The 115,343-nt window shown below is 67.8% G+C and carries 83 protein-coding genes, 2 tRNA genes and 2 pseudogenes (2 of these 87 cut by a window edge); 58 read left to right on the top strand and 29 right to left on the bottom strand.

Going from position 1 to position 115,343, the window contains the following annotated elements; genetic code table 11:
* Positions 1 to 326, top strand: the 3' end of a protein-coding gene (gene xylB, locus BLU27_RS17810; protein ID WP_092654803.1) for a xylulokinase. 1,093 nt of this gene lie to the left of the window's left edge; only the last 326 of its 1,419 coding nucleotides appear in the window; the start codon falls outside the window, past its left edge; its stop codon occupies positions 324 to 326.
* Between the two features lie 161 nt (positions 327 to 487).
* Entirely contained in the window at positions 488 to 955 is a 468-nt protein-coding gene (locus BLU27_RS17815) for a hypothetical protein (RefSeq protein ID WP_092654804.1), read from the top strand.
* Between the two features lie 106 nt (positions 956 to 1,061).
* Here the strand turns inward: BLU27_RS17815 and BLU27_RS17820 are convergent, their stop codons facing one another.
* Positions 1,062 to 1,514: a hydrogenase maturation protease gene (locus tag BLU27_RS17820; protein ID WP_197681480.1), complete on the bottom strand. Its 453-nt coding sequence runs from the start codon at positions 1,512 to 1,514 to the stop codon at positions 1,062 to 1,064.
* 396 nt (positions 1,515 to 1,910) lie between these two features.
* Between BLU27_RS17820 and BLU27_RS17825 the strand changes: the two genes are divergently transcribed.
* The 11 genes from BLU27_RS17825 to BLU27_RS17875 all read left to right on the top strand — a co-directional run bounded on the left by BLU27_RS17825 (position 1,911) and on the right by BLU27_RS17875 (position 14,387).
* The gene (locus BLU27_RS17825) at positions 1,911 to 3,356 is read left to right on the top strand and encodes an ROK family protein (protein ID WP_197681481.1); all 1,446 of its coding nucleotides are present in this window, start codon (positions 1,911 to 1,913) and stop codon (positions 3,354 to 3,356) included.
* Positions 3,353 to 4,522, top strand: coding sequence for a xylose isomerase (gene xylA, locus BLU27_RS17830; RefSeq protein ID WP_092654806.1), 1,170 nt, complete (start codon positions 3,353 to 3,355; stop codon positions 4,520 to 4,522). Before BLU27_RS17825 ends, xylA begins: the two co-directional genes overlap by 4 nt.
* A gap of 63 nt (positions 4,523 to 4,585) precedes the next feature.
* Entirely contained in the window at positions 4,586 to 5,767 is a 1,182-nt protein-coding gene (locus BLU27_RS17835) for a Gfo/Idh/MocA family protein (protein ID WP_092654807.1), read from the top strand.
* 15 nt (positions 5,768 to 5,782) lie between these two features.
* Positions 5,783 to 6,793 carry a sugar phosphate isomerase/epimerase family protein gene (locus tag BLU27_RS17840; protein WP_092654808.1) on the top strand — a complete coding sequence of 337 codons (1,011 nt, stop codon included), beginning with the start codon at positions 5,783 to 5,785 and terminating at the stop codon, positions 6,791 to 6,793.
* 264 nt (positions 6,794 to 7,057) lie between these two features.
* Positions 7,058 to 8,599: a D-glucuronyl C5-epimerase family protein gene (locus tag BLU27_RS17845; protein ID WP_157728628.1), complete on the top strand. Its 1,542-nt coding sequence runs from the start codon at positions 7,058 to 7,060 to the stop codon at positions 8,597 to 8,599.
* Positions 8,600 to 8,842: 243 nt separating this feature from the next.
* On the top strand, positions 8,843 to 10,225 hold the full coding sequence (locus BLU27_RS17850) for an RNA polymerase sigma factor (RefSeq protein WP_241827495.1): 1,383 nt from the start codon (positions 8,843 to 8,845) through the stop codon (positions 10,223 to 10,225).
* A gap of 99 nt (positions 10,226 to 10,324) precedes the next feature.
* Positions 10,325 to 10,861 (top strand): hypothetical protein, encoded by a 537-nt coding sequence (locus BLU27_RS17855; protein WP_157728629.1) that lies wholly within the window; start codon positions 10,325 to 10,327, stop codon positions 10,859 to 10,861.
* A 22-nt stretch (positions 10,862 to 10,883) separates the two neighbouring features.
* Positions 10,884 to 12,503 (top strand): M1 family aminopeptidase, encoded by a 1,620-nt coding sequence (locus BLU27_RS17860; RefSeq protein ID WP_092654811.1) that lies wholly within the window; start codon positions 10,884 to 10,886, stop codon positions 12,501 to 12,503.
* Positions 12,504 to 12,662: 159 nt separating this feature from the next.
* Positions 12,663 to 12,735: transfer RNA gene (locus tag BLU27_RS17865), tRNA-Asn, on the top strand.
* Positions 12,736 to 12,993: 258 nt separating this feature from the next.
* Positions 12,994 to 14,256, top strand: coding sequence for an NYN domain-containing protein (locus tag BLU27_RS30580; RefSeq protein ID WP_092654812.1), 1,263 nt, complete (start codon positions 12,994 to 12,996; stop codon positions 14,254 to 14,256).
* Positions 14,257 to 14,313: 57 nt separating this feature from the next.
* Positions 14,314 to 14,387 (top strand) — tRNA-Ile (locus BLU27_RS17875).
* A gap of 199 nt (positions 14,388 to 14,586) precedes the next feature.
* On the opposite strand, the gene BLU27_RS17880 is transcribed toward BLU27_RS17875, so the two are convergent.
* Positions 14,587 to 15,042 (bottom strand): MFS transporter, encoded by a 456-nt coding sequence (locus tag BLU27_RS17880; RefSeq protein WP_197682013.1) that lies wholly within the window; start codon positions 15,040 to 15,042, stop codon positions 14,587 to 14,589.
* Here BLU27_RS17880 and BLU27_RS17885 point away from each other — a divergent pair.
* The 4 genes and pseudogenes from BLU27_RS17885 to BLU27_RS17900 all read left to right on the top strand — a co-directional run.
* A pseudogene (locus BLU27_RS17885) lies at positions 15,032 to 15,178 on the top strand (IS256 family transposase); the annotation flags it as partial. The gene BLU27_RS17880 and the pseudogene BLU27_RS17885 sit on opposite strands and share 11 nt — an antisense overlap.
* A 405-nt stretch (positions 15,179 to 15,583) precedes the next feature.
* Entirely contained in the window at positions 15,584 to 16,633 is a 1,050-nt protein-coding gene (locus BLU27_RS17890; protein ID WP_092654814.1) for a glucose 1-dehydrogenase, read from the top strand.
* Positions 16,634 to 16,810: 177 nt separating this feature from the next.
* A complete protein-coding gene (locus BLU27_RS17895) occupies positions 16,811 to 18,208 on the top strand; it encodes a sugar porter family MFS transporter (RefSeq protein WP_197681482.1) in 1,398 nt (465 codons plus the stop codon).
* Entirely contained in the window at positions 18,205 to 19,341 is a 1,137-nt protein-coding gene (locus tag BLU27_RS17900; RefSeq protein ID WP_092654816.1) for an FUSC family protein, read from the top strand. Before BLU27_RS17895 ends, BLU27_RS17900 begins: the two co-directional genes overlap by 4 nt.
* Positions 19,342 to 19,380: 39 nt before the next feature.
* Here BLU27_RS17900 and BLU27_RS17905 read toward each other — a convergent pair whose 3' ends face one another.
* The 4 genes from BLU27_RS17905 to BLU27_RS17920 form a co-directional block, all read right to left on the bottom strand.
* The gene (locus BLU27_RS17905) at positions 19,381 to 21,222 is read right to left on the bottom strand and encodes an APC family permease (protein ID WP_092654817.1); all 1,842 of its coding nucleotides are present in this window, start codon (positions 21,220 to 21,222) and stop codon (positions 19,381 to 19,383) included.
* A gap of 269 nt (positions 21,223 to 21,491) precedes the next feature.
* Entirely contained in the window at positions 21,492 to 22,451 is a 960-nt protein-coding gene (locus BLU27_RS17910; protein ID WP_197681483.1) for a lactate/malate family dehydrogenase, read from the bottom strand.
* 88 nt (positions 22,452 to 22,539) lie between these two features.
* Positions 22,540 to 23,484, bottom strand: a complete 945-nt coding sequence (locus tag BLU27_RS17915) for an MFS transporter (RefSeq protein WP_092654819.1) — start codon at positions 23,482 to 23,484, stop codon at positions 22,540 to 22,542.
* A 251-nt stretch (positions 23,485 to 23,735) separates the two neighbouring features.
* Positions 23,736 to 24,305 (bottom strand): NADPH-dependent FMN reductase, encoded by a 570-nt coding sequence (locus BLU27_RS17920; RefSeq protein WP_092657847.1) that lies wholly within the window; start codon positions 24,303 to 24,305, stop codon positions 23,736 to 23,738.
* A 673-nt stretch (positions 24,306 to 24,978) separates the two neighbouring features.
* Here BLU27_RS17920 and BLU27_RS17925 point away from each other — a divergent pair.
* From BLU27_RS17925 to BLU27_RS17935, 3 genes are all read left to right on the top strand, one after another.
* The gene (locus BLU27_RS17925) at positions 24,979 to 26,073 is read left to right on the top strand and encodes an FUSC family protein (protein ID WP_338417606.1); all 1,095 of its coding nucleotides are present in this window, start codon (positions 24,979 to 24,981) and stop codon (positions 26,071 to 26,073) included.
* 340 nt (positions 26,074 to 26,413) lie between these two features.
* A complete protein-coding gene (locus BLU27_RS17930; RefSeq protein WP_092654821.1) occupies positions 26,414 to 27,814 on the top strand; it encodes an NAD(P)/FAD-dependent oxidoreductase in 1,401 nt (466 codons plus the stop codon).
* An 857-nt stretch (positions 27,815 to 28,671) separates the two neighbouring features.
* A complete protein-coding gene (locus BLU27_RS17935; RefSeq protein ID WP_092654822.1) occupies positions 28,672 to 29,247 on the top strand; it encodes an NADPH-dependent F420 reductase in 576 nt (191 codons plus the stop codon).
* Positions 29,248 to 29,553: 306 nt separating this feature from the next.
* On the opposite strand, the gene BLU27_RS17940 is transcribed toward BLU27_RS17935, so the two are convergent.
* Complete coding sequence (locus tag BLU27_RS17940) at positions 29,554 to 30,126, bottom strand: YceI family protein (protein ID WP_092654823.1); 573 nt, start codon at positions 30,124 to 30,126, stop codon at positions 29,554 to 29,556.
* Positions 30,127 to 31,237: 1,111 nt separating this feature from the next.
* Between BLU27_RS17940 and BLU27_RS29970 the strand changes: the two genes are divergently transcribed.
* Positions 31,238 to 31,345, top strand: coding sequence for an ATP-binding protein (locus BLU27_RS29970; protein ID WP_277869239.1), 108 nt, complete (start codon positions 31,238 to 31,240; stop codon positions 31,343 to 31,345).
* A 543-nt stretch (positions 31,346 to 31,888) separates the two neighbouring features.
* Positions 31,889 to 32,818 carry a zinc-binding dehydrogenase gene (locus BLU27_RS17950; RefSeq protein ID WP_157728632.1) on the top strand — a complete coding sequence of 310 codons (930 nt, stop codon included), beginning with the start codon at positions 31,889 to 31,891 and terminating at the stop codon, positions 32,816 to 32,818.
* A gap of 637 nt (positions 32,819 to 33,455) precedes the next feature.
* On the opposite strand, the gene bfr is transcribed toward BLU27_RS17950, so the two are convergent.
* The 3 genes from bfr to BLU27_RS17965 form a co-directional block, all read right to left on the bottom strand.
* Positions 33,456 to 33,923 carry a bacterioferritin gene (bfr, locus tag BLU27_RS17955; RefSeq protein WP_241827497.1) on the bottom strand — a complete coding sequence of 156 codons (468 nt, stop codon included), beginning with the start codon at positions 33,921 to 33,923 and terminating at the stop codon, positions 33,456 to 33,458.
* 7 nt (positions 33,924 to 33,930) lie between these two features.
* Positions 33,931 to 34,131 (bottom strand): (2Fe-2S)-binding protein, encoded by a 201-nt coding sequence (locus BLU27_RS17960; RefSeq protein WP_092654826.1) that lies wholly within the window; start codon positions 34,129 to 34,131, stop codon positions 33,931 to 33,933.
* A 1,431-nt stretch (positions 34,132 to 35,562) separates the two neighbouring features.
* On the bottom strand, positions 35,563 to 36,567 hold the full coding sequence (locus BLU27_RS17965) for a hypothetical protein (RefSeq protein ID WP_092654827.1): 1,005 nt from the start codon (positions 36,565 to 36,567) through the stop codon (positions 35,563 to 35,565).
* A gap of 356 nt (positions 36,568 to 36,923) precedes the next feature.
* On the opposite strand from BLU27_RS17965, the gene BLU27_RS17970 reads away from it, so the two are divergent.
* The 3 genes from BLU27_RS17970 to BLU27_RS17980 are packed head-to-tail and all read left to right on the top strand — an operon-like array spanning position 36,924 to position 38,967.
* Positions 36,924 to 37,319, top strand: coding sequence for an alcohol dehydrogenase catalytic domain-containing protein (locus BLU27_RS17970; RefSeq protein ID WP_241828026.1), 396 nt, complete (start codon positions 36,924 to 36,926; stop codon positions 37,317 to 37,319).
* Entirely contained in the window at positions 37,316 to 37,795 is a 480-nt protein-coding gene (locus BLU27_RS17975) for a hypothetical protein (RefSeq protein WP_092654828.1), read from the top strand. Before BLU27_RS17970 ends, BLU27_RS17975 begins: the two co-directional genes overlap by 4 nt.
* On the top strand, positions 37,792 to 38,967 hold the full coding sequence (locus tag BLU27_RS17980) for a zinc-dependent alcohol dehydrogenase (protein ID WP_092654829.1): 1,176 nt from the start codon (positions 37,792 to 37,794) through the stop codon (positions 38,965 to 38,967). The genes BLU27_RS17975 and BLU27_RS17980 overlap by 4 nt, the downstream gene beginning before the upstream one ends.
* Positions 38,968 to 39,440: 473 nt before the next feature.
* Here the strand turns inward: BLU27_RS17980 and BLU27_RS17990 are convergent, their stop codons facing one another.
* Positions 39,441 to 40,562, bottom strand: a complete 1,122-nt coding sequence (locus BLU27_RS17990; RefSeq protein WP_092654830.1) for a glycosyl hydrolase — start codon at positions 40,560 to 40,562, stop codon at positions 39,441 to 39,443.
* 538 nt (positions 40,563 to 41,100) lie between these two features.
* Between BLU27_RS17990 and BLU27_RS17995 the strand changes: the two genes are divergently transcribed.
* Positions 41,101 to 42,432 carry a glycosyltransferase family 2 protein gene (locus tag BLU27_RS17995; protein ID WP_241827498.1) on the top strand — a complete coding sequence of 444 codons (1,332 nt, stop codon included), beginning with the start codon at positions 41,101 to 41,103 and terminating at the stop codon, positions 42,430 to 42,432.
* A 1,460-nt stretch (positions 42,433 to 43,892) separates the two neighbouring features.
* Here the strand turns inward: BLU27_RS17995 and BLU27_RS18005 are convergent.
* Together BLU27_RS18005 and BLU27_RS18010 are read right to left on the bottom strand one after the other, a co-directional pair.
* On the bottom strand, positions 43,893 to 45,050 hold the full coding sequence (locus BLU27_RS18005) for a glutathione-independent formaldehyde dehydrogenase (protein WP_092654832.1): 1,158 nt from the start codon (positions 45,048 to 45,050) through the stop codon (positions 43,893 to 43,895).
* A gap of 215 nt (positions 45,051 to 45,265) precedes the next feature.
* Positions 45,266 to 45,826 carry a type 1 glutamine amidotransferase domain-containing protein gene (locus tag BLU27_RS18010; RefSeq protein ID WP_092654833.1) on the bottom strand — a complete coding sequence of 187 codons (561 nt, stop codon included), beginning with the start codon at positions 45,824 to 45,826 and terminating at the stop codon, positions 45,266 to 45,268.
* Positions 45,827 to 46,286: 460 nt separating this feature from the next.
* Here BLU27_RS18010 and BLU27_RS18015 point away from each other — a divergent pair, with 460 nt between their 5' ends.
* The 4 genes from BLU27_RS18015 to BLU27_RS18025 all read left to right on the top strand — a co-directional run bounded on the left by BLU27_RS18015 (position 46,287) and on the right by BLU27_RS18025 (position 48,847).
* On the top strand, positions 46,287 to 46,736 hold the full coding sequence (locus BLU27_RS18015) for a DUF1931 family protein (RefSeq protein ID WP_092654834.1): 450 nt from the start codon (positions 46,287 to 46,289) through the stop codon (positions 46,734 to 46,736).
* A gap of 215 nt (positions 46,737 to 46,951) precedes the next feature.
* On the top strand, positions 46,952 to 47,746 hold the full coding sequence (locus BLU27_RS18020; protein WP_197681484.1) for an acetate/propionate family kinase: 795 nt from the start codon (positions 46,952 to 46,954) through the stop codon (positions 47,744 to 47,746).
* Positions 47,701 to 48,027, top strand: a complete 327-nt coding sequence (locus BLU27_RS31320) for an acetate/propionate family kinase (protein ID WP_197681485.1) — start codon at positions 47,701 to 47,703, stop codon at positions 48,025 to 48,027. Before BLU27_RS18020 ends, BLU27_RS31320 begins: the two co-directional genes overlap by 46 nt.
* Positions 48,028 to 48,277: 250 nt before the next feature.
* On the top strand, positions 48,278 to 48,847 hold the full coding sequence (locus BLU27_RS18025) for a DJ-1/PfpI family protein (protein WP_092654835.1): 570 nt from the start codon (positions 48,278 to 48,280) through the stop codon (positions 48,845 to 48,847).
* 760 nt (positions 48,848 to 49,607) lie between these two features.
* On the opposite strand, the gene BLU27_RS18030 is transcribed toward BLU27_RS18025, so the two are convergent.
* From BLU27_RS18030 to BLU27_RS18040, 3 genes and pseudogenes are all read right to left on the bottom strand, one after another.
* Positions 49,608 to 49,958 carry a hypothetical protein gene (locus BLU27_RS18030; protein WP_092654836.1) on the bottom strand — a complete coding sequence of 117 codons (351 nt, stop codon included), beginning with the start codon at positions 49,956 to 49,958 and terminating at the stop codon, positions 49,608 to 49,610.
* 204 nt (positions 49,959 to 50,162) lie between these two features.
* Positions 50,163 to 50,642, bottom strand: a pseudogene (locus tag BLU27_RS30585) (hypothetical protein); the annotation flags it as partial.
* A 200-nt stretch (positions 50,643 to 50,842) separates the two neighbouring features.
* The gene (locus tag BLU27_RS18040; protein WP_092654838.1) at positions 50,843 to 51,349 is read right to left on the bottom strand and encodes a thioredoxin family protein; all 507 of its coding nucleotides are present in this window, start codon (positions 51,347 to 51,349) and stop codon (positions 50,843 to 50,845) included.
* An 891-nt stretch (positions 51,350 to 52,240) separates the two neighbouring features.
* Here BLU27_RS18040 and BLU27_RS18045 point away from each other — a divergent pair.
* Positions 52,241 to 54,253, top strand: a complete 2,013-nt coding sequence (locus BLU27_RS18045; RefSeq protein WP_092657851.1) for an erythromycin esterase family protein — start codon at positions 52,241 to 52,243, stop codon at positions 54,251 to 54,253.
* 50 nt (positions 54,254 to 54,303) lie between these two features.
* On the top strand, positions 54,304 to 54,732 hold the full coding sequence (locus BLU27_RS18050; protein ID WP_092654839.1) for a DUF2267 domain-containing protein: 429 nt from the start codon (positions 54,304 to 54,306) through the stop codon (positions 54,730 to 54,732).
* Positions 54,733 to 55,047: 315 nt separating this feature from the next.
* On the opposite strand, the gene BLU27_RS18055 is transcribed toward BLU27_RS18050, so the two are convergent.
* Complete coding sequence (locus BLU27_RS18055; RefSeq protein WP_092654840.1) at positions 55,048 to 55,230, bottom strand: hypothetical protein; 183 nt, start codon at positions 55,228 to 55,230, stop codon at positions 55,048 to 55,050.
* Positions 55,231 to 55,446: 216 nt separating this feature from the next.
* Positions 55,447 to 56,736, bottom strand: coding sequence for an FUSC family protein (locus BLU27_RS18060; protein ID WP_157728633.1), 1,290 nt, complete (start codon positions 56,734 to 56,736; stop codon positions 55,447 to 55,449).
* 484 nt (positions 56,737 to 57,220) lie between these two features.
* Here BLU27_RS18060 and BLU27_RS18065 point away from each other — a divergent pair, with 484 nt between their 5' ends.
* The gene (locus tag BLU27_RS18065; RefSeq protein ID WP_092654842.1) at positions 57,221 to 58,117 is read left to right on the top strand and encodes a DUF2267 domain-containing protein; all 897 of its coding nucleotides are present in this window, start codon (positions 57,221 to 57,223) and stop codon (positions 58,115 to 58,117) included.
* A 304-nt stretch (positions 58,118 to 58,421) separates the two neighbouring features.
* Here the strand turns inward: BLU27_RS18065 and BLU27_RS31325 are convergent, their stop codons facing one another.
* Both BLU27_RS31325 and BLU27_RS18070 read right to left on the bottom strand, forming a co-directional pair.
* A complete protein-coding gene (locus tag BLU27_RS31325) occupies positions 58,422 to 58,715 on the bottom strand; it encodes a hypothetical protein (RefSeq protein WP_157728634.1) in 294 nt (97 codons plus the stop codon).
* Between the two features lie 162 nt (positions 58,716 to 58,877).
* Positions 58,878 to 59,405 carry an Hsp20/alpha crystallin family protein gene (locus tag BLU27_RS18070; RefSeq protein ID WP_092654843.1) on the bottom strand — a complete coding sequence of 176 codons (528 nt, stop codon included), beginning with the start codon at positions 59,403 to 59,405 and terminating at the stop codon, positions 58,878 to 58,880.
* An 869-nt stretch (positions 59,406 to 60,274) separates the two neighbouring features.
* Between BLU27_RS18070 and BLU27_RS18075 the strand changes: the two genes are divergently transcribed.
* From BLU27_RS18075 to BLU27_RS18130, 12 genes are all read left to right on the top strand, one after another.
* Positions 60,275 to 61,699 carry an NAD-dependent succinate-semialdehyde dehydrogenase gene (locus BLU27_RS18075; protein WP_092654844.1) on the top strand — a complete coding sequence of 475 codons (1,425 nt, stop codon included), beginning with the start codon at positions 60,275 to 60,277 and terminating at the stop codon, positions 61,697 to 61,699.
* Between the two features lie 116 nt (positions 61,700 to 61,815).
* Positions 61,816 to 62,616 carry an HAD family hydrolase gene (locus tag BLU27_RS18080; protein WP_092654845.1) on the top strand — a complete coding sequence of 267 codons (801 nt, stop codon included), beginning with the start codon at positions 61,816 to 61,818 and terminating at the stop codon, positions 62,614 to 62,616.
* Between the two features lie 545 nt (positions 62,617 to 63,161).
* Positions 63,162 to 65,162: a molecular chaperone DnaK gene (gene dnaK / locus BLU27_RS18085; protein ID WP_092654846.1), complete on the top strand. Its 2,001-nt coding sequence runs from the start codon at positions 63,162 to 63,164 to the stop codon at positions 65,160 to 65,162.
* A gap of 8 nt (positions 65,163 to 65,170) precedes the next feature.
* Positions 65,171 to 65,785, top strand: coding sequence for a nucleotide exchange factor GrpE (locus BLU27_RS18090; RefSeq protein ID WP_092654847.1), 615 nt, complete (start codon positions 65,171 to 65,173; stop codon positions 65,783 to 65,785).
* Between the two features lie 6 nt (positions 65,786 to 65,791).
* Positions 65,792 to 66,853 carry a DnaJ C-terminal domain-containing protein gene (locus BLU27_RS30930; protein WP_092654848.1) on the top strand — a complete coding sequence of 354 codons (1,062 nt, stop codon included), beginning with the start codon at positions 65,792 to 65,794 and terminating at the stop codon, positions 66,851 to 66,853.
* 300 nt (positions 66,854 to 67,153) lie between these two features.
* A complete protein-coding gene (locus BLU27_RS29985) occupies positions 67,154 to 67,669 on the top strand; it encodes a chaperone modulator CbpM (RefSeq protein WP_092657854.1) in 516 nt (171 codons plus the stop codon).
* On the top strand, positions 67,666 to 70,320 hold the full coding sequence (clpB, locus tag BLU27_RS18105; RefSeq protein WP_241827499.1) for an ATP-dependent chaperone ClpB: 2,655 nt from the start codon (positions 67,666 to 67,668) through the stop codon (positions 70,318 to 70,320). The genes BLU27_RS29985 and clpB overlap by 4 nt, the downstream gene beginning before the upstream one ends.
* Complete coding sequence (gene trxA / locus BLU27_RS18110) at positions 70,320 to 70,784, top strand: thioredoxin (RefSeq protein ID WP_092654850.1); 465 nt, start codon at positions 70,320 to 70,322, stop codon at positions 70,782 to 70,784. Before clpB ends, trxA begins: the two co-directional genes overlap by 1 nt.
* Before the next feature lie 54 nt (positions 70,785 to 70,838).
* Positions 70,839 to 71,102 (top strand): UBP-type zinc finger domain-containing protein, encoded by a 264-nt coding sequence (locus tag BLU27_RS18115; protein ID WP_092654851.1) that lies wholly within the window; start codon positions 70,839 to 70,841, stop codon positions 71,100 to 71,102.
* Between the two features lie 118 nt (positions 71,103 to 71,220).
* Complete coding sequence (locus BLU27_RS18120; RefSeq protein ID WP_241827500.1) at positions 71,221 to 72,873, top strand: FAD-dependent oxidoreductase; 1,653 nt, start codon at positions 71,221 to 71,223, stop codon at positions 72,871 to 72,873.
* A gap of 312 nt (positions 72,874 to 73,185) precedes the next feature.
* Complete coding sequence (locus BLU27_RS18125; protein WP_092654853.1) at positions 73,186 to 73,644, top strand: hypothetical protein; 459 nt, start codon at positions 73,186 to 73,188, stop codon at positions 73,642 to 73,644.
* A 779-nt stretch (positions 73,645 to 74,423) separates the two neighbouring features.
* Positions 74,424 to 75,386 carry an anti-sigma factor RsbA family regulatory protein gene (locus BLU27_RS18130; protein ID WP_172804985.1) on the top strand — a complete coding sequence of 321 codons (963 nt, stop codon included), beginning with the start codon at positions 74,424 to 74,426 and terminating at the stop codon, positions 75,384 to 75,386.
* A 221-nt stretch (positions 75,387 to 75,607) separates the two neighbouring features.
* Here BLU27_RS18130 and BLU27_RS18135 read toward each other — a convergent pair whose 3' ends face one another.
* Positions 75,608 to 76,798: a GAF domain-containing protein gene (locus tag BLU27_RS18135; protein WP_172804986.1), complete on the bottom strand. Its 1,191-nt coding sequence runs from the start codon at positions 76,796 to 76,798 to the stop codon at positions 75,608 to 75,610.
* 1,070 nt (positions 76,799 to 77,868) lie between these two features.
* Between BLU27_RS18135 and BLU27_RS18140 the strand changes: the two genes are divergently transcribed.
* The 7 genes from BLU27_RS18140 (at position 77,869) to BLU27_RS18170 (ending at position 96,931) form a co-directional block, all read left to right on the top strand.
* Positions 77,869 to 81,447 carry a DUF6603 domain-containing protein gene (locus BLU27_RS18140; RefSeq protein ID WP_092654856.1) on the top strand — a complete coding sequence of 1,193 codons (3,579 nt, stop codon included), beginning with the start codon at positions 77,869 to 77,871 and terminating at the stop codon, positions 81,445 to 81,447.
* Entirely contained in the window at positions 81,444 to 86,591 is a 5,148-nt protein-coding gene (locus BLU27_RS18145) for a DUF3892 domain-containing protein (RefSeq protein ID WP_092654857.1), read from the top strand. The genes BLU27_RS18140 and BLU27_RS18145 overlap by 4 nt, the downstream gene beginning before the upstream one ends.
* Complete coding sequence (locus BLU27_RS18150) at positions 86,588 to 91,075, top strand: hypothetical protein (protein WP_092654858.1); 4,488 nt, start codon at positions 86,588 to 86,590, stop codon at positions 91,073 to 91,075. The genes BLU27_RS18145 and BLU27_RS18150 overlap by 4 nt, the downstream gene beginning before the upstream one ends.
* Before the next feature lie 3 nt (positions 91,076 to 91,078).
* A complete protein-coding gene (locus BLU27_RS18155) occupies positions 91,079 to 92,773 on the top strand; it encodes a hypothetical protein (RefSeq protein WP_092654859.1) in 1,695 nt (564 codons plus the stop codon).
* 67 nt (positions 92,774 to 92,840) lie between these two features.
* Positions 92,841 to 95,630 carry a hypothetical protein gene (locus BLU27_RS18160; RefSeq protein ID WP_157728636.1) on the top strand — a complete coding sequence of 930 codons (2,790 nt, stop codon included), beginning with the start codon at positions 92,841 to 92,843 and terminating at the stop codon, positions 95,628 to 95,630.
* A 61-nt stretch (positions 95,631 to 95,691) separates the two neighbouring features.
* Entirely contained in the window at positions 95,692 to 96,564 is an 873-nt protein-coding gene (locus BLU27_RS18165; RefSeq protein ID WP_092654861.1) for a peptidoglycan recognition protein family protein, read from the top strand.
* The gene (locus BLU27_RS18170; RefSeq protein WP_157728637.1) at positions 96,557 to 96,931 is read left to right on the top strand and encodes a hypothetical protein; all 375 of its coding nucleotides are present in this window, start codon (positions 96,557 to 96,559) and stop codon (positions 96,929 to 96,931) included. Before BLU27_RS18165 ends, BLU27_RS18170 begins: the two co-directional genes overlap by 8 nt.
* A gap of 118 nt (positions 96,932 to 97,049) precedes the next feature.
* Here the strand turns inward: BLU27_RS18170 and BLU27_RS18175 are convergent, their stop codons facing one another.
* On the bottom strand, positions 97,050 to 98,033 hold the full coding sequence (locus BLU27_RS18175) for a glycoside hydrolase family 43 protein (RefSeq protein ID WP_092654863.1): 984 nt from the start codon (positions 98,031 to 98,033) through the stop codon (positions 97,050 to 97,052).
* A gap of 119 nt (positions 98,034 to 98,152) precedes the next feature.
* Between BLU27_RS18175 and BLU27_RS18180 the strand changes: the two genes are divergently transcribed.
* Both BLU27_RS18180 and BLU27_RS18185 read left to right on the top strand, forming a co-directional pair.
* Entirely contained in the window at positions 98,153 to 99,334 is a 1,182-nt protein-coding gene (locus BLU27_RS18180) for an ROK family transcriptional regulator (protein ID WP_206744620.1), read from the top strand.
* A 447-nt stretch (positions 99,335 to 99,781) separates the two neighbouring features.
* The gene (locus BLU27_RS18185; protein ID WP_241827501.1) at positions 99,782 to 101,422 is read left to right on the top strand and encodes a DUF4855 domain-containing protein; all 1,641 of its coding nucleotides are present in this window, start codon (positions 99,782 to 99,784) and stop codon (positions 101,420 to 101,422) included.
* A gap of 157 nt (positions 101,423 to 101,579) precedes the next feature.
* Here BLU27_RS18185 and BLU27_RS18190 read toward each other — a convergent pair whose 3' ends face one another.
* The 4 genes from BLU27_RS18190 to BLU27_RS18205 all read right to left on the bottom strand — a co-directional run bounded on the left by BLU27_RS18190 (position 101,580) and on the right by BLU27_RS18205 (position 106,102).
* Positions 101,580 to 102,524 carry a carbohydrate ABC transporter permease gene (locus BLU27_RS18190; protein WP_241827502.1) on the bottom strand — a complete coding sequence of 315 codons (945 nt, stop codon included), beginning with the start codon at positions 102,522 to 102,524 and terminating at the stop codon, positions 101,580 to 101,582.
* Positions 102,521 to 103,357 (bottom strand): carbohydrate ABC transporter permease, encoded by an 837-nt coding sequence (locus BLU27_RS18195; RefSeq protein ID WP_241827503.1) that lies wholly within the window; start codon positions 103,355 to 103,357, stop codon positions 102,521 to 102,523. The genes BLU27_RS18190 and BLU27_RS18195 overlap by 4 nt, the downstream gene beginning before the upstream one ends.
* Before the next feature lie 76 nt (positions 103,358 to 103,433).
* Entirely contained in the window at positions 103,434 to 104,765 is a 1,332-nt protein-coding gene (locus BLU27_RS18200; protein ID WP_157728638.1) for an ABC transporter substrate-binding protein, read from the bottom strand.
* Positions 104,766 to 104,803: 38 nt separating this feature from the next.
* The gene (locus BLU27_RS18205; RefSeq protein WP_206744621.1) at positions 104,804 to 106,102 is read right to left on the bottom strand and encodes an SGNH/GDSL hydrolase family protein; all 1,299 of its coding nucleotides are present in this window, start codon (positions 106,100 to 106,102) and stop codon (positions 104,804 to 104,806) included.
* Between the two features lie 157 nt (positions 106,103 to 106,259).
* Between BLU27_RS18205 and BLU27_RS18210 the strand changes: the two genes are divergently transcribed.
* From BLU27_RS18210 to BLU27_RS18225, 4 genes are all read left to right on the top strand, one after another.
* The gene (locus BLU27_RS18210; protein WP_092654868.1) at positions 106,260 to 107,273 is read left to right on the top strand and encodes a LacI family DNA-binding transcriptional regulator; all 1,014 of its coding nucleotides are present in this window, start codon (positions 106,260 to 106,262) and stop codon (positions 107,271 to 107,273) included.
* 222 nt (positions 107,274 to 107,495) lie between these two features.
* Positions 107,496 to 109,808 carry a DUF4838 domain-containing protein gene (locus BLU27_RS18215; RefSeq protein ID WP_172804987.1) on the top strand — a complete coding sequence of 771 codons (2,313 nt, stop codon included), beginning with the start codon at positions 107,496 to 107,498 and terminating at the stop codon, positions 109,806 to 109,808.
* A 138-nt stretch (positions 109,809 to 109,946) separates the two neighbouring features.
* Positions 109,947 to 110,846, top strand: a complete 900-nt coding sequence (locus BLU27_RS18220; RefSeq protein WP_277869314.1) for an MDR/zinc-dependent alcohol dehydrogenase-like family protein — start codon at positions 109,947 to 109,949, stop codon at positions 110,844 to 110,846.
* The gene (locus BLU27_RS18225) at positions 110,843 to 111,760 is read left to right on the top strand and encodes an NAD-dependent epimerase/dehydratase family protein (protein WP_157728641.1); all 918 of its coding nucleotides are present in this window, start codon (positions 110,843 to 110,845) and stop codon (positions 111,758 to 111,760) included. Before BLU27_RS18220 ends, BLU27_RS18225 begins: the two co-directional genes overlap by 4 nt.
* Before the next feature lie 88 nt (positions 111,761 to 111,848).
* Here the strand turns inward: BLU27_RS18225 and BLU27_RS18230 are convergent, their stop codons facing one another.
* The 3 genes in view from BLU27_RS18230 to BLU27_RS18240 are tightly spaced (at most 50 nt apart) and all read right to left on the bottom strand, a layout consistent with a single transcriptional unit that may run on beyond the window.
* Positions 111,849 to 113,135, bottom strand: a complete 1,287-nt coding sequence (locus BLU27_RS18230) for a YcaO-like family protein (protein WP_092654872.1) — start codon at positions 113,133 to 113,135, stop codon at positions 111,849 to 111,851.
* Positions 113,132 to 114,076, bottom strand: coding sequence for a SagB/ThcOx family dehydrogenase (locus BLU27_RS18235; protein WP_157728642.1), 945 nt, complete (start codon positions 114,074 to 114,076; stop codon positions 113,132 to 113,134). Before BLU27_RS18235 ends, BLU27_RS18230 begins: the two co-directional genes overlap by 4 nt.
* 50 nt (positions 114,077 to 114,126) lie before the next feature.
* On the bottom strand, positions 114,127 to 115,343 hold the 3' portion of the coding sequence (locus BLU27_RS18240) for a prenyltransferase/squalene oxidase repeat-containing protein (RefSeq protein ID WP_092654874.1). 1,009 nt of this gene lie beyond the right edge of the window; the window shows 1,217 of its 2,226 coding nt (coding positions 1,010-2,226); the start codon falls outside the window, past its right edge; its stop codon occupies positions 114,127 to 114,129.

Raw genomic sequence — 115,343 nt, forward strand, 5'->3', positions numbered from 1 at the left:
GCGGCCTCGCCGACGGGCTGGACGCCGTACGAGCGCAGGGTGTGACCGTCCGCCGGGTGCTGCTGATCGGCGGCGCCGCCCGGTCGGAGGCGGTGCGCTCGGCCGCGCCGACGGTCTTCGGCGTACCGGTCACCGTGCCGCCGCCGGCAGAGTACGTCGCGCTCGGCGCGGCCAGGCAGGCCGCGTGGGCGCTGGCCGGGTCGGAGGCGCCGCCGTCGTGGAGCCTGGGCGAGTCGGTCGTACGCGACGAGGTGGACGAGGCCGCCGGCGAACGCATCCGGTCGGCGTACGCGCAGGCGCGCATCACGATGCATCCCGAAGGCTGACCGGCCGACCCGCTGACCGGCCGGCCCGCTGACCGGCCGACCCGTCCTGGTGGCGACATGCGGGGGAGTTGACGCGACTCGCCGGGACACATTCGGTTGGTCACAAGGTGTGCGATTGGTGTCGCGTTCAGTGGGGAAGGTGCCTGTTTCGGGGAGGCACAATGGTGATGAACTCTGCCGACGTCGGCGCCCGTCGACGGCTGATCGTGATGCAACGTCTGCGTGAGCGGCGTCGCCGCCTCGGACTGACCCAGAAACAGGTGGTCAGCCGGTTGGGTCGGCTCGGCGTGCTCACGACGAACAAGGCCCTCAGCAGCCTGGAGCACGGTGCCGGACTGGACGTGGCGAAGCTGCCCGAGCTCGCCCACGCGCTGGAGTGCACGGTGACGTATCTCCTGGGCATGACCTCGGACCCGCGTAGCTGGGCGCCGGACACCACGCCGGCAAGCCAGCAGCAGGGCCCCCGGGACCAGTCCGCGGCCGCCGCGAACCGGCCGAGGGTGCCGGGCGCGGTGCCCGCCGGGGTACGCCCCGACTGGGCCCGCCGACCTGACCTGGCGCGCCGCTCGGCCGCTCCAGGCCTGGTCAACGCACATCCGCCCACCCGTAACCCACCACCGTCCGCCTGACGGTCGCGCGGTCCGGGGACCACCCGGACCGCGCGGGCTCCTGCCGCGCAGCGGACCCTTGGCGTAGAAGCGGGCAATCTCCGTCGGAGCGGACTGCTCCGTGGGGTCAGCCCGACCAGGAGCGGCGGGCCCGGGTGACGATGTCCAGGACCAGCTTCGCCGCGGGTCGCACGGCGTTGTCCACCGCGGGCGACAGCCCGATGCCGGTGCCGATGTCGCCGGGTTCGCAGCCCACGACCACGACCCGGGCGACCTGGCGGTGGAGCGCGGGTACGAGCGCGAGGACGCCGTCGGGCTGTGGATACGGTCCCGCACCCGCCGCGTCGTCGGCAGCCTCCACCACGTACAGCGTGCCCGGCGGGCCGTCGCGGTGCAGCGCGTCGACGAGCACCACCAGGCCGTAGTCGTCCAGGTGCTGCGCGGCGAGGTGCCGGCCGCGGATGCCGTAGTCGCGCAGGTCGACCGGAGCGGGCAGCGGGTCGCGGGCCAGTCGGTGGATCACCGCGACGCCGAAGCCGTCGTCGGTGCAGAAGACGTTGCCGACTCCGGCGATCAGCACCCGGTCGCCGCTGCCGCGGTCGGTTCCCTCGCGGCCGGTTCGCCCACGGTTGGTTTGCTCACGGCCGGTTCGCTCGCGGCCGGATCGTTCAGGGTGGTCAGGCAGATGGACCACTGCTCGCCCCCGCGTCGCCGACGTGCCGTTTCCCGGTCAGCGTACTTCCGGGCGGTGATCGCCACGGCGGGAACGCGCGACCTCACTCGCGGCGCGGAGTGGGGGCCGGTGGCTGGTTCCGGACGCGGTCGGCCCTCCTTCCCGGCAGGCGGAAGCTTTGCCTTGACCCCCGGTGCGCTGCGGTCCTAGTTTGTTCGGACCCTGAACGAAATGGGCGACCGTAATCCGGCCGAAACGCCGGCCGGCGGTCCTCGCCCACGACGGGCCCGTACTGGAGGATCCGTGAACGGCGCGACCAGGCAGTTGCCGGGCCGGGCCGATCATGCCGCCGTCCGGCGGGCCAACCTGGCCGTGGCGGTCCGGGCGTTGCGTGCGGGCGGGCGGAGCAGGGCCCAGCTCGCCGCCGACACCAGCCTCACCAAGGCCACCGTCTCCAGCCTGGTCACCGAGCTCGCCGGCCGCGGCCTGGTCCACACTGCCAGGCCCACCCCCACCGCTGCCGACACCGGCAACTCCGCCGGCACCGCCGGCTCCGGTGGTGCCACCAGGGCGGGTGCGGTGGGCCGGCCGGGTCAGCCGGTCGAGTTGGCCACCGGCCGGGTGCTCGCGATCGGGGTGGAGCTGAACGTCGACTACCTGTGCGGTGTCGTGCTCGACCTCGGCGGCCAGGAGCGGGTGCTGACCCGCACCGCCTTCGACGTCCCGGCCGGCGTGGACGCCACCGCCGACGAGGTGGCCCGCCTGGTGACCGAGCTCGCCGACCGGGCACTGGCCGACACCGCGTTCGCCACCGCGAACGACCCCGCCGTCCTGGCCGGCGTCGGCGTGGCCGCTCCGGGGCTGGTCGACGGCACGCGCGGGACCGTACGCGTGGCGCCCAACCTGGGCTGGCGCGACGTACCTCTGCACGACCTGCTCGCCGACCGGCTGGCGGGCCAGGTGCTGCCGTGGCTGCCGGGGGAGTCCCGGCCCTGGGACGAGCGGCTGCTGGTGGACAACGAGGCCACGCTGGCCACGCTCGCGGAGTTCGCCGGCGACGCCGGGCCCGACGAGCGCGACCTGGTGCTGGTCACCGGCGGCGTGGGCGTCGGCGGCGGGCTGGTCGTCGACGGCCGGCTGGTTCGCGGCAGCGGCGGGTTCGCCGGCGAGGTCGGTCACCTCGCGGTGGCGCCGGACGGTGCCCGGTGCGGCTGCGGCCGCACCGGTTGCTGGGAGACCCTGTGCGGGCTCGGCGCCCTGCTCGACCTGGCCGCACCGCCGCACGACCCGGTGCACCGTCACGATCTGGACCTGGACGAACGCCTCGACCTGCTGCTCGACCGCGCCGGCAACGGCGACGAGCGCACCCTGGCGGCGTTGGAGCAGGTGGGCCGGGCGCTCGGGCACGGTGCCTCGATGCTGGTCAACGTCACCAACCCGCGGGTACTGGTCCTCGGCGGCTACTTCGCCCGGCTGGGGGAGTTCCTCCGCCCGGTCGTGGAGTCCGAGCTCGCGGCCCGGGTCGTCGCGCCGGCGGCCGGCGGGGTCCGGGTCACGTTGTCCCGGCTCGGGCTGGCAGCGGCCGCTACCGGTGCCGCGCACGCGGTGCTCGCGCCCGTTCTGGACGACCCGACGCTGGTGCCACCCCTGGCCGGTCAGCCCCCGGCGACAGGCCAGTCCCCGACGGCCGTCCAGTCGCCGACGTCAGCCGTAACCGAACCACCAACACTCGCAGAGGAGATCGGATGACCGACTACACCCCGACCCGTGAGGACAAGTTCTCCTTCGGCCTTTGGACCGTGGGCTGGGAGGGCGTCGACGTGTTCGGCTCCGCGGTCCGCGCACCGTTGGCGCCCGCCGACGCGGTGCACAAGCTGGCCGAGCTCGGCGCGTACGGCGTGACGTTCCACGACAACGACGTCTTCCCGTTCGACGCGACCGCGGCCCAGCGGGCCGACCACATCGCGGCATTCCGCAAGGCGCTGGACGAGACCGGCCTGACGGTCCCGATGGCCACCACCAACCTGTTCGGCCACCCGATCTTCAAGGACGGCGGGTTCACCGCCAACCACCGCGACGTGCGCAGGTTCGCGATCCGCAAGGTGGTTGAGAACATCGATCTGGCCGTGGAGCTCGGCGCGAAGGTCTACGTCTGCTGGGGCGGCCGGGAAGGCGCGGAGTCCGGTGGCGCCAAGGACATCCGGGTCGCGCTGGACCGGATGAAGGAGGCGTACGACATCCTCGGCCAGTACGTCCTGGACCAGGGGTACGACCTGAAGTTCGCGGTGGAGCCGAAGCCCAACGAGCCGCGCGGCGACATCCTGCTGCCCACGATCGGGCACGCGCTGGCGTTCATCAACGAACTCGAGCACCCCGAACTGGTCGGCCTCAACCCCGAGGTGGGGCACGAGGAGATGGCTGGGGTCAACTTCGCGCACGGCATCGCCCAGGCGCTGTGGCACGGCAAGCTCTTCCACGTGGACCTGAACGGCCAGCACGGCCCCCGCTTCGACCAGGACCTGCGCTTCGGGGCCGGCAACCTGCGCGGTGCGTTCTGGGCGGTCGACACGCTGGAGAACGGCGGCTACGACGGTCCGCGACACTTCGACTTCAAGCCGCCACGGACCGAGGACATGGAAGGCGTCTGGGAGTCCGCACGCGGCTGCATGCGCAACTATCTGATCCTGCGGGAGAAGTCGCGGGCGTTCCGCGCCGACCCGCAGGTGCAGGCGGCGCTGGCCGCGTCGAAGCTGGACGAGCTGGCCCGGCCGACACTGGCCGAGGGCGAGACCCTCGCCTCCCTGCGCGAAGAGGATTGGGACGACGCGCGGATCGAGGCGCTGGCCGAACGTGGGATGGGCTTCGAGCGGCTCGACCAGCTGGCCATGGACCACCTGCTGGGTGTGGCCGGGTGACGTTCGCACGCGTTCGCGGTGTGGTGAGTGGGTTCGACCGATCGGACGAGGGAGTACGTACGCATGACAAGTAAGCCAACGCTCGGCGTGGGCATGGTGGGGTACGCGTTCATGGGCCAGGCCCACTCACAGGCCTGGCGGACCGTGAACGCCGCCTTCGACCTGCCGTACGCCGTCGACATGGCGGCCATCGCCGGCCGCAGCGAGGACAAGGTGAAGGCCGCCGCCGAGAAGTTCGGCTGGCGGTCCTACGAGACCGACTGGCGGGCGCTGGTCGAGCGGGACGACATCGGCCTGGTCGACGTGTGCAGCCCTGGCGGCAACCATGCCGAGGTGGCGATCGCCGCGCTCGCCGCGGGCAAGCACGTGCTGTGCGAGAAGCCGCTGGCCAACACGGTCGAGGAAGCCCGGGAGATGGTGAAGGCCGCCGAGGCCGCCGCGCAGAATGGCGTCCGGTCGATGGTCGGCTTCAACTACCGGCGGGTGCCGGCGGCCGCGTTCGCGCGTCAACTCGTCCTTGACGGCAAGCTGGGCGCGATCCGGCACGTCCGTGCGGTCTACCTGCAGGACTGGATCACCGACCCGGAGTTCCCGCTGGTGTGGCGGCTGAAGAAGGAGGAGGCGGGTTCGGGCGCGCTCGGCGACATCGCGTCCCACATCGTCGACCTCACGCAGTTCGTCACCGGCCAGACGATCACCGGCGTGAGCGGGCTGACCGAGACGTTCGTCAAGGAGCGCCCGCTGGTGGCCTCCACCGAGGGCCTGCGCGGCACCGGTTCGTCCGAGCGCGGCGAGGTGACCGTCGACGACGCGGCGTTGTTCATCGCCCGGCTGTCCGGCGGCGCGGTGGCGACGTACGAGGCGACGCGGTTCGCGACCGGCCGCAGGAACGGCCTGCGGATCGAGCTGAACGGCGAGAAGGGCTCGCTGGTCTTCGACCTGGAGCGGCTGAACGAGTTGGAGCTGTATCTCTCCGACGACGACGCCGGGACGCAGGGCTTCCGGCGCATTCTCGTCACCGAACCCGAGCACCCCTACATGTCCGCGTGGTGGCCGGCCGGGCACATCATCGGCTGGGAGCACAGCTTCACCCACGAGGCGTACGACCTGGTGACCGCGATCGCCGCGGGCACCGACCCGGCACCGACGTTCGCCGACGGACTGCAGGTGCAGCAGGTGCTCGACGCCGTCGAGCGCAGCGCCGAGTCCGGCTCCGGCTGGATCCCGACCACCGACAACAGCTGAGCGCAGGAGGAGAGCATGCCCCGTCCCGTCACCCTGTTCACCGGCCAGTGGGCCGACCTGCCCTTCGAGGAGATGTGCCGGCTCGCCTCCGAGTGGGGCTACGACGGCCTGGAGATCGCCTGCTGGGGCGACCACCTCGACGTCTGGAAGGCAGCCGAGGACGACAAGTACGTCAAGGCGAAGCTGGACACGCTGGAGAAGCACAACCTGAAGCTGTGGGCGATCTCCAACCACCTGAAGGGCCAGGCCGTCTGCGACGACCCGATCGACGCCCGGCACAAGGACATCCTGCCGGCAAGGATCTGGGGCGACGGTGACCCCGAAGGTGTCCGCCAGCGGGCCGCGGAGGAGATGAAGATGACCGCCCGGGCCGCCGCCAGGCTCGGCGTCGACACGGTCGTCGGCTTCACCGGCTCCTCGATCTGGAAGTACGTCGCGATGTTCCCGCCGGCGTCGGAGGCGCTGGTCGACGCGGGCTACCAGGACTTCGCCGACCGGTGGAACCCCATCCTCGACGTGTTCGACGAGGTGGGCGTGAGGTTTGCGCACGAGGTGCACCCGAGCGAGATCGCCTACGACTACTGGACCACGGTCCGCACCCTCGAGGCGATCGGTCACCGGCCGGCGTTCGGGCTCAACTGGGACCCCAGCCACTTCGTGTGGCAGGACCTCGACCCGGTCGGCTTCATTCTGGAGTTCAAGGACCGGATCTACCACGTGGACTGCAAGGACGCCAAGCGCCGGGTGGGCAACGGCCGCAACGGCCGGCTGTCCTCGCACCTGCCGTGGGGCGACCTGCGGCGTGGCTGGGACTTCGTCTCGACCGGCCGCGGCGACGTGCCCTGGGAGGACTGCTTCCGGGCGCTGAACTCGATCGGGTACGACGGCCCGATCTCGGTGGAGTGGGAGGACGCCGGCATGGACCGGCTGATGGGTGCTCCCGAGGCGCTGGCCACCGTGCGGGCGCTGTGTGAGATCGAGCCGTCCGCGGCGTCGTTCGACGCGGCGTTCAGCTCCGAGGGCTGACCCACCAGGACCCACCAGGACCACCAGGATCCGCCAGGATCCACCGGGGTCCGTTCCGGGACCACTCCGACGTACGGCGAGAGGCCGGGCCCGCGCGACCTGCGCGGTCCCGGCCTTTTCCGGTGTGACAGTTCGAATTGCCGGGTAGCTCCTCTTGGGTCGCATTCAGCAGGGCCCACGCCCTTCGCCCCGTTCACCGTTGGGGAAGCCATGAAGCATCACGGATCGACCGGATCGGGTGCCCCTGCGTTCTTTGCCCCAGCGGTGGCGCGGACCGCACGGGTCGTGCTGGCCGGCCTCGTCGTACCGGTGAGCCTGGCCCTCGCCGGGTGCGGCCTGACCGGAGGGAGCACGGAGGCGCTGGCCGCCGATCCGCAGGCCCGCTCGGCGCGGGCTCCGGTTGCCGGTTCGGTCTCGGTTTCAGGTTCGGTTTCTGGTTCGGTCGCCTGGCACGGGCTGCCGTTCCGCTTCACCCGTGAGGGCTACGGTGCCCGCGAGCTCAGCGGCACCCAGCGTCCTTTCCGCACCGGCAAGGTCACTCCGCGGGTCGACCGGGGGATCCACGACTCGCACGGCGTCCGGATGGTGGTGATCGCGGGCAGGCAGTACGACCACCCCAACTTCCAGGCCAACTACGGCCTGGAGAACCTCGAGTCCTACGAGCTCACCGGTGACCGCTTCTACCTGGACCGCGCTCTGGCGCAGGCGCGGCGGCTCCGCGACCGCCGGGTGGTCTCGGGTGGCGCGTGGTTCCACCCGTACGACTTCGACTTCACACTGCATCGCAATTCGGCCGAGAAGATGCGCGGGCCGTGGTACAGCGGGCTGGCACAGGGCAAGGTGCTCGCGTTCTTCTCCGAACTCGCCCGCGTCACCGGCAAGGCGAGGTGGCGGAAGGCCGCCGACTGCACGTTCGACAGCTTCCTGCAGCCACCCGACGCCCGGGCGCCGTGGGTGACCCTCGTCGACCGCAACCGCCTGCTCTGGCTGGTGGAGTATCCGTACGGCACACCCGAGCAGGCCGACCGGGTGTTCAACGGCCACCTGTCGGCGGTCTTCGGCCTGTGGGACTACTACCAGCTCACCCGCGACCGGCGCGCGCTCACGATGTACGACGGCGCCGTGACCACGATTCACCGCTACCGCGCCTCGCTGCGGGTTCGAGGCGGCTCCTCGATCTACTGCCTGACCCACCACTCGGTGGCGAGCAGCGGCTACCACCGGATGCACTCCCGCCAGCTGGTCCAGCTCTCGCTGATGACCAGGCGCAGCGAGTTCGCTCACCTGGCCGAGGCGATGGTGGGCGACAGCCCGTACCCGATCCTCGGTCGGCCGCGCGTGGTCGACCTCGCCGCCGGGTGGCACGTGGGCTACCGCTACGACGCCACCACGGGAAGGGTCACCGGCACCCGCACCATCACCTTGAAGCAGGCGACCACCGCCACCACGGTCCGGAGGATGCGGTTGCGGGGCCGCGGCATCTACTACCGCATGGGCACGGGCAGTCCGCTGGTCGGGATGTGGCTGCCGGAGCAGGCGGGACTCAGCATGATCCGCGGCGTGATGAGCCCGGTCGACTTCCGCACCGACCGGCGTGCTGAGCTGGTGGCCGGCCGGACCTACACCGGACTGAAGTACGACGGTACCGGCAACCGGACCGCCACCGTGGAGGTCACCGCCCGCACGAACGCCGCCGTCACCTACGACGCTGCGGCCTGGATCCGTGGCGTACCCCACCTTCGCATCAGCAGTGGACGGCTCGGTGGGTACTGGGTCGTGCAGAACCAACTGACGAACGTGGCCTGAGCCCTCGCTCCCGAGCTGCCGGGATCCGGCCACGCTCCGGCCGCAGTGCGCCCCGGGTTGCGACTGGCTGCGACCGGGCGCGGTCGACCGGCATTACCAGAACCGGGCCCGATGCGGGAGCCGCCGGCGCGAACTGTGCCGACGTCGGTCATTGCTCCATGAGTATCTCCAAATGCCTAACGTAACTACGCCTGGACAGGCACACTGGATCACGCCGATCTTCCCCAGGGGAGGAGATGTGCCGTGCCGGTCTTCGTGCTCTTGTCCACGGCTCTACGAGCCGACGCATCACTGCCAGAAAGCCCGGGTCCGGGTGGGCACTCGCAGGGAAACACCGACGGCGGTGCCGGCCGTCCCGGTGACACCGGCGGACAGTGTGGTCCGCTCGACGCCGAGGCCGCTCGGGACACCGGGCAGTCCACCACCGGGTCGGCCACGCCGACCACGGACACCGCTGCCGTTTCAACTGGGTCAAACGGGTCCACCGGGTCGACCGGGTCGGGTTCTGCCGGGACCGACCCTGCCGACCAGCCGGCCCGGAAGCCGGCCCGGAAGTCGGCCCACAAGCCGGCCGAGCCTGCCGCGGCGGCCGACCAGTCGGCCGGTCCGGCCGAGCCGGTCGACGCCGTAGCGTCCGCGCAGTCGCCCGAGGCCACGGAGGCCGCGGGGGTTACGGAGGCTGCCGAGGAGGAGCTGCCCTCCCTGGACGAACTCAGTGACCGGGCGCCTGACCTGGTCCGCCAGTACCTCCGGGAGATCGGCCGGGTCCCGCTGCTGTCGGCACAGGAGGAAGTCGACCTGGCCCGCTCAATTGAGGCAGGCCTGTTCGCCGAACGCCACCTCGTCGAGGGCGGGCTCGTGCAGGCCACGCCGGCCGAACTGGAGATGCTGGTCATGCTGGGCCGGGCCGCCAAGCGGCACCTGATCGAGGCCAACCTCCGGCTGGTCGTCTCGGTGGCCAAGCGGTGCACCGGGCGCGGCCTGCCGCTGCTGGACCTCATCCAGGAGGGCAACCTCGGCCTGATCCGGGCGGTGGAGAAGTTCGACTACACGCGGGGCTACAAGTTCTCCACGTACGCCACCTGGTGGATCCGGCAGGCGATCTCCCGGGCGATCGCCGACCAGTCCCGGGCCATCCGGGTGCCGGTGCACGTGGTGGACGCGATCAACCGCGTGTTGCGGGCACAGCGGCAGCTGTTCCAGCAACTCGGCCGTGACCCGCTGATCGAGGAGGTCGCCGAGGTCGTGGGCCTCGACCCCGAGCGGGCCAGTGAGCTGCTGCGGCTGGCGCGGGAGCCGGTGTCCCTGCACACCCCCATCGGTGAGATGGAGGCGTCCGAGCTCGGTGACCTGATCGAGGATCTGGACGCGGTTGCCCCGATGGACGCGGCGGCCGCCTCGCTGATGCGCGAGCACATCGAGTCGGCGCTGGCCCAGCTGGGCGAGCGGGAGCGGTACGTCGTACAGATGAGGTACGGCCTCACCGACGGGCAGATCCACACGCTGGAGGAGGTCGGCCGCAGGTTCGGCGTGACCCGCGAACGCGTACGCCAGATCGAGGCCAAGACGCTGGCCAAGCTGCGGGGCGGGAGCTCGGCGCCGGGCCTGCGGGAGTATCTCGCCTGAGGGCTGGACCCTGAGGTAGGGCCCCGACCACGCGGGCGCCGGGCGGTTCGGTCGATGTCGGACGGCCCGGCGCCGACGTGTGCCCGCTACCGTGAACCCGTGCGTCGTCGGCAGACTCCTCCGCGCGAGGTGAAGAACGCCCTGGCCCTGCGTCCCCACGAGCGGATCCTCGCCGCTGCCCGGACCGCGACCGAGGAGTGGGTGGTGGCCACCGACCGGCGGCTGTACCTCCCCGAACCCGGCGGTGCCGTCACCTACCAGCGCATCCCGTGGGAACAGGTCGAGCACGCCGAATGGGACCGCGAGGAGGAGATCCTGCGGGTCACCGCCGCCGCGCCGCTCGGCCGGCCGATGCCGACGTGGCGGCTGCGGTTCGACCCGCCCGACCAGCGCCTGCTGGCACTGATCCGCGAGCGCATCACCGCGAGCGTGGTCACCGAACGGCACGTGCCTCTGCGTGGCCAGCTCGGTGTACGGGTGATCGCCCGCCGGCCGCCCGCGGGTGATCCCGACGCGGCCGACAGCGAAATCGTCTGGGCCCTCGCCTTCGACGAGGGGTTGGACCCGAACGACCCGGACGTGCTCGAGTCCGCCCACCGAGCCCTCGCGACCGTTCGGGCGGAGATCGAGCCGTGACCCGGCGGCGGTCGGCCCCGTGATGCGCCCTGTCGCGCGCACTGTCGTGCTCGCCGTCGTCCTCACGGTGATGGCGGGACTCGGCGCCTGTACGCCCAGCGCTGGTGACCTGACCGCCCCGACCGCTCGCCCCGGCGACACGCCGACCGCCGGCGGGGAAGCCGTTCCGCCGCACAGCCCGCCGCCTCCGCGCGGGCCGTCCGGGTGCGCGGTCACCGGCGGCCCCGGCGGTGGCGGGGACGCCGGCTCCAAGGTGTCGTACGTACAACCCCTGACCGCCGCCCGTGGGCTCGGCCGGGACACCGCGCCCCGGCCGGACGGGCGGGCGGCCCCGTGGAAGGACCGGCCGACGGTCTCGCTGTGCTTCGACGTACGGTCCGACCCACGGGTGGTCAGGGGCTCGGAGCAGGTGACCTTCACCCCCGACCGGCGTACCTGCGAGATCGTCTTCCGTGCCTGGCCGAACAAGCCGGAGACGGCGCGGGCCGGCAACCAGCTCGAGGTCACCTCCGCCGCCGTGGACGGCCGCAGGCAAATCCCGAAGGTCGAGGCGGCCGGTGCACCGCCGGGTTGGCCGGGCACGCTGGTCAAGGTGCCCGTCAGCCGATGCGTGGCCGCCGGTCGCACGGTCCAGGTCGACCTCACGTTCACCTTGACGGTTGGGGCGAACACGCCCGAGCGGGTCGGCTACTCGTCCCGGGACGGCTCCGTCTGGCTGGGCACGGCGTACCCGCTGCTCGCCTGGCAGCGCGGCAAGGGATGGGTGACCGACCCCGCCGTCGACCTGTTCGGCGAGACCGTGACCAGCGAGGAGTTCCGGTTACGGCGGCTCGACGTCGTGGCGCCCGCCGGTGAGCAGGTACTCGGCACCGGCCAGGCTGCCGGCAGCATGCCGTCGACGAAGGTGCGGGGGAGTGTGGTGCACAGGTTCCGGGCCGACTCCGTACGCGACGTCAGCCTCACGGTGGGCCGGCTGCGGACGGTCAGCCGCGACGTGGACGGCGTACGCGTGCACGTCGGGGTGCCCGAGGATTCGGTCGCGTCCGCGGGAGAGTGGGCCGACTCGACCGCCGCCGCGATCCGGGCACTGTCGTCCTACCTGGGGCCGTTCCCGTACCGCGACCTCTGGGTCACGGTCGCCGACGGCGTGGGCTCCGGCATCGAGTTCCCCGGCGCCATCCAGTTCAGCGACGTCTCTCCGACCCGATTTCCCGCACTGGTGCCGCACGAGGTGGCGCACATGTGGTTCTACGGGCTGGTGGGCAACGACCAGGCACGCGACCCGTGGCTGGACGAGGCGCTGGCGGAGTACGCCGAGACCCTGGTCGACGGGACCGCTGCCCGGTCGATTCGGTTCCAGGCGCCGGCCCGGGTGCGTGACCGGGTGGGGGAGTCGATGGCGTGGTACGCCTCGCTGCGTAACCCCGCCGACCTCTACGCCGCCGGGGTCTACCGTCAGGGCGGCGCGATGCTGCACCGGGCCCGGAAGGCCGCCGGACCTGCGACGTTTGACCGGCTTCTGCGCGGCTACCTGAATGCCAACGCGCACCGGATCGCCACCCCGCGTGACTTCGCCCGGGCGTTCGCGAGCCGGCCCAAGGCGATCGCGATCCTGCGGGAGTACGGCGCGATCCCGCGGTGATCCCGTGCGGTGGGCACGGTGGCTCCGCGTGTGATCTCGACTGTGGCGCGGGTGTGGATCCGCCCTGATCCACCCACTTTGCCGACCCCGCCCCGGGTCGTGCGACGTGATCTGGGGGGCTGCTAACGTATGCGTGGCCGGGGTCGCCCGGCCACGCGATCCCGCGTAGCTCAATTGGCAGAGCGTCCGGCTGTTAACCGGCAGGTTGCTGGTTCGAGTCCAGCCGCGGGAGCGCCACGAGGATCCCCCGCCCGGTGGTCGTACCGGTCGGGGGATTCTGCCTTTCGCAGGTCGTCGCACCTCGACTCCGCCCGTCGTTCCGCTTGCGTTCTGTCCGCAGATGCGGTTCTCGACATCTGCCGGTTCCCTTCGGCTTGTCCGTGTACGCTCGCTGGCAAAGCGCCCGGCCCGGTCACCAGCCGTGTCTGCCGTCCACGCCCAGCCGTCCATCGACGCGTGGCTTGTCGTAGTGGGTTCAGGGAGGTCATCCATGGCGGTTCCCGACCTCCGTTCGGCGGTCTTCGCCACGAAGTACGCCATCCTGATCGACGTCGGGTACCTCTACGCCGCGACCGCGGAGGTGCTGTTCGGCGCCCGTGAGCGCCGCGAGTACCGCGTCTCCGCCGACGAACTCATCCAGGCCCTGCAGAAGCACGCCGTCGAACACCTGCCGGGCGAACTCCTCCGGGTCTACTGGTACGACGCCGCTCATGACCGCGTACCCACCGTCGACCAGCGGGTGATCGCGGCACTGCCGATGGTCAAGCTCAGGTTGGGAAACCTCAACAAGCAGGGGCAGCAGAAGGGTGTCGACGCGCAGATCCGCGCCGACCTGGACGCGCTGGCGCGGCACGGAGCCGTGACCGACGTCGTACTGCTGGCCGGTGACGAGGACCTCGTTCCCGCGGTCGAGGCCGCGCAGGCCTATGGCGTACGAATCCATCTGTGGGGCGTCGAGCCGTCCTACGGCAGCAACCAGGCCGAGCGGCTGGTGTGGGAGTCGGACTTCGTCGAGGTGCTGGCGGCCGACCTGCTCCGGCCCTACGTACGGCAGTCCCAGCCGTTGAGCGGCTCAGCGCCGACACCTGCTTCTGCACCGTCGACTGCCGATTCCGTGACGGCACTGGCGCACGAGCCTTCCACGGCGGACGGGACAACTCCGGGGCCGACAGCTCCGGGGCCGTCGGGTCCGTCCGCGCCGGGCGCAGCCAAGCGAGCACAGGCGGGCGGGCAGGCAGGCACCCCGACGCCCGCGCAGGTGTTCGCAGGGCGGGCCGGAACGACCACCGCCGTCGCCGGGGCCGGCTCGGTTCGCCCGCCGCGGACCGACTCGCCGAACGCCACACCCACGCCGGGTCCCGCTGCCGGTCCGGCGCCCGCCCCTGCTTCGGCGGCAGCCGACGGCGGGCCCACGATCGGTGCGCAGGGCGCCGGGCCTCGGCTCGGTCCCGACCGGAATGCGGTCGAGGAGGTCGGTGAACACGTTGCGCAGAAGTGGATCCTGACCCGTGGCCGCGACCACGTACGCGATCTGCTGCCCGGTCCGATCCTGCCGACCGTCATCGACAGCGAGCTGCTGGCCGAGGCGGAGAAGGAACTCGGCCATTCGCTGCGCCCGTATCCGGAGGCACGGGTATGGCTGCGGGACGGTTTCTGGACCCGGCTCGGCCGCGAGTTCGAGCTGGCCGACCACGGCGATCGTGCGGAGCGAGGCGACCGCGCCGAACACGCCGAACGTAGGCAGACCAAGTAGCCGAGGTATTACGGCCAGGCGCTAGGCTCAGCGGGCGGTCGCGCACGCGACCGGCACGGGGCGGTAGCTCAGCCGGTTAGAGCAGGGGACTCATAATCCCTGGGTCGCGGGTTCGAGTCCCGCCCGCCCTACCCCGGTTGACCTGCGAAGATTCAGCCGATGAGCGCAGGGGACGGCACCGCGCATCGACCGAACCGGCGGACAAGACAGTGATGAGCACGTGTTGGCGCAGGCTCTCCTGAAGTTACCCCGACGGCGAGGCGTAGCGCCTCACCGGGCGCTCCCAGGCACCGACAGGTCCGGGGAAAGACAAACGATCGTCGATCGGAGTCAGCCGCCCACGACCAGCACGAGCACCCACGAACCCCGCCACACCAGCAGCCGCACCAGCGAAACCAAGATGGTCGGATCTTCTGTCGTCGGGAAGAGGTGGCCGGGGCCGGTGCCCGCGGCGAGGATCAGGCCGCCGATGGCGCTGCCCAGGGAGTACCCGACGCTGCGGACGACGTAGTTGAAGCTCATGGCGCTCGACGTCTCGCTCTTGGGGGTGACGGCCAGGATGACGCCGGGCATCGCGGCCGAGAAGCCGCCGACGCCGAAGCCGAGCACAGCCATCGCCGCGAACAGCTCGGCCAGCTCCGACCGGGCCGCCGCGAACAGGGCGAACCCGCCGCCGACCACGACGGCGCTGCCGGCCAGGAGCAGGGGGTCGGCGATCCGCGTCCGGACCCGCAGCGTGAGCTCGGCCATCACCAGGCTGTGGGAGAACGCGTGGGCAGAGTTCAAGTGCCTGTACCTGGCGACCAGGGCGCTGGACCCCACCGGCCGAGGCCGAGCACGGTGGGCCATGCGGTGGAAACCAGCTCTCAACGCCTTCGCCATCACCTTCAGCGACCGGTTCCCGGCCGCCGAGACCTACTAACCAACAACGCCGGAAACACCGTGAGCGAGACAGACCCTGAACGATCCGAGTGACTGGTTGAGACGTCGCCGTAGTTCCTTCGTGCCGCCATGGCTCTGGTCTGGGCGGACCAGAGTGGCAAGCCGCGAAATGCTTCAGTGGGTCAAAGACAGAGGAGCCAGAACAGTCCCGGTCAAAGGACCGCCGATCCAGGTGACCGTTGCCGGTTCCGAAGTGGGCCGCTGGCGCTTACGTATGAAAAGAGTGCGTCTCGTATCGGTTGAGGAAGCGAGGGCACGACAGCGGAAGAAGTGCCACCCACTGAATGAGGTCAAGATCCACTTATGGGTCATCGGGTCGGATTCAAGCAAAGTTGGGATCAATCAATCCAGAGTATTGGCCCAAGCGACGACAGGGGGCTCTGGTATGAAGGCGATTACGGTGGTGCCTGGCAGCCCCGACCAGGTGCAAGTCAGCGATGTCGAAGAGCCCACGCCAGTGGCCGGCACGTTGCTGGTGGAGGGGAGGATGCTTGGAATCTGCGGCACCGATGTCGAAATCGTGGAAGAACAGGGGCGTGGTTCGCCACCTCCCGGTCAAGACCGGCTGCTGATCGGGCATGAGTCCCTCGGCGTGGTGCTTGATGCGCCCGCCGACAGCGGTTTCGCGTCCGGAGACCTGGTCGTGGGCATGGTGCGGCGCCCCGACCCGGTCCCCTGCAGTCCGTGTGCGAATGGAGAGCCGGATTTCTGCCGCAACGGTCGATATACCGAGCGAGGGATCAAGGAGTTGGACGGATTTGGATCGCAACGGTGGCGGACCGAGCCGGAGTACGCGATCAAGCTCGATCCTGAGCTCGGGGACTGCGGGGTGCTGTTGGAGCCGGCGTCGGTGCTGGCCAAGGCCTGGGAGCAGACCGAACGGATCTTCGGGCGTGCGTCCTGGCGCCCCAAGGTGGCGTTGGTGACGGGCGCTGGGCCGGTCGGGCTATTCGCCGCTCTGTTGGGGGTGCAACGTGGCCTGGAAATGCATGTCTTGGATCTCAACGAAACCGGGCCGAAGGCAGATCTGGTCGCTGATCTGGGAGGCACTTTCCACATCGGCGACGTTCGAGACACCGGGGTGGCGCCTGACGTGGTCATCGAGTGCACGGGATACGGACCACTGGTCGTGGAGCTGACGCAGGTGGTCGCGCCCGATGCTGTCATCTGCCTGACGGGGATCACGTCCGGCAGGCGGACGGTCCAGGTTGACACAGATGCCGTCAACAAGGCGATGGTGATGGAGAACACTGTGGTATTCGGCTCGGTCAACGCGGCCCGGCGCAACTTCGAGCAGGCGGCTCATGCTCTCGCCAAGGCTGACCTGAGGTGGCTACGACGGATGATCACCAAAACAGTCCCGATGAGCGGCTTCGTCGAAGGTCTGCACAAGAAAGGCGACGACATCAAGGTCGTCGTCGATCTTCAAGCCTGATTGTCGACTCTGCCGATAGGGGTTTCTCGAGCAGGAAGGCGCTTCCGTGCGTCGCCGCGGCAGTGCGCCTCGAATCGAGCGTGCTGTGCAGTCGGCTTGGGTAGGTCATCCGGATCCGCGCGGAGGCGCAATTCCACGACGGAGGCTGTCATGCAGGGTTTCTCCAGGTCTCCTGGTGTGGACGGACCCCTGAGCGATGCTGCTCGGGAGGGGCGGCGCAAGATCTGGCGCTGGGCGGGTCTCATCGCGGTTGGTGGTTTTCTGTTTGGTTATGACACCGGTGTCGTCTCTGGTGCGCTGCTGTTCTTCAAGCAGGACTTCCACCTGGATCGATTCCAGCAGGGCAGCGTGGTCAGCGTTCTGCTGTTGGGCGCGATAGCAGGCGCACTGGGAGTCAGCCGGGTGTCGGATCGCTGGGGACGCAGGATGACCCTGGGGCTGGAGGGCGTTGTGTTCCTGGTCGGGACCGTTGTTCTGGTGACCGCGCAGGGCTACGCGATGATGTTGGTGGGAAGGTTTGTGCTCGGCCTGGCAGTGGGTGCCGCGTCGGCCACCGTTCCGGTTTACCTGTCGGAGATCTCACCTGCGTCGATCCGCGGGCGCGTGCTCACGGTCAATCAACTGCTGCTCACAGCCGGGATCCTTGTCGCCTACGGCGTAAACCTCGCATTCAGTAGCAGCGGCAACTGGCGGGCGATGTTTGCCGCCGGCGGGATACCCGCGCTTGTTCTGGCAATCGGCTCGCTGCGGCTCCCCGAGTCTCCCGCGTGGCAGCTCGCGCACGGTCAGGGCGACCGCGCCCGCGCCATGATCGCGTCGGTCGCTGGCGAGTCCAGGGCCGATGAGGTCGTCGAACGCTTCGAATCCACGCGGCGCTCCCTGCAGCAGGAAGATGACTCGCAGCGGGGGCGGTCGGTGCTGCTCTCTGCGCGGGTCCGCCCGGCGCTGGCCGTGGGGCTCACCCTCGCCGCCCTGCAACAGTTCGGCGGCATCAACACGATCATCTACTACGCGCCGACGATCATCCAGGAGACGGGACTGTCAGCGTCCAACTCGATCTTCTACTCCGTGGCGATCGGGGCCATCAACCTCATCATGACGATCGTCGCCATTCGGCTGGTTGATCGGCTGGGCCGGCGCCCGCTGCTGTTGTTCTCGCTCGCGGTCATGATGGTCATGCTCGCGCTGCTGGGCCTGACGTTCGTCGCTGGGCTGGGATCGGTGCTGCCGGTGGTGTTCATGGTTCTCTACATCGCCGCTTTCGCGGCAGGTCTGGGGCCGGTGTTCTGGGTGCTGATCGGCGAGATCTTCCCTGCCAACGCGCACGCTGCCGGGTCCAGCGCCTCGACGGCGGTGAACTGGACGTCGAACTTTGTGGTCAGCCTCTTCTTCCTTCCGGTCGTCGGGTTGATCGGCCAAGGCGAAACGTTCTGGGTCTTCGCGGTCGTCTGCCTGCTGGGCCTGATGTTTGTCCTCCGCTACGTCCCCGAGACACGTAACCGTGACTTCGCCGAGATCGATGCGGAGTTGCAGGCACGAGCGGGGCGCCGGCCGGTGTCCAGGACCAGCCAGTGATTCCGGCTCGTGCGCTTGGCGATGCCGCGCTGCGGCGGCTGCGCGACAGCGCGTGGCCGGTGCTCCAGCAGGCCGCAGCGGCCATCGCGGCGTGGGTGATCGCCAGGAACGTCGTCGAGCATCGGCAGCCGTTCTTCGCGCCGATCGCGGCCGTCGTCGCCCTCAACGCCTCGGGCGGCGAACGCGGGTCCAATGCGGTGCGGCTGCTGCTCGGTGTCGTGGCGGGAATTGTCGTGGCCGAGTTGACGATGGCCGTGCTGGGCGGGGGCTACCTGGCACTGGCCGTGGCGGTGCTGGTTGCGATGCTGCTGGCTGTCGTGCTCGGCGGGCAGCGTCTGGTGATAGCGCAGGCGGCAGCGGGCGCGATCCTCACAGTCGCTATAGCGAACGGCGAGGTGGGCTTCCAGCGGCTGACCGACGCGCTGATCGGCGCCGGCGTCGCGCTGGTCATCAGCCAGCTGCTGTTCCCGACCGAGCCGGTTGGGCTGCTGCGCCGTGCCGAGGCAGGTGCGCTCAAGGACATGGCCGCCGAGCTCGGACTCAGCGCCCGCTGGCTGGAGTCCGGCGGCGAGGTCCTCGCCGGCTCCCCGATGGACCGCTCCCGCCAGGTCCTCGACCGGCTCGCAGATCTCGCCCGCATACGCGAGAACAGCCGTCGGGTCGCTCGCCGCTCTACGACGCGGTGGGGAAGCACGGGCCCAGTGATCCGCGAATGCGAGAACGCCGGCCGGCTCGATGTTCTCGGCGCTGACTGCCTGACCCTCACCCGCATGGCCGGCATCACCAGCTGCGACCAGCGCCGACGGCTTGGACCAGTGATGCGCGAGCTGGCCGGTGTCCTCGCGGCGCTCGCTACCGACCTCGGTGACCGCCTCGCCCGCCAGCACGCCGCCGACCGGGCGCTCGCTGTCGCCCGGGCGCTGGGCAGCCATCAGCCCGACGGCGATACGGGCGTGTGGGAGGTCGCAGCAGCGTTCGCCACCGACATCGTGATCTTTGCCGGCGTCGACCCGGAGCACGCCGCAGCTGCGGTGCGCAAACACGACGAGGACCTGCAGGTCAGAACGCCACCACACGTGTCGCGGCTGCACTTCAGGCGCCGCCGGCAGCGAGCACGGCGTGACGGTGACTGACGACCCGCGCCCGGGCGACCGCGGAGTACCGGTTTCGTCTCACGGAGAGTCGTCGAGGTGCAGCGACATGGGAACCGTGGCGACGATCACGTCCGGGCGCGCACGCAGAGCCTTGGTGAGCACCCGATCCCGGTGGTCGTGCAGGAAATCCGCGTACCTGTGATCGGGCCGCACGACCGGTATCAGCACCATGACCTGCCGGTCCTGCCGTCCACGTAGTTCGTCGACGAGTCCCACGACGGGGCCCGCGATCGACGCGAACTCGGTGTGGACGATTCTCAGAGGTACGCCGGGGTCCCATCGAGCCCACCTCGCCTGCAGGTCGCGGTCCTCCTCGACGTTGTCGGTGCTTTCGACGACCACGTGGACGGCCACGACGTCATGGCTGATCGACAGGGCCTGTGCGATTGCCCGTTCGGTCAGCCGGGAGACTCCCGCCACCGGCACCACGACAAGGGTGTTGCGAGCCGGTAGCTTTCCGGGCACCACGCCGAGGCCGAGTGCCCGGCCGGCGTGCTCGTAGTAGCGGTGGATCCGCACGAACGTGTACATCAATGCAGGGACGGCCAACACGACCACCCAAGCCCCCGCGGTGAACTTGGTGACCAGGAACACCACGGTGCAAACGGCGGTGACCACCGCACCGAAGCCGTTGATGATCGCGCGATGCCGCCAGCGCGGCGGTCTGCTCCGGACCCAGTGGCGTACCAAACCCGCCTGGGAGAGCGTGAAGCCTGTGAAAACGCCGATGGCGAACAGTGGAATCAACGCGAGCGTGTTGCCGCCTACGGCGAGGAGGAGCGCACCGGACAGGACCGCCAGCGCCCAGATACCGAAGCCGTACACCTGCCGATCGTCTCGGAGCGAGAACAGGTGAGGCAGGTAATTGTCCCTGGCGACCAAGCTGGCGAGCACCGGCAATCCGCCGAACGAGGTGTTGGCCGCGAGCGCGAGGACGAGCGTGATCGTCAGCGACATCACGTAGTAGGCCCAGTCCCGCCCGACAGAGATGGCGATGATCTGACTGAGGACGGTCTGGCCGGTTCGGGGACCCACATGCCACCGGGCGGCCAGGATCGCCAGGCCGAGCAGCATCGTACCGAGGATTGCGCCCAGCAGAAGCTCGGTCCGCTTTGCTCGGACGACCCGCGGCTGCCTGAACATCGGTACACCGTTCGCGATCGCCTCCACGCCGGTCAGCGCGCTGCAACCAGCCGAGAACGCGCGGAGCACAAGGAGCACACTCACCGTCTCGATTCCGTGCTCGACCAGCAGGGGACGACCCGGCTGCGGCGAACCAACAGCCAGCGGGTGGACGAGGCCGATCCCGATGATCGCCAGCATTCCGACGATGAACACCATCGTGGGAAGCAGGAACGCCCGAGCGGTGTCGCCCAGCCCGCGGAGATTGAGGACAGTGATCACCGCGAGAAAACCAAGGCAGAGCGGAACGGTGGCCGGCCTGAGTCCGGGGAACGCCGAGACAAGGGCGCCAACGCCAGCGGCGATGGACACCGCGACGGTGAGCGTGTAGTCCACGACCAGCGCCGCGGCTGCGAGCAGGCGGACGGTCCGGCCGAAGTTCGCCCGGCAGACGGCGTAGGTACCACCGCCTCCGGGGTAGGCGTCGATGACCTGTCGGTAGGAGAAGACCAGGATCGCCAGCAGCGCCACGATCGCCCCGGTGATCGGCAGCAGCAACGACAACGCCCCGGCCCCGGCCAGGGCGAGGATGCCGATGATCGCCTCTGGCCCGTACGCGACCGATGTCAGGGCGTCGAGGGACAGGACAGGAAGCCCCTCGACCGGGGTGATCTGCTCCTTGGCGACCTCCCGGGCCCTCAACGGGCGCCCGACGAGAAATCGCCACACCGACCCCATCCCCCAACGATGCCAGCTTCGGCCTGTCCCAGGGGACAGCCCGCGGTCGGGCGGGCGGCCTGAGGGTTGGAGGTGGGTGGTACGTGGTCGGACTAATGCAATATGTCAAACAATGAGACGTCGGCGGAAGGTCGGCAGAAACGTGCCCGCACGGCATCAGGCCGTGAGTAAGCCGGCAATCGACTCGTCTGGCGGGCCTGCGGGACGATGTCGAGCACACCGACGATCTCCTCGAACCGGCGGACGTGCCAGTGCGCCCGCCATGCTGGTTAGGCCAATCCGACCGCCGACCTGGCGCGCTCGACTGCCTCGCGCAGCCTGGATGCACTGCTGTCGAGTGCGGCACGTTCCTGGGGCGTCATGGAAGGTTCGTGCATCTGCAGTACCCCTCCGGCACCGAGCACGCAGGACAACGAGAGAGTCACCCCGTACCCCGGGTGGTGAGCCGCCACGGGCAGGACCGCACGCTCGTCCCGTAGCACCGCCTCGGCCAGTCGCGCCGACACCGCACCGATGCCGTACTGGCTGGCCCCCGTTCCTTCGATGATCGTGATGTTGGCATACCGGATGTCGTTCTCCACATCGCGCCGGACCTGCTCGACCGGCGTACCTGACTCTGCGATCAGATCCAGAACCGGGATCCCGCCCACGGACGCCGACGACCACAACAACACCTCCGACGTGCCGTGCTCGCCGACCACCACGGCCTGAACGTCCCGAGGCCGGACGCGCAACCGGTCCGCCAGGTGCACTCGGAAACGCAGGCTGTCGATGAGCGTCCCGGTGGAGAACACCCTGTCGCCACCACCCAGCTCCCGCGCCAGGTCGGCCAGCGGATCCGGCGGGTCGGTGACCACCATGAGCACCGCATCGGGTGCGGACTCAACCACCTTTGGTACGACGTCCGCGTAGACCCTCGCGTTGGTCTCGACCAGCCGAAGCCGCCCCTGGCTGTCGTTGCGGTCAGTCGCCCCTCCACTCTTCTCGTTCACCCCGGCAGTCACGATCACCAGGTCGGCACCGGCCAGATCCTCGAATCCGCCGGCATGCACCTCCACGGTCGGGGACAACGGCGTCGCATAACGCATGTCTGCTGCCACGCCCTCCGCCCGCGCGCTGTCGCGGTCGACCAACACGACCTCGCGACACGCCCCTCCACGCTCGATCAAGCACAGCACCGTTGCGGACCCCACCGCCCCGACACCAACCACACCAACCTTCACGCTCATCTCCGTCCCGCGGCGCTGGACTCTGCTCCGGCACTCTCACCGCACCCGTGCCCCTACCAGGCACAATCACTCACACGTTTGACAATTCTTACGAGGAGTACCTGGCGCGGAACCCGTCTTCCAGTTCCTCCAGCGACCTGCCCCTGGTTTCGGGCATCGTCGTCGAGACGAAGGCGATGGCGAGTACGCCCAGCGCGACGAAGATCAGGAATGTCCAGGTCGGTCCCACCGAGGTGGTGATCACAGGGAAGGAGATGGAGATGGCAAAGTTCACCATCCACAGTACGAACACGGCGACGCCCATCGCGAAACCGCGAATCTTCAGTGGGAACAGCTCCGACATCACCAGCCACGTCACTACTGAGATCGATGACTGCTGGAAGGCCACGAATACGAGCATGATGCCCAGCAGCAGGTAGCTGCGCCAGGTCGCTGAGGGTAGAAGGAAGCACAGGGCCAGCGTCAGCAGCGACGTTGTGGTTCCGCAGAGGCCGACGATAAGCATGGGCCTGCGGTTGACTCGCCCGACCAGCCACATGCCCAAGGTGACGGCGAGGACTCCGACGACGCCGATGGCGATGGACGCGGTGATCGAAGCTCTGGCGGCGAGCCCGGTCGACTCCAGGATGGTGGGGGCGTAGTAGATGACCGTGTTGATGCCGGTGATCTGCTGGCAGACGCCGATGCCGACGCCGATGATGAGCAGCACGCGGACCCAGCGTGCCCGCAGGTAGACCCAGCCGCTGCGGCCTTCGTGTGAGTGCGGGCGCCGCGCCATCTCCTCGATGCGGTGGAGGACCTGGGGGACCTGCTGCGGTTCGCGGGCGCGACGCAAGGCGGCCTCGGCGTCGCTGCAGCGTCCGTGGATGGCGTACCAGCGTGGTGTTTCGGGGACGAACAGCATGCCCACCCACAACATCACCGCGGGGATGAAGGCCACCCCCAGCATCCATCGCCACGACGTGGTGCCCGCCACGACGTGGATCAAGACGGCGTTGACGATGTAGGCGATGAGCTGACCGGCCACGATCATGTGCGCGAACGCCTACGACGGGATGCGCGGCAGGCAGTCAACCCCGGTCGCTCTCGACGACACGAGGGTTCCCTGGCCCGGGACACGATATGCCCGAACTCCGAATCCGGATCGGCTCGATGCGGACATTGGCCATGGCGGACCGCCGGCGTCCTTCGCGGTTAGCCTGTGGCGTTCCCGGGGTCCGTGGCGGCAACCGTCACCGTCGCCAGAATTGACCCGGCGGTGGTCGGCTGGCTGACCAGGCGTGTTCAGGGGCGGGGGATCACGGTTAGCACGCGTTCGATGTGGACGCGGAAGTCTCGCATGTAGTCGGTGAGGAAGGTGGCCGTGGATTCGTCGGACACGTCTCCGTCGGCGGTGAACACGTCCGGGTGGAAGGTGATGTAGGCCTCTGGTGCGGTCATCTGCCGGGAGTTGCAGTAGCCGAGGACCGCGCGCAGGCTCTGTTGTGCCAGCGCGGTTCCGATTTGCCCTGGCGAGGCGCCGATGACGGCCGCGGGCATGTGGTCGAACGAGTTCTGTCCGTAGGGGCGCGAGGCCCAGTCGATGGCACTCTTCAGCGGCCCGGGGATGGACCGGTTGTACTCGGGTGTCACGAACAGGATGGCGTTGGAGGCGGTGATGGCGTCCTTGAGCGCCCTCGGTTCGGGCGGGTAGTCGCCGTCGAAGTCGGGGCTGTAGAGCGGCAGGTTTCCGATGGGGATCTCGGTGAACTCGAGGTCGTGCGGGGCCAGCCGAATCAGCGCCTTGCTGAGGATCCTGTTGATAGAGGCGGACGAACGGCTGCCGATGAAGTACCCGATCTTGTACGTTCTCACGCCGATCTCCTTCTGGTGATGAGAGAGCCGGCTGCTCCAGGCGACGCGCCGGGCCATGGCGGACCACGACCAGTTCCTGCTCCCGGCATCGAGGGCGGGCTGGATGAGGGGCGCACCTCGGTGAGTGGTTCACCCGGATGTCCCGACTGAGCCACCTGGGACATACCCAACCGGTGCCGGCCCACTGCGTGCCGGGAACAATCCGGTGGTGAGTGCCGGGACTTCCTTGAGTTTGCCGGATCCGGAACGATTGCGTGTGCGTCCTGGCTGGGAGGATCGTCAACGTCTGAAGGGAAGAGACCAGTCACGGGCGTGGCCGGGTTCGCTGGTCTGGCTGGGGGTGAAGATGCATATTGCCCCAGGTGTGAATCGAGAGGCCAGCGCTGACAGCATTTGGTCGGACATGATGGGTACGCCGTCGGCGTCGGGCCGACCCCAGGACTGTCCGCGCCGGGCGGGCATGTATCGGTGACAAGCCTCCGATGGTGGCACGGCTTCGGTGAGGCGGGGCGGCGGCTGAAACAGAGTCCGGCGCCGGAGTCTGTTGTCCGGCTGGTCCGGCGCAGTCGTGAGGCCTTTGGGCGACAGGCGGTTCGGGCCACGGCTGCGGCCGTCATCGCCTATTTGGTGGCGCAGCAGGTGACGAGCAATCCGCAGCCGCTGCTGGCGCCGTCTGACGGCGCTGCTGGTGGTTCAGGTCACGCTGTATGCCACTCTCACCAGCGGTGTGCAGCGGGTGGCCAGTGTGGTTGTGGGCGTACTCGTGGCCGTAGGCTTCGCGCGCCTGGTGGGCCTGACCTGGTGGAGTCTGGCAATCTTGATCTTCGCGTCCCTGACGTTGGGATGGCTGCTGCGATTGGGCTCTGCCATACAGGAGGTCGCCATCAGCGGCATGCTCGTGGTGGGGGTTGCCAATCCGACGGCCACAGCACAGGGCCGGGCGTTCGAGACCCTGATCGGAGCCGGCGTGGGAGTGCTGTTCAACCTGCTGTTGCCCCCTCCGGTCTACGTCCAGCCGGCCGGCGAGGCCGTCGACAAGCTTGCTGATCTGCTCAGTGGGCTGCTGCGACGCATTGGGCGTGAGATCCACGAGGGGGCGGGAGCCGCGCAGGCCGGCTTCTGGCTGTCGGAGGCCCGCCAGATCGACCAGGAACTCGTGGCGGTGGACGCCGCACTTGTCAAAGCCGAAGACAGCCTGCGCATGAATCCGCGTGGCCGTCAACTGCTGCATGCCCGGCTGACCCTTCGCAGCCGAATGGAAACCCTGGAACACTGTGCGGTGGCTACCCGGGCGCTGTGCCGGACCCTGCTTGAACTCACCGTCGACACCGGCCGCCGAGTTCGTCTCTCTGACGAGCAACTGACACCGTCGCTGGAGGGCCTCCTGGCCCAGCTGGGTGATGCAGTCGACGCCTTCGGTCAGATCGTCACCACAGAAATCGCTCCGGCCGTGCGGACACAGCGGGAAGATCTGGATCGCGCGCTGAGCGACGCTCGTACGTTCCGCGACAGGGCAGCCCAGCTTCTGCTGTCACGGGTACGGCAAGACCGGCGCAGCTGGGAACTGGCAGGGAGCCTGCTGGCCGCGGTCGATCGGCTCATGGCGGAACTCCAGGTAGGCAGTCGGCCTCCCGAGCACAACCGTGCGGTGACACAGCATGCCCGATCGGGTCGGCTTCGGCGGCTGCTCGCTCGCCACTGGGCGGCGATGGTCGGCGTCGTCCGGAAACGGATCCCTCAGGCCGCCAACTCCGGTCCTGACGAGTGACCGAGAAGTGGAGTCGTCGACGAGGCTGATCGTCAGGGGTTGGGGGTGGCGCGCTTCCACGTCAGGTAGGAGTTGGTTCCTCTGCCTCCGGAGGTGATCGGTGACGCGGTGCTAATCACCGGGGCAGCTATTGGCGGCACAGTAACTCTGAAGCTGTGCCGAGCCCGTATCGCCAGCGTGGGCACCATCTACAGGATGAGGGTCCGGTCACGCTCGGGTCGACCGGACGGAATTTGCACTGGTATCGGCATAGCGGGCAATTCGATCGCGCACCTGTGCGCTGGCATGGCGGGTAGCCTGGATGGGTCTGTTTCCCCAGCGAGTGCCCGGAGGGCCGAGCATGGGCGATTCCCGACCGCGGGTGGTGGTCGTGGGCGGGGGATTCGCCGGATTCCACGCGCTGCGTCACCTGGAGCGTCGGCTTCGGCCCGAGGCCGCAGAGTTGGTGCTGGTCAGCCCGACGGACTACTTCCTCTACACCCCGCTGCTGCCGGAGGTCGCCACCGGCGCCTTGGAGCCGCGTCACATCGCTGTCTCGCTGCGCCAGGCCCTGCCGCGTACGCGCCACCTGCTTGGTCATGTGACCGCGATGGACATCCCCGGGCGTACCGTCACCGTCGACGTGGCCGACGACGCCATGCAGGTGACGGCTGACCGGACCGTGCCATGGCACCGGCTGGTCCTCACCCCGGGGTCGGTGACACGGCAGTTCGACATTCCCGGGCTGGCCGAGCACGCGCACGGGGTGAAGACACTGACTGAGGCGCTGTACCTGCGCGACCACCTCCTGACACAACTCGACCGCGCTGACGCCCTGCCACCCGACTCTGCCGAGGACGCCGAACGCAAGGCGCGGCTGACAGTGGTCGCGGTGGGCGCCGGGTACACCGGCACCGAGGTCGTCGCACAGCTTCGGTGGTGGACGCACAGTATTGCCGCACGGTGGGCCCGGATCAGACCAGGGGACGTACGCTGGCTGCTCATCGACATCGCCGACACGGTGCTTCCCGAGCTGGGCAAGCAACTCGGTGACGTCGCGATGGGCGTGCTGCGCCACCGCGGGGTCGAGGTCCGGCTGGGGGTTACGGTCTCGTCGGTAACCGACCGGGAAGTCACCTTGACCGACGGCACCACCGTGCCCGCCCGCACCTTGATCTGGGGTGCCGGGGTGTCCGCGAACCCTCTGGTGGCTACGCTCGGCCTGCCGCTGGCCAAGGGCCGGCTGGTCGTCGACGAGCAACTGCGGGTGCCGGGTGTGGAGTACGTGTGGGCGGCCGGGGACGCCGCCGCTGTTCCTGATCTGACGAAGTTCCCGGACGGTCACGGCGATCGCACCGGTGGCGAACAGCCGGTGACTCCGCCGACGGCTCAGCACGCGCAACGCCAGGGTGCCGCTCTGGCTCGCAACGTCGCCGCGAGCTTGGGCGTGGGGCAGGCGCGGCCCTACCGCCACCGTGACCTTGGGCTGGTGGCCGACCTTGGTGGTCGCGACGCGGTGGCGCGTCCTCTGAACGTCTCCATGTCCGGGCTGGTGGCCACCGTCACCCGCGGATACCACCTGACCGCGTTGCCGGCGACGTCCAACCGGCTCCGGGTCGCTGCCGACTGGCTGCTCGACGCCGCGCTACCACCCCAGGCCGTACAACTGTCGGAGATTCGCCCTGGAGATGCGCTGATCGCAGCAGCCGAAGGTACCGAGATCTACCGTAGGGAGGCTGGTCGCCGCTCGCTGGGGACATGACCTGTCCTTGGTGCTCCATGCCGCAGACCCACGGTGTACCTCTCTGGTCTGGTGCCGGCCCTTCCGAAGGCAGCTTCGAGCCACCTGGAGGTTCTCATGGCGTACACCCTTCCTGACAACATCGACCGACGCCCGGTCGCGATCGACGAGTGGATGGAGCAGGCACAGTGGTCCGCTGCTGTGCCGACGTCGGGATCCGGGTGATGCCGTCGTCGAGCGCAAGTTTCAGGTGGAGCCCGCCTACCTTTCCCGCGCTGCCGACGCTGAGGTTCCTGACAGGCTCGTCGAAGGCCGCGAAGGCCGCGAAGGCAGGAGGCGGGTTCACCTGCCCGGTCCAGCTGGGACCGTCGCGATGTCCGGATGCGATGGAAGTCATGCCTGTTGCCAGGCGAACGTGCCTTCGACTCGGTCTGCCACTTCACGTATGCCCTGTCCGGTCAGGCAGTTGGTCCCGTCCGCTCCCGTAGCTACCGCGGTTACCCAGCGATGCCTGGTCCAACCCGGAAGAGTCAGCTGCAACCCGACTGCCACGAGTAGGGGAAGGCCGGCCGAGCCAGGGACAACCCGACATGCTCAGTCCCGACGCGTACCAGCCTCCAGGTGCGACCAGAGGAGGAGTGTCGGTGAACACCGCAGTAGCCGGCCCGCCGCAGTTGAACCTGCGCGGCCGGAGACGCTTGCCTCGTCGATGGTCGGCCGACGAGCGAGGCGATGACAATCGAGTGGCAGCGTTCGACGGCGTGTGCGCATCGCTTCGACAGGTCATCTCCGCGGCGCGTCGGCGATTCGGCGCATCGAAACTCCGTACGCTCCTGATGAATAGACAGTCGTTCGGATCGACTCCTTGGAGGCCCCTTATGGCACACCTCTCCATCATCGGCACCGGCAACATGGGTCAGGCCATCGCGTCCATCGCGGGCAAGGGCGATCACACCGTGCAGCTGCTCGGCAAGAGCGACGTCGACACTCCGGTCAGTGGCGACATCGTCGTCCTTGCAGTGCCGTACCCGGCCGTCGCGGTAGTGCTCGAGCAGCGCGGAAACCAACTCGAGGGCAAGGTGGTCGTCGACATCACCAACCCACTGGACTTCGAGACCTTGGATTCGCTGATGGTCCCGGCGGATGGCTCGGCCGCCGCGGAGATCGCCGCCAAGCTTCCGAACTCCCGTGTGCTCAAGGCGTTCAACACCACCTTCGCCGCAACTCTGGTGGCTGGCACCGTCGGGCCGTTGACCACCACGGTGCTTATCGCCGGTGACGACGACGACGCCAAGGCAATCCTGGCCGGTGTTATTACGTCCGGTGGTCTGCACGCCATCGACGTCGGGCCTCTCAAGCGTGCCCGCGAGATGGAGGCGATCGGCTTCCTGCAGATCAGCCTTGCCGCCAACGAAAAGGTCTCGTGGACGGGAGGCTTCGGTATCGTCCCCTGAGGCCTCGATCCGGCTGATGCCGTCGCCGGGCAGTGAGCATCCAGTGCCTGCCTGGCGACCGGAGACAAGGGACTGGTCGAACACGCCTGATCCAGGCCCCGCGCGTGGAGGCGATCGCGTGGGCCCGCAGCAAGCTCGCCCAGTTCGTCTTCATCTCCGATCCGGAGCAGGGCGGCGCGTTGGTTGAGGTTTGATTGGCAATGCGGCGTAAGCACGTCGCCAGCCCTGCACACACCCGCGGTTCGAGCCGTTCACGGCAGCCACCAGGTACCGTTGAGATTGATCTCGGGTGGGCACGTGGGAAGTTCACGATGGCCGCGTTGGTCGCTCGGCCCCCGACAAGTCGATGTCGACTTCCACCTCCACCTCGTCGCGAAGTTTCAGTGCACCGAGAAAGGCCGAGTAGGGCTTGATTCCGTACGCCGACTGCACTACCACGGCGGTGCCGTGGTATCGGTGTGGTGTCACCTCGCGCACGTGCAACTCGATGGGGGCTGAGGCACCATGCAACGTCAGCGTTCCGGTGACCGTGGTACCGCTGGCAGTGGGAGTCACCTGGCTGGACTGGAACGTTGCACGGGGATGGCGGTCTACCGCAAGGATCCGCCGGGCATTGCCGTGAATCTCGTCCCGGTCCTTGTCGGTCAATGGCTTGACGCCGCCAGTGCCCTCTCGAACCTGCAGTGACTCCAGATTGATCTGTGCGGTGACCGTCGCGTCGGCCGGCGTGTCGGCGGGCAAATCCAGCTGTGCTGACCAGTCGGCTACCTCGATCGTCAGGTCATGTCCGACCTTCGACGCGACGCCTTGACGGCCGGTACGCAGGATGAGATGTCCGTTGTCTGGTCCAAGCCGGACCTGGCCGGCCGAGGCTGCCATGCCTGTGAGGTTACGGAGTCGCCTGGTCGCCGCTCCACTGGTTCGGGTAATTGCGGACACGCGCCCGACGGCAGACGGCAAGTCGTCAGCCGACCGGACGACCCCGTCCCGCCATGAACGGGGCCGGCCGGTGTTCCTCGGCCTATTCAACAACTACGTCAAGGCGAACGGGGATGCTGAGTCCGCGGTCCAGTTCGCCCTCGGGGAGGCCGAGCCCGACTCGCAGCGCCACGCACTGGACGCCCGCATGGCCACCCATCGAGGTCCTCGACTGGGTATACACCCGCACGGTCACGCCCGAGCAAGATCCGCATTCGAGCGCGTGATCTTGAAACACGCTAGGGACCGGATCCTGGCCCCCACGCGGGTCCTTCTGATGTCGGAGCAGGCCCGTATCTCCGACCCTCTCGCAGGGGCACTTCAAGGTGCAGCCTGCACCCAGAATCGGCGAAGAGGCTCCTCGCGTGGTGCGGGTTGTGGTGCGAAACGCTGGCGACCGGTGCGGTCACAGTGGCTGTGGGGGGTGATCTGCGGGCAAAGTCGCAGGTAGTTGGCCTCGTAGGCGCTGGTAAGGGTTCTCATAATCCTTGGGTCGCGGGTTCGAGTCCCGCCAGCCCTACCCCGGTTGACCTGCGGAGATCACATCGCGTGATTGAGATTGGTGTCCGTTTTGCCCGTTTCTGTGGTGCGAGTCAATTCCCTGGTCACCGTTATCCAGGGCCTCATGCGTTCGCTGTAGCCACACAACCGCACGGATGCAATCGGCCCTGAACTGCAGAAGGACTTCCGTCGGCGTGAGGAGCCTGCCGTCGGTTCCGCTGGCCCGGCGTGCCAGGTCCGTCGCGACCACAAACCCTGACCTCCACGGCGGATTCTCACCGCTCCAATGTCTCTTCACCGGGGTACGAGCCACATGAGGTGTCCAGCCGCCAGGCCTCGTACGAGGCAGCCTGGATCGGGTCAAGCTCGCCTTGCGGCTGACCGAGCAGGAATGCGAACGCCACCAGTTCGTGCACTGCATCATCAGGGGCTGGCCTTCGCTCGTACCCGGTGGGTGGCTCGCGGGCTGGGGCAAGAACGAGAACCGCTTGACGGACTGGTTGATCAGGGCTTGTTGTGCGCCGCGATCGTGGACCGGTTCACCTTCCACTGCACCATCCTCGAGACCGGCACCGACTCCTACCGGCTCGCGCACACCAAGCAGGAGATCACAGCATAGAAGTAGCCGTCCTGAGCGCAGCGCCAGCCGATGCCGGTACGTCTCAATTCTCTACTGCACCCCAGTCCAGGAGCGCACCTGCTGGGTGAGGGCCGCCACGTGCTGAGGAGGGGTGGTCTTGACAATGCCGTGGGCCGAGGTTGAACACGAACGGGCCCCCACCCAGGCTACGCAGGATGCGATCTGTCTCGGAGTGCAGCGCCGGACCGCCGGCAACCAAGTGCTGTGGATCAAGGTTGCCCTGCTGGGCCACAACAGCTCCACGCGGTGAGGTGCCCGCGATCTGGTTCCGGCGAGCGGTCGCCTCGCTGACACAGTTTCGTGGGTTGCCGAGAATTCCTGCTCGGCCGATCCGACATGTGCAGGAGGCGCCGGAGTTCATCGTGTGCACGAGTGTTGGCGCCTTCGAGATGTAGGCCCAGCGGCGACAGACGACCGGCACGGCAGCCCGCTTCCCCGCCGGGACCACCTGTCTCCCTTCCGCCATGAAACCATGAGGACATGGCCGAAGCAGTCGTCTTTCCACAGCCAGGCAAGGTCGAGTTGCGCGAGGTCGAGCTACCCGATCTCGAGCCTGGTCAGATCCGGCTGCGAACTCGGGTATCGCTGATCAGCACCGGCACCGAGGGCATCATCTACAGCGGCGGATTCGCCCCTGGAACGCACTGGGACCGGTGGTTCAGCTATCCCAGTCGTCCGGGGTACTCGCTCGTCGGCGAGGTCAGCGACGTCGGCCCTGATGTCACCGGCGACCTTCGCCCAGGTGACCGGGTAGTGGCTCTCCTCGGCCACGCGTCTCACCATGTCGCCGACGCCAGCGTGTGCACGCGGGTTCCAGACGACGTTTCGGACGAGGATGCGGCGTGGTTCGCGCTGGCCAAGGTCGCATTCGTCGGCGTGGAAGCATCACAGGCACGCTTGGGCAGTTCGGCCGTGGTCGTCGGGGCGGGTCCCATCGGTCAGATGACCGTGCGATGGCTGGCGGCTCTGGGCGCGGCCGACATTGTCATGGTCCATCGCGGGAGTGGACCGCGGCTCGAGCTCGCCCGAGCAGGCGGAGCAACGGCAGTCCTGCAGCAGGATCTGGCCAACGGACTGTCTGGAATCGCAGCACCGGCTACAGTTCTCGACTGCACCGGCAACCCGGACGTTCTCACTCACGCGCTGGCCGCTGTGGCCGACCGGGGCCGTGTGGTCATCGTCGGCGACGTAGGTGACCCCTCCCAGCAGCGGCTCAGTTCCGATCTGATCGTTCGTGGCCTCACCGTGGTGGGTGCACATGGCCGCCACCTGCTGGGACGGCGTGAACACGACATTCGCCGGCTGTTCTTCAGCCTCGTGGCGTCGGGACGCTTCGCAGGGATGTGCGGTCTCGTCACGCACAAGTTCGCACCGCGCAACGGCGCCGAGGCGTACGCACTGCTCGACGCGGACCGCTCAGCCACCATGGGCGTAATCTTCGATTGGCAGTAGGCGAGCCTGCGCGGTGCGCCTACAGGCACCGCATCTGCGAGCCCTGCCAGGGCCACGTCTCCGGCTGATATGGGACCTCTCACGGGGCGGGCGTGCGCGCGATCGGGTTCGCCAAGGACGACTCGCGTCGGCCGGGCCTGGTCGACGCGAGCGCCGCCGCCGTCGTCGACACTATGAGCGAGGTGGCCGATGTTGTCCGATCAGGAAGGTCTGGCGGCTGGCCTCGAGTGGCGTCCGCTGTCCGTCGACACTGACCTCCGGTCGGCGAGAGGTGAACGTCGACCTCCCGGCCGCGGAAACTCAACCCTCGTAGGGAGATGTGCCCCGGCGGAGTTCCGGGGCTGACCACGAGGCGACCGTCGGGCTGTGGCCGCAGGCCGGCAAGTCCGGTCAGGACGGCTTCCGCGCCGGCCAGGCCCGCGACGATGTTCTCTCGCCGGCCCACCGTAGGCGTGCCGGGTCGGTCGCCGTAGTGCTCCTGCGGGGAGTACGGGAAGTGCTCGCCCATCCACAGCAGCCGGCGCAGCACCTCCCAGCGACTGGCCCGAGGCCAGGTACTGGCTGGCAGGGGGTAGCGATGCGTGGGTGACAGCAGCGCAGCCGGAGCGGCGAGCGCCGGGCCGGTCCCGGGTGAAGCCTAGGCGGGGGACCGGCCGGTCGAGATGTGCTGGGCGAGGTAGTTGGCGGTGCCGACGCGGTCGATGGCGTCGATCTGGCTCTCGAACCAGTCCGCGTGCTTCTCCTCGTCGCGGACCATCTCCTCGAAGACGGCCGCAGTGCCGTGGTCGCCGAGGTTGTGGCACTCCTCGGCCGAGGCATTGAACTGCGCGACGGCGGCCTGCTCGCTCTCGAGCGCGAGCCTCAGTACCTCGACCGCGTCCTCGCCCACCTGGATGGGATTGAGCCGCTGCACGTTCGGGTGGCCGTGGAAGAGCAGGATCCGCTGAATCAGCGCGTCGGCGTCGCGCATCTCCTCAAGCGACAGGTCGTAGAAGACCTTGCCCAGCCGCTCGAACCCCCAGTGATCCAGCGTTCTAGCGTGGAGGAAGTAGGTGTTGGTCACCGTGAGTTCGAAGGTCAGGGCATCGTTGAGCAACTCGACCACTCGAGGACTAACTGGCCGCAACGTCCACCTCCTGCAATGCGGGATCAGGTTGGTGCTCGCACAGGAGGCGCTTGATCGAGAAGACGCACCCTCCACACTCGCGTCCGGCACCGGTGGACCTGCAGACGCCGGCGAGGGTGCGGGCCCCGCCCCGGACGGCGTCGACGACCGCCCGGTCGTTCACGACCACGCAATGACACACGATCATCAGATGTCGCCTCGGTGGAATAGGTAAGGCTGCCCTTATCCAGCCAAGTTACAAGACATCTCCGGTCCCGGCAAGCCGGTCCCGGTCATCACGTGCGGCGTCAACTTGACGCGGGGCGTGGCCCCGGCCCAGCCGGGCCGGTAGGCCCGACCTGGTCGACGTCGCAGGACTCGGTGACCAGTCCGAGGTAAGCCGTCCGGGCGAGCCAGCATCAGTGTCCCGTCAACGGTGTGATTGTCGGCCAACGGCACGGAGTCGTCGACCCCCGCCGACGGGCGCCCCATCTGTCCAGAGTGTCCAGTCGATGTCCGATCCGTCAGCTACGCGGGCCGTAGAGCGCCGCGGTGTCTGGGAGCTTGTCCATCGGGCGGCGGGCGAAACCGGGCTGGTCGATCTTGGGCGGACTTACGTGCTCGGGCACAGTTACCGCGGCTACCTGGTCAACCGCATCGTCACGAACGAGCATCCCTTCCGGGCCGCCGTGTGCTGGGAAGTGCCTTGCCGACCTGCGACCCGCCGCCCCACCTCAGGGAGCTCCTCTGGTGATCCGCCCCGCCCGCCCTACCCCGTTGACCTGTTCGGCCACCTGCCGTGCAACGCCTGGAGGGGTGCACAACCAACCACGGGGTCCAGGTAGCCAGCGTGTGAGAGCTAGCGGACCGGCCCAACGACCGTACGAACATCTCCACCGACTCGCGAGCGACACCTTCCGAGCCCTGACCGCGGCCAGTCCGCCGGGTATCGCCGCGGCCACCTGCGCCGGCTCCGGACAGGGCGCGCGCTCCGCGGCGGGAGACCTGGCGAGAGCCACCGGGGCGATCGGCCGTGACCGTACAGGCCCAAGAGTCGCCACCGCACAGGTAGAAGACCTCTTCAGCAGCAAATGAAGCTGCAAGTGCGCACGTACACACTTTCGGTCCTCCGGGACGGGCGAAAACCGCACAGAGCCCTCCAGGAAAGGCCACACAAGGACCACGGCGACGACCAGCGCCGCGACGCGCCACCGACGGCATCAAGCCGTCCGAGTTCGATCGCGCAGTGAAGGCCAAGGCCCACCACCTCGTCACGCAAGCGGACCACCGCCTCGAGGAGATGGGATAACTCGCCGCCGATCACCGCGACCAGGGTGCCGGCGCGCACTGCTGGCCAGCCGACGGTCACAAACCGGCCGTAAATGAACCTGACGAGACGGCCGAGCCCGACCGTCAACGGCCTGGCGAATTGGAAAAGGCAGTTCCTACTTACTGGGCCTGTTCCGGACCCTTCCGGTAGAGCGCGGCGGGAGGCCACATCTACGGCCACGATGAACCAGGCGAAAGCTCCGCGACACCGAGCTCCCACAACCGTTGAGCGTGTTGCGCACGTTGCCGCCCCCCAACAGGTCGCCAGGCGTCACCGGAACTGACGCGCAGCCGCGCGGGGGCTCGCGACTCAGGACTGTTCGCGTGCGAGCCGGTTGCGACGGTCCTCGTCTCGCTTGGAGTACGTCGCCGCACGGATGGCTTCGTCCGACTCAAGGCCGCTGCCCAGTGCGCCGCCGACGGTGGCCGCCGACGCGACGAACCAGGCCAGCACGAACAGGTCTGCGTAGCGGAATGGTTGTTTGAGGTAGCCGCCCATCACGGCGGGGTCGAGGATGAACAGGGCCCAGAGCACGTTCAGGACGTAGAGCGCGATGTAGCAGATGAGCACCCCGACGGTCAGGGTCACCAGCGTCGAGGCGTTGTACAGACGCGACCTGTCCCGGCCTTGAGAGGAGTCGTCATCCGGCCGGGCCCACAGGCCACCGCCGATGACGAGCCAGCCGACGACGAGCGCGATGGAGGCGATCGTCGCAACGACCAGGCGCCACGGCGACAACGAACCTGCCAACACCCACACGGTGGAGTTGATGGTGGCGATGGCGCCGGTCGTGAGTGCCGCGACGACCGCTGTCTTGAGCCCGGGCACGAGGCGCCACGGCCGGTTGGCGAGCACCATGCCCAGAAGCAGGCGCCAGCGGCCACTACGCCGAGGCAGCGGCACCCGGTGGCCGCGCTCCGACGTGGGGTCCGACATGCCGCTGATGAGCTCGTGCAACACGTGCCTGCTGCGCTTGTGCATGCGAAGCCCGCCGAGCGCGGGGAGGGACAGCACCGCCGTCCGGTGCTGGTGCTGCGGATCGGTCTCGATCAGCAGGTATCCGCCGTGGTCGTCGCGTAGAGGAAGTTCCGTGAGTCCGACGACCGCATCCCACTGATGTTCGTGGGCCTGGTCGTTCAGTCGGGACAGCGCAGTGTCCACGTCCTCACAAGCGACCGTGAACGGCTCGCTGACCACCTCGAGGGCCCAGTCGCGCCGGTCCTCACCCTCCGACGGATGCAGGTCGCCGAAACGGCGCGCAATCTGAGTGGGCTTGGCCGGGTCGGCGACAAGGCCGACGCGCATCGCCTTCATCTGGCCGCACTACCCGCAGCGCTCTCACAGAAACGCGCGAGCAAACGGGTTGACCGTTGCACACGGAGCGGTCTCGCAGTGGTCAATCCATGGTGGAGCAACGCCGTTCCTGTTGATGATCGGGAAGATCGCCTTCAGCTTGGCGTTGGCTGGCTGCAGGCTGCTATTGGCATCGGGCCGCGTGCCGACGATCCTCCACTCGTCCACTCGCAAGCCGGGTTGCTGGGATGGCGCAGTCCACGCCTGCACTAGCCGTTTGGCTGTCACCGCAGCGGGTATCGGCGATTCCCAGTGGGAAACCGCTGCTCGCCCGGGCGGTGGCCCACGTTCGGGACGGGGGAGGCAGCTTGAAGGCAGTGGTGTACGACGGGCCGCGGCAGGTCAGCGTCACGCATGTGCCGGACGCGCGGATCGAGCGACCGACCGACGTCCTGGTGCAGATCACGTCGGCGAACATCTGCGGCTCCGACCTGCACATGTACGAAGCTCGGACCGACTTCGAGCCCGGCCGCTGGTTCGGGCACGAGAACCTGGGTCGAGTGGTCGAAGTCGGCGACGGGGTCGACAAGGCGCAGGTGGGGGAGTACGTGGTTCTGCCGTTCAACATCTCCTGCGGACGCTGCAAGAACTGCGAGCGTCAGCTCACGAACTACTGCCTGACCGCCCAACCGGACCTGCCCGTGTTCTGCGAGCGCATCGTGCGGGAGTTCGCTCACACAGCGCCGAGCGCAAGAGCAGGAGGGTGTCGATGACCGCGAATGTCGTCTCGCGTGCCGTGCGCGCCGGGGAGACCCTGGTCCGTCAGCTGCGCTCGGCCCTCGACCGGTCGGCGTCCCGGCCGGCCGGAGCCCGCCCCTCCGTATCTGGGTGGTTGGCTGTGACCGTGCTCTGCGAGCCGGCCGACATCGACGAGGCCGCACTGCCCGCTCCGCTGGCAGAGCTCGCTGACCGCATCGAGGTTCGCGTCCGCCCGGCGGCCGACAGCAAGGGCACCGAACTGGCCGCGCGGCTGCGGGCCCGGCCGGCCCGGGCCGGCGCCCTTCGCCGGCTGAGCGGGAAAGACCCGGAGGCCGAGCTCCGGTCAGCTCTGCGCCGCGCCAAACAGCTCATCGAGGTCGGTGAGGTGCTGGCGGTCGATCCGGCGCCGCACGGTAAGCGGACGGCGACGCCCGGCGGCGCCCTCCTGGAGTCCTGGACCAAGGCGGCTCCCAAGGCAGGTGTGAGATGAGGGCGGTGACGTGGCGCGGGGTCAACAAGATCGGTGTTGAGGACGTTCCGGAGCCCAGCATCCTCAACGGCCACGACATCATCCTCGAGGTCGGGCTGAGTGCAACCTGCGGCTCCGACCTGCACCTGGTCGGCGGCTACATCCCAGCGATGCGAGCAGGCGACGTGCTCGGACACGAGTTCATGGGCACTGTCACCGCCGTCGGGCGCGATGTGACCAAGCACCAGGTCGGGGACCGTGTCGTGGTGGTCTCGTTCACCAGCTGCGGAAAGTGCTGGTACTGCCGACAGGGGCTGTTCTCGCTGTGCGACAACGGCAACCCCAACCCCGGGATCACCGAGGCGCTCTGGGGCCAGTCCATCGGCGGGTGCTACGGATACTCCCACGCGATGGGTGGGTGGGCGGGCAGCCACGCCCGCTACATCAGGGTGCCGTACGCCGATCAGGGCGCCTTCGCCATCCCCGACGGCGTCTCCGACGAGCGCGCCCTGTTCGCTTCCGACGCGGCGCCCACCGGCTGGACCGGAGCGCACCAGGCCGGCGTCCAGCAGGGAGACGTGGTCGCGGTGTGGGGAGCCGGAGCGGTCGGCCAGATGGCCGCCCGGGCCGCCATGCTGATGGGTGCCGAACGCGTCGTGGTCATCGACCGCTTCGAGAACCGGCTCGAGCAGGTACGCACGCACATCGGGGCCGAGACGCTCGACTACGAACAGGTCGACGTCTCCGCCGAGCTGCGCGAGATGACCGGCGGGCGGGGACCCGACGTCTGCATCGAGGCGGTGGGCATGGAGGCGCACAGCCCCGGACCTCAGTACTTCTACGACCAGGTCAAGCAGCAGATGCGCCTGCAGACCGACCGACCCACCGCCGTCCGCGAGGCCATCTACTCCTGCCGCAAGGGCGGAACGGTGTTCACCCTCGGTGTCTTCGTCGGCCTCGTGGACAAGTTCCCACTCGGCGCCGTGATGAACAAGGCGCTCACCCTCCGTGGCGCCCAGCAGCACGGGCACCGCTACATCCCGGAGATCCTCGAGCGCATGAGCCGTGACGAGCTGAAGACCGAGCACCTCGCCACCCACGTCATGTCGATCGAGGACGGGCCGAAGGGCTACCGGATGTTCAAGGAGAAGGAGGACGGGTGCGTCCGCGCCGTGTTCCGTCCGGGGGCGTGACGGTCGGGACCAGGGAACGCAGCGGATCTCCTCCGCCAGGGGCCGAGCACGTCGAACCGCGGCGAGCGCCGGGCCTCGTGCCTGGCCGCCTGCTGTCGGCTCGTCGCTCCTGAGCCTCGCGGCGGGGTCGGTGACTGGGGTTGGTGGCTGTCGCCTCCACCGACGTGTCGCTGCTTGCGGCAGCGGTTGCCAGCCTGGCCGTGGTTGCACTGTCACAGGTGCAGTCGAGCAGCCAACGCAGTGCCACCGCCGCGGCCTCCATGCTCCTCTGCGTCGTGAGCGTGGCGCCGTTGTGGGCCCTGGTGAACCCGGTCTACGCCTTCAAGTGCGCGCGCCTGTCTGCTCCCGGCCAGATGAGCTCAAAGAGGTCGGAGGCGGACGTATGACGCGGCGCCTGTTGGACCCGCCAATGGTCTATCGGAGACCCGCCTTCCCGGACGGCCACGGCCATGGGCGTGGCCGTCCGCGCGGCGTCAGCTACGGCCGACCGGTGGGGCGTGGAGCGGGGTGCCTGCGGCGCCGTCCATGTTGTCTCGGTTGATGACCAACGGGTGGTTCATCAGACCCTTGGCGTTCCGGTTCTGGGTCGGGCTCCATTTGTCGTTCCAGGCGAGGAAGTAGGTGGTCCTGGGGTATCGCTGATGGATGGCGTCAATCCATCTCTTCCAGTTGAATGTCCCATCGACGCGGTCGCGGGGGCCTACTTCGGTGAAGGCGAAAGGCTTGCCCAGGCTGAGCATCTGCTTGTACTGTCTGTCGAGGTTTCTGACAATCCTGCCGTCGCCGCCAGAGGGGTTGTCGGTGTAGCAGTCGAGTCCCACGACGTCGACCTTGCCCTTGCCGGGGTAGTAGTCGAGGAGATTGCTGTTGCGACTGCAGTCCGGCGCGTACACCCAGATCAGGTTGTCGAGTCCGCGGGTGTTGACGAGGTAGTCGTATGTGTACGCCCATACCCTCTTGAACGTGGACGGATGCTGGTTGGCCCACCAGAACCAGTCACCGTTCATCTCGTGGAATGGTCGCCACAACACTACGACGCCGGCCTTCTGCAGGTCGCTCAGCCCGTCACCCATCCTCTTGAGCGAGTGCTGCCAGGAGCGGCCGACGGCGGTGTGGGTGTTGGTGAGATCAGCAAAGTCGTCCAGCTTCGTGCCGAAGCCGTGTCCGGTCGGGCTGGGCATGTGGATGCCGACGCTGACGAGTCCGCCGTTGCTCCACCACCTCTTCAACGTGCCGTTGCACGAACTGTCTACCTGGGTGTTGTCGCTGCTCACCCAGTTGCCGTAGTCGCAGGCCAGCAGGCCTGGATAGTGGCCGGTCCTCTTCCTCAGCAGCTCTGTTTGCTTCAGGCTGAACGTACCGCCGCTGTAGCCGCCGAAAAAGCCGGATACGACCCCCCTGTCGCTGCGGTGTGGGAGACCGGACATCCATCTGAGTACGTCAGACTTGTCGTACTGGCCACCGGCCGCGTGGCGAGCGTTCGGGACGGTTTTCGGGCCATTGACAGCCTTCGCCGCGATTGTCACTGATGCGAGGATTCCGGAGATGGCAGCTGCAACAGCAATCGCCTGAAAAGTCCGCTTCCGTCTACTCATCACGCTCCTTTGCACGGGGTCGGCGTGCGATGTTAGCCGTCCGCCCGTCGGCGAGTAAAGCCAAGCTCTGGACAATCTCCACCTATCGGGGTGATCTGATTTGGTGAGTGCGCCCGCACAGTGCTGGGACCTTCGGGTGTGGTCCCGTCCCGGAGGGGCTGATGAGGTTGGAATCACGAGCGCCACGGCAGCGGCAACTGAAAAGTTCCCTGACTTGGGCGCTCTTGTGTGCTTTGGAAAAAGTGTGCTTGTCGTCAGACGGGTCGAGGTGCTCAACAAGTACCTATTCAGGGTGAAATGGCCTACGGCTGATCGTTCATTACCCGGCGAGTACGGCGGCCTGGGGAGAAAAGGGGGGTCGAATGTTGTGCCGGCGGATTGGGACGCCTCGCTGGAAGGTCGGGAAGAGCTAAGTGCGGAGGCGCCTCGGGCCACGATCACTTCGCTGAACCGGGGGCAGACGAGTGCACTGCACCGGAGGCTGGACCGTTGGGAGCCTACGTATCTGCCGATCGCTTTCGGCTACCTCGGGATAGTGGTGACCGACCGCTTCTTCGTGGACCCGGTCGCGGGCGTGCTTGGCTGGCCGCTGACCATCTTGTGGTCGTGGCAGATCCTCAACACCCTCAGCGGCATGTTCGGCATACGGCGTACGCGCAAGGCGCTGCGCGAGTCGGCGGCTCGCTGGTCAGGCCGCGGGATGCCCAGATGCAGGGACTTCCTGATCGTTGTGATTCCGACCATTGGCCGGCACGACGTCTACCCGGCGCTCGAGCGCTCAGTACTCTCCTACGTCGCCCATCTTTCCGAGCCCTTTCCCTACCTGCGGATCGACATCGTGGTCGAGGAGGGCTGCGAGGCCAGACGCCAGATCTCCATGCTGGCTGCGCAGAGCCCTCAGATTCGGCTCGTCACCGTTCCAAAGCGATATCGCACCGTGAACGGAACGAAGTTCAAGGCACGCGCAGCCCACTATTCGCATGAGTTGCGCATCCGTGAGCACGAGGACCGGGACGACGTCTGGGTGCTGCACATGGACGACGACACCGGCGTGGGTCCTGACACCGCCGTCGCCATGGCCCGGTTCATAGAGGAACAGCGTCAGGCTGACGGCGACGCCAAGCACCTGGCACAGGGCATCCTGACCTACCCGCGTGAGTACGCCGTGAACAGGTTCACCTGGCTCGCGGACTCGGTCCGGCCCGCCGAGGATGTCGGGCGGTTCTCCGCCTGGACCGGTAGCGGTACGCCGCGTGCGGGCGTGCATGGGGAGCTTCTGCTGGTGCGGGCGTCGATCGAGGCGGCGATTGGCTGGGATTTCGGCCCTGGAAGCCTGGTCGAGGACGCTCAGTTCGCACTCATCTTCAGCGCTCGTTACAAGGGGCGGAGCGGGTGGTTCGGCGGGCGAAGCTACGGCGCCTCGCCGGCAAGTCTCCGCGACTTCTTCCAGCAGCGGCAGCGCTGGTCGTGGGGGCTCGCGGGCCTGGTATGCAACAGCTCGCTGCAACTGCGAAACCGGCTGTTGCTCGGATACTCCGTCATGGCATGGGTCGTCGGACCGATCCAGAACGTCGGTGTGGTCATGCTTCTGGGCGTTCTTCTGTCTGATCCGAACACGTCTCCTGTGACAGTCTTTGTCATCCCTCTCTGGGCGCTGAACATGGCCTACACGATCTGGATGTATTGGGAGGGGCTCCGGGTCAACGCATGCGTATCCGGCGACGGCCGTCGCAGGTGGTGGGAGCCCATCGCCGTGATCGTCCTGATCCCGGTCTTCGGCCTGATGGAAAGCGTGCCAGGACTGTGCGGATTCGTGAAGTTCCTGCGAGGTGTCGAGAACAGGTTCATGGTCATCGCAAAGCCGTCATGAGCCTCGGCTTCGACCTCGCTTGCGCTCGACCACTCCGCAACTCGGCCGGGGTTCGAGGCAGCGGGGCGCGCACCATCCGGAAATCACACGGTGACCGCGCGCCGGTCGATGTGGCCGACGAAACGCGTCGTATATGCCGTCGCGGTGGTACTCACCGACCGTAGTGGTCGGACCAATTGTCGACCACCAACTCTGGACAAAGGACGCCGAGCAGCCGACTCCGTAGCCCCGGCGTGGACACTGAGCACGCAGCCGCCCGGCAGCTGGACGCTTGGAGGACGAGTGTAATCACGCTGATCACATCATGGCGACATATCCGGAGATTCTGGCCCGAAAGGCGCCGGGCCGGATCGTGATCAGCGATGGCGACTCCAGGTCTGCCGCCTCCCCACTGGACGCCGGCGTGAACAGCCTCTGACGCGCGCACGTCAAGGTCTGGACTGCTGTCCACGCCCGCGCGGGTGGGTAGGTGCCATGGCCTGGCGCTGGAGGAACGATGACCCCAGGCCTGCCCACGTCAGGCCGCGGGCGCGTTCCACGGGGGGTGAGGCGCAGAGCCTGGTGTTCGCAGCGGCCATCCGCACCCGCAGAACCGAAGCTGCGGTAATCCCTTACAGGCTTAGGACCTGCCACGCTGATCAACCGTTGCACCGAGCTCGCCGACAATGCGACCGCCGGTCCGGCTGAGGAAGCCGTGATCTACACACCGCGACCGCTGGCGACCAGGATCAAAGCACTCAAGACCGAGGCGTATCAGCTGGAGAAGCAGATCGAGCAGCTCATCACCACGCAGGCACGACAGCTGCTCGAAGGACAGGGCATCGGCCCCGACAGCGCCGCCGCCCTGTTGATCGTAGCTGGCGACGTCGGCCTGACCGGGTTCCGAGGCGATCGAGGGGACCTGGCCCCAGACCACCGTCCAACGTCATCAGTCCACACTCGTTGCCGGCGGGATGGTCTCGCCGGACAAGTCAGTGATGCGCACAGATCATCGGTGTCGCCTTCGAACGGGCGAAGGTCTGCTGGTAGAGCGGCTGCAAGCGCAGGGGCATCGGATGTTCTGTGTGTCGCCGAAAGTGTCTGCGCGTGCGCGACCGCATCCCACGAGACAAACGCAAGGCACCCGGCCGGCTCGTCGAAGGCGCATCCGTCTACGGCTGAAACGTCAACCGCCTCCGCCTCCAGCCAGCCACGACTGGCCACAGATGCCCCATCGACGCACAGTTGCAAGCCGTCGAACAACTACGTTGTCAGGTTCAGCTCGACAGAGAGCCCCCGGCCGCTCCGGAGTTGCTCGCGCCGACCGGCGCCGGCGTGGTCACCGCGGCCCAGATCCAGGTCGATCGTCGGATTGGCCCACTCTTCAAGCGTCGTGGACAGAAGTGACTCGCCACCGGCTGCGCGTGCAGCCGGTGGCGGGCCGTTTCGGGGCGGACCTTCTGTCCTTCCCGACCGCTCGCTCATGAGGTGGTCTGGGCGTGCGGCTTGAGCACGACCTTGGTCCAGCCGTGATCACGGGCGTCGAAGTGCTGGTAGGCCTCGGGCGCTTTGGTGAGTGGGAGTTCGTGGGACACGAGGAACGACGGCTGCGCGTGGTTCGCGGCAATCAGGTTGCAGAGCTTGCGGTTGTAGCGCTTGACCGGGCACTGGCCGGATCCCATGTGCTGGCCCTTGAACCAGAACTTGCCGTAGTCGATCGCCGCCTTTCCCTGCTTGCCAAGGTCGTCAGGCGATCCCGGGTCGCTGGGAACGAACACGCCGACCACGCCAATCCCGCCGGTGAACTTCACCGACTCGACGAGACGGTTGAGCGTGAGACTGTTCTGCTCCTTGCCCTGCGGGTCGTGTGCCTGGTAGCCGACACATTCGCAACCGCGGTCCGCTCCCTTGCCGTCGGTCTGCTCGAGGACCGCCTGGACCGGGTCGGTCTTGGAGTCGTCGATCGGAATGGCGCCGATCTTCTCCGCCAGCGCCAGGCGGTCGGGGTGCCGGTCGACCACCATGACCTTGGAGGCGCTCTTGAGTACGGACGAGTAGGCCGCGAAGAGACCGACGGGTCCGCCGCCGTAGACGACAACGGTGTCACCCGGCGTGACACCTGCCAACTCGGTGGCGTGGTAGCCGGTCGGCCAGATGTCGGCAAGCATTACGTAGTCGTCTTCCTTGTCCCGGGCGCCAGGTGGGAGACGAAGGGCGTTGAAGTCGGCCCAGGGCACCCGCAGGTACTCCGCCTGTCCGCCGCTCCACGGGCCCATGTCAGCAAAGCCGTACGCCGCTCCCGCTATCTCGGGATCCGGATTTGCCGTGAGGCAGTAGTTCGTCAACCCCGCGTTGCAGTTCTCACAGGTTCCGCACGCGACGTTGAACGGCACCGCCACCATGTCGCCCTGGTGGAGGTCCTGCACGGCTGATCCCGTTTCGACGACCTCGCCGAGGTTCTCGTGCCCGAAGATCCGCCCTGGTTCGAACGACGTCCTGCCTTCGTACATGTGCAAGTCGGACCCACAGATGTTCGTCGACGTGATCTTGATGATCGCATCGGTCGGTCGCTCGATCGTGGGATCGGGAACGTCCTTTACGGCTACGTCACGTGGGCCGTTGTACACGACTGCCTTCATGGGGCGACACCTCGCCTTCTACGCTGTTTCCCGGCCCGCCAATCGGTTGGAGCCTCATCAGCAGGGGTGCGTCGGGCCGGGCTGCACGCACGCCACTCTGCTGTCCGCCGCTTCGATTCATCCACGCACCAATAAGCGGTGAACCGCCGCCGGCCTCTTCCACGCAACCACGCTCTGGCATCCCACACAAGGGACCGCTGCCTGCGGTACTACTGTCAGGCGGCTCTGCTGGGAGCGCGAGCGAACTGGTCGATGATGGCCGCGCAGAAGGCCGGCAGGTCCGCCGGTGAACGGCTGGAGGTCAACTGCCCGTCGACGACGACCTCCTCGTCGACGACTTCGGCTCCGGCGTTCCGCAGGTCGGTGCGCAGGCTCGGCCATGAAGTCAACCGGCGACCGCGCACCGCGTCGGCCTCCACGAGGGTCCAAGGACCGTGGCAGATCACGCCGATCGGCTTACCGCTTTCGACGAACGCCTTCACGAAGGCGACCGCATCCTTGTTCATGCGCAGTTGGTCTGGGTTCATGGTGCCGCCGGGCAGGACCAAGGCGTCGTAGTCGTCCACGGAGGCGTCGGCCAGGAGTCGGTCGACCGGGAAAGTTCCGGCAGGGTTGAGGTCGAACTGACGTGCCTGGATCTCGCCGGGGTGAATCGAGAGGATCTCACTTTTCGCCCCGGCACCATACAGTGCACCCCGAGGCTGTTCGAGTTCCACCCGCTCCACCCCGTCGGTTGCCACGAACGCCACTGTCCTGTTCCGCAGCGGGTAATCCATGGTTTCCACCTTCCTGTCCGATGTCTGTGTGACCCACTAGCGGCAGGCCCCCGGGTCGTCTGGCGCTGTCCCGTGCGGACTCGGACTCGGAACGGACCTACGTCGCGGGTCCCTCATGTACGGATGCCTTTATGACCGTGAATATCCATCCTCAACGGTATCGTTTGGATCCGTGAGCGAGATGCGAGGAAGGAGTGGTCGTGGACGCCGAGATGCACCATCCCGCTTCCGAAAGGCATATCCACAGATAGGCGGTAACCGTTCGAACCTCAGCCCCCGCTCTTGCTTCCCACGCAACCAGATGGGGCGCTTCGTCGCAAGGGTCAGCACCGGTAAAAGTTGCAGTGCTAACCGCCACCGAAAGAATGTCGTCTCCTTCGCCGGGAACCGTACAAGCCGCTGAGGGTTAGGGTGGTGGGAACTGTGACGCGATGCCGGCCGGGAGACCAGGAGGGCGAGTATGCCGGTCCAGAGTAGGAGCAGATTCGAACGGTTCTTTCGTGCAGCGGCGAGCCTGGACGTCGACAAGAACGACCTGAAGCGCTATCAAGACTTCCTGGACGACAAGATCTACGATCTTTTCCTGATCGGGAAGGCGTCGGCGAAGGCCAACGGGAGGGACGTCATCCAGCCGGCCGATCTTCCGATCACGAAGGGGCTCCAGGAGAGCATCCATGAGTTCCGGCGCCTGGATGAGGAGATCGAACTAACCCCGATCCTTGATATCCTGGCTGCGCGGCCTCCGTTGGACGTCACGATCAGCGATGAGACCGAGGAGAGGCTGCCGAACGTAGCAGGCGGCCTGAGCGTTGCGCTGGCCAGGACGTTCAAGATCATCGACCCTGGCCTGAAGAACCCTCAGACCGAGCACTGGTCGCGAGTGTTCGAGATCTTCGGTCAGCTCCTCTGAACCCGACCGCGGCGTTGGTTCGCGATGACCTCCGTCGTTCGCTGCGGGACAGGTCGCCCGCCGGCCCCTCGTGCGATGTGACTGGACCTCCCTGGTTCCGTTCAGGCGACCACCAAGGAAAGCGTCTCCACAGACCCGATGGTCCTGGTTCGAGTTCGGGGAAGCATGAACGAGCGGTGGGCCAACGCCGTTGGACCGGAGGCGCTGTGAGGATCTTGACCGTCAACGTGGGGTCGGGAAGCCTCCACCTCGTCTATGTCGATGGTGGCGCTTCCGGGGATCGGTTGGATCTCTCCGAGCCGCCGGAATCGTCGGAGGTCCTGGGCCTCGTGGACGCTTTCGTCGCGGACCAGAAGGCTCCCGACGCGGTCGGCTACCGGCTTGTCCACGGCGGTGATGAGGTACGCAAGGCCAGGATCGTCGATGACGTACTTCGTGCCCAGCTGGACGCCGTGGCTGACCGCGCACCGTTGCACGTGCCTCCGACGCTCATGCTGCTCGACCGACTCAGGCAACGATTGTCACGTGTGCCTCACGTGGTCTGCCCCGACAGCGCGTTCCACTCGACTCTGCCGCCTGCTGCGGCAACATACTCGCTGCCTGCGCGGTGGCGGTCGCGTTGGGGACTGCGGCGGTACGGCTTCCACGGACTGTCCTACTCGTGGGCCACCCGACGTGCCGCACAGCTGATCGGACAAGACGTGGCCGGACTACAGATGGTGCTCTGTCATCTGGGTGGCGGTGCGTCGGTCTGCGCTGTCGACGGTGGTCGTAGCGTCGACACCTCCATGGGCTTCACTCCGCTGGACGGCCTTCCGATGAGTAGCCGGTCGGGTGCGATCGACCCCGGCATGCTGATCTGGCTGCTCGGCGGTCGGCTATCCCTCGAAAGGCTGGCTCAGGGGCTCTACCGCGAGTCGGGTTTGCTGGGACTGTCCGGTGGCCGTCTGGCGATACCCGCGGGTTGGTCGCTGCAGCCCCTCATGACGACGCGGCGACCCTCGCGCTAGAGGTGTACGTACACCGGGTACGACGTGAGATCGCCGCGGCCGCAAGCAGCCTGTCGCGCCTCGACGCGCTCGTGTTCACCGGCGAGATCGGCTGGGACCAACCAGAAATTCGGCTGGCGGTATGTCGCGGACTGCGCCAGCTCGGTGTTCCCGCGCCGGTGCGCGGCAACAGGGACGACGACGGCCCGGTCGGCCCAGCTGGTGCGACAGTCTCCGTCCTTGTCATCGAGCCCAGGGAAGACCTTCAGATCGCCACGGACGCCGCAGCGGTGCTTCCTTGACCGGCGTTCCCGTCGGTCTTCCTGGTCGTGGCTCTCCTGCCTCGCTTCGACCATCGTCTGGTGAACAGGAACCGGCGGCGACGGTCCGACCGTCCTCGACCGGTTCTCCCGCTGGAACGCTGGGCGACCGCGATCACCCAACTGAACGGCGAGTGAGCGCCACCGAACCGGCCTGGGATCTTCGGCCCTTGCCGGCCGTCACTTCCTGGCGTCTGCTGGGACTCTCCGAGCGTTCACAGGAGGTGTACAGATGCCCAAAGTCTTGATAATCACCGGTGATGGCGCTGAGTCACTCGAGGTGCTCTATCCATACCAACGACTCGTCGAAGAGGGTTATGACGTCGATGTCGCGGCAGTGGAGAAAAAGAAACTTCAGTTTGTCGTGCACGACTTCAGCCCCGGTTTCGACACCTACACCGAGAAGCCCGGGTATGCGTGGCCCGCGGACGTCGCGTTCGCCGACGTCGAGCCCGCTGACTACGCAGCACTGGTCATCCCTGGCGGGCGCGCACCGGAATACATCCGGAATGACCCCGACTGTCAGCGAATCGTACGTCACTTCTACGAAACCGACGCTCCGGTGGCTCAGCTGTGTCACGGGCCGTTGATCCCTGCCGCCGCGCGTGTCCTTGCTGGCCGACGCACGGCGGCGTACCCGGAACTCGAACCGGACGTCACTCTTGCGGGGGCGGAGTTCGTCGACGCGGCTGCTGTCGTCGACGGGCAGGTGGTGTCTGGACGGGCGTGGAATGACCACCCCTCCTGGATGCACGAGTTCATGCACATCCTCCACGCCAAAGCGGAACGACCGGTGGTTTAGGCGAGCCGATTTGGATGACCTCGTTCCCGTCCGTGCTCTGAGCACATCAGCGGCAAAGCCTATGCCGAGGCTACTTCCGGACGTTGCGGGTGGAGTCTCGGAACCGCGCCGGGTGGCGGCGCCTTTGGCCGTCGTGCCCGGGCGTCCGGTTGCTGCTCCGCCAAGCCTCTGCGAGGTGGCAGGCGTTGGGAGTCGTCGGGTGCTCAGATCACCAGTCGGCTCAGCAGCGGTCCCCGGGCATCTTCGAACTCCTGGTCGGAGATCAGGGCGTCCCGGTGTAGGTCGCTTAGGTCCCGCAGCCGCTTTGACAACGTCTGTTTCGCCAGCGATGCCAGACACTGGCTGCCCTTTGATCGCAAGGGCCTCGATGGCGGTCCGGAGAGCATCAATCGACTGCCGGAGTCGGTCTATCGCGTCGGCCACATCTGCGCTCATGCCATCAGCATGCCTCATCTCGGATCGGCTCTAGCCCGACAATGCGATCGACATCTACCGGCACTGGGAGGCGGACGCAGGGGAAAGCCGAGCGCCACACCTTGCGGCGCGTACAAGAACTCCGTCAGAAGATGGAGCAGATACGCCTGGAGGCCGAGAAGGCCGGCGCGACACGCGGAAGAGGAGCAGTTCGCAGCCAAACAGCACAACCTGTGGTTGCTTCGCGAGGTGGGGGCCGGCGACGAGATGGCGTCGATCGTCTCGTGGACCGCGATCCCGGCCAGCCGCCTGCAGAGGGCGAGCGGGCGCCAATCGCCCCCGATTGTCAAGCGGTGCCGTCGAGCATTCCGTGGAGATGAGCGGCGGCGGACTCGATGTCGTCGTACTTCCGCTGGGCCGCCCGGGTCTCGGCGCTGATGACGCCGCACCGGTGAATCTTGGTGAAGTCTCCATAGGGGAATTTGTAATGGGCCTTCGTATCCGCGGGAGCGTCGTCATCGATTCCGAGGTACCACTTCCCGTACGCACTGAACCCGTGTTCTTCGAGGAAGGCGTTCTCCTGCGCCGTCGACGGCCGATGTTCGCTCCACGCGTCCTTGTCGTCGATGACGTACTTTCCGTCCTTGACCAGCTGTTTGGCAAAATCGAACGCTCTGTCGTTCAGCTTGGTTGTCATCAGTCTCTCTCCTCGATGGCCATGACGGAATCTGAGTGGTTGCTCGTCCTTCTATCGGTCCGGACACGACCTGATTCCACACTAGGGCAACCCGTAGGTGCTGGTCCTGAGGCTGCGACATCGTCCGGCGCGTGCGCACCTGACGTATCTGCCACGAAGGTAGGTGCTTGCCCCACGACTCGACAGAAGTTGGTCTCCCGCACGCTAACGGCAGTCCGCGAGCTCGATACCGGAGACCGCGGAGGGGAATCCGAGATTGTTTTCGATCCTGGACGACGTACCTGCCTGCCACCGGCCGCGCGGGTCCACTAGAGGGCACGGCAACGCCGGTCGCAGGCGTGGACAGTTGAAACGTATCTTCTGTTCCGCCACGAGCGCGAACAATTGGCAAGACTGATGTCTGGGCCCAATTGCTGAACACGGGGAATGCGGAAAGCCTTGGTCCGGTTCTGTGATCGGACATCTGGACTGATCTCGTTCTATATCCTGAGTGGCGAATGGTGACGCTGCCAGCTGGCGGCGGGAGGTCGTGACGGACTTTTGTGCGCGTACTCCAGCCTCGATCCGGCCGACGACGGCCTCTTCGCGACCGTGTATGAACAGCCACCGCGGACTCTCCGGGATCCCTCGACGCACGACCATGATCGCAAGGTCGAGGATGCCGCCGAGTCCAAACGCGAGTCGCCAGCCGAGTTCTTCTTGCGCCCGAACCGGTCGGCGACATGGGCCACCATCCCGGCATGGACGACCAAGGAGTCGTACGCCTCATCGCCTTCCCGAAAGCGCACCTCGCCTTCTGGGTCACGCATCACGCAGCCTGCGTGGCAAGCGCCTCGATCTGCAGGTCGGTAACGTCGGATATGCCCGTGACATCTGGCCCTGACTCAGATATGGCGATCGTGCGGCCCCACTTCACGGAAGTATGCGTGCGTTACGGGGGCCGGAGAGGACGCCTTTGCGAGGGTCTCTTCCACCCATGCCCGCACGATCAAGGCAGGCGCCGCGCCGACGTGTGTAGCGAGCGCCTTGCCCCGCTTCATGAAAATGAGCGCGGGTACGGAACGGATTGCGAGACGTTCGGGGATCTCTGGCGCTTCGTCCACCTCAACCTCGACCAGTTTCACCCACCCGGCCAGATCCTTGGCGACCTGCTCGAGGATGGGCGTCATGTGACGGCACGGAGGGCACCAGGGTGCGCACATGTAGATGAGGACTGGAACCTGCGACCTCTCCACGATGTCGGTGTACGTGTCGTTGTCGGTGTCGACGACCCAAGGGAGGGCAGAGTTGCAGTGGCCGCAGCGCGGCGCACTCTCAGCGGTGGCCCGTACGCGGTTCGTCCGCCCGCAATGCTCACATGTCACGCTGGCTGGGAGATCGTGCGACGTCATGAGGCTTCTCACGCTCCACGTCGAGCCGCCCTGGTTGTCGTCCGTCGACCGACGATCGCTAGGCTCAGCGAGGTTCGGCACTTCGACCCATAAGCGTTTTCGCGCCCAGCCTGCGACAAAATATTTGTTGTTGAGTGCGGGTAACGCCCGTGACTTGGTTGTAAGAGATCCCCGTCACCGGACATTGTCCCCCCGCTCACCGAATCGTGTAAAGGGCCGCCGCCTTCAGGGAGGCGTGATCCGCCGTGGAAGTGGTGAAGCCGACCCGGAACAGGAATGTCGGTCGGAAGAGGCTCAGGCCGGTGCGACGGTGTTGGGTGGACTATGAGAACGATATCCCGATCATGATCGACTTGTCTCAGACCACGAAGGAATGGGGCTAATGGTGACGTGCGCTTTCGGAAGCTTTCCTGACCCACGACTGAACTGAGAGCCTTCAGGCGATGGGGTTGACCACCGCCAGCCGACGACGGGTGTCCGCGGCACCAGGGTCGAGCAGTTCATCGACGGCGGTGCCTACATCGTACGGGCCGGAAGGACCTACATCGCGCGGGGCGGGAAGGGCCTACTCGTACGTGCCGAAGGGCTTACATCGTACGGGCCGAACTCCCAGGTGTTGGTACTGAACGCAGGGGCACGAGCACGGAACCACCGATTCGTAGCGGCCCCCTGGAAGCGGTGTGTCGATACCGCAGCCTGGCACACAAATCCGTGCCTCCGGACACTCAGGGGGCGGCGGTCCAGAAAGTGTTTGGGTCACGGACTGCGCCCGCGAACAAGCTTCGCGTGAGTAGCCTGGCAGGAAGAGCGCACTGCGGATGCCCGCAGACCACCTCGTGCGGCGACGACGTTGCGAACGACCTGCCGGTGCGCAGGAGGCCCGAGGCCTCAATGGCTACTCGCTTGTTTCGTGATCGAAGAGACGCCGGACGCTTCCTGGCCTGCAGTCTCGAGCACTATCGGGACCGTCCGAATGTGGTTGTGCTGGGGCTGCCGCGTGGCGGTGTGCCGGTGGCGTACGAGGTCGCTTCGACTCTGAGTGCCCCGCTCGACGTCTTCGTGGTGCGCAAGCTCGGAGTGCCAGGCCAGGAGGAATTGGCTTTGGGCGCGATCGCGAGCGGAGGCGCCGTGGTGCTCAATGACGACGTAGTTCGCGGGCTTGACATTCCTCCGGAAACCATCCGGCAGGTGGCTGAGCGGGAAGGACGCGAACTGCTGAGCCGCGAGCAAGCATACCGGGCCGGTCGCCCCATGCAGGACCTCGCGGGCAAGGCCGTCATCCTCGTCGACGACGGGCTCGCGACCGGTGCCAGCATGCGAGCCGCGATCCGCGCCCTGCGTGGCCGCCACCCTGAAAGGATCGTGGTCGCCGTACCGGCCGCGCCTTCGTTCACCTGCCAGGAGCTCGCCGATGTCGTCGATGAGGTCGTCTGTGCGACGACGCCGACACCATTCTTCGCGGTCGGGCAGTCCTATTGGGACTTCACCCAGACGACTGATGAGGAGGTGCGTGACCTCCTGCGCGCCGCTTCGCCGTCGCACCCGACCCAGCCGGAAGCGACCTCGTTGACAGAGGCTGGGGTCATCAGGGTGGAGGCCGTACCAGTGGAGGATGGTGTGCCGAGCGGCGACGCATGGTCCGACCTCGTGGGTGACGCCCATGTCGTGTTGATCGGAGAGGCTTCGCACGGCACACACGAGTTCTACGAGGCACGGGCGAGGTTGACGCGGCGGTTGATCGAGGAGAAGGGATTCTGCGCCGTCGCGGCGGAGGCCGACTGGCCGGATGCCTATCGGGTGAACCGTTACGTCCGTGGACGGAGCGAGGACACAACCGCCGAGGAGTCACTGCGTGGGTTCGAGCGGTTCCCGGCCTGGATGTGGAGAAATACGGTTGTGCTCGACTTCGTAGGGTGGCTCAGGGAGCACAACGACCGCCTTGCTGGAGACGAGCGGGCCAAGGCGGGCTTTTACGGCTTGGACGTCTATTCCCTCTATCGCTCGATGCAGGAGGTTATCGCCTACCTCGAGAGGGTGGACCCAGACGCCGCTGCGCGGGCTCGCGAGCGATACGCGTGCTTCGATCACGTGAGCGGCGACGACGGCCAGGAGTACGGCTGGGCGGCGGCCTTCGGCGCTGGCCCCACGTGCGAGCAGGAGGTGGTCGACCAGCTCGTGGACCTACGGCGTAAGGCGTGGGAGTACACGCGGGAAGACGGCGGACTTGTCGAGGACGAGTACTTCTACGCCGAACAAAACGCTCGGATCGTAGCCACCGCAGCGGAGTACTACCGGACCATGTTCGGCAGTCGAGTCTCCTCCTGGAACCTGCGGGACCGCGCCATGGTTGAGACCCTCGAGGCACTCCGTGCGCACCTGGGCCGGCAACGGGAGGAGGAAGCAAGGATTGTCGTCTGGGCGCACAACTCCCACGTGGGAGATGCACGAGCCACCGAGCTTGAGAGCCGCGGTGAGTTCAACGTCGGTGAGCTCGCTCGTGAGCGGTATGCCGGTGACTGCCGGCTCGTGGGGTTCACCACGTATGTGGGGACCGTGACGGCGGCCAATGACTGGGGGGCGCCGGCGGATCGCAAGGTCGTTCGCCCAGGGATCCCCGAGAGCGTTGAGGAGCTGTTCCACGAGGTGGGTGAGAAGGAGTTCATGGTTGCCGTGGGAAGGGCGCCGCGGGCCGCCGAGGTGCTCCGCACGGCGCGCATAGAGAGGGCGATAGGCGTCGTGTACCGGCCGGAGACCGAACGGCAGAGCCACTACTTCCGGAGCCGGGTAGCTGACCAGTTCGACGCGTTGATCCACATCGACGAGACGCGTGCACTCCAGCCGATCGAACGAACAGCTCGATGGGATCGAGGCGACGCGCCCGAAACCTATCCCTTCGCGGTCTGACCGCTTACACGGTCCAGGTCGCGCACGTGTGCTAGAGAGGAATCTCGAACATGGCTGAAACGGGCTTTCGATCTTTTACCACGACCGTTGACAAGACAAACCACGTTCTGAACAACATAGAGCAGCAGTACGGAATGTCAAAGGAGCATCGCAACATATCGTATGCCGCTCTGAGGGCGGTTATACACACGTTGCGAGATCGTCTTACCGTGGAGGAAGCCGCCGAGTTGGGCGCACAGCTACCCATGCTTATTCGCGGTATCTACTACGAAGGATGGGTCCCCACCCGGGCTCCGGTGAAGATGGACAGGGAGGAATTCCTTGCTCGTGTCCAGCGCGAGTTCAACTTCAGGGCGGACGGCGGAATAGAACTGCTGGTCCAGAGGGTCCTGCAGGCGCTGAGGGATCACATTACCGAAGGCGAGTGGGAAGACGTGAAGTCGAGCGTCCCACGCGACCTCGCTTCTGTGTTTCCGTAATGTCCGTACTGGATGGGAGAGTCGGCGACCCAATCGGCCGAACCCTGGAGGAATTCTAGTCCACGCACCTACGGAGCCTGGCCTCAGCCCCGCCGCGTAAGCGGCGATGTAGAGGAGCATGAAAACAGCGAACAGCGACAGCACCGATCAGAGCCAGGAACGTCGGGCCCAGCAGCGCAAGCTGTCAGGGTACCGACCTCATGCGTCGGGTCGGGTACGACCTGGCGCGTCGGTCTCGGGGACCCGCTGCTCGACGCTGACGGCGCGGGCGGGCACGGAGTAAAAGCTGGCCTCGAATGAGACCGGGCAGTCGACTCAGGAAGCCACGGCGAGCCGATTGCCAAGACAAGCGCCGGGGATCCCGTCGGCGGTGAGCACGCCCTCCAGGGCCACCGTTCCCTGCGCCCTGGCGATCTGCCACACGGCTACCACCAGCGCGCCTGCCATTGCGCCGAGCAGCAGAACGCTGACTACGCTGCCCTGAAGGAAGTCATTCATGGGGAAATCATGCTTGTGGAACAGCAGGGCGCCAGAGACGAGAGTGTCATAACCGATCAGGCAACGGCAACAGGATGAGAGCTGCCCGGAGCCATGCCGGGCCTGCGATCGCGGCGCCGCGATGTGCGGGTAGTTGCTGCCCGGAATTCTGTGGGGTGGCTCCCCATCTTCGTTACTGGAGGTGATCCTGTCGCGCGGTACATGGTCAGAGCTCGGTCAGGATGGACCTGGTGGCGACGGAAGTGTTGCCCGCCTGCGGGACTGGGCAGCGGGAGCCATCCATTTCCTGATGGCACGGACTGTCGTGGCCCCGCGGCGGGCGACCAGACGTGGAATCCAGCCCAATTGGAAGTGTGGTGTCACTGTACGGTTCTCCCCGGATGGCCGAGTTCCTACCTGAAGGTCGGCCATCAGTCGGTCGACCGCCGCCAACAGGGCTCCCGCCAGTTCCCAGCCCTGCGGGTCGCGCCACACCCGTGATCGCAGAAGCTGGGCTGCCGCGTCGCGATGCATACGGGCCTGGGCCAGGGCGTGATCCAGATCGTCCCGGTGGGGCTTGGTGTCCGGAGTGATTTCGGTGGTGACGATCGCTCCGAAAGTGTCGAACGAATCCGCCAGACAGCTGAGGAGGCCCTCCAGCAAGACGGTCAGTTGCTCGTCGGACAGAAGCGCCCTGCGGTGAGGGCCGCCGGAAAGTTCAACCAGGGTACGGCAGAGCGACCGGACCGATACCGCACAGTGGTCCAAGGTGTCCATGCGGCTGCGCAAGATCAGCCGCGTATGCAGCAGCTGACGGCCGCGGGGGTTCATGCGCAGGCTGTCCTCGGCTTTGGCGAGGGCGACATCCACCCTGACGAATTCCCGGTCGATCCGACGGGCCTCAGACAGCCACGAGTTGGCGTTCTCGGCGCTCGCTCCCTGCTGGATTTCACGCGCCATGCTGCGCAGTAGCTCACTGAGCTGGTCGGCAATCTTGTCGACGGCTTCGCCGGCCGTCTGGACGTAGACAGAGGGGGGCACCAGCAGGTTCAGTAGCACTCCCACCCCGGCCCCGATCAATGTCTCGAGCGCCCGTCCTTGTGCCGTTGCCGCTGGGTTGGCAACCCCTACTACGAGCATGCCGCTGATGGCGACCTCCTGTACCGCCGGCCCGAGTCGCAGGACCCGGCCCAGGGCCAGGGATGCAAAGATCAAGATCGCCAGACTCCACCATGTAAGTCCCACCAAATGGGCGAAGCCCACTGCGATGAGCACGCCCACAATCACACTGGCCACCCGCTGCACTCCGCTGGTGAGGGTGGCATACAGCGTGACCTGGACGACGATCAGCGCGGTGAGCGGCGCCAGTAGTGGCTGCGGACTGCTCGACACCTGCTGCGCAACCAGGTAGGCGATGACCGCAGCGGCCGTGGCCCGCACGGCCTGTCGGACGAACGCGTCGGGGCCTCGCCGGGTCAGCCGTATAATGTGGGCCGGTCCCTGGGGGTGTCTCAGCTGCCGCTCCACCCCACGGACACCTGGCCGCCATCGGTGGCTTAGCACCAGCTCGTGCCTGACACAGGTTGACACACCGAGCGTCGACGCCGCGCCGGAGACGTACACGGCGACGACGGTCGCTTGTGTGTAACCGTGCCACCAGAGGCGCTGCCGATCGTCGTCTCGGATGTCATCGCGGTATAGGCAGTGAACAACTCTTTGAACTTCCCGCTCTGTACCAGCAAAGAGTCTGCTAATGCTCGTCCATCGGCCGATGGATTCCCGGCCGTCCTCAGCATTGTGCCACGTCGTGTGGGACTGTCGAGAAGTCGACTACCCAGCCAGGACGAGAATGCTTGCCTTGAGGAGCGCGGTTTCTGAGAGTATGGGAAGTGGTACATCGGTATCGGGATGAGGAGCCTGTCGACACAAAAACACACTACAAATTCCTTCGGTGGCGTCGCGAAGATTCACAGATGCGGAGTGATCAGCGCGGGCGCAGCCCAAGGTAAGTATGACGACATCGAATCAGCCGCCGCTCATCTTCATCGCGTGCTCGCCGCCGCGGCCGCTGGAAGTGCTCGGCCGGCGTCGGTCCACCAGGATCCGTTGGTCGGCGGGCTCCACCCTTCGCAGCGAAGAGATGCAGAACATGGACTATGACCAGTTTCTGACCGTCGTGGAACGAGGTGGCGGGGCCACAGGAGTCGGGGCTGACCGCACTACCGCTGCCACTCTGCAGACCCTGGCCGAGCGGATCTCTCCCACCGAGGCCCGTCATCTCGCTGGCGAGCTTCCGCCGGAGTTGGGTCCACTGCTGTTCACGGCTGACCCAGCAGAGGGGTTCGATGTCGACGAGTTCATCCGCCGCGTGGCGGAGCGGGGCGACATGGATCTTCCGACCGCGACCCGGGCTGCAAGTGCGGTCTTCACGGCGCTCTCGCGCGCGGTGAGCGAGCGGGAGTTCGCCCACCTCGTCGCGCAGCTCCCCAAGGATTTCGTCCTTGTCCTGCCCACCGGACCGGAGATCCTTCCGGCCGGGGCCTTTCTCGAACGGGTTGCCCAGCGTGCCCAGCTCCATGACGGCGATGCCAGTCGGGTCACCGATGCCGTTCTCCAAACCCTCGCCGAGCGCCTCGCCGCGGGGGAGGTCGACGATCTGATCAGCAGGTTGCCCCCCCGGCTCCATGACCCCCTGCGAGCCGGCAGGTCCGGGGATGCCGATCAGGCCCAGCGCATGTCGTTGGAGAGATTCCTTGCCCGGGTGGCCGAGCGTGAAGGTGTGACACCGCAGGAGGCGTTCGTCCACGCTCGAGCGGTCATGACCACGCTGCGTGAGGCCGTTGGTGAGGAGTTCCACGACGTCGTGGCACAACTCGGCCCGAAGTACGCGGCCTTGTGGTCAGGCTGATCGCGAACACAGCACGGTCCGCGTCTCGACGGCGATCTGGAGTGCGCCCTCAGGACTGACCTACCGTCCTCGATGTACGGGAGTGGGAACGCGAAGCCGCCCACACCGAGGCAGACGCCGTGGGCGGACTTCTGGCTGGTCCCAGCCGATCTCGCAGATCAGCATGCCGGGATCAACCGCTACCGACAGGGTGCTCATCGGAACGCCGTCCAGCGGCGTGAGCCCATGGAGGTGTCCACACTGCGTCCCCGTCCACGGCGCAGACGCAGGCAGCGCCGGCAGATGCGCTATGACCATGCGCAACTCACACTGGGGTCACGCCCGAGCAGCTCCGCCGTGCGTCGGCTCGGCCAGGCGTAGGAGAGTCCATGGAAGCCGTACCAGCGGGGTCCCAGCGGGACCGCCACCGGGTGGGAAGGGCGTAGATGGCCGTTACGACCGGGGGTCGGCGTGGAACAGCGGTGTCCGGACACACCACGTGGAGCACGTCGGGCAGCTGATGCCGCAGTCGGTCGAGCAGCGTCAGCGCGGGCGGCACGTGCAAGGGTGCGAGGTCAAAGATATTGTCCAGCGCGGCGCGGACTTCGTCGTCGACCACCGTGGGGGTGACGCACTACGTCGCCTCCGTGTACCAACCGGTAGGGCCGACCGCATGCGGAACCTCGCGCTGTTCGACGAAGGCAGCCACCTCATGGCGGTTGCCGACCAGGGCTCAAGAACCGCGCCGCGCCGACGTCACATTGGACGCTCCAGTGGTGTGTCAGGAACGATGGCCGCCAGACCTCTTCATCTCCTGCCGCCCGCCTTCATCGTGACCGTTCATGATCTGGATGCGGCGCCCCTGGCCCTGCTGGGGCTTGGGGATGTGCAGCGTCAACACACCTTCGTTCATCGAGGCCTTGACGTTGTCGGCTTCCACGTCGGACGGCAGCGTCGTGTGGTAGTGGAAGCGTCCAATGCGAACTCGCAGCGCGTTGGACCCTTGTTCTTCTTCCTCACGGACCTCACCGTTGACGCACAGGTCGCGATCACGGATCCCCACCTCGACGTCGTCAGGTGCTATTCCGGGCAGTTCGAGTTTGACGACGTAAGCATCGTCGGTCTCCTCGACCTCGGCGGTCGGAATCCACGGACGTTCCGCCTCGGTCTCCACCGACTGCTGGACCAACCCGCCAATGCGATTGACGAGTTCCTGCACGTCCGCAAACGGTTCTCGTCGCAGCATCATCGACGGCTCCATCCCGTGCAGACGGACACTTCTGGTGCGCCTCATCGGCATCGTTGTCATGACCTGCTCTCCTCTTCTCGTCCTGGGATCCAGCCGCTAGTGGCATACATCCCCTGGGTCTCGACCTACTGGTGGCAGCGACGAATCTGCGGCCACCAAGGACGGCTTGTCCCGGGCGCAAGGACCTGTACCCGGCGCGAAAGCCGCCACACTCGGCGATCCGAGCGATCTCCGTGTCCCACCAATCGATGTCGCGACTCGATCGTCCAATCGATCTCGGTGGGAAATGTCGTGCGGTCGCATGTGAGAAACCGGCGGGCTGATGGATTCTGGACGGCCGTTAGACGCTCACAGTGAATATGGCTAGGGAAAGGTCCAGATATTTCGCGAGGGTTCGTTCGTGATCGCCGCTATTTGGCCGAGGGCGTCGACGCCGACGACCTGTCTGGCGCCCGACTTGGGTTCCTTCAACAACGCCCAGACGGCACCGGAGCGTTGTTCCTTCGGTGCGGGAGACCCCGCCTCACGACCGATCCGGAGCCGAGTTCACGATCGCGGGCCTGGGAACGTGGGCGGTCCGGTCGACCCGACCAGGACAGGGCTTTCGGCCTTGCCCACCGCCCGGCCGTCGGCATGTGCTTGACGGTAGTCAATGGGTCGGGACGGTGACGAGGCATGGCGGTCACGCTGAACGAGCGCGGGTACGTGCGGGCCCGGGAGTTGATCCAGCAGGGACCGTACGTGCTCGACGGCCGGGATGCCTTGAGCGAGCACCAGCCCCCCAGCGAGGAGTCTTGCACTCCGGCGGCTCCTCGTCGTCCACGCCCAGGTACCACTTCGCGTACTCGCCGATCCCGTGCACGCGATGATCCCGTCGTCCCGGGCATCTGCATTCCGCCCCAGGCGATCTTCAACCTCATGGAGACATCATGACCGCCACCCCATCAGTCGCACGAACGTCTATTAAGAGTGTCAGTCCGTACCAAAACGAGGTACTGCGCGAGTTTCCCGCGATGTCTGACGAGGAGGCCGACGGAGCGGTCGACCAGGCTCAGCGGACGTTCCAGGAGTGGCGGTGGCTGCCCGCCGGGGAACGCGCGCAGCTCGTAGCCCGGGCTGCTGACCTGATGCAGCAGCGCCGCGACGAGCTCGCCCGTACCGTGACCTTGGAGATGGGCAAGCTCATCGAGGAGAGCTACGGCGAAGTGGATCTCGTCGTCGACATCCTCCGATACTACGGAGAGCAGGGGCCGGAACTCCTCGCCGACGAGCCGATAGCCGTGGACGAGGGCGCCGCCGTCGTGACGAACCGGCCGCTCGGCGTGCTCCTGGGCGTCATGCCCTGGAACTACCCGCTCTACCAGGTAGCCCGCTTCGCGGCGCCCAACCTGGTTGCGGGTAACACGATCCTTCTCAAGCACGCGAGCAACTGCCCGCAGTCGGCACTCGCGCTCGAGCAGCTGTTCCGAGACGCGGGCGCTCCCCCCGGCGTCTACACGAACCTGTTCGTACGCGGATCCAGGATCGGGCGGATCATCGACAATCCACTGGTGCAGGGTGTCTCGCTGACCGGCAGCGACCGGGCAGGTGCGAGCGCGGCCGAGCGTGCCGGGCGCAAGATCGACAAGACCGTACTGGAACTCGGCGGGAGCGACCCATTCATCGTGCTCGACGGCAAGGACTTCGACCGGACCATCGACGCCGCGGTCGTCGGCCGCCTGGGCAACATGGGCCAGAGCTGCGTGAGCGCCAAGCGGATGATCGTGATGTCCGACGTCTACAACGAGTTCGTCGGCCGGCTGCGCCAACGCTTCGAGGCGCTCACCCCGGGCGACCCCATGGACCCGGCGACGAGCCTCGGCCCTCTTTCGTCCGAAGAGGCCGCCGAGAACCTCGTGAGTCAGATCCGTGACACCGTCGCGCAGGGCGCCACCCTGGTGACCGGTGGCAGGCGCATCGACCGGCCCGGCGCCTTCGTCGAGCCGACGATCCTCACCGACGTACGCCGCGGGATGCGTGCTTACCACGAGGAGCTTTTCGGGCCGGCGGCCGTGGTGTACCAGGTCGCCAACGACGAGGAGGCCGTCAGCCTGGCCAACGACAATCCGTACGGCTTGGGCGGCGTCGTCATGTGCCGGGATCTCGACCGGGCCCGCCGGGTCGCCGAGCGGCTCGACACGGGCATGGTCTGGGTGAACCACCCCACCTCGTCCCGGCCCGAACTGCCCTTCGGCGGCATCAAGTGCTCCGGGTACGGGCGAGAGCTGTCCGATCTGGGGATCAAGGAGTTCGTCAACCGGAAACTGATCCGCACCTTCCCGACGACCTCGGCGATCGGCTTCGCCCAGGGCTGAGGAGCAACTACGCACAATGGGGACCGGGCGCGAGCACCATCCATCGAGGCGGAGTAGCCAGGTGACCCACGTTCGGTTAGGCACCAAATGGGTGCACGAATGGAGCTCGGTCAGGAATGACACATGCCGACACGTTTGAGGGCGGGATCTTCGACGTCGACGGTGTCCTCGTCGACTCGCCGCACGAGAAGGCGTGGCGTGAGTCGTTGCGCGAGCTGATGCAACCGGAGTGGCGCGACATCCGCGACCGGACGGGCTGGACGCCGGAAGCCTTGACGTCGCGGGTCTACCAGGAGGAGTTGTCGGGCAAGCCACGCCTGAGCGGCGCGCAGGCTGCCCTTGCCTACTTCGACATTCCCGACGATGAGGAGGGTACGCGAGCAGCGGAGTACGCCGACCGCAAGCAGGCGATGGTGGTCCGCCTCATCGAGGCCGGAGACTTCACCCCCTTTCCCGACGCGTTGCGGTTCATCATCGCCGTCAAGGATGCCGGGATCCGCACAGCGACCGCCTCGTCGTCGACGAACACCAAGCTCATCCTGCGAAGGATCCGGCTTGACACGTTCGCCTCAGAGCATCACATTTCCTCGCCTTCCGTACGGCCGGGCCTCACGCTGTTGGACTTCATCGATGCCGATGTCTCGGGCCGAGACCTCGCCTACGGAAAACCGCATCCGCAGATTTTCCTCACCGCAGCGCACGAGCTCCAGGTCAAGCCGGAGAACTCGTTCGTTGTGGAGGACGCCGCGGCGGGAATCGAGGCCGCGAAGGCCAGCGGTATGTCCGCGATCGGGGTCGCCAGAGCCGACGACGCCGACCTGTTGGCCAGGGCCAACGCCGACATCGTGGTCACCACCCTCGACGATGTCGACGTCGCCGCGTTGGCCGACGGGCGCCTGGCCACCAGGCATGGTTAATCCGGTCTGTGGGGTACTTCTCCAGGAATTAGTTCGACCCGGCCGCTCTGTTGGACAGGCGTGGGACACCACGTATGCGAGGTGCGCCGATCGTGGAGATGACCGGTAATTGGGCCTCTTCGCGGAACGACTGCCGACAGTTCCGTCACGACGCTAGTTTCCATTGATACGGCCAGACTGCAGATCCTCGGGTCTGACAGGAGAAGGTGTAGAGCCGCTGATATTAGCGTGATTACGTGATCTCTGCCAGCGTGCTGACTCAATCCAAGGATCCGTGCAGTCGCGTGGCAGTGCTAAAAGGCAGCTCGGAGATTCGATGCTGTAAGCCTCTTTACACTCTGCTCTTTGGGCGTGAGACTGCGAGGTAGTGCGCAGACTTTCGCGACCTCGTGTTTGTTACGTTCCCGGTCGAATCTCTGCCTCCAGGTATCCGGTCTGGATCACAGTCTTCCGGTGCTGCATGCGATCCGCTGATGTGGCTCATCCACAGAGCGGTTCGGCGACGGACATGACCTGCAGTTGAGACCTTCTGAACGGATTTGATCATGGCGAAAGCGGTTGGTATCGATCTGGGTACGACGAATTCGGTGATTGCTGCGGTGGTGGATGGTGTGGCGACTGTGGTTCCGAATGGGGAGGGGCAGCGGACGACGCCGTCGGTGGTGGCGTTCACCGAGGGTGGTGAGCGGTTGGTGGGTCAGTTGGCGCGGCGGCAGGCGATCTTGAATCCGAAGGGGACGATCACGTCGGCGAAGCGGTTCATCGGGCGGCGGTTTGAGGAGGTGGGTAGCGAGAGTCGTGCGGTGTCGTTTGATGTGGTGGCGGGGCCGGATGGTGCGGTGCGGTTCGATGTGCACGGGAAGCTGTATTCGCCGGAGGAGATTTCTGCGCTGGTGTTGCGCAAGTTGGCCGAGGATGCGGCGAAGTTTCTTGGGGAGAAGGTGAACGAGGCGGTTATCACGGTGCCGGCGTATTTCAATGATGCGCAGCGTCAGGCGACGAAGGATGCGGGGCGGATCGCGGGGCTTGAGGTGTTGCGGATCATCAATGAGCCGACGGCGGCGGCGCTGGCGTACGGGCTGGACAAGAAGGGGCATGAGACGGTCCTGGTGTTCGATCTGGGTGGTGGGACGTTCGACGTGAGCTTGCTCGATGTGGGGGATGGGGTGGTGGAGGTGCGTGCCACGGCGGGTGACACGCATTTGGGTGGTGACGACTTCGACCGTCGGGTGGTGGACTATCTGGCGGAGGAGTTCCAGCGTTCGGACGGGATTGATCTGCGGCGGGATCCGCAGGCGTTGCAGCGGTTGTTCGAGGCGGCGGAGAAGGCGAAGGTCGAGTTGTCCTCGGTTACTCAGACGACGATCAATCTGCCGTTCATCACTGCTGATGCTTCCGGGCCCAGGCATTTGAACATGACGTTGATGCGGTCGACGTTTGAGGAGATCACCCGTGATCTGGTGGAACGGTGCCGTGGGCCGGTGGAGCAGGCGATGGCTGATGCGAAGGTGACCGCGGACGATATCGATGAGGTGATCCTGGTTGGTGGGGCGACCCGGATGCCGGCGGTGCAGAACCTGGTTCGGCGGATGACGGGTGGCAAGGACCCGAACATGACGGTCAACCCTGATGAGGTGGTGGCGCTGGGCGCGGCGATCCAGGCGGCGGTGCTGAAGGGGGAGATGAAGGACGTTGTGCTGCTTGATGTGACGCCGTTGTCGTTGGGGATCGAGACCCTTGGTGGGGTGATGACGAAGGTGATGGACCGCAACACGACGATCCCGGCGCGGCGTACTGAGACGTTCAGTACGGCCGAGGACAACCAGTCCGCGGTGGATGTGGTGGTGTTGCAGGGTGAGCGGGAGCGGGCCAGTGACAACCGGGTGCTGGGGAGGTTCCGGCTGGAGAACATCCGGCCGGCGCCGCGTGGTGAGCCGCAGGTCGAGGTGACCTACGACGTGGACGCGAACGGCATTTTGAACGTGTCCGCGCGTGACAAGGACACCGGGGCCGAGCAGCGGATCACTATCAGTGAGAGTTCCAACCTGGACAAGTCCGAGGTGGACCGGATGGTGTCTGATGCCGAGCGGTACCGGGCCGACGATGCCCGGATCCGGGAGGTGGTGGATGCCCGCAACGGTCTGGACGCGGCGGCCTACCAGGTCGAACGGCGGCTGGGTGAGCTCGGTGACGCCGCACCGGAGCATGAGCGGGCGCGGGCGCAGCTGCTGCTGGGCGATGCCCGCCAGGCGGTCAAGGACGACAGTGCTCCGCTGGAACGGCTGCGGTCGCTGACCGGTGAACTGCAGCAGATCTACCACAGCCTGAGCGCCGCGGGTGCTGGTGGCCAAGCGGGCGGACCCGGCGGCGGACCAGGCGGTGAACCCGGCGGACCCGGTGGCGGACCCGGCGGCGGACCTGGCGGTGGGCCTGGTGGTGGGCCTGGTGGTGGGCCTGGTGGTGGGCCTGGCGGTCAGGGTGTGCCGGGGCAGCGTGCAGCGGCCGAGGACGAGGACGTGATCGACGCGGAGTTCACCACGGACTGAGGGTTGTGATGACCGAGCAGAACCTTCCGCGAGGCCGCCCGCATGACCCGGAGGCGGGTGCGACCGGCGAGACGGGTGTGCCTGCGGACTTCGAGCTTCGTGACGAGCTCGCTCAGGCGCAGGAGCGGGTGGCGCAGTTTGAGGACCGGTGGCGGCGTGCTGTGGCCGATGCGGACAACCAGCGCAAGCGGCAGGTGCGTGAGCTGGACCGGCAGCGTGCGGAGGTGGCGGCGAGTTTGGCGGCGCGGTGGCTGCCGGTGGTGGACAACCTCGACCGGGCGGTGGCGCACGCGCAGGCCGCGCAGAGTTCGCACGCGCAGGCCGCGCAGGGTTCGCACGCGCAGGGTTCGCACGGTGCGCAGGTGGGGGAGCAGGACTCGTTGCTGGAGGGGGTTCGGGCGGTTTTGGAGCAGGCGGTCGGGGTGCTTGCCGGTCTGGGGTTTCCGCGTCAGGACGAGGAGGTGGGGGCGGTGTTCGATCCGGCTCGGCATGAGGCGGTGGCCAGTGTGCCCAGTGCGGAGGTGCCGGCGGGGACGGTGCTGGACGTGGTGAGGCCGGGTTATGGCGAGGGGGAGCGGCAGCTGCGGCCGGCGGGTGTGGTGGTGGCCACGAAGGCGGCGTGAGGGCGGATGGCTGACCGTGACTTCTACCAGGTTCTCGGGGTTCCCCGGACGGCGACCCGGGAGGAGATCCAGCGCGCTTACCGGCGGCTGGCGCGGGAGAACCATCCCGATGTGAACAAGGATCCTGGTGCCGAAGACCGGTTCAAGGACGTTTCGGAGGCCTACGACGTGCTGTCGGATCCTGATCTGCGTAAGCGCTACGACGTGTTCGGTGCGGACTTTCGGCGGGTGCCTGACGACGTCGACCCCGACACCTGGGCGCGGGCCCAGGCGCAGGCGCAGGCGCGGGCCCGGGCGGGTGGTCGTGCCCGGGCGGGTGCGGGGGCTCGCGGCGCCGGCGGGTTCGGCGGTGCCGGCGGGTTCGGGGGTGCCGGCGGGTTTGAGGGGTTTGAGGGGTTCGGTGGCGCGGAGGGGGAGGAGGTCGATCTGGAGGATCTGCTCAGCGGCATGTTCGGCGGGCGCGCCGGACGCGCCGGGACCGGGCGGGCTGGTCGGGCTGGTTGGGGCGGGCGTGGCTGGGGCCCGATTCCGGGTGCGGACCAGGAGGCCGAGTTGCCGTTGAGTGTGGAGGAGGCGTATCGGGGTGGGCCCCGGTCGGTGACGTTGTCGGGGCCGGGGGGTGCCCGGCAGTATGAGGTGAACGTTCCGCCCGGTGTGACCGAGGGGCAGCGGATCCGGCTGGCCGGCCAGGGCGGGCGGGGAAGTGACGGCGCCCCGCCCGGTGACCTCTACCTCGTTGTGCGGCTTGTGCCGCATCGGCGTTACCGGGTGCGGGGCCGCGACATTTACCTGGACCTGCCGCTTGCCCCGTGGGAGGCGGCTCTTGGCGCGACGGTCGCGGTTGACACCCCGGGCGGTGAGGCGAAGGTCAAGGTGCCGCCGGGCACCTCCAGCGGGCGGTCGCTGCGGCTGCGGGGCCGGGGGATGCCGAACCCACGCGGCCGGCCGGGTGACGTCTACGCGCAGGTGCGGATCATGGTGCCGCCGCACCCGAGTGAGGAAGAACGCACGTTGTGGTCGCAGCTGGCCCAGGCGTCCGGCTTCGACCCACGCGCAGGGGGTGGCTGATGTCGTTCGCACTCGTCCGTATGCGGGTCCGCCGGCTGTGGTCGGACCTGGCCCAGGCGTCCGGGTTCGACCCACGGGCAGGGGGTGGCTGATGTCGTTCGCACTCGTGCGTGTGCGGGTCCGCCGGCTGTGGTCGGAGCTGGCGCGGGCGTCCGGGTTCGACCCGCGTGCCCGCTCCGGTGACGGCGCGTCTGGTCGGTCGTCTGGTCGGTCGTCTGGTTGGTCGTCTGGTCGGTCGTCTGGTCGGTCGTCTGGTTGGTCGTCTGGTTGGTCGTGTGGTGCGGGGGGAGGGGGTGGCTGATGTCGTTTGCGCTGGTGCGTGTGCGGGTTCGGCGGGAGGGGCGTCCTGGCGGGCAGGGGCATCTTGGGTTGGAGGAGTTCGCTGCGGTGGTGGGGCTGCATCCGGATCATGTTCGCCGGCTGGTGGTGCTGGGTTTGTTGGACGCGGATGCCGACCCGTCGGGGCGGCTGCATTTCGCGCCTGCTCAGGTTGGCCGTGCTGCGCGGATCGAGCGGTTGCGGGCCGGGTTTTGTTTGAACTATGCGGGGATCGGGGTGGTGCTGGACCTGCTGGACCGGATCGCGGAACTGGAGGCGGCCGAACGCGCGGCTGGTGTGCGCCTTCCGCGGCGCTCCCCGCAGCCGTCTACCTTCGTTGACCCCGTTGGCACCGCTGGCCCCGTTGGCACTGTTGGCACTGTTGGCCCCGTTGGCACTGTTGGTGCCGGTAGGCGGACGGTCACCAAATCCGGTGGGCGCGGACAGTCGTCTGTGGCCCGACGTTATGGAGGCAGCTTGTGGACCCGAACCGGTTGACTCAGAAGAGCCAGGAGGCTTTGCAGGAGGCGCAGTCCGCCGCGTTGCGGTTTGGGCATACCGAGGTCGATGGTGAGCATTTGTTGCTGTCGTTGCTGGACCAGCCAGAGGGTCTGGTGCCGCGGTTGTTGGTGCAGGCGGGGGTGGATCCGGACCTGTTGCGTAAGCAGGTGGAGGAGGAGCTGGAACGCCGGCCGCGGGTGAGTGGGCCGGGTGTGGAGCCGGGGCAGGTGTATGTGACTCAGCGGCTGTCGAGGTTGCTGGATGCGGCGGATCGGGAGGCCAGGCGGCTGAAGGATGAGTATGTGTCGGTGGAGCATCTGGTGGTCGCTTTGCTGGAGGAGGGGCCGGCCAGCCCGGCGGGGAGGTTGTTGCACGATCTGGGGCTGTCGCGGGACCGGTTCCTTGCGGTGCTGACCCGGGTCCGGGGTAATCAGCGGGTGACCTCCGCGCAGCCGGAGGCGGCGTATGAGGCGTTGGAGAAGTACGGCCGGGATCTGGTGGCTGATGCGGCGGCGGGCCGGCTGGACCCGGTGGTCGGGCGGGATGGGGAGATCCGGCGGGTGGTGCAGATCCTGTCGCGGAAGACGAAGAACAACCCTGTGCTGGTGGGTGACCCGGGGGTGGGGAAGACCGCGATCGTGGAGGGGCTGGCGCAGCGGATCGCCAACGGGGATGTGCCCGAGGGGCTGCGGAACAAGGTGGTGTTCGGGCTGGACATGGGTGCGCTGGTGGCGGGTGCGAAGTATCGCGGTGAGTTCGAGGAGCGGCTGAAGGCGGTGCTGAACGAGGTGCGTGCCGCGCAGGGGCGGATCCTGTTGTTCGTCGATGAGTTGCACACCGTGGTGGGTGCGGGTGCGGCCGAGGGTGCGATGGATGCGGGGAACATGCTCAAGCCGATGCTGGCCCGCGGTGAGCTGCACATGATCGGCGCCACCACGCTGGTGGAGTACCGCAAGAACGTGGAGAAGGACGCCGCTTTGGAACGCCGTTTCCAGCCGGTGATGGTGGACGAGCCGTCGGTGGAGGACGCGATCTCCATCCTGCGCGGGCTGCGTGAGCGGCTGGAGGTGTTCCACGGGGTGAGGATCCAGGACGCGGCTTTGGTGGCGGCTGTCGTGCTCAGCCACCGTTACATCTCCGACCGGTTCCTGCCCGACAAGGCGATCGATCTGGTCGACGAGGCGTGCGCGATGCTGCGCACGGAGATCGACTCGATGCCGGCCGAGCTGGACGAGCTGACCCGGCGGGTGCGGCGGCTGGAGATCGAGGAGGCGGCGCTGAGCAAGGAGTCCGACGCCGCGAGCAAGGACCGGTTGGCACAGCTGCGTAAGGAGTTGGCGGACCTGCACGCGCAGACCGACGCGATGCGGGCGCAGTGGGAGGCCGAACGGCAGGCGCTGCGGCGGGTGCAGGAGCTGCGGCAGGAGATCGAGCAGGTACGCCGTGACGCCGAGCAGGCCGAGCGTGACTACGACCTGAACCGCGCCGCGGAACTGCGCCACGGCCGGCTGCCGGAGCTGGAACGGCGGCTGCACGCGGAGGAGGAGCAGCTGAGTGAGAAGCTCGGCGAGCGGCGGCTGCTGCGGGAGGTGGTCACCGAGGAGGAGATCGCCTCCATCGTCTCCCGCTGGACCGGTATCCCGGTGAGCCGGTTGCAGGAAGGCGAACGGGAGAAGCTGCTGATGCTGGACCAGATACTGCACCAGCGGGTGATCGGCCAGGACGAGGCGGTCCAGCTCGTCGCGGACGCGGTGATCCGGGCCCGGTCGGGGATCAAGGACCCGCGCCGCCCGATCGGGTCGTTCATCTTCCTCGGCCCCACCGGGGTCGGCAAGACCGAACTGGCCAAGACCCTCGCCGCCGCGCTGTTCGACACCGAGGACAACATGGTCCGCATCGACATGAGCGAATACCAAGAACGCCACACGGTGAGCCGCCTGGTCGGCGCCCCACCCGGATACGTCGGCTATGAGGAAGGCGGCCAGCTCACCGAAGCGGTCCGCCGCAAGCCGTACTCGGTGGTGCTGTTCGACGAGATCGAGAAGGCGCACACCGACGTGTTCAACCTGCTGCTGCAAGTCCTCGACGACGGCCGCCTCACCGACGCCCAGGGCCGCACGGTCGACTTCCGCAACACCGTCGTCATCATGACCTCCAACGTCGGGTCGGAATACCTCCTCGAAGGCGCGACCGCCGGCGGACAGATCACCCCCGACGCCCGGGCACGGGTAATGGCCGACCTGCGATCACGGTTCCGGCCGGAATTCCTCAACCGGGTCGACGAAATCGTGTTGTTCAAACCACTCACACAGACCGAGATCGAACGCATCGTGGACCTGATGTTCGACGAACTACGGGCACGGCTGGCCAACCGGCGGATCAGGCTCGACGTCACCGAACCAGCCCGCCGACTGATCGCCCTGGAAGGCTTCGACCCCGTCTACGGCGCCCGGCCCCTACGACGATTCATCTCCCGCGAAATCGAGACCCGCATCGGCCGCACCCTCCTCACCGAAGACATACACGACGGCGCCGTCATCACCGTCGACACCCACAACAGCGAGATCACCGTGACCCACCACAACCCCCGCCCCAACCAGACAGGCCGAGGCCGCCTGAGGGTTCGATCGAGGAAGGAACGGGACTGATGACCACACAGACCGAGACGAACGTCGTCGAGTGCGCCAAGTGCGGTCGCCGCAACCGCGTTCCGGCGACCGGGGACGGCGAACCCCGGTGCGGTAACTGCCACGCACCGCTGCCGTGGATCGTCGACGCCGACGACGAAACGTTCGCCGAAGTGGTGGAGCGCTCGCGGCTGCCGGTCGTGGTCGACCTGTGGGCAACCTGGTGCGGCCCGTGCCGGATGGTCAGCCCGGCGCTGGAACAGGTCGCCCGCGACCTCGCCGGCCAGATCAAGCTGGTGAAGGTCGACGTGGACAAGGCACGCCAGGTGTCCGAACGCTTCCGCGTCCAGGCCGTCCCCACGCTGCTGGTGATGCGAGCGGGCCAGGTGGTGTCCACCCAGCTCGGCGCGGCCCCCGCCGCGCGCCTGCGTACCTGGGTGGAGGAAGCACTGGCCGAGGAACGAGCGGCCGGTGAACAGACCTGACAGCCGGGCCACGAACCCGAACCGAGAACCCCACCGGAGAACGGAGAAACCGACATGCCTGTCGCGCTGGATCCACACCTGGAACAGATCCGCCCCGTCGAACCCCGCACACCCGCCGGCTGCGAGGAGTGCCTGCGACTGGGCTCACCCTGGGTGCACCTACGGCTGTGCCTGACCTGCGGCCACGTCGGCTGCTGCGACTCCTCGCCGCTCAAGCACGCCCGTGCGCACGCGCACCACATCGGGCATCCGATCGTGGCGTCCTACGAGCCCGGCGAGGACTGGCGCTGGTGCTACTTCGACCAGCAGTTCGTCTGACCGCGAGACCGGTGAACCGCCAAGAACGGGCCCTGAACCACCACTGATACGACATCGGAGGGAGGGCCGCCACATGAACGACCGAGCCCCGTCAACACCGCCGGAACCGTCCACGCAAGTGGAGACCCATGACGCCACCGGCGCCTACCCGCGACTGGACGCCCCCCAGATCGACGCGCTAACCGCCCGAGGCTCCAGACGCACCGCCGAGGTCGGGGACGTCCTCTTCCGCGAGGGGGACGAGCCGTACGACTTCTTCGTGGTCGTCTCGGGCAAGGTGGCCAATGTCGCCGACCACGGCACCCCGGAGGAGCGGGTCATCAGCGTGCACGGTGCCGGCCGGTTCCTCGGCGAACTCGGCGTCCTCACGGGACAGCCGTCCTTCTTCACCGCAGTCGTGGTGGAGGCCGGTGAGGTGCTGGACGTACCGCCCGAGGCGTTGCGGGAAGTGGTGGCACACGACCCGGCGCTCGGCGACCTGATCCTGCGGGCGTTCCTGCTCCGGCGGTCCTTGTTGATCGAGTTCGGCGTCGGAGTCCGGATCGTCGGTTCCTGCTACTCCCGGGACACCCGGCGGCTGCGGGAGTTCGCAGCGCGCAACCGCCTGCCGCACCGCTTCGTCGACCTGGACAAGGACGCCGGAGTCGAGGAGCTGCTGCGCAGCCTGGCCTTCCGTCCGGAGGACACACCGATCGTCATCCTGGGCGGGCGCCATGTGCTGCGCAACCCCAGTAACGCCGAACTCGCCCAGCGGCTCGGCCTGCTCGTCCCCGAGCCGTCCACCCCACTGCACGACCTCGTGGTGGTGGGCGCCGGCCCGGCCGGCCTGGCGGCGTCGGTGTATGCGGCGTCAGAGGGCATGGCGGTGATCACCCTGGACTCGGTCGCGACCGGCGGGCAGGCCGGCACGTCGTCCCGGATCGAGAACTATCTCGGCTTCCCCTCGGGCATCTCCGGTGCAGAACTCGCCGAACGGGCCGTCCTCCAGGCCGAGAAGTTCGGCGCGCGGATGCACATCCCTGCCACCGCGACGGGGCTGAAGCAGGACGCGGGCCACTACGTCGTCGACGTGGAGGACGGCCCGCCGGTGCTGAGCCGCTCGGTCCTGATCGCCACCGGCGCAAGGTACCGCCGACTCCCGGTGCCCCGGTTGGAGGAATTCGAACCGACCAGCATCTACTACGCCGCCACCGAGCAGGAGGCCTTGTGGTGTGGGCGGGTTCAGGTGGCGGTGGTGGGCGGCGGCAACTCCGCCGGCCAGGCAACGCTGTTCCTGTCCAACACCGCGAGCCGGGTCATCCTCCTCGTCCGCGAGGACGACCTGGGGACGAACATGTCACGCTACCTCGTCGACGAGATTCGCCGCCTGCCGCAGGTCGAGGTACGCACCCACACGGAGGTCCGCGAACTGGTCGGGGATGGCACCCTGGAGGCCCTGGTCGTCGAGGACAACCACACCGGGAAACGCGAAGAGGTGCCGGCGCGTGCGCTGTTCGTCTTCATCGGCTCGACCCCCTGCACATGGTGGCTGGGCGACGACGTGGCACGCGACGAAAACGGTTTCGTCCGGACCGGATCCGACGTCGAGCGCGACGGAAGCTACCCGGGAACCTTCCTCGAGACCAGCCTTCCCGGAGTGTTCGCGGCCGGTGACGTACGCAGTGGGTCGATCAAACGCGTTGCCTCCGCGGTCGGGGAGGGCGCGATGGCGGTCCGGCTCAGCTACGCCCACCTGACGCGGGGCGAGGGGTACACCGTCGGTCGGCGTTGACGCCGTCGACCCAGTGCGGGGTGGAGACTCAAGGAGCTGGCGGCGGCTGCTCAGGAGTTGCGCTGTGGCGCCGGGCTTGGTGGCTGTAGGCGTCAGCCGAAATTGTGTGGGCCGTGCGTGCGCGAGGCTGCTGGCGTTGACAACGTGTGAGTGTCTCCCGCCGTGAACGTGCTTCGGTGAGTGTCACCTCATCCAGCTGATCTGGTCGAGGGTCGCGGCGGATCCTGTTGGTGAACATGCGGTTCGCAGACTCTCAGACGAGCCGTCGGTCATCACTCATCGACGCTTTCCGGGCTCAACGAGGAGGCCGCGATGACCACCGACACTGAGTCGGAGTCAGGCAACCCCGTCTGGTACCGGTCAGAACTGATCTTCTACACCGAGCCCGACTGCCGCTGGCAGCTCCATGTCGATGGGCACATGGTCGGCATCACCGGGCCGGTGGACGCTGGTGAAGCCTGCGCTTGGGCTAACGTCTATTTGGGACGTGACCTTGGGTGGGTTCCGGGCTGGCCCCACCAGGTTGACGCCTGTTGGTATTGGGTCGCGGAGCCCGTGCCGGAGTTGACAGCGGCTCAGGCTGAGCAGGTCCTCACCCAGCTGCTGCACGCCCAGTTAGCCGGTGACCAAACCCGCATGGCTGCGATCCGTGCGCGCATGTACCCCCACCACCTCTCCGCGGTCGTCAGCGCGGCCGAACGCGAACTGGGCCGTCGCCTCATCGCTGAGACCGAGCGCGAACTTCAACGCGCCGCACCACCGAACAGGTAGGTCACGGGGGCGACGACGGTCAGATGATCGAGTCTTTCGCAGGTGGCCGGTGGCTGCGATGGACCGCGACGTGAGGTAGAACCTGTGCGCGCAAGGGCGACCCCGCCAGTTCCAGCACCACACCGTGACCGTGCACGTGTCCGAGGCGGAACGTCATGCAGCTTCTGGCACAGATCCGTCGAGCACTACTGCGTCAAGACAAGAGCTTGCCGCCGGCTCGGCCGTTGCGACCGCACGGGCCGAAGTCTTCCGCCGCCGTCGTCGCCTCCGGGTGGGCGACTGAACTGGCCACCGGCGTCAAGGCGTGGCGCGTGCCATTGTTACTCCGAGACACGCCTGGTTGCTTGGCGTTGATCGGGCTGCACGCCGCTGTGATGACCCCCTTGGATCGCCGTTCGCCAGTACGGGGCGCATGGTGTAGAACGCGTCGGGGCTGTGAGGGCGATCCCGTTACGTTTCGTGCCCGTTCGGGCGCTCCAGTCGGCGGGGCATGACGTCGTGATCGCCCACGACGGCGGCGATGCCTTTGCAGGCGTTCGCTGCGGCGCCATCGGAGGAGTTCGTGTCGAGCGGTCAACTCCGCGTGACGGCCCGGCACCAGATCCTGGCTTGCGCTTCCTCGATGTCGGGGGGACGCGTATGCCGGTCCTTCTGTCTGGCAGACTCGCGGTGCCCGGCAGGCGCCGGGTCCTGCACGACCTGCAGTCTGCACAACGCATCGTGTTCCATTGTGCGGCCTGCGATCGACCGCCCAACCTGGTCCCGTCGGAGGTGCAGACGTGAGCGTCGGTGAGGTGGACGGTTTCAATGGCCACTTCCACGAGGCCGGGTTCTACGCGTCCGACGCTGAGTTCCGCGCGCTGATCGTGCCGTTCGTCGCTGAAGGCATCGCCGCCGGCGAACCGGTGGTCATCGGCTACGACAAGCGCAAGGCAGACCTGCTGCGGTCGTGGCTCGACGATCCCTCGACGGTCACCTTCATCGCCGACCGCAGCCTGTACGCCACGCCCGCGCGGGCGATCGCGACGTACCGGGGAATGTTCGAACGCCACGTCGCGGCCGGTGCACCGCGGATCCGCATCGCCGGCGACGTACCTCACCCGGGCAACGGCGGGCGCTTCGAGGGCTGGGACCGCTACGAGTTCGCCGTGAACTCCGTGTGGGAGGAGTTCCCCGTACGCAGCCTCTGCCTGTACGACGCCAGGACAGTGTCCGAACAGGTGCGGAACGTGGTCGAGCGGGCGCATCCCCACGTCGTCACCGCCGCCGGCGTGCACGGCGTCAACAGCCGGTACGAGGGGCACGGCACGAGGTCGGATCTTCCCGTGACCGCCGACCCGCTGGAGGCCTCGACGCCCGCCGTCGAGCTCACCAACCCCTCCGCGGCCGAGGCCCGGCAAACTCTTGAGAAGATCGCTCGCAGGCGGGTCGACGATCACACACTGGAAGATCTGCTGCTCGGTATCTCCGAGGCCGTCGCCAACGCGCGGCTGCACGGCGTACCTCCCACGACCGTCCGCATCTGGGCCACCGACAGCCGCGTCGTCGTGAGGGTGCAGGACAGGGGCAAGGGGCCCGTCGACCCACTCGCCGGGCTCGTACCCTCGGCGAACACCACGTTCGGGACTGGTCTCGGCCTTTGGATGACCCACCTGCTCGACATCGACGCCACCCTCATCCCGACCGCGGACGGCTTCTCGCTCCGGCTACGCGCCGTCCGAGATCCGGCGCCGGTCGATTAGTAGACCTGTCGAACCACGGCACAAAGGCGGGGCTCAACCTGAGCCCGGTCGGGCGTTCGACAGGTTGAAGGCAGGGCCGTTGCAGCCGTGGCGGGTGGGTTCCTGGCTCGAACTCGCCGGCGATGAGTGCACCTCAGAGGGTGCGTCCGGATACGGGTGAACGAGCGCTTCGTGGCGCCATGAGCGTTGGAATCGAAGCATATGTGGCTGGGATGGTGCGGTCAGGATTCCTGCTCGTTGCCGGGTTCCGTCGGGGACTTGCGGAAGAAGACGTTACGAATCTCGTCGCTGGCCTGGTCCAGCGTATGCATGGTCGTCATGAGATTTCTTTTCAGTTGGGGTTCGGCTGCGAGATCGTGACTGGTCACCAACTGGAGGCCGGCGGCGTACAGCCTCTGGAGCATGGTGTCACCGACCTCTCTGGCGAGCCGGTCACGTTCCTGGAGCGCGACCAACTGGTCGTGGCAATCCTGGCTGCGGATGCGGTACAGCGCCAGTGCAGCCAGGTCGGCGAAAGTTTGGACCTGCTCGGCCTCGGTGAAGGCGTCCTGCTCATGTGGTGAGTTCCTTCGCCATCCGGCGAAGAGGACACCGAGAACCTCTCCGTCGACAGCCATCGGCATCAACATGCCAAGTCCCACAGCGGCGAACTCCGACGACCACTGGGCAGGAGGATCGTACCCCTGCTGACGGGTGTAGTCCTTGCTCACAATGGCTTCGCCCGAGTCGAGCACGGCTGCTACCAGCCCCTGCCGGGGCAGTCGCATATCTGGCGGCGCGGCCGTTTCCAGGCCCTCGAAGATGACGGACGCGACATTGGTGGTATCGCCGGCGTCCGCGATTATCACGCCGACGATGTCCGCGCCGGAGGCTTGCTGCAGTCGCTTACTTACCGTATGCATCGCGTGGTCGCGGTCGACGTCGGTGAGCAGGAGTCGCGCCAACTGTCCTGCGGCTTCGAGCCAGAGGTCGCTTCGTGCGTGTTGCTGCTGGATGCGTACGCGCTGGAGGACTGCAGCTGCGTGGGTGGCGAACATTTGCACGTCGTCGACCTCACTCCTCGCCGCTCGTTCAGCGTCCGATCCGCGGCGCCAAACAACTACCAACGCACCGAGGGACTCGCCCGACGCGACCAGGGGAATCGCCATTCCCATACCGACGTCGGTCATGGCTTTGCGCCACTCGGCCGGCGGGTCGTAGCGTTCGTCTGCAGGTAGGTCTGCCACGATGAGTGGCGTCTGCGTGTCGATAGCCACGGCCAGGAGTCCGCGACGAGGACTGCGTACACCCACCCAATGAGCCATGTCGATCCCGCCGACTGCTTCGCAGACAAGCGTCTTCGGATCACCGTGGTCGACCAAGGCGACAATTGCCGCTTCTGCGCCGGAGATCGCCGCCAGACGCTCGCTCACCACGCCCATGGCATGATGTAGGCCAACTTCGTCAAGCAGGATCTGCGCCAGTTCGTGCGCACCAGCAAGCCAACGCCGTCTCCGCTCGTGCGACGCCTGGCAACCGTTGTCGTTGGATCCACGTACGCGACCAAACACCACCCAAACACCCCTAGACCGGCGTAACCACCACGTGTCACATCCTCGATCACGGCTGCAGCGAGATTTCCAGCCTAGTCGGGCGTCAGGTATTCGGTACCGGGCCGCGGCGCGGGACGGAGGGTGGTTATGCCGCCAAGGATCGAGGCAGGCAGGCGCTCCATGGCCGCCGCCGGTTGGCCGTAGCGCACTGGACGTGTGGCCAGCTACCGCTCGTCCGCTGGCGCGTGGTCGGCCCTCCAGCGTGCGCTGGGAGATTCTCGGCAGTGGACCAGCGGGACCAGAACAAACAGATCTCCGCCTGCAGTTCACGGACGGACGTTCGGCCCCACCGCCGGTTGTCGTGATCCCCTCCTGGCTTCGTGGCGAGGCGGCCAGCGTGGTCGGTAGTGCGTGTTCCTCGCCCCCGAGGTCTTCCGGTTGACCCCGCCTTCCTCTCGCCGTACAACTCGTCGGACCACCCGCCGGCGAGTCCGTACTCCTACGCCTGGCCGCGCACTAGGAGGACGCCTGTGGCTGGTTGCGCCGGCACGGCGACCACCTTCTGGTCGACCTGCACGTTGTCCCTGACGCGCATCGTGGCTGACTCCTGCAAGTGAGGGTTGACGCCGAACGCAGGCCATGATGACTCACGATTGATCATCCTGTCCGGAGAATCCGCAAACTGCCCCGCCATCGAGGATTGGCGCGATCCCTTACACAGAAGGGATCGCTCACCCGTGTCCGAGCCCCTGTCCGTTTGACGTTGGTTTGACGGGGCTCCGAAATTTGATCTTGACGGCGGGGCGCCTTGCTGGAAATCTCTTGGCACGTCGCTTCTGCGACGCGACTGGGGGGATTCTCATGCACTGCTCTCGGCGTACCCGTGTGCCCATTTGCCGTCGGCTCCACAGCCCTTCCCGACGTGGACCGGGTGCTCACCAGGTGCGCTCATGACGGGGAACTGGGCGCCACTCCTGCGGGAGCTGCGGCTGTTCGTGTCACCGATCGCCGACGCGACCGACGTCACCGGCCTCGCGGTGCGGCTCGGTTGGAACCTCGACGCGGCGACCGGGCTTCCGATCACTCGGATCGAAGCGATGCTCGCGGCCGGGGCGGACGCCGCGGAAGAGCTGCTCGCGCTGCTGACCGCGCCGGAGTTCGAACTCGCCGACGTCGCTTCGGCGCTTCCGGTGGTGGGCCGAACCGTCGAGGCGGTCCGCGCGGTGGCCGCGGACTGGCATCCCCCGGCGAACCTGCCCCTCGACCTGATGGAGAAGTTCGCCGACGACCTGCTCAACCATCTCGTCTCGACCTGGCTGGACCAGCATCACCCGCGTGTCGCGGACTTGCTGGCGGTGGCGGGACTCTACGTTCCCGCGCGGCTGGCGGCCGCGGAGGCGCCGATCACCACTTCCGGTGGCACGGTGATCCGGGGCCCCGGTCCACGCGGCCATCTGGACACCGCACTGCTCGAGGCGTTCCTCCGCAATCCGGTGCGCGCACTGCGCGATCGCTACGACACGGCGTCGGCCGACCTCACCGCCCGGCTGGACAGCCTGGCGCGGTTGTTGCTGCCGATGCTGGCCGACTGGCTGTGCGGACTGGGGCTGGACGCGGCGAACGACCTGGCCGGCGAACTCGCCGCAGCTCTACCGGCCGACCAGCGTGCGCTGACCCACCGGATGCTCCGGGTGGGGGTGCCGGTGAGCCCCTACCATCAAGGGGAGATCCTGCCCGTTGCCGACTCCTACACTGGCGGGGATCTGGGCGCCGGGGCCGTCTTCGTGCTGACGGGCGAGGACCTCGGCCGGCTGGCTCTCGCGGTGGAGGCCTTCGGCACCTGGTCGGGTAGTTGGCAGGTCGGCGCCTGGGAGCTCGTCGCGGAGGTGGGAGCGCTCGCGCCGGGCCTGGTCGTTTCCGCCGACGGTGCCCACCTCGCCGACGGGTCCGGTCGACCGGAGGTCCTCGTCCGGTTCGGCCTCACCAGGGTGGGAGCGGCGAACACCGACGGCCAGGTCGGTGGTGGCGAGGTCGGCGTCTCGGCAGCCCTCGCGCTGCCCGCGGAGAAGGGGACTCGGGTCGAGATCGGCGGTGCCGGACTGTCCGTCTCCCTCGTAGCCGGCCCGACCTCGACCGTTCTCGACGTCGCGCTGTCCTCCGGGCCCTCTGCGCTCGTGGTCGAGCCCGGGGACGGCGACTCCTTCCTCGCGAAAGTACTTCCTGACAAGGGGATGCGGGTTCCCTTCGACGTCACCGTGGGATGGAACTCCGGCAAGGGCCTACGGGTCACCGGCAGCGCCGGGAGCGGTGGACACGGCGGTGGCCTGGCCGTGTCCCTCCCGGTGCACCTGACGCTCGGACCGCTGCAGGTCGACGTACTCGACCTGGCGCTGCCGACGTCGGCGGACGGGCTCGCGGTGAGCGGTGCCGGTACGTTCCGCGTGCAGCTGGGACCGGTCACCGCTGCCGTGCAGCGCACGGGCGTGGAGGCGTCCCTGCGTTTTCCCGAAGGGGGCGGCAACCTCGGGCCGGCCGAACTCGAACTGGCGTTCAAGCCACCGGCCGGCATCGCGCTGGCGATCCAGGCGGGTCCGGTCGTCGGCGGCGGCTACCTGTTCTTCGACCCGGCGAAGGAGGAGTACGCCGGCGCGCTCCAGCTGGAGCTGGAGGGCATCGGCCTGAAGGCCGTCGGACTGCTCACCACCCGGATGCCCGACGGGTCGGAGGGCTTCTCGCTGCTCGTCATCGTCGCCGCGGAGTTCACGCCGATCCAGCTCGGTTTCGGCTTCACCCTCAACGGTGTCGGCGGCCTGCTCGGCATCAACAGGTCGGTCGCCGTGGAAGCCCTGCGGGCGGGCATCCGCACCGGTGCGCTGGACTCGGTCCTGTTTCCTGCGGACCCGGTGGCCCGCGCCACCGAGATCGTCGCCACTCTCGGCACGGTGTTCCCGCCGACGCCGAACCGGCACGTGGTCGGGCCGATGGCACGGATCGGGTGGGGTACGCCGACCCTGCTCACGCTCGACATCGGGCTCCTGCTGGAGCTTCCCACCCCCGTCCGGCTCGCGCTCCTGGGGCGGCTGCGGATGGCGCTGCCCACCGAAGAGGCCGCGGTGGTCGTCGTCAACATGGACGTCCTCGGGCTGATCGACTTCGACCGTGGCGAGGCGTCGGTGGACGCCACGTTGTACGACTCGCGGATCGCGGCGTTCGCGTTGAGCGGCGACATGGCGATGCGGGCCCGGTGGCTCGACCGGCCGACGTTCGCGCTGTCGGCGGGCGGGTTCAACCCGCGCTTCCAGCCACCGCCCGGCTTCCCTGCCCTGCGTCGGCTCACGCTGTCGCTGATGACCGGCGACAACCCGCGAATCCGGTTGGAGTCGTACCTCGCGCTCACCTCGAACACGGTGCAGTTCGGCGCCCGGCTGGAGCTTTACGCGGCGGCGCTCGGCTTCAGCGTGGAGGGGATGCTGTACTTCGACGCCCTGGTGCAACTGGACCCGTTCGGCTTCGTCGCCGACATGGGGGGTGCGCTCGCCCTCAAACGGGGCGACACGACCCTGATGGCGGTCCGAGTCGACGTCACCCTCTCCGGGCCGGCCCCGTGGCACGCGCGTGGCCGGGCCACGTTCGAGATCCTCTTCTTCAGCGGGGAGATCTCCTTCGACCAGCGGTTCGGGCAGCCCGCACCGGCGGTCGCACCGGCCCCCGTCGACGTCGCCGGGCGAGTGGAGGCGGCGCTGGCGGACAGCCGGAACTGGACGGCGCAGCTGCCTGGCGCGGGTCGTTCGGTCGTGTCCCTGCGGCAGGTGGCCGCCCCGGACGGGACGCTGCTGGCGCACCCGCTCGGCGGTCTCTCGGTCACCCAGCGCGTCGCACCGCTCGGGCTCGCCCTGGAGCGGTTCGGCGCAGCGCCGGTGACCGGCCACCGGCCTCTGCGGATCGAGAGCGTCCGTATCGACGACGGCGATCCGCTGGATGCCGTGGGCACGTCCGAGCACTTCGCGGTGGCGCAGTTCCTCGACCTGAGCGACGACGAGAAGCTCTCGCGACCGTCCTTCCAGCTCTTCGACGCCGGGCGGGCGGTGACCGCGGACCTGACCGACCGCGACCACGGCTGCCTGATCGAGGCGCCGCCCGAGTACGAGGAGAAGGTCGTGGTCGGTGCGCCGGGCCAGGCTGTCGCGTCGGCGAACGACCGGGACGGACTGCGCGCGGCACCGGCGGAGATGGCGGCGGAGATGGCACCGGCGGATCTGGCAGCGCCAGACCGCTCGGCAGCGGTCGCCGCACGTCGGGAGCGAACAGCCCTGCTGGCCCGCGTCGGTGTGGGCCCGGCTGCCCGGGCCGGCACCCGTACGACCGGGCGCACCCGCTTCGCGGAACCGAAGCGCCGGCTGGTCGTCCGCGACACGGGTGCGAGCAACACCACGACGGACGGCACCGGGGCGGAAGGCGCGCGGACGTCCGGCCGCCGCCGGCCCCGCGGGGCAGTCCAGCAGGAACGGATGACGGGGGCGAAAGCATGAGCGGCCTGACATTCCTCTCGTGGGTACGCGAGGGGCTCGGGGCCAGCGGTTCGGGTACCGATCCGCTTACCGGCTCGCTACCGGCGCGGGGAACCGTGACGGTGAAGGTCCGGATCAACGACCGGCCGGAAGTGGAAGTGCCGACCCGGCTCTACGGGCCCGGTGACGTCGCCGGCATAGACCCGCGGCAGGTGCTGCGGACCGACCCACCGGCCGGCACGGACGGGTTCGAGCCGCACCTGTTCGCCCAGGTGGAGTTCGACCGGCCGGACCTGCCGTGGATGTTCAGCCCGGCCGCGCCCACCGGCGAGCAGCGGCTGCGTCCGTGGCTGGTGTTGGTCGTGGTCGAAGCCGACCGCGCCACCGTCGTACCCGACCCGAAGGGCGGACTTCCGCGGCTCGTCTGCGCGCCGGAGGACCTGCCCGACCTGTCGGAGTCGTGGGCCTGGGCGCACGCGCAGGTGGTCACCGACGGGGACCTGAACGACGCGACCGTCGACGGACTGCTCGCCGAAGCACCAGAGCGAACGCTGTCCCGGCTGGTGTGCCCCAAGCGGCTCGACCCCCACGTCGCCTATGTCGCCGCGGTGGTGCCCGCGTTCGAGGCCGGCCGGCTCGCCGGGATCGGCGAACCCGTCGAGGGACCCGACGCGACCGAACTCCGCCCAGCCTGGCCGCCGGTGTCCGCGCAGGCGGACTGGGCGCTCCCGGCGTACCACCATTGGACGTTCGTCACCGGCGAACGCGGTGACTTCGAGTCGCTGGTCGGGCGGCTCGTGCCGCGCGCCCTACCCGGGAAGATCGGTGTGCGGGAACTCGACGCAGGCTCCGCGGGTTCGGGGCTGCCGGAGTTGCCCGCAGGTGATCCCCACCGAGTCGTGGATTTCGAGGGGCCGCTGCGATCCGTGGGCACCCGGCCGCGGACGTGGGACGAGAACACCCGGCGCGCGTTCGAATCGGCGTACGACCGGTTGCTGCCGACCGCGGCTGACCGGCTCTCCCCGCCGACCTACGGGGACCAGATGGCAGGCCGTTCTGGCGTACCCGGCGACGGTCAGCCGCCCCGGTGGCTGCGTGACCTGAACGTCGACCCTCGACACCGTGCTGCCGCCGCACTCGGCGCGGAGGTCGTCCGCCGTCACCAGGAGGACCTCGTCTCCGCCGCCTGGGACCAGGCGGCGGAGATCCGCCAGGCGAACGAGGCCCTGCGCCAGGGACAACTGGCCCGCGAACTCAGCGACAGCATCTACCGCCGTCGCCTGGGCGTCACCGCGAACCCCGCCGACGGGCTGGACGACCCTCACCTGCTCCAGGTCGCCGCGCCCGCACGGCACGACGTCGAGGTCGGCGACGCGACCGTCGGCGACGAGCTGACCGGCAACCGCGAGGCCGAGGCCGCGGTGTCGCCGGCGTTCCGTCGGCTCAGCCGCCCCGGCGGTCCGGTCGACCGGCGTACGCCGGCGGAGTCCGGCGACCTCGGGACCACCGCTCTGCAGGCGCTTGCCAGCCGGGACGTCACCGCGACTCCGGCGCTTCGTACACCACCCGGCCTCCTGGGATTCGAGGACTTCTCCGACGGCGAGACGTTCGACCACCTGCGTGGGGAACGCCTGACGCCGCGGTGGTGGGAGCAGGATCCGCAGCTCCCGCGCGACGAGCCGGGCGAATACTCGCCGCCGCTGACCCAGGTCGGCGCACCCATGGGCGGACGCGTCTTCGTCGTCACCGTGGACGGCCGGCTGATGTCGCGGGTGGAGAACGACGTGCACGTCGGCTGGGTGGACCACGGCCGGCCGCCAGACGCCACCATCAACTCAGACCCTGTGGGCGTCCGCGACCTGCACACGTTCGTGACCGGCGGCAACGGCGCCCTCTACGAGTGCGGCTGGGACGGCGAACGCTGGCACTGGATCTCCCACGGCACACCGCCCGGCACCACGATCGGTTGGGGGTTCGGGCCCGCCACCAGCGCGTGGGACTCCCGGCCCGTCAGCGGCGGGCTGGCGCAGACCGGGACGTTCGACAGCGTGTGGTGCGTCGGCACCAACGGTGTGCTGTACGAGCGCAAGGCCGCCGGTGGCGGCTGGGTCTGGGTGACCCACGGCACGCCGCCGGGCACCCTGTGCCAGAGCACCCCGTCCGTGCTCAGCTGGTGGCGGCTCGCCCTCAGGGACTCCGAGGGCAGGCTGCAGGAGTACCGCAACTCCGGCAACGGCTGGGTGTGGACGAGCCACGGCAAGCCGTCGACGTACGTCTGGGTCACCGGCAGGATCGCCGAGTTCGGCGCCTACCTCGCCGCGATGGCCACCGACGGGAAGCTCTACCTGACGATGCGGGTCATCCTGATGGGTGACATGTGGATCGCGCAGTCGCCGCCGCAGACCCCGGGGGTGTTGCTCGGACGGGCGCCCGACGGTTCGCTCCTGGTCAAGTCCACCGCGCAGACCATCATGGCGTGGTCCCCGAGTGGGGGCTGGCAGACACCGAGCGGGCCGCCGCCGACCGACCCCGCGTGGGGCTTGCGGGCGGTCGTCGCCGGCGCCGACGTGTACGGCGTCGGCCAGTCCAGGCTGGTACGTCTGCTCCGGGGCGGCGCACCCACCTGGCAGGACCTCGGCCAGCCCGTGTTCGGCGGGCGTGGCAACCCCGACGTCAGTCCGTTCTCGCACATCCGGTGGCGGCCGCGGCTCGGCTTCATGTCCAACCTCGTGGTCGGGCACGTCGACAACCCTGGCGGCGTCAACGCGGCGTACGTGCGGTTCGGCCGCGACGTCGGCTTCGACGGCGAGGTACGCGGCGGGTGGGAGATGAAGCCGACGCTGCCCCACCGCGTCGGGGACCCCACGCAGGGCTTCGCGCTCGCGGTCGCCGACCTCGACGGGAACTCCGGGCGTCCGGACCTGCTGCAGTTCTGGATCGAGGAGATCCCGGGTTACGGCAACTTCGGCAAGTGGCGGATCGGCCGCAACCTCGACGCTGCCGGGAATCCCGCCTCCTGGACCGACGAGCGCCGGATGCCGACGCCGATGTCGACGTTCTACGCCCCCAGCGGCGCGCTGAGCATCAGCTACCGCGTGGAGAACGGCACGGCCACCCTTGCCGACCTTGACGGCGACGGACGGCAGGAACTCGTCGTCGTCTACGTCAGCGGCGCGCCGGCCGACCGCCGCCTGTATCTGCGGATCGGCTGGCGCATCAACCCCGACTCCGGTGCCGCCGAGGGCGGATGGTCGGAGTCGGTGGAGGTGCCCTGGGAAACCCGTACCGCCGCGACCGCGCCGCCGGTCGTCGGCATGGGGGTGTCCGTCGACGATCTCAACGGCGACCTTCGCCCAGAACTCACGGTGCTGCTGCTGGAACAGGTCGGCGGGGCGGTGCGTGCGTCGTACCGGATCGGCTGGCAGCTGAACGCCCGCGGCAAGGTGACCGGCGGCTGGAGCCCGATCAAACAGATCCCCGGCAGCTTCGGCGCGAGTGTCGCGGGGGCGGGCATCGCGGTCGCCGACGTGAGCGGCTCCGCCCAGCCGGACCTCGTGGTCTTCCACCTGGAGAACCCGGAAATGGAGAACCGCGCCTACTACCGGATCGGCTGGGACTGCAACGCGGCCGGCGACCCGGCACGGTGGGGCCCGGCCACCCGGATCCAGGCCGACGGCTGGTTCGGCTGGGAGAACCAGGGGGCGAGCATCGCCGTCGCCGACCTGGACAACGCCCTGCTCGGACAGAAGCGGCAGATGGCGACCCGGTTCCGCAGCGCCACCCTCGCGAACCTCACCGCGGTGCATCGGTCGCAGGAGGTCGCCGCCGCCGACGACGAGCAGGCGCTGGCGCTCGGCCGGATCGCCGGTGACGTGCGGCAGGCGCTCCTTCCCGATGTCACGGTGACCGCCCGGGTCACCTCCCGGCTCACGGGCGTCGACCTCGCGGACGCGGAGCTGACCGACCCGCTCGGCCAGCTGCTGGCGCCACCGCGGTTCGGCCAACCGATGTCGGAGCTGCTCGCCGAGTTGGGGCAGGAGCACCTGCTGCCCGGGGCCGGGAACGTACCGCTGGACACGGTCACGTTGCTGCGAGCCAACCCGGCGTTCGTGGAGGCGTTCCTCGTGGGCGCCAACCACGAGCTCGGCCGTGAACTGCTGTGGAGGGAGTTCCCGACCGACCGGAGGGCGACTGCGTTCCGGGAGTTCTGGGACTCCCGCGGCGCGGACGGGACCACGGGGGACACGGCGGACATCCCGCCGGTCGCGCAGTGGCCGGGGTCCGCGCACCTCGGTCAGGTGGCGACGACCGGCGCCGGCAACGGTGCCGTCCTGCTCGTCCGTGGTGAGGTCGTACGCCGGTTCCCTTCGCTCGGCCTGCACGCTCGTCGAGCGCTGCCGCCGGCGGTGCCCGGCGGCAGCGCCCGCCTCGGCAGTGAACGCCAGGAGCCGGCCTTCCAGGGAATGCTGGAACCCGACATCCTCTTCGTCGGCTTTCCCTTCACCGTCGAGCAGGCGCGTGGCGGCGCGGGCGACCCGGGCTGGTTCTTCGTCTTCGAGGAACAACCCAGTGCTCCGAGGTTCGGCATGGACGTACCTCCGGACAAGGACCCCGGCTACGGCACCGCGCCGGCCACCTGGCGCGACCTCAGCTGGGCCGCGGTCGTAGACGACCAGCAGGCACTCGACCACCTCGGACACGTGCCGGTGCTGCACGCGCCGTTCGGCACGCCCGAACGCCCGCTGGCGTCCGACTCCGAGGCGCCGCCGGTGACGTGGGGCCACAACTCGGCCCACATGGCGCACATCCACCTGCAGCAGCCGGTGCGGGTGGCCTACCACGCGACCGCGCTGCTGCCGCCCGGCGTGGGCGACGGGTGGCGGATCACGCACGTGCGTACGCGCACCGCCGGCGACCCACAGACACGGATACGCGCGGTCGCGGGTCGCTACCCCGACGGCACGTGGTGGCAGGCGAGCGTGGACGAGGTGTTGGCCGCGATCGCTCGCCGTGAACGGTTCTACGTCGAGGAACCCACCGGAGATCCGGTCGACGTGGTGGTTTCGCACACCCACCTCGGCCGCTCCTACCTGCGGACCCGCGCCGACGGCGACGCACCCAACAACCTCCTTTCCCTCCCACCGATCCCGGCGGACATCTCATGAGCGACCCTGGCGCCACCGACCCCTGGACCCTCTCGACCGCCTGGCCGGTGCTGTTGTTGCCGGTGCGTCTCGAGACCAGGTTCACCCCGAGCGAGTTGCTGCTCCGGGTGTATCCGGACGACCTGCACGTCGACAGCCACGAACGCGACCTCACCGCCGACGAGGCGGACTGGGCGCGCCGCTACTGGACCACGGTGTGGACGGCCGGTGCCGACACCGGTGTGGAGGACGCCGCCTGGGCGGAGCTCGCCACGCGGTTCGGCGCGGAGCGGGCGGCCTGGATCGCGCGGGTGACCGAGCCGACGAACCCCGGCGATCGGCCCGCGCCCGGCACCGACCCGGGCCAGGCGCCGCGGCCGGCCATCCCGGACGTGTCCCTGCGAACCACGACCTGGACACGGCGGGCCACCGCCGGGTGCCTGCCGTCTCGCTGGTACGTCGTCGCCTATCCACTCGGCCCGGCCGCACCGGTCGTTCGGGTGGTCGGCGGGGACATCCCGGCGAGTCTGGCCGTCGGACCCGATCCCAACCCTGCCTCGGACCCGACCACGACCGCGACCGCGACCGCCGAGCCTGGTGTGGATCCGCGTACGCAACCGCCGGTTGACGACGCGATCCGCTGGCTCGTCGACTTCGACCAGGCCGAGGCCGTGGGCATGGGCATCCGGTTGCCCCGACCGGCCGGCGGGTACGCCCGCATCTTCGTGTACGGCGTGCGCGAGGACGCCACGGACCCCGCCACCGGGCGACCGGTGGCGTCCACCAGGGCACTCGCGGACCTGATCACCGCGCAGTACCACACCCGCGGTCTGGGATACGTACCGCCCGGTGCGGCGACCAACAACACCGAGACGACCTCGTCCGCGTACAGCCGCAACGATCCCGCGCACGCGGCGGCGTACCAGGTGCGTTTGTCCGTAGGGCAACCCGACGGGGACGACCGGGGCGGCACCAATTCGCACGTTCTCGCCGCCGCCTTGGGGCTCGACCTGGCTGAGCCGCCCGTTCCGCCGGACGGGGAACCCGGAACGCCCCCGCCGCCCGCGCCACGGCCGGGCAGCGCCACGCCGCTGCGTCGTGCGCGCGGCGGCGACGGCACCGACGACGTCACCGCCAGGGCGATGGTCACCGCGCTGTGGGGGACGACCTGGGGGTACTTCCTCAGCCAACTGACCGCCGGACGGTTCTCCGACGCCGCCGTGCGCGGAGCGCGGCAGCACGCGATGGACTACCTGCGGCCCAACGGTCCGGTGCCCCCTCTGCGGATCGGGTCCCAGCCCTACGGCATCCTGCCCATCCTGCCGTTACGGCGCTGGGCCGACGTGGAGGGAAGCGCGATCAGACGGCGTCGCCTGGACCCGGCCGTGGTCGGGTTCCTGGGCCGGGTGCGGCAGTTGGTCTTCGAGCCTGCCGTGGCCGACACCCAGGCGGTGCCGAGGATCAGGCCGGACGACACCCGACCGGACCTGACCCTCGTGCGCTTGCTGGCGATGTCGCCGCTGGCTCGCCGGCTGTTCGGCCGCAACGCGCTCGGGGCGGAATACGTCGCCTACCTGTGGCGGTTCGCAGAACTCGGGCTGCGGCAGGAGTGGCGGACCGAACTCGCCGCCGGAGCCGCCGCGCTCGGGCAACGGCTCGGGCTCACTCCGTTCGACGTCCGGGTGACGCAGCTCGTCCATGCCCGCGAGTCGTACCCGCTCGATCTGCCCTGGGTAGGTGCGGACGGCGCAGAGCCGTCGGCGTACCTGCGCAACCTCACCGCGGCCGTCCGCACGGCGGAGTGGCTGCGCGACGCCGTCGACGTGGTTGCACCTGAGCGCACGCCGCTGCTGTACCGGCTGCTGCGCCAGTCGCTGCTCGCGGAGTACGTCATCGCCGCCGACCGCATTCTCGGCACGCCTCTCGCGGAGCGGGCGGAGGCCGAGCTCGTCGACGTCGTCCCTGGCACCGACACGCCGACCGCGTGGCGCAGGCTGCAGCGTCAGCGGCCCGGGACGACCCAGCCCGTGGGGGCGTACCTCGCCGGACAGGAGTCCACCCGCGACGTCGACGCAGCCGACCTGTGGGAGGCGCGCTCGGCGATCACCGCACTGGTGAACGTCCCGGCCCGCGATCTCGAACGAACGATGGCGCAGACTCTCGACGCCGCATCGCACCGCCTGGACGCCTGGATCACCTCGCTGGCCACCAAACGGCTGGCCTGGCTACGCCGGCCCGCCGGCGGACAGCCCACCGGCGTGCACGTGGGCGGGTTCGGCTGGGTGACCGACGTACGCCCTCGTCCCACCCGGCCGGTCGTTCCGGCGGGCGAACTGCCGCCGAACGAGCCCGGACCGCTCACCCGGATTCCCGACTCGCCCGGATTCGTGCACGCGCCCTCGCTGGCGCAAGCCACCACCGCGGCGGTCCTTCGGTCGGGGCACCGTGCCCACGGAGAGGACCCCACCGGGCCGCTCGCGGTCTCCCTGCCTTCGGACCGGGTACGCACCGCAGCCTGGATCCTCGACGGCGTACGCCAGGGCCAGCCGCTCGGCGCCCTGCTGGGTTACCGGTTCGAACGCGCCGTCCAGGATCACCCGCTGCCGGCGCTCGCGGCCCACATCGATCGCTTTCGCGCGATCGCGCCGCTGCGGGGCTCGGCAGTCGACTCCGAGGGACAGGTCAGCGAAGCCGTCACCACGACGTCGGTCGTCGACGGCTTGGCGTTGCACCGGCTTCGCAAGGCGGGCCGCCTGGACCTGGTTCGCGACGTCGGCGTACCCGCGAACCAGACCGACCAGATCGCCGCACTCGTCCAGGTGCTCGACGACCTGGACGACGCTGTCGACTCCGTGGCGGACGCGCTGCTGGTCGAGGGCGTGCACCAAGCCGTCCTCGGTAATCCGCTGCGAGCGGGGGCAACTCTGGACGCGCTCGGCCGCGGTGAGGCGCCGCCACCCGAGCTGGAGTCGGTCCGTACGCCGCGGACCGGTGTCGCGCTGACCCACCGAGTCCTGACCGTCCTGCCCGCCGCGTCGTGTGCGGACCGAACCCGGTGGCCGGTCGACGCTACCGCGCAGGCACGCGCTGTCGCCTCCCCGGAGGCCGACGCGTGGATGTCCAGCCTGCTGCCTGCGTCGACGCGTGTCCGCGTCCGGGTGCGCGTGGACGCCGGGGCAGGAGACGGGGGGAGTGAGGCGGCGAGCATCGTGGAGTTCCCGCTGAGTGAACTCGACCTTTCCGCCCTCGACGTGGCCGCGCTCTCGGTCGGAGCCGGCGCACCGGCCGGGTGCGATCTGGAACGGCTGCTGCTACTCCGTGCCGCGGACCGACCGGACGTTCCGCACGGAGCTCGGCTCACCCTGCTCGCCGACCGGGCACCGGAGTGGGGAAGCGACGTTCTCGGGCTGCCGGAACTGCTCGAGGCCGCCACTGCCGCACGTGATCTGGTGAGTTCGGCTCGGCCGCTCGCCGCCTCTGACCTCGACCTGCCGGAGTCCGTCGCCTCTGCCGGCGGGCAGGCCGAGGAGAGCGAGGCCGTCGACGAGTTCGCCACCCGGGCGGAGGCTGTCCGAGCACTCACCGACACCGCGCTCGCAGCCCTGCGCGTCCCCGGACAGCGACGGGACGGCCTGCGACGCGCAGCTCTGCTCGGCATCCCCGGGGTGCTGCCGGCACCGTGGGCAGCAGATGCCGAGTTGGGCGCCCTCGCGTCCTCGGCCACCACCGAACTAGGCCGCCGGATCCAGGAAGCTGACATCGCGGAGTCCGGCCGGGACGTCCTGTCCGCTCTGATCGGTAGGCAGGTGCCCCTGCTCGGCAGTTTCACCCCGCCCAACGGCGTGGCGCTCGAACAGGTGCTCGCCCGCAGCGCCGAACTCCAGGACGGCGACCCGACGGCGGCCACAGCCTGGCTCACCTCGGTGGGCCGCGTCCGCCGAGGCGTCGACCGGCTGGTCACCAGCGTCGGCTACGCGGAGGCGCTGGGCGCCGGCGACACTCTCGGGCTGCGTGTCGCCCAACTGCCGTACGCACCGGGTGACCGTTGGCTCGGCCTTCGGTTCGAGGGGCCGCGGGTGGCAGGAAGCCGTGTCTCCCTGCTCGTGCACGCACCGCTCGCCGATCCGTGGTCCGGCCTGGTGGGCATGGATTCCGGTCTCACCGGGTTCGTCGTGGACGAGTGGGCGGAGGTCCTTCCGGCCGCTGCGGAGACCACCGGCATCGCACTGAGCGTGGACAGCCCGAACGCCGCGCCGCCGAACACGATGCTGTTGGCCGTACCACCGGACGGACGGGCCACGTGGGATCCGGACATCCTCGGGGAGACGGTCGAGGAGGCGCTTGCCCTGGCCCAGCTGCGGGCCGTCGACCTGGAGGCCCTGCATCCCACCAACCCCGACGCCCTCACCGACGTCGGACAGCTCCTGCCCGCGGCCGTACTCCCGATGAACGTGGTCCGCACCGACGCGACCGCGACCGACTTCTCCCGCACCTTGGCGAGGTGACCCATGTCATCCATCACCACCTGGACCCGGATCGAGCCACGGGCCCGTGCCGGCGACATGCGCCCGGCGCTGGAGGCACAGGTACACGACCCGCTGTGGACGCTGGCGCGGCAGTGGCAGTTCGGGGAGTTCCTCGGCGACGACGCCGGGTCGCCCGTCTGGGTTCGGGTCCGCGCCACCTCCGACCGCGTCACCAGGTTCCGTCCCGGTGCCGACCTCGTCGCCGAGGACTACGACGGCGCCACGCCGCTGGAGGTCCTGGTCGAGCGGGAGGAGCCGGCACCGGACCTGCGTGCAGCCGCCGAAGCCGGGCAGCACTTCCTGCGTATGCTGGCCGCCGCCGGGTTGACCGGCGCGGTGGCTGACGCCATCGTGGCCGCGTACCCGCTCCGGGCGGACGAGGCGCTGCTCGGTCCCCTCCTCGACGCCGCCGCCCGCCGTTACCTGGCGGTGGTCTCGGGTCGCGTCCCCGACGGAGCCGCCCTGGCGAACGCGCTGGGAGCGACGCTGCCGGACGGCCTGCCCGAGTGGGGGCTGCAGGGCGCGGACGCCGAGACCGCCCGGCAGGTCGCGGTGCGCTGGCTCGCGTGGGCGACGTCCCGGCTGGCGACCGTCCCGCCGGAGCGGTCCGCGTGGAAGCCCGCCCGCATGGAGTACGAGTTCGCCGTGGGCGCAGACCGCGGCGGGCAGCAGGTCACCCTCGGCGCACCCGCGTACGACGGGGGCCGCCTGGACTGGCACTCGTTCGTCGTCGACGACAAGGCAACCCCGCTGCAGGCGCCGGCCGACCGAACAGAACTCGTCCGCACTGTCCTGCCCGCGCCGGCGTTCTTCGCCGGGATGCCCTCTCGGCGTTACTGGGAGTTCGAGGACGCCCGAGTGAACTTCGGCGGGATCGAGACCGCGCCGGAGGATCTCGCCCGCATGCTGCTGGTGGAGTTCGCCACGGTGTACGCCAACGACTGGTACGTCGTGCCCGTCGACGTTCCGGTCGGCTCGCTGACGAGCGTCACCTCTGTCGTCGTCGCGGACACCTTCGGCGAACAGTGCCTGGTGCCCGGACAGGGCGATGGCAAGGGCGACGCCGGATGGTCACTGTTCCAGCTCAGCGCCTCGGGAGGAGGCGCGGCGGAGGCGGGCCTGTTCGTCGCGCCGGTGCTCGCCCAGACGCTCGAGAGCGACCCGCTGGAGGAGGTGGCGTTCGCCCGTGACGAGGGTGCTAACCAGGCATGGGCGATCGAACGCAAGGTCACCAACGCCGTCGGTCGCACCCTCGACCGGGCCGAGGCCGCGGCTGCCCCGGCCTTCGACGGAACCGGCGGAACCGCTGTCATCGACGGTGACGGCACCGACCCGGCAAGGCTGCACTACCGGCTGATGACCGACGTACCCGAGCACTGGATCCCGCTGCTGCCGGTGGAGGTACGGCCGGGCGTCAACCACCTGCGACGCGCCACCCTCAGTCGCACCGGACCGGACGGCCGACCGGTCCCGCTGAACCCGCTCGGCCGACTGCTGCGTCCGGGCGAACCGCTCGAACTACCCGAGGAGGAGGTTCCGTCCGAGGGGGCCGTGGTCACCCGCACCACGCAGTACGCCAGATGGGTCGGTGGGGAGTCCTACTTCTGGGTCGGCCGCGGCAGGCGGGCCGGACGCGGACAGAGTTCCAGCGGCCTGCGCTTCGACACCATCGACTGACGTCGCCGTACACGGACCAAGACCGTGTGGGCACCGCGCCGTACACGAGTGACACCTGGGGGAAGGCATGGGGACGGTAGCTTCGGCCGCTGGCCTGGCGGCGACGATGCGACTGCGCCGCCGACAGCGGGAGGCGTGGCAGGACGGACCGGCGGTCGGCTCGGAGGAGGTGAAGGCCTACACAGCTCGGCTGGCGGACTATCTCGTCTGGATCGACCGCATGGAAGGAAGCTCGCCCACCCGCGAGGACTTCCGGCGGAACGTCCTCAATCTGCGGCGGCTGGCCTACAGCAGGTTCACCAAGGGGGCCGGCGCGAAGTTCGACGTTCTGTTCGACACCGAGAAACTGGCCGCACCGCTCACCACCAAGGACGTGTCGGCGACGACGCTCGACCGCCTCTACTCGACCGGCAACATCATGACGGGGTCGCCGTTCGCTCCCTACTCCGGATTCGAGCAAGCGCCGGTTGACACCAGTCATCTGTTCGTCGGAATCGACTTCGCGTTCAACCGGCGGGAGTTCAACACCTGGCGGATGGTCGCGACGATGCTGGACCCCTCTCTGGGTAAGGTGTTCGACACCGGTATCCAGGGACTCGTCACCTGGGTGGGTGACCTCGCCTCATGGTTCGTCGAGTGGAACTCCGAGCGCATCAAGGCGGAGGCGGCCGGTACGCCGTGGACGGCGGCGCAGAGTGAGGAACACCGCAAGTCGGTGCTGGTGCGGAAGATGTCGCTGCAGGACCTGCTCAGCGATCTCGACGCGCAGGTACTCGCCGCACACGCGGTGAGCACTCCGAGCATCGTCAGCGTGGGCGCACTCCTGCGCGGGTACTACCTCGACCCGCCGGTGGCGGGAACGCCCCACGTCAGTACGCGGTTCGCGTCGTTCGTGAAGGCCGCCCAACCACCCATCCCGCACACCGAGTCCGGCTCCACGGTCACGCTGGACGCCAAGGCCGCGGAGTCGGTGGCCCAGGCCGTCACCCTGGTGGCCTGGTTGTTCCTGCTCATCGAACGCCGCGGCACGAAGGGGATCAAGGGAGCCGCCGAGTCGGCGCTCGCGGACGTGACCGCCCAGGCGGCTGTGGTCCGGTCGATGGCCGACGACTTCGTCGCGTTCCTCACCGCCGCGCTCACCGGAGGAGCGCCCTCCTGGCCGAGCGACCACCTCTACGCCCTGCAGACGAGGTACGGCGGCTTCTATCTCCAGCCAGGTGACTCCGATGCCACGAAGAAGTACGGCGGTGCCGTCCGGGCCGGCGATCCGGGCGGCCACGTGGAGAAGCTGCACGACGACCTGGTCCTCGTCGGCTTCACCTGCCTGCCGGCCAAGGGGACAGCCGCGTACCGCGAGTACGGGCGGTCCACGCAGTGGGCCGTTCGGCACCTCCAGGGGTACGCCGGCACCGAAGGGGTGGCCGGCGTACTGGAGCCGCTCACCGGCCCGCACGCCGCCGACCCGTTGTTCCATCTGCACAACCCACGCAGGTACTGGGGGCCGGTGCACGGCCTGCTCGACCCGGAGACCGCCACGGTCCTTGCCCGATGGGTGACCGACACGACCGCCCGCCGAGGTACGGCCCCCGGTGTCACCGAGCGGGTCAAGGTCGCCGACCGGCTGCACTGTCCGGTGGTGATGGAGTCGTGGAAGTGGAACACCGCCAGCGCGCCGACGACGTTCGTCAAGGACCGGATCTGGTTGCGCGACGATCCGGCCGTCGGGGACGCCGTCTGGGCCCGAGACGCCTCGATGTACTACGACATCCCTGCCAACCGCGTGGTCGCTCCCGTCGACGGCGTGGCGGCCGGTTCGATGGCGAGTGTCCCGGGCATGGGGCAGGGCCCGATCAGCCGCTCGTACAAGCCGAACTCCCTGTGGTCGCCGGACACCCGTGTCGACCCGGTGCGGCTCACCGGTGCGGCGATCGATCCCGCGACCGACGTGGCGCGTGCCAGCACCTACCGCGTCGTCGCAGCGGTCGCAGCGCTGGAGTGCGGGTCGTACCTCGACTCGATGAACGGCTGGGACAGCGCGGTGGTCTCGCTCGGGGTGGCGCACTGGACCATCTGGCCGGCGCACCACACGGGGGAGCTGTTCGCCCTGCTGGCGTACCTGCGAATGAAGTACCCGGCGGTCTACGAACGCTATCTCGGCGTCTTCGGCGTCTATCCCGCCTACCCGTGGCCGCAGACCTGGCCCAATCCGATGTGGGACCCGGGTGCGCGCAAGTACGTCTGTGCGCCGGTGCTCTACGGCCTGCCCGGAGGTGGCGGGAGCTACCAGCGTGATGTCGCCGTGCCCGTCACCGAGGCGGACGACTTCGAACGCTTCCGGGACTGGCACTGGTGGTACCGCTTCCTGATGATGTGCCGGAACAGCCCGGAGCTCTGGCGGTGTGAATGGGACATGGCCCGCACGCGTATCCGGGACATACTTCGCACGCCGTGGGCGAAAGCCGTGGGGACGAACGTACCCACCGTTCCCGACGGCAGTGGTGGAACCCGTCCGGCGACCTTCGGCGACGTCTTCACCTGCGAGCACGCGGTCGCGCTCGTGTACCGCTACCACGTGAACTTCCCCAACCCGATCATCTCCTCAGGCCGGGCCGGAACCAAGATGGCCGACACCATCGCGGGCGCGAACCTCGCCAGCATGGACACCACGACCTGGGGTGACGCGGAGCAGACGAAGATCGTCGCGGCGCTCCGTGTGAACTATCCCGCCAGTTTCGCCGACGTCGGCACCGCCTGGGACCACTGGAGCGATCCGGCGCTCGGTGCCGACGGAAGCCTGCGGGAAGGCCACGGGTCGTTCGTTCTGGACGACACCGAGCTTCCGCTGCCGATGTCCTGACCGATCCTCCCTCTTCCGGACCACCTTCACCGTAAGCTCGTTCATCTCAGGAGTCCGCGCCATGGCCCGTTATCCACACGCCGACTGGGATCCGCTCCCGGAGGCGAACACCCAGCCCCGCATCCGACCATGGGGAGCCGTTCTGCACACGGCAGTCTCCAACGCCAAGAACATCAAGAGTGTCTGGCTACGGTCGTCGATCGAGAGCCACTTCTACGTCGCCGAGGACGGCAACGTCCTGCAGTACGTCGACACCGAACGCGTCGCTCACTGTCAGTTGGACGGTAACTATTTCGGTGGCGGCAGAGGACACATCAGCATCGAGACCTGGGACGGCGCCGGCCGGGTCTGGGACGGCAAGGACGTCCGCAAGGTCCCTCGATGGAACGACCACCAGATCGCCGCGATGGCGAACCTGCTCGTCTGGTTGAGAGACACCCACGGCGTGCCCTTGGTGAAACTGCCTGAGATCTTCGGCCGCGGCATCGGCTGGCACGCGCAGTACACCAGTTCCAAGCCGCCACGGTTCAACCAACACCATGCGTGCCCCGCACCCGCACGGATCGCCCAGGTAGGAGACGTCATCTCCGCCGCCGTCGCCGGGGGACAGCAACCCGAGCCACCGCGCCCGCCGGGGTCGGCGGTGAGCCTCGCCGCCGTGACCAGGGCGGCGAAGCTGGACCCGAAGCGGCCGCAGGGTGCGGTCACGCCCGGAGCGGCGGACGACGTACGGCTCGTGGAGCGTGCGCTCGCCGCCGAGGGTCTGCTGTCGTCGCAGTACGCGAGTGACGGTTCGTTCGGCACCCGCACCGTCGCCGCCTACGCGCGATGGCAGCGGCGCTGCGGCTACTCCGGAGCAGACGCGGACGGAGTTCCCGGATCGGAGAGCCTGAAGAAGCTGGGGGCCAAGCATGGATTTCGCGTCGTTGCCTGAACGGTTGGAACTGCGGCGGGTGGGCCGGTTCGTCGACTCGACCCGGCTGGCTCGTGAGCCGCTGCTGACCCGGGCCGCGGTGGCCGGCTCGGTCACCGCCCTGGCGGCCCTCGCGAGTGTCAGAAGCGGAGCTGTCGGAACACGCGACCGTCGGGTCCTTGGCGTCGCCAGTGTGCTGGCGCCGGCCGTCGTCTGGGCCTGGGCTGTCACCTCGGCGCGCGCCCGGATCACGCCCGTCGACAGGCCGGCGGACCACGCCGGCAACCGACTCGTTCCGGCGGGCCTGCGCCACGATGTCGAGGACACCGACGAACTCCTCGAGTCTGCGGATGTGTCGGTGACGCCCGCTGGTACAGCCCCGAACTGAACCGACGCCAGGTGGGTGGCGGCCCCGACCGCCACCCACCTGGCTCGCCTTCCCAACCGGCTCGCCTGGACTGACTGTCGCAGCGGACGCTGCCACCTTGTCCGCCTGCGGCAGCCGCCTATTTCGTGACCGAGACCACGGGAGTGGCACCGTTCCACTTCAGGCGCGCGACATACATCGCACGATGGAACGACGGGGTGTTACGTACGCCGTGGAACACCACAACCTCGCCCTGCCTCCCCTCGGTGAGGAACGACGCGCCCCCCGGGCCGATGGCACTTCCCTTCAGGCTCCGGGTAGTCATCAGCGGCTCTGTTGCCTTCGTCCAGGGCCCTGCGAGTGAACTCGCCACGGCGTAAGCCGTGGTGTAGGTCTCGTTCCACCACTGCCCGTAGGAGTAGAACATGTAGTACCTGCTCTGGTGCCGCACCAGGAACGGTGCCTCGATGAGTCCACCTTCGACGTTGGGATCGTTCTGCATGGTCCGCACGGGCTCACCGATCAGCGTGGTGCCGTTGGCTGCGACCCGTTGCAGGTAAAGGTAGGTGGGTTGGCCGATGGCGTTGCCGTCGTTCTTGTAGGTGATGTAGCGGTCGCCGTCGGCGTCGACGAAGGTGGCGGCGTCGATGGCCCCGCCCTCCTCGGTCGGGCAGATCAGGGCGCTGTCGCCGACTGGTTCGAACGGGCCGCCGGGCGAGGTCGAGCGGGCAGCGCCGATGCACTGTCTGCCGGAGGCCGTGTGCCGTGCCGTGTAGTAGACGAGGTAGCTGCCGTCGTCGAGCACGGTCACGTCTGGCGCCCAGGTGAAACCCTCACTGGCCCAGGACCCGAGCGTGGGCAGGCCGTCCGCCGCGATCGTCCACGTCCCGTACAGGCCCTCCGCCGAAGCGACGGGCATGTTCCGGCCATCGGCGTTCGTGGAGTAGGCGTAATAGCGCTCCCCGGCTCGAAGCAGCGAGGGGTCCGGGAAGTCATGGTCGATGGCGAGATACGGCTGGGGTTGGGAGGGCGGTTGCCCTTGCGCTGGAGCGGCTGGGATCAACAGGGCGCTGGTGGCCCCGGCGAGGGCGACGGCAACGAGGATGTGGCGGAGACGCCGCATCGATGGCTCCTTTGTTCGACCCGCACCAGGCGAAGTGCCTGGACCGTACGCCGCACGCTAGAGTCACCGGCCGCGCATTTCAATGCCTCAGGAAATTAAGTTTCCAGTATGCTCCCCTCGTGACGCAATCGAGGGCAGTCCCTGAAGACGCGGTGTTCGCTCGCCCTTCGGTGACCGAGGTCATGGCCACGCTTGTCAGGCATGGGCCGATGTCCCGCCTCGCCGTGGCGGAGCGCGCCGGCCTGACCTCGCCAAGTGTCACCAAGGCTGTGCGGCTACTGATGGACGCGGGGTACCTGGCAGACGTGGCCGCGGAGGTTCGCGGCGAACCTGAGCCGACCAGGATGGGACGGCCAACCCATGTCCTCACGCTGCGGCCGGAGCGTGAACTGTTCGCGGGCGTCAACATCACCGGCGAGGCTGTGATCGGCACAGTGGTCGACCTCGGTGGAACCACGCGGGCCCACCGGCGAGTGCAATGCCGATCGCACGACCCGCACGACGTGTTCGCGGTCGTACGCACGCTGATGGCGGCCATGTCTCGCAGCCTGGGTCGGCGAAGTCGGCGACTGCACACGATCTGTGTCGCGTTGTCCGGCGACGTGGACCGGGCGCGCGGTACCTCGCGGTACTCGCCGTTCCTCGACTGGCACGAGGTCGACGTGGCAGGCCCCGTCGAGCGGCTCACGGGTATCAGAACCATTCTGGACAACGATGTCCACGCTCTGACGGTCGCCGAGTTCTGGTCTGGTGCAGGACTGGGTGCGGAGTCGCTGGCGCTGGTGACGGTCGGTAGCGGCGTCGGGTGCGGTCTCATGCTGGACGGCAAGATCGTTCGTGGTGCCTTCGACGTTGCCGGCGAACTCGGCCATGTCATCCTCGAGGCGGATGGACCAGACTGCCGGTGCGGGCGGCGCGGCTGCGTGGAGGCGTATGCGGCCGAGCACGCCATCAGCCGCCGAGTCAGCGCAGGCCTCAAGAGGGAGACGACCTTCGACGAGGCGGTTGCCCTGGCCACCGCGGGACGTCAGGAAGCTCGCGCGGCTTTCGTCGAGGCGGGCACCGCCCTTGGTCGCGGCATCGCCACTCTGGCGAACATCACCGGACCGCAGCGAATTGTGGTCAGCCCGACCCGCGAAGCGGCGTTCGACCTCATGGCCGGCTCGCTCCGGCGCAGCTATGCCGCTTGCGCCTATGGGGCGGCCTCTCGAGCCCGGCTCGTGATCCGGCCGACCGGTGAGGACGACTGGTCACGTGGCGCCGCCGTCGCCGCGATCGAGGCAAGGTTCAGCCAACCTTGACGTGGGTTCGTTCCTTTCCGGCGGAAGATTAATGCCGACCCATCCACCTTGATCACGAGGCTGCGCGGCCCCGGTCACGTGACCGCTCATCCGGGACCGGTGCTCTGCATTCGGCATGGCCACTCCGATGGCGCGTCTCTCCTGTACGAGTTTCCTCTCAAATTGGTACGCACCACGGCTTGCCGTCCGTCCCGGATCTCTGGCCGGAACGAGCCAAGGACTGGACGCAAACCCAAGAGGTTGTCTATACCAATCGGGGATGGCTCCAGGGGCCTGAAGTAGTGACTCGTGACCGACCGGTGGTCCTGGCCCCACCGACTCTGCCAGGTGAGGGAGCTACCTGTCGGAGAACGACACAGCACGGAGGTGCACATGCTCAGACGGAACTGGGCCGGCACGCGTCGGCGACCGTTGTGCCGCACGCTTCGGACGGCCTCGGTCCTGGCGGTGGTGATCGTGGCGCTCGCGGCCGGCGGCCAGAGCGTTCCCGCGGCTGCGGCGGCCCAACGACCGGAGCCGCGGAATCTCGCCGCCGGGCGCGGATACACGTGGTCGCAGGCACCCGATGCTGCCTACCCGGACTCCGGCATGGAACTCACAGACGGCCGGTACGGACGCCTGGACCGCAGTGACCAGGCGTGGGTAGGGCACACGCGCGGCAAGACCCGCGAGGTGGTGATAGATCTCGGTGGCAGGAAGTCCGTGTCCAGGGTCACCGCCCACTTCATGCAGGACTGGCCGACCTCCTCGATACTTGTTCCGCTCACGGTGTCGATGTACGTGTCCAACGACGGTGCGTCGTGGGCGAAGCTCGGGGACAGGGCCACTCAGCTGCTCTGGGGTGACGGGCCGCCGCGGGACGAGACGTACTCGTGGGACGGTGCGGCCGACGGATTCCCTGACCACAACCTCAAGGGCACGATGGCGTACGCGCGGTTCGTCAAGGTGACGTTCTCCGTGCACACTCGCGCGTCCCAACTTCTGGACGAGGTTCAGGTCCTGGGCTTCGACGGTCGGACTGAACAGGCAGTGACTCCGCAGCCGGATCATCCGGCGTACCTCAAACCGGGCCCTGATACGGCCGGAATCAGCGACCTGGCCCTTCTCTACAACGGATATTACCCAGGCGGCAGAGGGGACTGGACCAAGGACCGGATCATCCCCTACCTCGAGTATGTCAACACCTCCGGGAATCCGGAGGGCCGGCTTTTCGACGGAATCCTGTATCTGGGTCTCCGTTCACCGAATGGCCGCGACTTCGGGACTGGCGAAACCAAACTTCCCGACTGGAACTGGTACCTCGAGAAGACGTTCGCCACAGAAGGCGACCTGCAGCAACTGAACGAAGCTTCAAAGAAGGTCGCCGACGATCTGTCCAGGCCCGACCTGAGGACCAAAGTTGTCCTGATGATCCCAAATCCCGGCGAGTTGCAGACCGACTTCGGTGATGTCGACGACGACGGCGTGTCCGAGAACGTCAATGAATCCTCCGTCGGGAGGGAACAGGCCGTGGAGAATCGCGAGAAGATCGTACGGTGGTGGATAGATGCCCTCAGGAGTCGTTGGGCGAAGGCCGGCTACTCCCACCTGAAGTTGTCCGGGCTCTACTGGTTGGACGAGCAGGTCAGCACCAGCGCGTCCGGCCCCGAGACGCTGCGGCATGTCAGCGCGGCGGTCCATGACAACGGTTTCAAACTCTTCTGGATCCCCCATTTCCTCGCCTACAAGAGCTACATGTGGTCCGACGTGGGCATAGATGCAGCCGCCTTTCAGCCGAACTACTTCTTCGAGGAGATGGATCCCCTGCGGATTGACGATGCCTCAGGGATCGCCAGGCGGTACGGAATGGGTGTGGAGGTCGAGTTCGACGAGCGGATGCTCACTGATGACGTCTTCCGCAATCGCTACATAACGTATCTGAATGGCGGAGTGGAACACGGCTACATGAGGAATGCGTTTCTTGCCTACTACCAGGGCAACGACGCTGTTCTCCAGGCTGCGAGGAGCGGTGACCCGCGACAGCGGATCCTCTATGACTGGCTCCACGACTTCGTCCGGGGCACCTACAAACCGCAGACGACCAACTAGGGTGCAGGAAAAGACCAGCACCGGGACCCTCCGGCGCGTGGGCCCGGGACCAATGGTCCCGGGCCCACGCGAGTGCGTTGGACCAGGCGTCGCGGAACTCCGGGGACTTCTCTCCTGATCGAGGGCGCCACGTGTCCTGGGTGCGCGCGGTTGGCCGCTACCGCGCACTCTGGGCGGCAACTGCTTGACCGCCGGCGACTGCACCACCGGCAACGCCTTCGACCAGGTACCGCTGCGCAAGCACGAACACGAAGACCACCGGCCCTGCGACAATGATGATGCCCGCCGAGATGAGCGGCCAGTTCTGGACGTTCTCGCCCAGGAAGGAGTAGAGGCCCCTGGTGACCGGCCAGAGGTCTTCGTCGGCGAGCATGACCAGGGGAAGGATCATGTTGTTCCATGCCGCAACGAATCCGAAGACGCCGAAGGCCGCCAACGCCGGCTTCATCTCGGGGATGATGATCGTCAGTATGAACCGGAAGTACCCGCAGCCGTCCATGGCCGCTGCCTCGTCACGTTCGCGAGGGATCGTCCTGATGTAGCCGACGAAGAAGAAGAAGCCCGCACCCACGAGGCTGTTCATCACGACGTACCCCACCATCGAGTTGTACAAGCCGAGCGCTTGGGCCTCGATGAACAGCGGGATCAACCCGACAGGGAGGAAGCCGGAGAAGACGAAGAGTCCGTACAGGAGGTTGGTCCGCTTGAAGTATCCGCGTGCGATGGGGAAGGCGAGGAACACACCGAGGAGGATGCTGACAGCTGTCGGCACGCTCGCATAGACCAGGCTGTTGACCAGTTGCCGGGCGAAATCCCCTTGCTGCCATGCGTCTGCGAAGTTGGTCGCCGTCCATGTCGACGGAGGGCCAGTCGGGTTACGCAGGAATTCCGTGTAGGGCTTGAATGCCTGGACCGTCAAGTAGACGAGCGGCAGCGCGAAGATCCCAGCGCTCACCAGGATGTACGCGCCATGGCGACCGAGAACCTGCAGAATGGAGCGTCCCGTACCGACCATCCTCGCCACGGTGCCCTGGTCGGTCCAAGGCGAAGCAGCCACTCCAGCCTGCCCTCGGTCCACGTCCTTGGTGATCTGGTTGCTCACAGGGTCACCTCACGGCGTCGCAGTGCAAGCAACACGCCACCACCGATCAGCAACGTCAGAAAGAACTGCACGATCGCGATCATCGAGCCGTACCCCAGTTGGCTACTCGTGCCGAAGGCCGAGGTGAACATGTAGACGCCGAGCGTCTTGGTGCCGAAGTTTCCTTCGGTCAGGACGAGCACGAGCGCGAACTCACCAAGCGAAGCCATCGAGGTGAGGAAGACGCATACCGTCGTTGCCGGGGCGAGTAGCGGCCATGTGATGTGCCTGAAGGTGCGGAACCGTCCGGCTCCGTCCACGGAGGCGGCCTCGTACGACTCGCGGGGGATCGCCCTCAGGCCTGCGATGAAGATGATCATCCCATAGCCGCAACCCATCCAGATGGTGATTCCCATGATGAGTAACAGCGAGATCTTGGCAGACCCGAGAAAAGCCGACTGTATGCCGAATGCGTTACGGAACAGCTCGCCCACGGGCCCCGACTCCGGGTCGAGGAGCAACGAGAACATCCCGCCCACGATCGGAACGCTCAAGATGCCGGGGAGGAAGATGATCGCTCGGTAGAAGGTGAACGACCGCCCGCGGCGCTGGAATATGAGCGCGAGGCCGAGTGACAGGGCAGTCTGGAAGACGGTGACGCCCACAGCGAATCTCACCGTCGTCCACACGGCGCCGGCGACGTTGGACAGGAGACTGGTGGCCGCTGTCGCGTAGTTGCACAGGCCACAGACGTTCAGGGGGGTACCGGGAACCCCGGAGTACTGTGTGAACGAATAGAAGAAGGTCGCGATCGACGGATAGAGCCCGAACATCGTCCATCCGATGGTGGGCACTGCGATACTCAGCCATGGTATCCATGCTCGCGTCCGCCTTGTCCCGAACGGGCAGGAGTTTGAGCTTGCCATCCGACTATGCCTTCCGGGCCTTCGCGTAGGCATCGGCTGACCGGCGCAGCTCGTCGTTCGCGCTCGTCCTTCCTACGGGCACCATGTCTGCGAGGACTGGTCCGCTCGCCTCGGGTGCCGCACCCGTCGGAACCCACGGACCGGGAACGTTCAGGCAGGCGTCTTCCTGATGCTCGTTCAGCCAGTCCATCCATGGCACCTCTGTTGTCGTCACGCCGGGCTGTGTCGAGTTGGAACCGGTCGCCGCCAGCCACTGCTTGTAGTTGTCCTCACGGGAGAAGAACTCCAGCCACTTCATGGCGAGCTCCTTGTTGGGCGCCGACGTCGGAACGACCCACGACAGGTCCGGATTGAGCACCACCCGGTTGACTGCTGCAGCGTTGCTCGAGGGCATCGTGAAGAAGCCGAGATCAAGCTTGGGGTTGGCCTTGACGATGGTGGCCGCATCGAACGTTCCATCGATGAGGAACGGGAAGTCGTCCTCCTTCACCGCCCATACGCCCGGCGCGGTCAGGGCTGACACGCCCGAGGCGTTGCGCTGGGCGTACTGCATGACCTTCAGGTACTTGGCGGCCACCTCGTGGTACAGGGGATCGTTCCAGGTCGCCGCACCCTGCCAGAACGCCTTGGCCCTCGCCGCACCGACCTCCGCGGCTCTTTCGGACCGTTTTCCTGCCATCAACGTCTGGGTCAGGATGCCGTGCCAGACGAACATCTGGTATCCGTCCTTGGCAGCAAGGAAGAGCGGAGTCAGACCCTTCGACTTCAGCGTGTCGAACGCCTGGATCAGCTCGTCCCAGGTGGACGGCAGTGGCACGCTGTGCTTCTCCAGCAGCGCCTTCTTGTAGAACAAGCCCCCGTAGGCGGGATACTGAGCGGCCATGAGTCCATACTGGCGGCCCTCGTAGCCGAACGCGTACTGCTGCTGGGACTTCTCGTAACGCTTCATGAACCCGGTGTCCGTCAGGTCAACAGCCTTACCCGCAGCAACCAGTGCCGCGAAGCCACCCGGCTTCTGCTCGGTGTACTTGGGCGGGAACGCCGAGGGGGTCAGCGCGAACTGGGCGACGATGTCGACCGACTTCGCCGCCAACTGGCTGTTGACGAGTGCGCCGTAGGCGTTGTTCGGGTTGGGGGCGTGGCGCATCGTGACCGTGACGCCTGGGTTCTCCTTCTCGAACGCGGCGTTGATCTTCCTGGTCACTTCCACCGCGGGCACGTTCGTCCACTGCACAATGACCAGATTGTGCTTGGCCCTCCTGGTCGGCGCGGCCTGCTCGCCGACCGTACAAGCGGCGACTGACGAGCCACCGACCGCAGCGGCGGCCAGCCCCAAGCCTCCACGGAGGACTGCCCGTCTGTCCATGGCTCGGTTCATGACTCGTCTCCTTCGGGTCGTGGGGTGTTGCGCCCCATGCAGGCGAGAATCTCCTCGGCCGCGAGAGCGTGTCCGCGGTCGTCGGGATGGTTGATGCCGTTGTTCAGCAGGGTTTGGTATGGCACTGCCTCCAGTGCCAGATGCTCGTAGCGTCTCGAGACATCAGCGAGTGCGATCTGCTCCGAGTGACAGAAGTCGCGTAGGAACCGCGTGTACGGACGTTCGTCGGTATCTACTACAGCGTGACCAAAGCGCATCATCGAAGCCATCGTGAAGTGAGGCGTCGTGATGAGCAGTTCCGCACCGATCGCCTTGGTTCGGGACTTCAGGTCAAGGTAGAGACCGGGCCACGTCTTAGGGTCGAGTTCGGCATCGTTCACGAACTCCACGATCACCAGATGTGGTCTCGCCTCGGCGACTCGCGACCAATGACAGCGGGCTTCCTCACTTCGGCCCAGCCACTGCGCGGAGTTGGAACCGCCGACCGCCACAGTCGTGACCCGGGCGTCGGCACCCGAGGTTCGTAAGCCGTGCTCGACCAACGCGGGGAAGGATGCGCGGTCGGACGTGGCATCGCCGCCCGCGGTCACGCTGTCTCCCCAGCACACGATCCTTACCTCCTCGCCGGCACGCAGCCGGGCGCTCGTGGAGGCAAGCAGGTGTTGCTGAGGCACTGTGACCGTCCGCGGCGCATCGCGTCGCAGGAGCACCTGTGCGTCGCGGCCATCGCCGAAGTACGGGACGAAGACGGTGGCCACAAGCCGTGCGCCGTCGGGATTGGCGGGGCGTCGCGGCGTGGTGAGATGGCTCTGCCCTTCGACGATCGTGAGCCCGCCGGTCGCGGACTCCACGACACTGTCGATGCGCAGAAGGGAATACGCGTAGTCGACCTCGCAGCCACCCGTGGCTGCGTCCAACAGGCCCATCGTCCCCCAGACGTCGTCGACTGCATAGTCGACTCCGGGTCGGAGCGTCCGCCCATCGAGAGAACGCACAATGACGCTGTGCGGGTCGAGCGCTCCGGGCGCAGGGATCGAGGCCTGACCACGGTGGCTGGTCAGCACGCCACGTGGCGCGCGGCCTGAGATCCAACGGTCTGGAACCGTGTGCGGAAGGATCAGTTGCTCGCCACGAACGAGACGCCTTTCCGCGGGTTCGACGCCATGCCTCACCAACTCACGGACGGCTTCGAGCATTGGCTGGTGGACGTCCGGCCCCGCGCCCCCGCCACCGTCCCTTACGGACGACGGTCCGGGCCGCCGCTCTTGAAGTGCCATGCTGTCGTCGACCTCCACCGATTCGAGAAATCCGACCGACCCGGTTGCGCATCGCGGTACGACCAGCCACAGCACACGCGGTCCGGGCCTTGGAGCGCTCCAAGGCCCGGACCTTATGATTTCCTAGGAGGCGGTGTCAACGGTTTGGGCAGATACTCCAGATTGGGGCGCGTGCATGGCAGTGACCATTGAGGACGTCGCACGGCGGGCAGGGGTGTCCCGTGGGACCGTGAGCAACGTTCTCAACCGCCCCGATGTCGTCTCCGAGGCGACCAGGGCCCGTGTGCTGGCGGCGATGAGTGACCTCGACTTCATCCCGAGCCAGCCTGCCCGCATGCTGGGGGGCCTGCGTAACCGCAGTATCGGCCTTGTCATGCACGATGTGGGCCATCCCTTCTTCGCGGAGATTGCGCGCGGCGTCGAAGACGTCACGATCCGCGAGAACTACGTCCTCACCTTGACGAGCACCCGCGATGACGCTGAGCGCGAGCGTTCCTCGCTGCGTCTTCTGATCGCCCAGCAGGTGTCAGGGATATTGCTCATACCGACGGCGTCAGGAGCGGGAGAGGTACAGCAGGTGCGAGAACGAGGCGTCGCGGCGGTCCTCCTGGACCACGAGGGTGGCGCAGGCGAGTGCTCGGTCGCCGTCGACGACATCCGTGGCGGGATAGCGGCAACCCAGCACCTGCTGAGCCTGGGACACCGTCGGCTGGCCTTCGTGGGAGGCCCAGGACGTGGCCGGCAGCACTCCGATCGACTCAGCGGTATGCGCTCCGCCTTGACTACGGCCGGCGGTCGGGTGCGACCGGGAGTTCAGGTCGTCACTGTGCCGGCGGACACGATCGCCTGTGGCGAAGAGGCGGCCAGGAGCCTGCTGGCTGACAGCGCGAGGCGTTCCCGGCCCACCGGGATCCTGTGCGGTAACGACCTGCTGGCAGTCGGGCTGATGCGCGGCCTCGGCTCGGCCGGCGTCAGCGTTCCGGATGACGTGGCAGTTGTCGGCTACGACGACATCGAGTTGGCAACGCTGGTTGGTACGCCGATCACCTCGGTCCGCCAGCCGATGTACGAGATGGGCCACACCGCCGCCGAGTTGTTGGTCAGCGAGATCCGCGACCGTGGCCACACCCACCGCAACGTACGGTTCGTACCGGAACTGGTCGTTCGCGACTCGACGGTGAGGCCATAAGCGGCCGGGCACGGATCCCGAAGCGACGGTTGCTTGACTCCGAGTGGGCGCGAGCCTAGCTTGAGTCGCGTTGGAGCGCTCCAGAGCCTCGGCGGCGTCCGGGCTCAGTAGACGGCGCACGTCCGCACGAGCCCGTGCCGGCAGCGGCTGGAACCTTCGCCGGGTGCTTCAGAAGACCTCATCTCATGGCCGTGCAACTCCACACAGTGGTTGGAGATGTCAATGAACGTCGGACCCGACGAGCACAGTGCAGGAATCAAGCGCAGGACCCTCCTGCTGGCCGGCTCGGGCGCGGGACTCCTGGGCCTGGCACACGTGGCGTCGGCCGGGGAAGCCTCGGCGGAGGGAGCTCGGCTCCACCTGGCCGAGGACGGCCGTACCCGCTACCAGGTGTACTGCGGCGCCGACGAGGACGCGACGGTACTTTACGCTGCCAACGAGTTGGCGTCGTACCTCAAGTCGATCACCTCGGCCACGTTTCCGGTCGTGTCCGGCGACACACCGCCTTCGGGTCCGCCCTTGTTGGTGGTGGGACGGAACAACCCGCTGTCCGCGCGACTCGGCAAGTCCGTCGACTACGCCGCCCTCGGCGAGGACGGTTTCGCTCTACGCGCTGTCGCCGAGACGGTGTTCATCGCCGGCGCGAACCCCAGGGGCACTCTCTACGGCGTGACCTGGCTACTTGACCGCGTACTCGGCGTCCGCTGGTTCTCGGCCGATTACACCAGGATCCCGGCACAACGTACGCTCAAGGTGGCCCGCGAAAGCCTGAACACCGACGAGGTACCACGCTTCCGCTACCGCCAGATCTACGCGGGTGACTCGATAGACCCGGCGTACCGTCACCACAACTTGCTGAACGGCAACCGTGGCTTCGAAAACCACCCGGTCCCAAAGCATCTCGACACCTGGTCGACGTACTGGCCGGCCGACCCGTTCGGCGGAAACTGGCAGGAGATGGTGCCTGACGAGAGCCTTTGGTATGGCGGGCAAGTCCTGGCAATGGATCCGCGTACCCGTGAAATGGCTACCGACAACCTGGTGAAGAAGCTCCGGGAGCGGATCGCCGCGGGCCTGGATCCGTCGTGGGGTTTCGAACAGGCAGACAGAGGCTGGGATCCCGATCCTGCGAGCAAGGAGTTCGCCAGTCGTCACGGTGGTGCCCTGTCGGCGGCCGTGGTCGACCTGGCAAATGACGTTGCGGCCCGCGTGCGCCAGCAGATCCCGGAGGCCCGACTGAGCACGCAGGCGTACTCGTTCAGCTTCAGTCCGCCGACGGGAATCCACGTGGGCGAGGGTGTCGTCATGACCGTGGCCCCCATCCAGGCGAACTTCGCCCACTCCCGCTTCGAAGGCGACAACGCGGAGATCGGCCAGACGCTCAAGAAGTGGTGCGAGGTCGCCGATGACATCGTCATCTGGGACTACACCGTCGACTTCGCGTACTACATCCAGCCGTTCCCCGACTACTGGTCCTTCGGTGCGACGGTGCAGGGGCTGGCAGAACACCCCCAGGTCGGCGGCTACTTCGCGCAGAACGCCTACAACGCAGCCGGCACCGAATTCGCCGAGCTGCGCACCTGGGTGCTCGGCCGACTGTTGTGGGACCCGAGCCTGGACCCGGACGCGCTGATCCGGGAGTTCCTTCGCGGCTACTACGGGCCCGCAGCCCAGACCATCTACAGCTACATGAAGCTGATGCGGCAGTCGGTCGAGGACACCAACACCCGGCTGGTCTACAACGCGACCGTGAACTCTCCCTACCTGCATTTCGACACCATGCTGCAGGCCGACAAGCTGATGGCCAAGGCAGAGGAACTCGTTCGGAACAATCCGGATCTGCGCGCACACGTGCAGGCCGTCCGGCTCTGTGTCGACTTCGTCATCCTCATGCGAGCCGCCGAGTTCGTACGCATCGCGAAGTTGAGGGGCCTGCAGTGGGACCCCGATCTGGAGAACCGGCTTCCGCGCTTCGAGGAGGAGGTACGCGTCGCCGGCCTCACCCGCTCCGGTGAGTTCGGCATGACGCCGGAGCAACTGATCCGACAGCTCCGCATCGCCTCCGCCCCCGCGACCCCGCCGGCGACTGCTGCCGGCCTGCCGCTGGAGGACTGGGTGGACTTTCAGGAGCCGGCGCTCAAGCTGTATGGGCCCGTGACCACGATCCTCGATGACCCCGACGCCTCGAACGGCTACACAGTACGCATGCCAGGTAACCGGCCCGACTGGGGCGTCCAGCTCACCCTCGACGGCCTCCCAACCGAAGGCACGTGGAAGGTCTACATCTCGGTGCGCGCCGACACCGGGTCCGCCGCACCCGAGGCAACCGCGATGGCGGCGGGAGTATGGCCACCCTTCGGCAATGAGCGGACCATCACGGTCTCGGAGGTCTCCGACGGCAGCTACCACGAGCTCGAGCTTCCCGGCACCTATCGGTACGACGCCGAGAACATCGAGTACGTATGGGTCTCCCCGCCGAACTCCGCCGAAATCCCGTACGTCTATGTGGACCGCATCTTCGCCGTGAGGGTATGAAGCAACAGCACGGTCGGGACGCGGTCACGAAACCGAAGAGCTGGAGGAGCATTGTCGAGCAGTGACGCGATCGTGTGCCGGCAGCCAGGAAACATCGAGTGCGCGAAGCTCGGCCTGGCCGCGGTTGGCCCACGGCAGGTGGTTGTACGGACCCTGATGTCAGCAGTCAGTACGGGCACCGACAAGTGGGTCATGCGCGGCACCTTCGGCTCCGGCAACGTCAGCTTTCCGGCCGTCCCCGGATACCAGCGCGTCGGGATCGTGGAGGAGATCGGATCCGAGGTCGCGGGACTCCGGATCGGGCAGCGGGTTGTGGCGACGAGCGGTCTCGGCTACGTCGACGTGAGCTCGTCCTGGGGGGCGCACTCCTCGCGGTCGATTTCCGACGCCGTGGACGTCTATGACGCCGAAGGGCTACCGGCGGAGAGGTCGGCGTTCGTGGTGGTCGCTCAGGTCGGCTACAACGCGGCGTCTCGTCTCCTCCTCCCCGCCGGCGCCCACGTCCTCGTGGTTGGTGACGGAGTGATCGGCGCGTCCGCGGCCTTCGCGTGCCGTGCCCGTGGCTTCGACGTGCTCCTGGTCGGCCGGCACCGCTCGCGCCTGGAGGTACTGGGTCGAGCCGGGTTCGAGACGCTCAACGGGAGAGCAACGGACCCCGAGCCCACACTGGCGGAGTTCGCTCCGGAAGCCGTCATCGACACCGTGCAGAACACCGAAGCATTCGACATGTACATTCCACGGCTCCCGCGCCGGACCGGCCAGGTCGTCTACAGCGGCCATTCTCCCGGAGGGGTGACCGCATGGGGCGACATGGCCGTCCTGCAGGAGCGCGAGCTCACCGTCCATTTCGTCTCCGGGATCACCGGTGACCGTGTCAGGGCAACCCTCGCCCTCATGCGAAACGGTCAGATGCCATCCGAGCAACTCCTCGGCACCGTCGCGCAGGGGCCTGACGATGCACGTGCACTGATGAAGAACGTGAGCGAGGGTCGCCTCGAACCCGTCGCCGCGGCGATCGACTGGACGTGGGCCGCATGAGAATCGCGATCACCGGCGCGGCTGGTTGGCTCGGCCGATACGTAACGGCCGCCCTGGAGACCAGCCACGAACTCGTTCTCATCGACAACGTCGCCCCCGAAGAGGCGACGATCTTCGATCCGTCTGCGCCGGGAGGGCGCAGACGGTTGCCGTTGTCGCCGAGTTGGCCGTACCACCACCTCGACATCCTCGACGACGAGGGACTCTCGCGCGCCCTCACGGACGTCGAGGTGGTGGTGCACCTTGCCGGCCGTCCCACGGGTGAGTGGGAGAACGCCAAGGCCACGGTGATGACGAACATCGTCGGGACGTTCAACGTCTTCGACCAGGCGCGGATGGCAGGTGCTCGTCGAGTCGTCAATGCGTCGAGCATCAACGCATTCGGGACGTTCTACTGGCGGGTCAGTGGCCGATCACCGATGCACCGATCCCTGCCGCTCACCGAAGACGAACCGGTCACGCCAGAAGATCCGTACAGTATGAGCAAGGCCACCACCGAAGTGCTCGGAGCGACCTTCAACCGGGCGTTCGGATTCGAGGCCGTCAACCTGCGCTTCGCCGGTGTGTGGTCGGAGTCCACCTACGACGCGGCGCTCGACGCAGGCCTTCCTGCCACCAAGGAGTGGGCTGACGACCTGTTCCAGTGGGTACACGTCCTTGACGTCACACAGGGGATCACCAAGGCTGCGCTCGTCGACACGGTCGTTCCCGTTCCGATCACACTGGCTGCGGCGGACACCCGGGCACCCGAGCCGACCTTGGAGGTGCTTGCCAAACTTCGGCCGGAACTGATCCAGTATCTGTGCGAGCCTCTGCCCAAGCGTGCGGGACTCCTCTCCATCGCCAGGGCCAGAACGTTCCTTGGCTACGAGCCTCGGTATTCCCTGGATGCGGCCGTCCGTGACCTCTCCTGATCGCGCCACGTGTCCTGGGTGCATGCGGTAACCGACGCCGGGGCCTCTGCGGGCTCTGGCTGGTCACCGGGACCGAAGTTGCCGTGGGTCAGCCGAACATGTGGGGGAGGAGGTTCGTCAGACGCCCGGGAGAAGTGGACCCGACGAGGCGGTGACAACCCAGGCGTTGCTTGTCGGCGCCAACCCAGAACGGGACCAGTCCGGGCACGATCACGCGCACGACATGGAGGTCGTCGCCATCCCATGACGGGGCCTGCAGCGAGTGGGCGTAGGTCTCGTACCCGGCGTCGGCGAGCAGGCCGACGAGTCTGGCGGCCGCTGACCGGTCGGGTGGTGGTGGGTCGCTGTTGTGCGGGCCGGAGGCGGACGAACCTGAGTGGGTACCGATGGCCGGATCACCTGCGGCGTGGCCATCTGCGGTTGACGCCTCATCGGGTTGCGGATGCCGCACCACCGCGGTGAGGAATCCTCGGAGGGTGTCGTGCAGCGGACCTCGGCTGTACAGGCGGTAGTGGTCCTCGCCGGTCAGGACCATCCCTCGCGGCAGGTGAAGGGTCTCGCTCGAGTCGGCGACGGCCAGCCAGCGAAGCCGGGCGCCCAGCTCTCGTAGAGCGTGCGCCGCCGCCCGGCGCGGATCCAGGTCGCAACCAAGACCCCAGGCGAAGGAGCGTTCGCGCAGTGCGATGAGCAGCACGACCGGTATGCCCAGGTCGTAGGTGAGGTCGCAGGCGAGGACGTCGTATCCGAGCAGGCGTACCGTTTCCAGCTCGTCCGCGATGGCTGGCTCCAGTCGCTGTGAGGCGATGCTGTGGGTGGGCACGTGGCGATGCCAGAAGAGCATGGCGCTGTCGCGTTCGACGACCTCGCTGATCGCGCCGCAGAGTGCCTGCTCGTAGGTCGTACCCGCGGCCGTCCCGCTGGACGTCTCGACGACCAGGCGTCCCCGGGTCACGGCGGCCCGCGGATAGACGAACTCCACCGGGACTAGTCGGCGACGGCCGGTCCGCACCTCCGTCACCTGTACCCACTCCAGGGACTGATGCGGTACGAAGGGGGTGACAGGGCTGCCGGCGGCGCGGTACTGCCCTTCGGAGTACAGGCCGAGTTGTTCGGGACAGAGAGCTTCGGCGCCGAGACGTACGTAGCTGTCCACGGCCGCCACTGGTACGGAGGTCGGGGCGAACTGGGCCGTACGCTCGACCAGTTCCATGACGGCCCTGATCGCGGCGGCCTGCTGATCTCTGCCGGCGCCGCACCCGATCAGACCTCCGGCGCCGGCCGCGTCGGCGATGTAGCGAGACGTGCGTAGAGGCCAGGCGGCATCGTCGGTGACGGTCAGCCGCGCGCCCAACTGTGCGGGGAGGTCGCTGATCACGGCTGCCCGTCTCCCGATGTTCCGAGGACGACCGCGTAGAGCACCACCTCGTGGGGGCCGCACAGGCCGAGCTCGGCTGCCAGGTCGTCGTCTCGGAAGCCACACAGGGGAAGGGCGGCGATTCCCAACGACGCTGCCGCGAGCAGGAGGTTCTGGGCTAGATGGCCTGCCTCCAACAGAATCATCCGGTACGCCTTGGCGCCGTACTTCGCAAGGGCGGGAGCGGACAGGTCGCAGGTGAACGTGATGACCACCGCGAGCCCGTCGACGGGGTGGTCGTTCAGTAGCCACCGCAAGCGTGTCGCGGAAACCTCGCCCCCGTGAGGGATCAACTTGTGCCCGCCCGGCGCGTATCGGTATGTGCCCGGCGCCAGGCCGCCGATCCGTGCCGTGAGAAGCGCCACCTCGACAGGAAAGAGCGCACCGGCCGACGGGTACGGCCGAGATCCGGGCGGTGCACCTGAGACGGTGGGCAGGAATGGTACGTCCGCCGGGCGGATCGCGTTCGCCAGCAATGTCGAGAGATCGTCGGCGGGTACGGTGCCTCCGGTGAAGGCGCGCGCGGACCGGCGTGACGTGAGCGCTTCGGCGAGTGAGCCGCGCAGCTTCTTCGGAGGAGCCAGTGAGACGGATGGCTCGCCGTAGTCACGGACCTCGCGTGGCAGGTCGGCCACAGGCGGGCTGGCAACGGGAGAGGGCGGTCCCGATGTCGTGGCTGCGTGCAGGGCCACCAGGTCCGGCGTGAGAAGGTCCGGAACGAGAACAGCCTCGCGCAACAACTGGTTGACAAGGTTGCCGTCGCCCACCGCCGTGCGCAGGTGTTCGTCCTCGACCGGTGACCGAGCCAGGACCGCCACAGTCCGCAGCGCCTCAGCGGCATCGGGGAGGGTCAGCACGTGGTCGCCGCGCTGAACGACACCGTCGGGGCCGTGGGTGCTCACGAGCACATCGGGAGCGAGGCGCACAGTTCGGGACACGGGGTGTGCAACCGTTACCGCGTCGGTGCCGAGTGGACGAGCCTGTCCGCTGCCACCAGGGCTTTCAGCGCGAAGGCTGTCGTCATGGTCCTGCTTCCATAGGTGACGGGTCCGTCGACCGTCGGGAAAACGATCCAGGGCCGCGGGTCCCAAGTACCGTCGGCCGCCTGGCTACGGACAAGTGCGTCCAACCCGCGGTTCACCGGTGCCTCAGAGTCCTTGGCACTCCCCGATTCGAGAATTCCCAGCAGGGCAAGCGCAGTGTCCAAGGGGTCGGGTTGGCCCTCGCCCCAGGAGCCGTCCGGATTCTGTCGTGCGTACAGGAATCGGCGCGCGTGCGCGATCGCCTCGTGACCAGGCAGGAGTTCGGCGAGCACGGAAACCGCGCGGAAGGTGCCGTAGTAGGGGCCGGCGTACCACTTGCTGGTCCAACTGCCGTCCGCCTCCTGTGCGCCGGCCAGGTAGTGCGCGATCTTCCGCAGAGGTACGGCGAATCGCACCCGGTCGTAGCGGAGCAGACCGGCGGCGAAGTTGGCCACAACCTCGCTGTGTACGCCCCACCCGCCCATGACCGGAAGGTACGCCCGCACTGCCAGATCGGCCGGGGAGGAGCCACGCGGGTCGATGATCCAGGTGTTGATCCCACCGTCGGGTTCCTGTTGGTCGGAAGCCAGACGGGCACCCTCCTCACAGCTGGCCGCCAGGGCCGGATCGCCGTACCGCGAGAGAACCTGGAGGACCTGGCCCAGGTCGTCGAGGTCAGGTGGCAGCTCCTCCACATCCGCGATGTAGTTCCAGCCACCTCGGACTGATCGGTGCTTCGCTCGAAGTATCTGCACCATGTCAGTGGCCAGGTGAGTGGCGGGAACAGGTAGGCCGGCATCGCGCGCGTCGAACAGCGCGTCCACGGCGACCGCGCGAAAGGACAGCACCGCAGGGTGCTCCTCGTACCGGACGCCGTCGTTGGTCAGCCGGGGAAACCGGAGGTGATGCGCCGCTTCGGAATAGTCCGCGTCGGCCGAGCGGAGAATTGCACCGGTCGCCGCCACGGCGCTGCGCAACCGGTCATCCGTTCTCCGCGCGGCGGTTGGGCCCCTCGACATGCTCCCGTTCGCCGGGTCAGCGGTCGATCCGTCGGCTGCCTCGCCGGCGCTCCAGCCCGTCCAGGCACCCACGACCATCCGTCCGAAACGTCGCAGCGGGGTCGACGAGATTCGGCCAAGCGTCGAAA

The sequence above is a fragment of the Actinopolymorpha singaporensis genome (genome assembly GCF_900104745.1).
GTDB lineage: Bacteria > Actinomycetota > Actinomycetes > Propionibacteriales > Actinopolymorphaceae > Actinopolymorpha > Actinopolymorpha singaporensis.

Bases quoted from the DNA above. Each gene is read 5' to 3' on its own strand.
- BLU27_RS17815 (WP_092654804.1), top strand. From the start codon at position 488: ATGGTGATGAACTCTGCCGACGTCGGCGCCCGTCGACGGCTGATCGTG.
- xylA (WP_092654806.1), top strand. From the start codon at position 3,353: ATGACCGACTACACCCCGACCCGTGAGGACAAGTTCTCCTTCGGCCTT.
- BLU27_RS17835 (WP_092654807.1), top strand. From the start codon at position 4,586: ATGACAAGTAAGCCAACGCTCGGCGTGGGCATGGTGGGGTACGCGTTC.
- BLU27_RS17840 (WP_092654808.1), top strand. From the start codon at position 5,783: ATGCCCCGTCCCGTCACCCTGTTCACCGGCCAGTGGGCCGACCTGCCC.
- BLU27_RS17860 (WP_092654811.1), top strand. From the start codon at position 10,884: ATGCGCCCTGTCGCGCGCACTGTCGTGCTCGCCGTCGTCCTCACGGTG.
- BLU27_RS30580 (WP_092654812.1), top strand. From the start codon at position 12,994: ATGGCGGTTCCCGACCTCCGTTCGGCGGTCTTCGCCACGAAGTACGCC.
- BLU27_RS17890 (WP_092654814.1), top strand. From the start codon at position 15,584: ATGAAGGCGATTACGGTGGTGCCTGGCAGCCCCGACCAGGTGCAAGTC.
- BLU27_RS17905 (WP_092654817.1), bottom strand. From the start codon at position 21,222: ATGGGGTCGGTGTGGCGATTTCTCGTCGGGCGCCCGTTGAGGGCCCGG.
- BLU27_RS17910 (WP_197681483.1), bottom strand. From the start codon at position 22,451: ATGAGCGTGAAGGTTGGTGTGGTTGGTGTCGGGGCGGTGGGGTCCGCA.
- BLU27_RS17915 (WP_092654819.1), bottom strand. From the start codon at position 23,484: ATGATCGTGGCCGGTCAGCTCATCGCCTACATCGTCAACGCCGTCTTG.
- BLU27_RS17930 (WP_092654821.1), top strand. From the start codon at position 26,414: ATGGGCGATTCCCGACCGCGGGTGGTGGTCGTGGGCGGGGGATTCGCC.
- BLU27_RS17935 (WP_092654822.1), top strand. From the start codon at position 28,672: ATGGCACACCTCTCCATCATCGGCACCGGCAACATGGGTCAGGCCATC.
- BLU27_RS17940 (WP_092654823.1), bottom strand. From the start codon at position 30,126: ATGGCAGCCTCGGCCGGCCAGGTCCGGCTTGGACCAGACAACGGACAT.
- BLU27_RS17960 (WP_092654826.1), bottom strand. From the start codon at position 34,131: ATGATCGTGTGTCATTGCGTGGTCGTGAACGACCGGGCGGTCGTCGAC.
- BLU27_RS17965 (WP_092654827.1), bottom strand. From the start codon at position 36,567: ATGAAGGCGATGCGCGTCGGCCTTGTCGCCGACCCGGCCAAGCCCACT.
- BLU27_RS17975 (WP_092654828.1), top strand. From the start codon at position 37,316: ATGACCGCGAATGTCGTCTCGCGTGCCGTGCGCGCCGGGGAGACCCTG.
- BLU27_RS17980 (WP_092654829.1), top strand. From the start codon at position 37,792: ATGAGGGCGGTGACGTGGCGCGGGGTCAACAAGATCGGTGTTGAGGAC.
- BLU27_RS17990 (WP_092654830.1), bottom strand. From the start codon at position 40,562: ATGAGTAGACGGAAGCGGACTTTTCAGGCGATTGCTGTTGCAGCTGCC.
- BLU27_RS18005 (WP_092654832.1), bottom strand. From the start codon at position 45,050: ATGAAGGCAGTCGTGTACAACGGCCCACGTGACGTAGCCGTAAAGGAC.
- BLU27_RS18010 (WP_092654833.1), bottom strand. From the start codon at position 45,826: ATGGATTACCCGCTGCGGAACAGGACAGTGGCGTTCGTGGCAACCGAC.
- BLU27_RS18015 (WP_092654834.1), top strand. From the start codon at position 46,287: ATGCCGGTCCAGAGTAGGAGCAGATTCGAACGGTTCTTTCGTGCAGCG.
- BLU27_RS18025 (WP_092654835.1), top strand. From the start codon at position 48,278: ATGCCCAAAGTCTTGATAATCACCGGTGATGGCGCTGAGTCACTCGAG.
- BLU27_RS18030 (WP_092654836.1), bottom strand. From the start codon at position 49,958: ATGACAACCAAGCTGAACGACAGAGCGTTCGATTTTGCCAAACAGCTG.
- BLU27_RS18040 (WP_092654838.1), bottom strand. From the start codon at position 51,349: ATGACGTCGCACGATCTCCCAGCCAGCGTGACATGTGAGCATTGCGGG.
- BLU27_RS18045 (WP_092657851.1), top strand. From the start codon at position 52,241: ATGGCTACTCGCTTGTTTCGTGATCGAAGAGACGCCGGACGCTTCCTG.
- BLU27_RS18050 (WP_092654839.1), top strand. From the start codon at position 54,304: ATGGCTGAAACGGGCTTTCGATCTTTTACCACGACCGTTGACAAGACA.
- BLU27_RS18055 (WP_092654840.1), bottom strand. From the start codon at position 55,230: ATGAATGACTTCCTTCAGGGCAGCGTAGTCAGCGTTCTGCTGCTCGGC.
- BLU27_RS18065 (WP_092654842.1), top strand. From the start codon at position 57,221: ATGACGACATCGAATCAGCCGCCGCTCATCTTCATCGCGTGCTCGCCG.
- BLU27_RS18070 (WP_092654843.1), bottom strand. From the start codon at position 59,405: ATGACAACGATGCCGATGAGGCGCACCAGAAGTGTCCGTCTGCACGGG.
- BLU27_RS18075 (WP_092654844.1), top strand. From the start codon at position 60,275: ATGACCGCCACCCCATCAGTCGCACGAACGTCTATTAAGAGTGTCAGT.
- BLU27_RS18080 (WP_092654845.1), top strand. From the start codon at position 61,816: ATGACACATGCCGACACGTTTGAGGGCGGGATCTTCGACGTCGACGGT.
- dnaK (WP_092654846.1), top strand. From the start codon at position 63,162: ATGGCGAAAGCGGTTGGTATCGATCTGGGTACGACGAATTCGGTGATT.
- BLU27_RS18090 (WP_092654847.1), top strand. From the start codon at position 65,171: ATGACCGAGCAGAACCTTCCGCGAGGCCGCCCGCATGACCCGGAGGCG.
- BLU27_RS30930 (WP_092654848.1), top strand. From the start codon at position 65,792: ATGGCTGACCGTGACTTCTACCAGGTTCTCGGGGTTCCCCGGACGGCG.
- BLU27_RS29985 (WP_092657854.1), top strand. From the start codon at position 67,154: ATGTCGTTTGCGCTGGTGCGTGTGCGGGTTCGGCGGGAGGGGCGTCCT.
- trxA (WP_092654850.1), top strand. From the start codon at position 70,320: ATGACCACACAGACCGAGACGAACGTCGTCGAGTGCGCCAAGTGCGGT.
- BLU27_RS18115 (WP_092654851.1), top strand. From the start codon at position 70,839: ATGCCTGTCGCGCTGGATCCACACCTGGAACAGATCCGCCCCGTCGAA.
- BLU27_RS18125 (WP_092654853.1), top strand. From the start codon at position 73,186: ATGACCACCGACACTGAGTCGGAGTCAGGCAACCCCGTCTGGTACCGG.
- BLU27_RS18140 (WP_092654856.1), top strand. From the start codon at position 77,869: ATGACGGGGAACTGGGCGCCACTCCTGCGGGAGCTGCGGCTGTTCGTG.
- BLU27_RS18145 (WP_092654857.1), top strand. From the start codon at position 81,444: ATGAGCGGCCTGACATTCCTCTCGTGGGTACGCGAGGGGCTCGGGGCC.
- BLU27_RS18150 (WP_092654858.1), top strand. From the start codon at position 86,588: ATGAGCGACCCTGGCGCCACCGACCCCTGGACCCTCTCGACCGCCTGG.
- BLU27_RS18155 (WP_092654859.1), top strand. From the start codon at position 91,079: ATGTCATCCATCACCACCTGGACCCGGATCGAGCCACGGGCCCGTGCC.
- BLU27_RS18160 (WP_157728636.1), top strand. From the start codon at position 92,841: ATGGGGACGGTAGCTTCGGCCGCTGGCCTGGCGGCGACGATGCGACTG.
- BLU27_RS18165 (WP_092654861.1), top strand. From the start codon at position 95,692: ATGGCCCGTTATCCACACGCCGACTGGGATCCGCTCCCGGAGGCGAAC.
- BLU27_RS18175 (WP_092654863.1), bottom strand. From the start codon at position 98,033: ATGCGGCGTCTCCGCCACATCCTCGTTGCCGTCGCCCTCGCCGGGGCC.
- BLU27_RS18210 (WP_092654868.1), top strand. From the start codon at position 106,260: ATGGCAGTGACCATTGAGGACGTCGCACGGCGGGCAGGGGTGTCCCGT.
- BLU27_RS18215 (WP_172804987.1), top strand. From the start codon at position 107,496: ATGAACGTCGGACCCGACGAGCACAGTGCAGGAATCAAGCGCAGGACC.
- BLU27_RS18225 (WP_157728641.1), top strand. From the start codon at position 110,843: ATGAGAATCGCGATCACCGGCGCGGCTGGTTGGCTCGGCCGATACGTA.